The sequence below is a fragment of the Mesorhizobium sp. B2-7-3 genome, from assembly GCF_006440715.1.
In the GTDB taxonomy this organism is placed as follows: domain Bacteria; phylum Pseudomonadota; class Alphaproteobacteria; order Rhizobiales; family Rhizobiaceae; genus Mesorhizobium; species Mesorhizobium australicum.
Genome location: NZ_VFTY01000016.1, coordinates 1 through 101,417 on the forward strand (window position 1 = coordinate 1; position 101,417 = coordinate 101,417).

Below are 101,417 nucleotides of genomic sequence, written 5' to 3' on the forward strand. Positions count from 1 at the left end.
CTCCAAAACCCCTTCGGGCCAAAAGTGTTACCCATGTCTCCGGTATAAACCGTAACCTATGTGTCCGGAACGGACCCTGAAATTATTGGCGATCCCGACAGGATTCGAACCTGTGACCATCGGCTTAGAAGGCCGGTGCTCTATCCAGCTGAGCTACGGGACCGTCGGCCGGCCAACGGCCGGCTGGATGCTTGGGCCTGCCGCCTTTCAGTGCGTCCAGGGCGTCCTGCGGTCATAGCGGAAATTCTCCGCATAAGAAATCTGGCGGCGCTTGGTCTCTTTCGGTTCCTCGACACGGAAGGCAAGCCCTTCCTTTTCCGCGTAGGCCACCGCTTCTTCGCGGGTGTCGAAGGTGAGCCGGATCTGGCTTCTCATGTCACCCGACGTGGTGTAGCCCATCAAGGGATCGATCTTCTTGCGCATCTCGGGGTCGAATTCCAGCACCCAATGGCCGGTCTTGGCCTTGCCGGACTGCATCGCGGTTTTGGCTGGGCTGAAAATGCGCGCGGACATGGCCACCTCTTTGTTGGCAAGGCGGCATCGCCGCCTCTTCGCCCGTCATTACTGCGCATTGGCAGCGGCGGCAAGGTTTTTGCACTTGCCATGTACCACCGAAATGAATAGGCAACAGACCGTTCGGAGTGTAGCGCAGGCTGGTAGCGCATCTGGTTTGGGACCAGAGGGTCGGGAGTTCGAATCTCTCCACTCCGACCATTTCTCATTTAAAATGCGACACCGATGGCACCGAAGGGGTTTTGGCCCTTATCCGCGTGTCATTATTTCAGGCTCGCTTCCATCGCCATTGCTGGCTTAAGCTGCGGCAAACGGGGGGTGGCGGTGCTTGGGATAGATGCTTGGGTGTCGCTGTTCGGGCCGGCCTATTTCGCCTATGCGGGCGTGACGGTTCCGTTCATGGTGGAATGGGCGATCGCCTGTGCCGCCTTGGCGACGTGGAACAATCGCGAGAGCCGCAGGCACGGCAGGCTCGCACCTGGCATCGTCGCCTCCCGTTCGTGGGCAGCCAGCATCGGGATTTTTGTGCTGGTCGCGGCCTGCTATATTGCCGCGCACTCGGCCGTCTATCTGTTGGTCCGGCATTTCGTCAGAATGTGGCTGTGATTGGCCGCAAGCTCACCGGCCGGCAGTGTTACGTTGAGAGCACACCCTCTATATCGGTTTTCGAAAAATCGGCTCCGACATACAACAGCCGGCAAGCGTGCTCCTTCGCCACCTCGTAGGAGAAACAATCGCCGAAATTGAGCGCGGCCGGATGGCTGCCCTTGCCCCATCGCGCATAGGCTTCGGCGATACGCCGGGCCGAGGCCGGCGTTACCACCACCACCTCGAAACCAAGCCCGTCAATCAGGCTGGACAGCTCGGCGGCGACGCCACGATGGGCCGCGACGATCAGCGCCTCGGCAACGGTGCCGGCGGAGATCAGGAGGTCGTTCTCGGCTGCGAGCGCGGCCATGCAGGCGTCGGCCTGAAGTTCATTCAGGACGATCGCCATAAGCGCCGACGTATCGACCGCGATCATTCTGGCATGCCGTCATCGCCATAAAGGAAGTCCTGGCTGCGGGCAGCGGATGGTCCGGCCTTCATCTTGGCCGCCCCTGCCGCACGCGCCGCTTCCATGAGCGTCCGGCGACCTTCCTTGCCGGGCATTGCCTTGATGGGAACCAGCCGCACGGCCGCATGGCCGTGACGGGTCAGAATGACCTCGTCGCCCGCCTCAGCGCGGCGCACCAGCTCGGTCAGCTGTCCCTTGGCGTCGGTAACGGATACCTGCATCGAATACTCCGCATGGACCATTCTCCGGTCCAAATCTTTCAATCGAGAAATAGACCATCGAGTGGTCTATTTCAAGAGTTTCGACAATGCGGGGGTGGTCCGTGTCGTTGGGATGGATGTCCGCTGCGGCGGCACCCGCTCGACGCATTTTGAACGCAAGCTCGCCGGGCGAGAACCCCAAGCGCCTCATTCCCGGCGAGCCTACACCCTGATTTGGAACGCAATCAGGACCGGGGTCAGCCGGCAAGCTCACGCAGCAAGATGGATGCCAGTCTTGTTTCCCAAAATGGGACTCAGGTCGAGACGGAGGACCGCCGGAACCCTGAAGTCATCAAATCTCGAACTCGCCCTGCCCTTCGTCCATGGCATTGACGGTTTCGGCGGCCAATGCCCTGGTGATCGGCATCTTGCGCTCCAGGGCGGTACGATCCAGGCGCTCCACCACACGCATCGCGGTTGCCAGAGAACGCTCGATGCGCCGCACCAAATACTGCACGACATGCGGCTCGACCTCGACCTGGCGGTCGGCGAACAGCTTGGTGATGACACCGGCGAGCAGGAGATCATCGGGCTCATGGATCTCGACGGTCGCCGCAGCCTTGAGCCGCGATGCAAGATCGGGCAGCGACACACCCCAGGCCGAGGGAAAGCGGCGTGCGGTCAAAAGCAGCGTCGAGCCGGCGCCACGCACCGCATTGATGAGATGGAACAGGCCCAGTTCGTCGACCGCGCGTGCGTCGACATCATCGATCAGGGCCGGGCGGGCACCAAGATTTGCGATGCTGTCGCCAATGCGCCTGGCGTCGACAGTCACCGCGTTGGCGCGCGCGCCCCAGATCGAGGCCAGATGCGTCTTGCCGGAGCCGGCTGGGCCCGCCAGCACCACCACCGGTGCTGGCCAATCCGGCCAGCGGTCGACCAGTGCGGCCGCCTGGTTGTTGGTGCCGGAGACGACCAGCTCATCACGCGAGTAACCGGTGCCATGGCCGAGATCGAGCGGCAACTGGCGTGGCGGGTCGGTTCGCTGCGCGGTCACTTCAGCGACGCGGTTGCGAGCGGTGGCCGCCGCCGCGATCGGCTGGCAGTGGCGGTGCGGGTTCTGTCGCATGGCCTTTGTAGAGCGGCGATTCGAGATAACGGGCGATGGCAAATCGCACCAGCACCGCAACCGCCGCCGAAGCCGGCACGGCAATCAAAAGGCCGACGAAGCCGAACAGCGCGCCGAAGGCGAACAGCGCGAACATCAGCCATACAGGATGCAGGCCGACGCTTTTGCCGACCAGCCTGGGCTGCAGGATGTTGCCTTCGATGAACTGGCCGATGAAGAAGACCACCGCAACCGCGACGATCATCGTCCAGTCCGGCCAGAACTGAACGAAGGCGACGCCGACGGCCAGCACCAGCCCGGTCAATGAGCCGACATAGGGGATGAAGGAGATCAGCCCGGCGAACAGGCCGATGAGGATGGCGAAGTTCAGCCCGGTCAGCGTAAGGCCGGTGGCGTACATGGCGCCCAGCACCAGGCAGAGCGTACCCTGGCCGCGCACGAAGCCGGCAGTGGCGGTGTTGACGTCGCGCGCGATGGCGCGGACCGTGGCGACGTTGTCGCGCGGCACCCAGCTGTCGATGACCGCCACCATACGGTCCCAGTCGAGCAGCATGTAGAAGGCCACGACCGGCGTCACCACGAACAGGCTGACCACCGAGACCAGCGCCACGCCCGAACTCCAGATCGAAGTGAAAACCGTCGTGAGCAGGCCGAAACCGGAGGTCAGCAGTGAGTTCAACCCATCGCGCAAGCCATTGGCATTGACGCCGAATTTCTGTTCCAGCCACTTCGGATCAAAGGAGGTGATCAGGCTCTGCAGCCGGGTCAGGTACTCCGGCAGCTTGCCGGCGAAATCGGCCATCTGTGTCGCCAGCACCGGAATGAGGATGACCAAAGCCAGCACCAGCACGATCAGGAATGTGATGAGGATGACCACCGTCGCCATGAAGCGGCTGAGGCCGAGCCGCTGCAGACGGTCGGCGACCGGATCGAGGAAATAGGCAAGCACCATGCCGGCGACGAAGGGCAGCAGGATGTCGCTGAAGACATAAAGGAAGAGCGCCAGGATCGCGGCACCCGCCAGCCAGAAGAATATCTGGCGCCGGAACGTGGCCGACGCCTCGGCCTCTGCCGCCGTCTCGCCTTCCGGCACGACGACAACCATCTGGCCGTCGTCGGTCTTGCCCAGCGCCGCCGCCTTGCGGGCGGCCGGCTTGCGGGCAGGCTTGCCGTCGATGGGCTTGTCAGCCTGATTTACCGCCTTCGCCATAGCCGCTCATATGCCTCAGCCAAGCCACGAGATAGGCCGCGGCCGAAGCCACGGTCAAGACCCCGGACAGCAATATGAGGCCTGGCCGCAGAGGGTCGAGGTGCACGGCAAAGGCGAGTTCGCCCAGCACAACCGCCGCCAGCACGATCTGGACGGCGGTATTCGCCTTGGAGACCAGGAACGGTTTGATCTCGACCGGATGGGCCATCGCCGTGGACAACAGGACCGCGCAGACGATCAAGGCGTCACGCGACACCATGGTGACGACCAGCCACAGCGGCAACTGCCCGATGATGCCCATGACGACGAACACCGAAACCAGCAGCAGCTTGTCGGCGATCGGATCGAGATAGGCGCCGAACCTGGACTGCTGGTTGAAGCGGCGGGCGATGAAGCCGTCGACGCCGTCGGAAATGCCGGCAACGACGAAGCCGGCAAAGGCCCAGTCCCAACGCGCCTGCAGCATGGCCAACACCACGGCAGGCACCAGGACAACGCGCAGCATGGTGATCAGGTTGGGGATGGTCAACGCATTGTCCCGCCGTATTATGCGTTGAGATAGATGAGGGAGATGGAGGGCCGAGGCAAGGGAGAGCCGGCTGGCCAGCCGCAAGCACTGAGTGCGATGCCCCCGGCTATCCACGCTTTTGTCGGCCAAACGAAGCCCGGTTCGGCCGTTATCCTTGCGGACCGAAACCGTTCATGCGAAGAGCCCGCAAACGAGCAGGAACATTGCGATGAGCAAGCGCGAAACCGGCCAGCATAAAACGGGCCAGAACAAAACGGCCAAGCGCGGAAACGGGCTCACCTATGCGCAGGCGGGCGTCGATATCGATGCCGGCAACCTCATGGTCGAGAAGATCAAGCCGCTGGTGCGCGCGACGCGCAGGCCGGGCGCGGATGGCGAGATCGGCGGCTTCGGCGGCCTGTTCGATCTGAAAGCGGCCGGTTTCACCGATCCGGTGCTGGTAGCAGCCAATGACGGCGTCGGCACCAAGCTCAAGATCGCCATCGAGGCGGGAAAACACGACACGATCGGCATCGACCTTGTCGCCATGTGCGTCAACGACATCGTCGTGCAGGGCGCCGAACCGCTGTTCTTCCTCGACTATTTCGCCACCGGCAAACTCGATCCCGATCAGGGTGCCGCGATTGTCGGCGGCATCGCACAGGGCTGCCGTCAGGCCGGCTGCGCGCTGATCGGCGGCGAGACGGCGGAAATGCCGGGCATGTATCACGGCAAGGATTATGACCTTGCTGGCTTTGCCGTGGGTGCGGCCGAACGCGGCCAGCTCCTGCCCACCGACGACATCGTCGAGGGCGACGTGCTGCTCGGGCTGGCCTCTTCTGGCCTGCATTCGAATGGTTTCTCGCTGGTGCGCCGCATCGTCGCCGCCAGCGGTCTGGCGTGGAACGATCCAGCACCGTTCAACGACGAGGCGACGCTTGCCGAGGCACTGCTCGAACCCACCCGCATCTACGTCAAGTCGATCCTCAAGGCGATCCGCAACACGCATGGCATCAAGGCGCTGGCGCACATCACCGGCGGCGGTTTTCCGGAAAACATTCCGCGCGTGCTGCCCAAGGACTTTTCCGCCGAACTTGACCTCAATGCCATCGACGTGCCGCCGGTGTTTTCCTGGCTGGCCAAGACAGGCGGCGTGGCGCCGGAGGAGATGATGCGCACCTTCAATTGCGGCATCGGCATGATTTTGGCTGTCGCTTCCGGTCAGGCGGCGCAGGTCGCTGCCGTGCTGCAGGAAGCCGGCGAGACGGTGACGCCGATCGGCCGCATCGTGCCGCGCCGCGACGCCGGCGTCATCTATCGGGGCTCGATCGGCCTATGAGCACGCAGAGAAAACGCACCGTTGTCCTGATTTCGGGGCGCGGCTCCAACATGACCGCGCTGATCGCGGCGGCCAGCGATCCGGCCTTCCCGGCCGAGATTGCCGGCGTCATTTCCGACAAGGCGGACGCCGCCGGCCTCGGCATCGCCAGGGCACGCGGCATCGCCACCCAGGTCGTTTCCCGCGCCGACCATGGCAGCAAGCAGGCGCATGACGCGGCGATCGACGCGGCACTTGCGGCCTTCAACGCCGACATCGTGGCGCTGGCCGGCTATATGCGCCTCCTGACCCCCGGCTTTGTCCAGAAATGGCAGGGCCGCATGATCAACATCCACCCTGCCCTGCTGCCGGCCTTCAAGGGGCTCGACACCCATGCGCGCGCGTTGGCCGCCGGCATCCGCATCCATGGCTGCACGGTGCATTTCGTCACGTCCGAGATGGATGATGGCCCGATCATCGCGCAAGCGGCCGTGCCGGTGATGGTCGGCGACAATGCGGATACGCTGGCCGCGCGCGTGCTCAAGGCAGAGCACCGGCTCTACCCGCTGGCGCTTGGACTGGTCGCCGAAGGCAAGGCACGCATGGAGGCCGGGCATACGGTTCTTGCCCACTTCGCCGACGATGCCGACAACGGCACCTCGGTGGTGATGGCGCCCGATCCGCTGCGCGAGGAAGCCGACCTCGAGCACCTGGCGCGGATCACGCCCTGAGCGAGAGCGCAGTGATGAAACAGCTGCTCCTGCTGCGTCACGCCAAATCGAGTTGGGACGACCCTGACCTCGACGATTTCGACCGACCGCTGGCGGAACGTGGGTTGAAGGCGGCCCGGCTGATCGGCCGCGAGCTTGGAGCGCGCAACTGGCTGCCGGATCAGGCGCTGGTGTCGCCGGCGCTGCGCACCCGCGATACCTGGCGGCTGGTGGCGGCGGAACTGCCGGTGCATCCCCGGGTCGCGTTTGCCGAGGCGCTCTACGATGCCGCAGCGGCGGATATTCTGGGTCAGCTACGCAAAGCGGACCCTTCGACCAGCTGCCTGCTGGTTCTCGGCCACAATCCGGGCCTTGAGGAGCTGGCAAAACAGCTTGCCGGACCGGGATCGGAGGCGAAGGCGCGCAAGAGGCTCGAGGAAAAGTTTCCGACAGCAGCCCTCGCGCGCTTCGTCCTTGAAGACGATTGGTCCGGGGTGTCGGCCGCCAGGCTGACACATTGCCTGCGGCCGAAGGATCTGAGCTAGAAGTCTAATGTCCGCGGGTGCGGCAGATCAGACCCGCCGCAGCCGCGACATCAGTTACCCCAGATGCCCTGGCCAGGCTCGGGCCAGTCGGTGGCTGGCTTCATCTTGGTGTCGGCGGTCTTGTGTTTGATCATATCCGTGTCGTTGACGGCGCCCGTGGCGGCGTGATCCACGCCGGCGACCGGGGCGACCGGCTGGTTGGCATTGTCGGAGCCATAGTGGTCGCTGCCGGCGAATGCACCCCCGGCTGCGACAAGGATAGCGGCGGTAGCGAGAGCAAGTCTGTTCATTTCAATCTCCTGTTCATCCGTTGGGCGGCGTCTTGGGAGGACGGTTCCGCTGAGGAGAAGACCAGAAGCAGCCTGGTTTTATTCCTGGACGTGAGATGTTTCTGCCGACTGGTAAGATCGGCGGCCTTCGGTCTGAACCTCAAAACAAGAGCGGCGGGCCAGGCCCACCGCTCTTTGTCGTCAAGCCAGGCGAGGCCGGCGTGGATCAGTTGCCCCAGTTGCCCTGGCCGGGATCAGGCTGATTGGAATCGGGCGTCAGCTTGAAACCGCGGTGTTCGACCGGCTTGCGGATCGAAGCCGTATAGCTGTGGTCGATTTTACCCGCGGGCGCGGTGACCGCCGGCTGATTGACATTGTCAGAGCCATAATTGTCGCTGCCGGCGAAGGCGCCGCCCGTGGCAACGAGAATGGCGGCGGCGGTAAGTGCGATCCTGTTCATTTCTTTACTCCGATAGGTCTGGTCTGTCCGTCAAGTGGCGTGCCTTTGGGAGGAATTTCGCGTCGCTCGGACCAGCTGAAAGTGGGTTTTTCGTTCGTCGGCTTCCAATCACGAAGATGTTCCTTCACGGCCCGATTTCGGACATCGAGGCTGGGGCACGGATTCGGCAGAAGTGTTTTTTATCAACGCTATCAGTCTCTTGTTGCGCAACTCACGGAGTATCACGCTTTGTTTCGCCGAGGGGGCGTTCGCCGGGCGTTCACGGAGCGTCAACATTAATTGAACCGATTGGTTCGATCCGTGATCGGCGCGCTGGCCGGCACTTGTTCGACGGCTATCCGGCACGACTGAACCCGACTGGCTCGCCTGATTCCATTTGTCACAAAACAAGAGCGGCGGGCCAGGCCCACCGCTCTTTGTAGTCACGCGATGCTAGAAGGGATTAGCGGCCCCAGATGCCCTGGCCCGACTGGGCCGGAACGTTGGCATTGGCATCGGCCTGCGCCTTGTCCGCCTTCAGGATCGAACCGGTGTGGAAGGTGTCGACGTTGGAGGTCGACTGGCTGGCAACCGGCTGGTTGGCGTTGTCGGAACCGTAGTTGTCGCTGCCGGCAAAAGCGGTGCCAGTGGCAACGAGGATGGCAGCGGCGGTGAGTGCGATCTTGGTCATTTCAAGTACTCCTGAATTCAAAGTTGGATGGATTGGCAGTCGCGATTAGCGGCCGAAGAGGTTGCGGTCAGCGCCCTGCGGAGCCTGGACCGACGCGGCCGTCGACTTCGAGGTCGAAGCAGTGACCGAATGGTCGACAGTGGCGGCAGGCTGGTTGGCGTTGGCCGAGCCATAATTGTCGCTGCCGGCAAAAGCAGTGCCCGTGGCAACGAGGATGGCGGCGGCGGTAAGAGCGATCTTGGTCATTTTATTTACTCCAGAATTTCTTTGTTCTGTCCGTCTAGTGGCGTGCCCTTGGGAGGATTTCGCGTCGCTCGGACCACCTCCAGATGGGGAAGGCCTTTTGGAATTACCAGTCGCGTCGGTTTTGCAGTATTTCATCATATTATGGACAATGCATATTGCATTGCAGCATTTTCAGCCTGAATTCTCAAACATTTTCAGGAGATTAGCGTTTCTCCCGCAGACGCAAACACCAACCGACTCACGCCTATTGTTCACTGTTTACGATACAATCCGTCAACCAGAACCGAACCGTTCGGTTCGATTTATGTTTCAAACGAGGCATCTAGCCCGCGAAAAACCATCGCCGGCCGCAGCCAAGCCGCATTTGCCTTGCGTTGCGATCGATACTATCGATCATCCGGGTCCGATTGCCGAATGGATCGTCGATCGAGCCTTGGTGGCCGTTGAGACCGAAGTGGATGCTGGAACGGCAATAGACATGCGATTGCTGCTTGTGGAGGACAATCGCGAACTGGCGGACTGGCTAGGCAAGACCTTGCGCCAGGCGAATTATGTCGTCGACATCGTCCATGACGGCGAGGATGTCGAGCACGCGCTTGCCGCCGGCGACCACGCGCTTGTCATTCTCGACCTTGCGTTGCCCCGCATGGGCGGACTGGAAGTGCTGCGCATGCTGCGAGCCCGCGGCAACCGGGTGCCGGTGATCGTACTGACTGCCAATGCCAGCCTCGATGGCCGGGTCAAAGGCCTCAACGAAGGCGCCGACGACTATCTGGCGAAGCCCTTCCAGGTAGAGGAACTCGAAGCGCGCATCCGCGTGCAACTGCGCCGCGCCAATGACCGGACGGCACCGGTCGTTGCCTGCGGCGACCTCATCTTCGACACCAACACCAGGCTGTTTTCGCTCGGCGGTGAAACACTGGCCCTGACACCGCGCGAACATGCAGTGCTTGAACAATTGATGATCAAGGCGGGACGTACGGTAAGCAAGGCCGCCCTGTCGGCGGCGATCTACGATTTCGAGACCGACGCCGATCCAAGCGCCATCGAGATCTATGTGCACCGTGTGCGCAAGAAGCTCGAGGGGTCGCGGGTCCAGATCACCACTTTGCGTGGCCTCGGCTATCTCTTGCGCCATGAGGATCTGGCGCCATGATGATTTGGCGCTATGAAGACTAACAGCCTGCGTCTGCAATTGCTGGCCTGGGTCGTGCTCCCCCTGGCCGGGCTTGCGACCATCAATCTGTGGACCAGCCAGCGCAACGCTCTGGCGACCGCCGATCTGGTCACCGACCGCATGCTGGTCGGCTCGGCCCGCGCCATTGCCGAGCAGGTCGCCATGGCCGATGGCGTACTCGATGCCACCATCCCGCCGGCGGCGATCGAGATGTTCGATACCGGCGATCGCGACAGCGTCTACTATCGCGTCGAGACCGCCGGAGGACGGTTGCTGACCGGTTACCCCGATTTGCCGCAAGCGCCGCGGCATGCGAGCACCGAGGCGAGCTATCGCGACCATATGTTGCGGCTCTTGACGCTCAGCCACGCGGTGATCGGCGCCGGCGGCGATTCCCCCATAACGGTCACCGTGGGCATAACGCTCTCCGGGCATGATGCGATGGTGAAGCGGCTGTGGTTCAGCGCCTTCGTCCAGCAACTGGCGCTGGTGGCGATCGCCGGCGTGTTCGTGCTGCTTGGCCTGCGCCGCGGCCTGGCACCATTGATGAGCCTGCGCGACGCGGTGCGTTCGCCAAGCCGAAGCGACCTCGATCCGGTTGACGTGCCGGGCGCGCAGAGCGAAATCCGGCCTCTGATAGAGGCGCTCAACGCCTACATGGAACGGGTGCGCGCGCAGATGGGAGCGCAGCGCCGTTTCATCGCCAATGCCGCACATCAATTGCGCACGCCGCTGGCGCTGCTATCGACGCAGGCAAGCTATGCGCTACGCGAAACCGCCATCGATGCGCGCCAGGAAGCGCTGGTGGCGCTGCAGGCCAGCTCCGGCAAGCTGGCGCGGCTGGCCGAACAATTGCTCACCCTGTCGCGTGCCGAGCCTGGCAGCCGGCGGCCACGCGCCGATCGCATCGACCTGACAGAAGCCGCCCGCCATGTACTGGAAACGCAGGCGCCCGCGGCGATCGCCCGCAAGATCGATCTCGGGCTGGAGGAAACAGGGCCGGTTGCAGTCATTGGCGACGGCACCATGCTGCGCGAGATGATCGTCAATCTTGTCGACAACGCGCTGCGTTACTCGACGGCAGGCGCCAGCGTGACGGTGAAGCTGGCCGCCATCGATAGCGAAGCCGTGTTGACGGTAGCCGATGACGGACCCGGCATCCCGGCCGAAGAGCGGGATCACGTGTTCGAGCGCTTTTATCGCATCGCCGGTTCGACCGAGGAAGGCAGCGGCCTGGGCCTCGCCATCGTGCGCGAGGTTGTCGAGAATGCCGGCGGCCGCGTCACCCTCGGGGATGGCGCGGCCGGCGGTCTGGTGGTCGAGGTCAGGTTGCCCCTGGCCTGAACCGACCCGCACCAAGCGCGGGCTCGTACTGTCCTCGGAACAAAATCAGGTGCCCTGCTCGTTGAACGGCGCCGGCCGCCACTTGACGACATAGTTCTCGAAGCGGGTGATGATGAATTCCACCACCAGCGCCATAGCCGCCAGGATGATCATGGCGGCGAAGACGCCATTGGCGTTGAAGGCGCCCTGCGCGGTCGAGATCAGCAGGCCCATGCCTTGCTTGGCGCCGAGGAATTCGCCGACCACGGCGCCGACCAAGGCAAAGCCGAAGCTGACATGCAGGCTGGCCAGGATCCAGCTCATCGCCGACGGGATAATGACGGTGCGGGTGATCTGGAACGGCGAGGCACCGAGGATCTGGGCGTTGGCGATCATCGCCCTGTCGGCCTCGCGAACCCCCTGGAAGGCGTTGGCGAAAACGACGAAGAACACCATCACCACGGCGAGCGCCACTTTCGAGGCCATGCCGAGGCCGAGCGCGATGATGAAGACAGAGCCGAGCACGACGCGCGGCACGGAATTGGCGATCTTGATGTAGATCGAAAAGACATCGGCCAGCAGCCGGTTGCGGCCGAGAATGATGCCGGCGGCGATGCCGCCCAGTGCGCCGATGGCGAAGCCGAGGAAGGTTTCCTCCAGCGTCACATAGATCTGCAGCCAGAGCGGTCCCTGCGAGGTGCCCTCGGTGATCCAGGACCAGATCTGTTCCCAGATGCCCGAGGGGCTGGCGAAGAAGAACGGGTCGATGATGTTATAGTCGGCGCCGAGTTCCCACAGGCCAAGGAACGCAACGAGGATAGCAAGGCGCAGGCCGATGACCAAAGCATGGCGGCGGCGCAGCCGGGCCCTCGCCCGGGCCTCGGCAACGGCAATGGAGGCATCGCGGACGGCGGCATGGGAAGCGGTGGGAGAGATAGCGGTCATGTTGGTGTCTCCTCTCAATGCCCGCTCTGCAAGGTGCGGCTCTGGCCGAGCTGCACTTCTTCGCGCAGGTCGTTCCAGATCACCTTGGCGATCTCGACGAATTTCGGGTCGTAACGGATGTCGGCCATGACACGCGGACGCGGCAGGTCGATGCGGTAGACACTCTTGACCGTTCCCGGCCCGGCGGTGAGCACATAGACCTTGTCGGCCAGCGCCACCGCCTCCTCCAGATCGTGGGTGACGAAGACGACGGAGGATTTCTGTTCCGACCACAGGCCGAGCAATTCGTCCTGCATGGCCGTGCGCGTCTGCATGTCGAGCGCACTGAACGGCTCGTCCATAAGCAGAATCTTCGGCTGGTTGATGAAGGTCTGGGCAAGGGCGACGCGCTTGCGCATGCCGCCCGAAAGCTGGTGCGGATAATGCTTTTCGAAGCGGCCGAGGCCGACGCGGGCGATCCAGTCGCGGGCCCGATCATAGGCCTGCGCCTTGGGGATCCCGCGATAAAGCGGACCGGCGGCGACATTGTCGATGACGCTTCGCCAGGGAAAAAGCGCATCGGCTTGGAAGACGAAACCGATGTCGCGGCTGATATCGGTGACCGGTTTGCCCATGACGCGGACATGACCTGTGGTCGGCCGCAGCAGGCCGGTGACGAGGTTGAGTGTCGTCGACTTGCCGCAGCCGGTCGGCCCGACGACGCAGGCGAATTCGCCACGCGCCACCGTCATGGTGAAGTCGCGGATCGCCGTCATCATATGGCCGTCGGGCGTGACGAAGCGTAGCGTCACATCATCGATGGCGATCGCGGCATCGGCCGGCGGCGCGGCCTGAGACAACTTCTCAGCCGCCATCGTTTGCACTTGCATGGCATACTCCTGTGGCGATGATGCGAGAATGCCTGCGGCCAAAACTTGTGGTCGCCATCTCTCGACATCGGTAGGCGCGCCGCTGCCAAATCGATTCAGGCCAGCGGCGCAACTTGTTGTTCCTCAAGAGCGAACCGGGTAACCCGCCTCGCCTGCCTGCCTACTTGGCGGCGTCGACGAATTCCGTCGTGAAGGTTTTCGACAGGTCGATCTGCTTGCCCTGCAGGCTCTTGGAGAAGGTCGACAGAACTTTCAGCACCGTCTCGGGGCCATCGGCCGGCATGCGTCCGTCGGGCGTGAACATCGCCTTGCCGCCGGCGAGCCCCTGGATATAGAGATCCTTGTTGCCGGCGTAATAGTCCTTCGGCATCTTGTCGGCGATCTCCTCGGCCGAATGGCCGGCGATGAACTTCATCGTCTTGACGAAGGCATTGGCGAGCTTCTGTGCTTCGTCCTTGTGGCCTTCGACCCAGGAAGACTGGACGTAGAAGGATGCCGCAGGATAGTCGCCGCCCAGCGCTTCCTTGGTCTTTTCGGGCGTGCGCATGTCGACCAGGACACTGGCCTCGCCGGTCTTGAGCAATTTCGCGATGGTCGGCTCCGTGGTCATGCCGGCCTGAATTTGGTCCTGCTTGACGGCGGCGATGAAGGTGTTGCCGGCGCCGACCGGCAGCAGCGTGTAATCACCCGGCTTCAGGCCGCTGCGGACGGCAAGATATTGGGTCAGGAAATCGGTCGACGACCCAAGCCCGGTGACGCCCAGCGTGGCGCCCTTGAAGTCGGCCGGCGACTTGATCTCCGGGTGCTTGGCGGAGACCAGTTCGACCTCGCCAGGGGCCTGGCTGAACTGGACGATCGACTCGATGTATTTGCCCTTTGACTGTAGGTCGACAGTGTGGTCATAAAAGCCGACAACGCCCTGCACGGCGCCGGCCAGCAATTCATTCTCGGCCTCGACGCCGGCTCGCGAGTTGATCAGTTCGACGTCGAGCCCCTCATCCTTGAAGTAGCCGAGCTGCTGGGTGAGCACGGCCGGCAGGTAAATCTGCTTTTCCATGCCGCCGACAATGATGGTGATCTTGTCCGCGGCGGACGCCGCGGTCGCGCCCGTGCCGACAATGGCGAGCGTCAGCGCCGCCGAACGCAAGATGCACTTCGAGATCAAACCGGTCATGTAACTTCCTCCACCTGGGCGGCGCGCCATCCAGGCTGCGCCGCATTCCTCCTGCCGGCCACTCCCGCACCGGTCACGCGGCGAACGCCGCAATGAATCAATTGCATGCCCAAGCTTTCAGCTGGCTTTCAGCCACTTTAGCAACCGGGGAATGAAAACAGCCAGGATTTGCTGGTTACGATGCGCCAAAACCCAATACGTCGCGCATGTCGTATTCGCCGGGAGCGCGGCCCGCCACCCACAATGCCGCGGCGATGGCGCCGCGTGCAAACATGATGCGGTCGCCAGCCGAATGCGCCAAGGTGACGGTCTCGCCTTCCGTGCAGAAGCTGACGCTGTGCTCACCAATGATGGCGCCACCCCGCGCCACCGCGAAGCCTATCTCGCCCGCCGGCCGCGCGCCGGTGACGCCATCGCGGACGCGCCTCGCAACCGTGGCCAGCCCGATTTCGCGTCCGCCGGCAACAGCCTGCCCCAGCATCAGCGCCGTGCCCGAAGGCGCGTCGATCTTGTGGCGATGATGAGCCTCGAAAATCTCCGCATCCCAGTCATCGGGGTCGAGCGCCCGCGCTGCCTGTTCGACCAATCCGACCAGCATGTTGAGCCCGAGCGAGAAGCTGCCGGAGCGCACGATGGCAATGGTTTTCGCGGCATCGGCGATGGTGGCCATCTCGGCGGCCTCGAAGCCCGTCGAGCCAATCACCAGGGCTGGCCCGCCCCTTCCGGCACACAATCTGGCCAGTTCCGCAGAGGCGGCCGGCGTGGTGAAGTCGACGACCACGTCGGCCATGGCAATTGCCTCGTCGCGGCTCACCAGCCCATTGCCGACACTGCCCGGACGGTGAAAGCAGCCGGCGAGCGCAAGACGCGCATCGGCCCGTACCGCATCCACCATCCGGCGACCCATGCGGCCGAGAGCGCCTGATATGGCGATCCTGATCGGCGGCTGCGGCATCGGCTTCCTGCTATTTCCACATGCCGCGCATGCGCGCGCCGATGTCGACGCGCACCTCCGGCCGGGGCGCCCTGCCCTGCGCCGCTTGCGCGGCCGGCCACGAAAGCTGCTGGAACGCGGCGAGGATGGAGGCCGGAATGAAACGGGTGCGCGAGGCGTAGACATGGCGGTCGCCGCGTGCCGCCTGGCCATGCGGAAAGAAGCGCTGGGGCATGACGAGGTTGAGATTGTCCTTGGCCCGTGTCATCGCCACGTAGAGCAACCGTCGCTCCTCCTCGATATCTTCCTTGGTGCCGACACCGAGATCGGCCGGAATGCAGCCATCGACCGTGTTCAGCACGAAGACGTTCTTCCACTCCTGGCCCTTGGCCGAATGGATGGTCGACAGGATCAAATAATCCTCGTCGCGGTGCGGCGGGCCGGCCTGGTCGCTGGTTGCGTCCGGCGGATCGAGCGTCAGCTCGGTCAGGAAGCGTTCGCGCGAAGCATAGCCCGAGCCGATTTGCTCGAGTTGCAGCAGGTCGGCGCGGCGCGTGATCGCATCCTCGTGGATGCGCTCCAGATGCGGTTCGTACCACAGCCTGACCTGTTCGAGATCGGCCGGCCATTTGGCGCCGGCGCGCAAACCGGAATAGAGCGAGACGAAGCCGGGCCAGTCGTCGGCGGCGCGCTGTGGCGGACGCCAGCCGGCCAGGCCCATCGCCTCGTCCAGTGCCGACGTCATGGTCTCGACGATCTGCGCGGCGGCGGAAGGGCCGATGCCGGGAAGAAGCTGCAGCACGCGAAAGCCGGCGACACGATCGCGCGGATTTTCGGCAAAGCGCAGCACCGCCAGCACGTCCTTGACATGCGCGGCATCGAGGAATTTCAGGCCACCGAACTTGACGAAAGGGATGTTGCGCCGCGTCAGCTCGATCTCCAGCGGCCCGCTGTGGTGCGAGGCGCGAAACAGCACCGCCTGCGACTTCAGCGCGGTACCGGCCTCGCGCTCGGCAAGGATGGTGTCGCAGACGAAGTTCGCTTGTTCGACCTCGTCGCGCACGGTCACAAGTCTCGGTTTGTCGGCGGATTTGCGTTCCGACCACAGGTTCTTGGTGAAGCGCTCCGAGGCTTCGCCGATGACAGCGTTGGCGGCCGCCAGAATGGTCTCGGTCGAGCGATAATTGCGCTCCAGCATCACCACATCGGCGGTCTGCGCAAACTGTCCGGGGAAGTCGAGGATGTTGCGCACCTCGGCGGCCCGGAACGAATAGATCGACTGCGCGTCGTCACCGACGACCGTCAGCCCGGCGCCGTCGGGCTTGAGTGCCATCAGGATCGAGGCCTGCAGCCGGTTGGTGTCCTGATATTCGTCGACCAGCACATGGTCGAACCGTCCGCCCAGATGCGTGGCGATTTCAGGCTCGGCTGTCATCTGCGCCCAGTAGAGCAGCAAATCGTCGTAATCGAGCACATTCTGCGCCTGCTTGGCCTCGACGTAACCGGCAAACAATTGCTTGAGCTGCTCGGCCCAGCCGGCGCACCAGGGGAAGGCGGACCCCAGGACCTCACCCAGCGGCGCCTGCGCGTTGACGGCGCGCGAATAGATGGCAAGGCAGGTGCCTTTGGTCGGAAAGCGCGCTTCCGTCCTGGAGAAACCGAGTTCGTGGCGCACGAGATTCATCAGATCGGCGGAATCCTCCCGATCATGGATGGTGAAGGCCGGATCGAGGCCGATCTCCAGCGCATAGTCCCGCAGCAGCCGCGCGCCGATGCCATGAAAAGTGCCGGCCCAGGTCAGTGCGTCCGTGATTACCGCGGCGTCGCGGCCGAGCACTTCGCCGGCGATGCGCTCGACACGTCTCGCCATTTCGGATGCGGCGCGCCGCGAAAACGTCATCAGCAGGATGCGGCGCGGGTCGGCTCCCTTGACGATCAAGTGGGCGACGCGGTGCGCCAGCGTGTTGGTCTTGCCGGAGCCGGCGCCGGCGATAACCAGCAGCGGGCCTGCAATCTTGCCGTCGCCATGTTCGACGGCCTGGCGTTGGGCGTCGTTCAGCCGGGCGAGATAAGCCGGCTGGCCGGTCTGTTCCAAAAACGTCGAATCATGGGAGGCGAGGTTCATCGCCCATCAAGCATCGTTTCCGCTTTGTTCGCAACAGAGAAGCAGCTCCGCCAATACAGCGGGAGCAATCAGCGTTTCGGGTCAACGCCCATCGACGCCGACTGCCGGCGTAGCGCCTCGCGGTCGTTTGCGGGCGCTGGCAGCAAGAGCGGATCGACACTGTCGGGAACCTCGTCGATCATCTTGCGGGCGAGACGGTAAGTGACAAAGGCCAGCGTGCCAACCAGAAGCAAACGGATCATGCGGCGGTCCTCCTTCGCTGGGTCAACCTGAGGCAGGGGATTTTGTTCCCTCGGCGCAATCGTGCAACCAAACCGACACCGCCTCGTTCTGCGGGTGGAGGAAGTAGCCATGAAAAAGCTGGGACTGATCCTCGCGCTGGTGACTTTGGCTTTCTCGGCCTGCGACAACAAATTGCCGCCGACAAAGGCGACTGGGGCCGATCAAGATCTCGCCATTCCTGTCGTGAACAATGGCATTGCCAGCCAGTGAATGGAGCATTGCGCAAAAACGATTGCGGGATCTTCACCGCATTGCCGCGATGCATTCCTCGAGACGCTCGAGGCGGAACTTGGCATTGCGCAGCTCGTGGCCTGCGTCCTGGCGCAGCTGTCGTGTCTGCGCCGAGGCGGCGGTCAAGTCTCGTTCGAGTTGAGCGATGCGGGCGCGCACCCGCCGCGCTTCGTCCTGACGCACCGCCTTTATCCAGCTCCGCCCGCGCATCTATGAACCCGCAGCATCCAAAAGCGTGCCACAGCCATGACAGTAAAACCCTAACTTCCGCCGAGCGCGAGCGTTCTAACTTTAACGAAATCTAATTTAGCATGCAGGAGAGAAGGCCGGCGCCGCTTGGGAGGTAATCTGATAGCGCCGGCCAGGCGGATATCAGGTCCGCCGCGTGAGCGAGGCTAGCTGAGTCTTGCCGTAGCGTCATGCCAGATCAAGGATTTCGGCCTTTCCCCGGCGTTTTCCCCCGCTAAATGCCGCGAAATCCCCCCGGGGGTTCAGGTCCCAAGCCGCTGCCTGGCGATGGCGGCATGGAAACTGGCGCCGAACAACAGCCCGTCGTCGTTGAAGTCGTAACTGGAATTGTGAAGCGGTGCCGAGGCCTCGCCGTTGCCGAGGAAGACGAAGCAGCCCGGCACGTGGTCGAGGAAGCGGGCGAAATCCTCCGACGCCGTCATCGGCTCGCAGGCGACCGCGATATTGCCGCGTTCGAAAACAGTCCCGGCGGCGGCAAAGGCTGCGTCGACCAGTTCGGCATCGTTGCGCAAAGGCACGAATTCCCTGGTGTAGTTGACCTCGGCGGCAACGTTGTAAGCGGTAGCGATGCCTTCGGCGATGATGCGCATCTGGCATTCGATCTTGGCGCTCACCTCGGGGCGGAAGCTGCGCGCGTCGCCAAGGATGCGGGCGATGCCCGGCAGTGCGTTGCGGGTGCCATCGGTGATCAGTTCGGTCACCGAAACCACGGAGATGTCGGCCGGGCTCAGCCGGCGCGAGACGATGGTCTGCAGGTTGGTAACCAGCGCACAGGCGGCGACCAGCGTTTCCTGACCCGAATGCGGCCGCGCAGCGTGACCGCCCAATCCCCTGAGCACGATCTCGAAGACGTCTTCGGCCGACATGACCGGGCCGGCACGGGTCTCGAAATGTCCGACCGGCAAGCCCGGCATGTTGTGCAGGCCAAAGATCTCGTCGAAGGGAAAGCGCTGCATCAGGCCATCGTCGAGCATCGCCAACGCGCCTTTTCCCCATTCCTCCGCCGGCTGGAAGATGAAGCGCACGGTGCCGTCGAAACCGCCCTCCCCGGCCATGAGCTTGGCCGCACCGAGCAGCATCGCCGTGTGGCCGTCATGGCCGCAGGCATGCATGATTCCGGGATTGCCGGAGCGGTATGGCGCGGTTGATTGCTCTGATATGCGCAGAGCATCCATGTCGGCCCGCAGCGCGATCGCGCGGTTGCCGCTGCCGCGCTTCAAAGTCCCGACGACGCCGGTGCCGCCGACACCCTCGGCGACATCGTCCAGTCCGAATTCGCGCAGCTTGGCGGCGACGAAGGCCGCGGTGCGCTCCTCCTCGAAGCCGAATTCAGGGTGCGCGTGCAGATCATGCCGCCATTCGGTCATCTCCAGCTTCAGCACATCACGATCGATTTCAGCCATCGCCTGATACCTCCTGATCCGCAAGCTGGGCAACGATATCAAGCAGGATGTTGGCGCCGGCGACAAGCTCGGCATCGGCGGTATGTTCGCGCGGATTGTGGCTGATGCCACCGGCGCTCGGCACGAAAATCATCGCCGCGGGCGCGAGGCGCGCCATCATCTGCGCATCGTGGCCGGCGCCCGAGGTCATGCGCTTGGACGCGTACCCGCGCTTCTTCGCGGCAGCTTCGATCAATTCGACAATGCTTATATCGAAGATCACCGGCTCGAAGCGGGCCAGCCGCTCGACCGAGATCGCGACGCCACCATCGGCGGCCAGGTTCTCAAGAAACGCGGCGAGTGCGGCTTCCTCGGCTTGCAGGCGATGCTCGAAAGGGTCGCGCAGGTCGACGGTGAAGACGGCGCGCGAGGGAATGACATTGATGGCGTCTGGCTCGAAACGCATCGTGCCGACCGTTGCAACGGTCGGCGTGTTCGAAGCTTTGGCGCGGTCGTGCAGGAACGTGACGACACGCGCGGCCGCATGCCCGGCGTCATTGCGCATCGACATCGGCGTGGTGCCGGCGTGGTTGGCGACGCCGTCTATGGTGATGCGCTGCCAGGAGATGCCTTGCAGGTTTTCCACAGCACCGATCGGCACGCCTTCGCGTTCCAGAACCGGGCCCTGCTCGATATGCAATTCGAGATAGACGTGCGGCTTGAGGAAGCCCGGCTCCTCGTCGCCGGCATAGCCGATGCGGGCCAGTTCCTTTCCCAGCACGCTGCCGTCGGTGCCGACGGCCGCCAGCGCCTCGTTGATCCCGACACCGCCGGCATGGACCAGTGAACCCATCATGTCGGGGGAATAGCGAACCCCTTCCTCGTTGGTGAAGGCGGCGACCGCGAGCGGGCGCGACGGGACAAGAGCCGACGCCTTCAGCGTCTCGATTACCTCCAGCCCGGCGAGCACGCCGTAGCAGCCGTCATAAATGCCGGCATCGATGACGGTGTCGATATGCGAGCCGACGAGGATCGGCGCATGGCCGGCATTCGCCGGCGCCTGCCAGACGCCGAAGATATTTCCCATGCGATCGATGGCGATTTCGAGACCGGCCTCGCGTAGCCAGCCGACGAAGCGGTCGCGACCCAGCCTGTCGGCGTCGGAGGCGGCCAGCCGCACCAATCTGCCCTCGCCATCACGACCGATGCCGCCGAGCTCGCGGATGCGGCCAAGCAGCCTTTGTGCGTCGATCGAGGTCATGGCATCGATCAAGGTCATGGCGTCGCTCCAGAAAGCACCTTGCCGGCAAGCACATCCGCCGGATTCATGCCGACGAGTTCGGCATAGCAGCGGGGATCTGTCGCGCCTTCGGTGTTGACGACCAGGACGCGCGAACTGGCGTCAAGGCCAAGCTCGGCCTTATGATCGGCCATCGCCCGGATCAGCCCGGCAAGGCCGACCCCGCCGCTTTCACCGGCGACGATGGCCGGATCGTTGCCGGCCGGGCGTGCCAGCCGCCGCATCACGGCGATGGCTTCGTCCTCGTCGACGGTCATGAAGGCATCGGCGACGCGTGCCAGCACGCGCCAGGCGACCGGCGAGGCCTCGTAGCATTCGAGCATCGCCATGACTGTCGCCTCGCCATGCGCGATCTTGACCGGATGCCCGGCCTTGGCGGCGCCGAAGACGCAGGCGGCACGGGCGGGTTCCACCACCGTGAAAACCGGCCTTGTTTCGCCAAGCACGATGGCAAGATGGCCGGCTACCGCCGCCGCGATGCCGCCGACGCCGGCCTGCACGAAGACATGGGTCGGCGGTTCGGAGACCTGGCCCAGCGCCTCGCGCACGATCGCCGTGTAGCCCTGCATGACGAGGCCCGGAATGCGTTCGTAGCCCGGCCATGAGGTATCGGAAACCACCGTCCAGCCTTTCTCCGCGGCGACGCGCGCCGCCTGCCTGACCGAATCGTCGTAATTGCCGTCGACATGGATCATCTCCGCCCCATAGCGGGCGATGGCCGCGACGCGCCCGTCGCTGACGCCGGCATGGACAAAGATCGCCGCCTTTGCGCCAACAAGCTCGGCGCCTTGCGCGACGGAGCGGCCATGGTTGCCGTCGGTAGCGCAAGCAACCGTCATGGTCGCCGCGACCGACCGGACTTCGGGCCGATCGAGATCCGCGACACCGACGGAGCGGCCGAGCCGCTTGCTTGCCTCCTCCAGGACCAGACGGAAGACCGCATAGGCGCCGCCCAGCGCCTTGAAGCTGCCTAGGCCGAGGCGAAAGCCCTCATCCTTGACATGCAAGGTGCCGAGACCGAGTTCGCCAGCCAACGCCGGCAGGGCGTGCAGCGGCGTCGCCAAGTGATTGTCACGGCGGGCAAGGAAACGCTCGACAGTGTCCGCCCCGGCGATGCCGAGGGTTTCGGCATCGGCCTCGTCCAGCGGCTGGCGGTGCAAGGCATGGCGATTGGGCAGGAACATTGGCGGTCTCTCCTTGGCGTCCAAGAGAAGATATATTGCAAACCCTGCGCAAAAAGCGCCGCAATTTAGCTCTTGAAATGCAAGTTTGTTTCGTCAGGATAGCAATGTCTCAGTCGCCAGCCTCACTCGACAGCTTCGATCTCGCCATCCTTGCCATCCTGCAGCGGGACAACACGACGCCGCAACGGCTGATCGGCGAGGCGGTGAACCTGTCGGCGCCAGCCGTGCAGCGCCGCATCAAGCGCATGGAGCAGACCGGCGTCATTACCGGCAATGTCGCCATTGTCGAGCCGGCGGCCGTCGGCCAGCCGATCACTATCTTCGTCGAGGTGGAGCTCGAGAGCGAACGCACCGAACTGATCGACGAGGCCAAGCGGCAATTCTCGGCGGAGCCGCAAGTACAGCAATGCTATTATGTCACCGGCGAGGCCGACTTCATCCTCGTCATCGCCGTGGCCGACATGGGCGCCTACGAGGCGCTGACGCGAAAACTGTTCTTCGGCAGCAACAATGTGCGGAAGTTCCGCACCTTCGTCGCCATGGACCGCGTCAAGGTCGGGTTGACGGTGCCCCTGCCTGGATGAGCCGGTGCACCCTTGCCACGTTTCTGACATTCTGGATCGCCAATTGGAGGGGGAGGCGCGCATGGACGAAACCACGAAAGTCGCGATCATCGGTGCCGGGCCGGCGGGCCTGGCGGTTGCCGCATGTCTTCGCCAGGCCGGGCAGGATTTCGTCATGCTTGAGAAGGAGCAGCAGGCCACGCCAGCCTGGCGGCGTCACTATGACCGTGTGCATCTGCATACGACCAAGCGTTACTCCTCGCTGCCCTTCGTTCCCTTCCCAAGGGATTATCCGCGCTATGTGCCGCGCCACCTCGTGGTCGAGTATCTCGACGCCTATGCAAAAGGCTTCGCCCTGGAGCCCCGCTTCGGCGAAACGGTGCGAGCGGTCGCCAGGGATGGCCGCGGTTGGCGGGTGGAATCGACCTCCGGCGCCTTACGCGCTTCGCATGTGGTGATCGCGTCCGGCTACAATGCCGAACCCTTGCTGCCCAGATTTGCCGGCATCGACGCCTTCAAGGGCAAGACGCTGCACAGCGCCGACTATCGCAACGCCGCGCCTTTTGCCGGCCAATCGGTGCTGGTCGTCGGCATGGGCAATACCGGCGCGGAGATTGCGCTCGATCTGGTGGAAGGCGGCGCCCGACCGACGATCTCGGTGCGCGGCGGCGTTCACATCGTCCCGCGCGAACTGTTCGGCGTGCCGATCCAGATGGTCGGCATGGCGACGCGGCTCGGGCCGCAGCGCATCAACGACGCCCTGTTCCCCGTCATCCTCGATCTGGTGCTGGGGAGGCTGGAGAAGTTTGGGCTCAGACGGCCGAAGCAGGGACTGCTGCAGCAGATCGCCCTTGCGTCGCGCATTCCGGTGATCGATGTCGGCACCATCGGCAAGATCCGGGAAGGTGCGATCAAGGTGGCGCCCGACATCGCCGAAATCTCGGAACGGGGCGCCCGTTTTGCGGACGGCAAGCACGGCGAATTCGACGCCATCCTCTTCGCCACCGGCTATCGGCCGGGCTATGCCAGGTTCCTCGAACCCGGCGTGGAGCCCGGCCCCAGCGGCGTCAATGCCCGAGCTTCGGATCTCGGCCTTTATCTGGTCGGCTTTCACAACGCGGTCACCGGGCTGTTGCGCGAAATCGGCATCGAGGCCCAGGCGGTCGCCGATGACATCCGCCAACGGCAAAACAGGAAAAAGGTGGCCGAAACCCTGCCGGTGTGATCCCAGGCGCGCCCTCAATCCACCGCGGGCGATGTCCTGAGCATCATGCCGGCGATCTCCTTCGTCAGTTTGGCGGCGACAAGCGCCGTCATGTTGGAGAGGTCCTGGCTCGGATTGTATTCAACGATATCAGCGGCAACGATCGGCTGGTTGATGCCTTGAATCAGGTTGATGACCTGCCGCGTCGACAGGCCGCCGGGCTCGCGGTGAGAGACACCGGGCGCAAAGGCTGGATCGAGCCCGTCGAGATCCATCGAGATATAAACCGGAGTCTTGAGATCAAGCGTCAGGCTTGCGCCGAAATGCGCGGCCTCCACGACCTCGACGCCAAAGCGCTTGAACTGATCGCGGTGATGGTCGTTCACGGCGCGCAGGCCGATCTGGATCAGCCGGTCGGCTAGCCGTTCCTCCATGATGCGCGCGAAGGGCGAGGTGTGCGAACGCGGATTGTCACCGTAGGCATGATAGATGTCGGGGTGGGCATCGATATGCACGATCGTCAGGCTCGGGTGGCGACGGCGCACCGCGCGCAGCACCGGCCAGGTGATCGCGTGGTCGCCGCCCAGGCTGATCAGCGGGTGGCCTGCCTCCAGGGCGCGACCGACTTCGCTTTCGATGCGCTGCCAGGGATCGCCCGGTTTGTCGAAGTCGATGTCGCCATGATCGATGAAGCGGCCGGTCAGGTCGAAGCCGGTCTCGCTCCATGAGGAGTAAGCATCGCTGGTGAGTTCGCGCCTGATGAGCGGCGGCGCCTTGGCCGCACCCTGGAGATAGGATGAATTCTCGTCATGCGGTATTCCCAGAAGCGAAATCGCGCCAGCCATCGACACTCTCCCATTGCGACGGACGAATTGACATCAGGCGCAATCGATAATCGCGGCCGCTATGCACTCAGCTCTTGCGCCCGGCGCAGCCAGACCTTGTTGTCGTGAAAGGCAGCGCCGCCATAGGGTGCGGGGGCGTCGGCGCCGGTCAGTACATTGATGCCCTCGCCGCGCTCATGCGCGCTGTTCGGCCAGATACCTTCGGCGATCACGACGCCGCGCTTGATGCCGCCGAACAGTCTGGCGTGCAGCACCACCTCGCCGCGCATGTTGCCGATCTCGACACGGTCGCCCTCGGCCAGCCCCAGAGCCGCCGCGTCCTCGGGATGCAGCAGGAGTTCCGGGCGGACCTCCTTGGCCTTCGACACCGGTGTTTCGGAAAAGGTCGAGTTGAGGAAGTTGCGCGCCGGCGAGGTCGTCAGCCGGAACGGATGGGCTTCGTCAGCCACCTCGATCAGGTCGACATGATCAGGAAATTCGGGCAATCGCGCCACCGGGCCGAACAGACCCATGCTCTTCGGCGGCCGGTTCGGAGCCGCCTGGCCGGTCCAGTCGGCGCGAAAACGGAATTTCCCATCCGCATGGCCAAAGCCCCGGATGAAATGCGCCGTGTCGAAATCCGGCTGCAGATCAATCCACTTCTGCTCTTCCAAGCTGGCGAAGCTGCCCAACCCGCGCTTGCCAAGGATGATGTCGATATGCTGCTGCTCGGTCAGCCCGAAGCCCGGCCTGTCGGCGACACCAAGGCGCCCGGCCAGCTGCTCGATGACGAAATGGTTGGTGCGCGGCCCTTCCGGCGGTTCGATCAGCTTGGGGCCGAGCGTGATGTGCTGGTTGCCGCCGCCCTTGTAGATGTCGTCATGCTCGACGAACATCGTCGCCGGCAGCACGACGTCGGCCAGCTTGGCCGTGTCGGTCATGAACTGCTCGTGCACGCAGGTGAACAAATCGTCTCGCAGGAAGCCCTGCTTCACCAGCCGCTGCTCGGGCGCGACATTCACCGGATTGGTGTTCTGGATCAGCATCGCCGTCACCGGCGGTCCGCCATAGAGCGCGTCACTGGCGCCGGTCAGCACCGGGCCGATGCGCGAATGGTCGAGATAGCGGATCGAGGGATCGCGCATGCGCGTGCCCTCGAGCACCTCCTGGTTGAGTTTGAAGATGCCGGAATTGGAATGGAAGGCGCCGCCGCCCTCATACTGCCAGGCGCCGGTGACGGCGGCGATGCAGGACGCGGCATGCATGTTGACGGCGCCGTTGCGCTGGCGGGCAAAGCCGTAGCCGAGGCGAAAATAGGTCTTTTTCGTCGTGCCGACGAGGCGCGCGAAGGTCTCGATCTCGGCGACCGTCAAACCAGTAATATCGGCCGCCCATTCCGGCGTGCGGGTAACGAGATGCGCCTCCAGGCCTTTCGGATCGTCCGTGTATTTCTGCAGATAGGCGCGGTCGGCCAGGCCTTCGCGAAACAGGACATGCATGACCGCACAAGCGAGCGCGCCGTCGGTGCCGGGCTTCAGGACCAGACCAATGTCGGCCTGCTTCATCGTCGCATTCTCATAGACGTCGATGACCACGATCTTCGCGCCGCGTTCCTTGCGCGCCTTGATGGCGTGGGTCATCACATTGACCTGCGTGACCACGGCGTTGGTGCCCCAGATCACCACGCAGTCGGATTTCGCCATCTCCCGCGGGTCCGGTCCGCGCAGCGCGCCTGCCCCCATCATCCAGCCGGTCCAGGCGAGATTGGTGCAGATCGAGCCGAAGAAGCCCGAGTACTTTTTCGCGTGGCGCAACCTCTCGATGCCGTCGCGCTGCACCAGCCCCATCGTGCCGGCATAGTAATAGGGCCAGACCGTCTCGGAGCCGTACTTCGCTTCGGCCGCGTCGAATTTCTCGGCGACGAGGTCGAGAGCGGCCTCCCAGCTAGATTCCTGCCAGACGCCCTCGCCCTTGGCGCCCTTGCGCACCAGCGGCTTCAGCAGACGATCGGGATGATGGACGCGGTCGGCATAGCGGGCGACCTTGGCGCAGACGACGCCCGATGTGTAGCTGTTGGCCTTGGCGCCATGGACCCGGCCGATGCGGTTGCCGTCGAGCAGTTCGACCTCGAGAGCACAGGTCGACGGGCAATCATGCGGACAGGCCGAATGGCCGATGCGGAGGTTGGCGTGCTGGTTCATGGGAGCAAGCTACCCGTTTATAACGGTCAGGTGTAGGGCCAGATGGCACCTTCCCTTCTCCCCTTGCTGAGAAGGTGGATCGGCGCAATAGCGCCGAGACGTCGAGGGGTGTTCCAGCGGAGTGAGACGCTGGCGTTTCCAGGCATACCCTTCATCCGACCTCGCTTCGCGAGGCCACCTTCTCCCTGGGAGAAGGTGAAGCGCTCACCCTACTCCGCCGTGCCTTCCTCATATTCGGCCGACATGGTCAGCCATTTTTCCTCGTGGCCTGCCAGCGTCTGCGCAAGCTGCGAGCGCTCCTTGGCGAGCCGCGTCGCGGTCGAGGGATCCTTTTCATAGACCGCCGGATTGGACAGCTCGTCCTCAATGCCGTCGATGCGTTTGCGGATGCGATCCATCAGCGCCTCGGTGGCGCGGATTTCCTTGGCCAGCGGTTCGAAGGCGGCGCGGCGTGCGGCCGCGTCGCGGCGACGGTCGGCTTTTGACGCCTTGTCCGCTTCGCGCTTGCCACGGCGGTCGCTGGAGACGCCGGTGACCAGCGTCTTGTAGTCCTCCAGGTCGCCGTCATAGGGATTGACCGCACCGTCCTTGACCAGCCACAGCCGGTCGGCGGTCGCTTCCAGCAGATGGCGGTCGTGCGAAATCAGGATAACGGCGCCGGGAAATTCGTTCAGCGCATGGATCAGCGATTCGCGGCTGTCGATGTCGAGATGGTTGGTCGGTTCGTCGAGGATGAACAGGTTCGGGCCCTCGAAGGCAGACAGGCCCATCAGAAGGCGCGCCTTCTCGCCACCGGACAGGTCCTTGGCGGGCGTATTCATTTTCTCGGTCGTGAGGCCGAACTGGGCAACGCGGCCGCGCACTTTCGATTCCGGCGCCTCCGGCATCAGCCGGCGGACGTGCTCATAGGCATTCTCCTCAGGACGCAGATCGTCGAGCTGGTGCTGGGCGAAGATCGCCACCTTCAAACCCGGCGCCACCGTCATGGTGCCGGTTTCCTGCTTCAGGCGACCCGACAGAAGTTTGGCGAAGGTCGACTTGCCGTTGCCATTGGCACCGAGCAGCGCGATGCGGTCGTCGGCATCGATACGCAGCGTCATCTTCTTCAGGATCGGCTGACCCTCGGTGTAGCCGACATTGACGTTGTTCAGCGCCACGATCGGCGAGGCCACGGTCTTCACAGGCTCGGGGAAAGAGAACGGCCGTACCGTGTCGTTGACGATGGCCGAGATCGGCTTCATCTTTTCCAACGCCTTGATGCGCGACTGTGCCTGCCTTGCCTTGGAGGCCTTTGCGCGAAAACGCTCGACGAAGGATTCCATGTGCTTGCGGGCGGCCTCCTGCTTAACCCGGCCCTTTTCCTGCAATTCCTTCTGCTCGGTATACTGGCGCTCGAACTGGTCGTAGCCGCCGCGCCAGAACGTCAGCTTCTTCTGGTCGAGATGAACGATCGAATTGACGGCACGGTTGAGCAGATCTCGGTCGTGCGAAATCAGAAGCACCGTGTGCGGATACTTTGAAACATAGTTCTCAAGCCACAACGTCCCTTCAAGGTCGAGATAGTTGGTCGGCTCGTCGAGCAACAGAAGGTCGGGCTCCGAAAACAGCACGGCGGCCAACGCAACGCGCATGCGCCAGCCGCCGGAGAAGGACGAGGCCGGACGGCGCTGCGCGGCGTCGTCGAAGCCTAGGCCGGCCAGGATGGTGGCCGCGCGAGACTCGGCCGAATGGGCGTCGATATCGGCCAGCCGCATGTGGATGTCGGCGATGCGGTGCGGATCGGTGGCGGTCTTTTCCTCTTCGAGGAGCGCGGAACGTTCGAGGTCGGCCTTGAGCACGATCTCGATCAGCGGGTCCTCGGTGCCGGGCGCTTCCTGCGCCACCTGACCGATCCGCGTATTCTTCGGCAGGCTGATCGAACCCGTCTCGGAGGGGAAATCGCCTGTTATGGCCTTGAACAGCGTCGTCTTGCCGGTCCCGTTGCGGCCGACAAGACCGGCCTTGGTGCCGGCCGGCAGGGTGAGCGAGGCGTGGTCGAGAAGCAGGCGCCCCGCCATGCGGAGCGAGAGGTCGTTGATGATAAGCATGGCCGCGCTTTTGCACTGGACATCAACGCTTCGCAAGACCTTGCGGGCCAGTTGGCCGCACAAGGCCTGGAAACGGCGCCCACAACCGCGCCGTCAGAGCCACGACAGCGCCCGCCGTGCAGTCGGCAAGGCCTCAGGCAGCCGCCTTGCCGCGCTTTGTCGTCTTGGCCACGACTGCCGGCGCAGCGGCCGGCTTGCGGCCAAGTCCCGTTGACTTCGCCAACGCCGACCGGGTCGCGGAGTAATTCGGCGCGACCATCGGGTAGTCCGGCGGCAAGCCCCATTTGGCGCGATAGTCGTCAGGGCTCAAACCGTAGTCCGTCCTGAGGTGTCGCTTGAGCGACTTGAACTTCTTTCCGTCCTCCAGGCAGATGATGTAGTCGGGAAACACTGACCTTTTCGGATTTACGGCGGGAACAAGGCTCGGGCTTTCCACGACAGCCGCACCAGCCAGCTTTCGGACCGAGGCGCTGACGCTGGCAATCAAGTCAGGCAGGCCCGAAGCCGGGAGCGGATTGTTGCCTACATAAGCCGAGACAATATCGGCGGTTAGCTCGATAACGATCTTATCCTCGATATTTGACAATTCTTTCACCCTATTTGCGACAAAGTCGTCTACCCCAGTGAAGACTTTTGTCGATGTATCTCTTTAACCGTGCCCCCAACGGACCCGCCAAGTCCCAAAACGAATCAAGACTTGGCGTCAACTACTTTTATGGGAAATCGACCTCGTGCAAATTAGAAAATCTAATACTTGGATACGGCAGACTTGGTTGAACGGCTGTCAGCCAATATCTCAAGAATACGCTTCCAGCGGGCACAACGCCCGAAATCCTTCTGCTCGATCGCCTTTTCGGCCTTCATCGCGGCGTAAAGTGGTGCCTCGGCGCCAAATTCCTTGATCAGCCAATGCGCTTCCTGCCTGGCGAGACGTTCATTGTCGTCAAACATAATTTTCCGCCTCCGAACGTTCCAGTCCGACCGCGATGCAACTGCCTATGACAAGGACGGCTCCGGCAATGGCTGTCGTCGTCAACCGTTCGCCGGACAAGGTCAGCAGCAGTGTCGAAGCGATCGGCGTGAGATAGGCAATGACAGCCACCTTCCCGCTGCCTCCCAGTTTCAGGGCCCGCGACCAGAAGTAATAACCAAGCCCCATGGGGCCGGCACCGAGATAGAGCCCGAGGGCCAGATCCACGCCGGGGGGCCAGGCTACGCCTTCGCGAACGGACCATATAAGCGTCAAGGCGACGCCAACCAGCGACGATGGCAGCAACAGGCGGTCCGGCGAAGTGGCGAGCCGTCCCACCATCACCGAATAGAAAGCCATGCACAGCGCGGAGCCGAATGCGCACAGACAGCCGGCGAGATCACCCTGAAACCAGGTGCGGTCGCGGCCTCCCGAAATCACCAGCGCGACGCCGACGAACCCAAGGGCCGCTGCAAGGCCCAGCAAAGCCGGACGCCGGGGATTTTCGAAGGCGATCACGGCCGCGGCAACCATCAAGGGCCAGGTGTAGGCCACGAGATTGGCTTCGATCACCGGCATCGAGGCGAAGGCGATATATTGCAGCACCATGGTGCCGACCAGACCGATGAAGCCGACCGCGAGCGGCATCAGCGCGGTGCTCGCCGTGATTGCCGTGGCTTTCTCCCGGCTCATCAACCGGATGGCCGCGAAGACCAGCGCGGCCCCTGCAAATTGCAGGAACTGCACCTGCGACACCGGGTGACTGGCCAGCAGGGATTTGCCCACCAGCGCATTTGTCGACCACAACGCCACCGCGCCGGTGGCGAAGACCAGCGCGGACATCGAGCCTGATCCAGGGCGAAAGAAGCGCCATGGGGCTCTATCTCTGCGCTCGACTATGATCCTGTCCGAAAACCGGCTCCCTTTTTCCCGGATCATGGATCGTTACCATGATTCCCTGGCCCCACCCGGAACCGGCGCTTCGGCCGGGGCCGGCGTCGGATGTTCCGCCTCGAACCGGCGATAGGCCGGCAGCTGATTGGTCCACACGTCCTCGGCCAGTTCATTGACCCATTCGCGGTCGTGATCGTTGTCGGCGGCAAGGTAAAACATCCTGTTGTCGTCCACATAGGGCTTGGCCACGGAGCGCTGGTTGAGCACCAGGGTGACGCGTTCGCCGAACTGGATCGGCGCCGTGCGGTGCAGGACGCCAAGGAACTGCCCGAGCGTCGCATATCTCATCTTGTGATCGATGCGCATGATACGGTTGCGCGGAATCTCGCGGCCGGATTCGAGAATGGCGCGGCCGGTCTCGGAATCATCGCAATAGATTTCGAGATGGCCGCCGACCAGCGGATCGCTGATCGACAGCGGAATGAGTTCGGTGACCGGAACGCCGTCGCAATGCCATTCGACGGCGCCATCCCTGGGATTCATGAAGGTGACGGTGGAACCTACGATCGACAGCGGGTAGGGTTCCAGCTTCGTGCCCATCATGTCGGACAGGCGCTCCAGGCGCAACTTGTCGTTCAGCAACTCCTTGATTTCGGGTATGAAACGGTCGGCGCCTGTGATGAAGGTCAGATCGAGGTGCTTGTGCACGGCATGGCTGGCCTTGAGCTTCAGGGCGGCCTCCTCGATCGCAGCAAGCAGTGCCGGATCATAGCCGTGCAGATACTGCGCAACGCCGAAGCTCGACACCTTCCAGGCGGTTTCGTGGCCGATAATGGCCTCGCGGCTCATCGCATAGTGCAATTCGGGTATCGTATGTGCGTTCATTGTACTTCTCCAAGTGGGGGCAAACACTTGGTTAACAGTCAATTAAATTAGCTCCCCCTGTAAAATTAGGAATGCTAGTGCTACCGTAAGCCAAGCTTAAGGTCGAAACCGTGCGTCTGCTCAGTCAGGTCAACCTCAATTCGCTGAAAATCGTGGAGAGTGCTGCGAGGCACGGCAATTTCACGCGTGCCGGAGAAGAACAGTTCATCACCGCATCGGCGGTCAGCCAGCGCGTCAAGAGCCTGGAGGACCAGCTGCGTTTCAAGATTTTTCAGCGCGGCGGCAATGCGGTGTCGCTGACACCGGAGGGCGAGACCTATGTCTCGCGCGTTCGCGAGGCGCTGGAGCGTATCGTCGCCGCCAGCATGGAAGCGACCGGGCAATCACAGGAACATGTGCTGAAAATATCCGTGCTGCCGACATTTGCCGCGCGCTGGCTGTTTCCGCGCCTGCCGCTGTTCCAGCAGCAACATCCCGATATCGTGATGCGGGTTTCGACCTCGTACGCGACGCATGAGTTCACGACTTCCGAATTCGATCTGGAAATCCGCTATGGCGACGGCCATTTCAACGGACTGCCGTCCGACCTGCTGTTTCGGGAAGACCTGACCCCGGTATGCAACCGCAAATTGTTCCATGAGGTTCTCGGCGACAAGCCGGTATCAAAGGTGACGCCGGACGACCTCAAGCACTTCACGCTGCTGCATTCCGACACCTGCACACAGAACTGGCAATCCTGGCTTGGTTTCGCCGGGGCCAGTTTTGTGCTCAGCGAGACCAAAAGCATCTATTTCGACTCTTGCATGATGTCCTACGAGGCGGCCAATGCCGGAATGGGTTTTGCGGTCGCCAACCGTGCCTATATGGCCAGCGACATCCGCGCCGAGAGGCTGGTCGCTCCCTTTGCCGTCCACCATCCGAACACGGCCGGCTGGTATTTCGTCTCGCCCCACAAGAGCCTTGCCGCGCGCAAGGTGCTGCGGTTCAAGCAATGGGTGATGGCGGAAGCGGCTCTGACACAGAGCCAATTGGATGGCGAAGTCACCGGCCTGGCTTCCGCGGCTGTGTGAAAATGCGGAGATGGTCCGCGCCAACCGCTTGCCCTCGCCTCTAGAAAGAACAAGTTGGATCAGGCGAAAGCCCTGCCCTCCTCGGTGCGCTGGAAATGCGCCAGATCGAGCGGCACCGACGGGCGACCCAGGACCGTCAGGATCATATGCGCCTGGCCGCGGTGATGGGTCTGGTGGTTGAAGACATGAGCCAGCGCGGGCGCCAGGCGTTGCGAGACGGTGCGCATGTCCGATACGGTCATATAGGTGAAACGACCCGACAGCGCCTTGTCGCTCAAGCCGCCGAGCCAGTCGATAATCCGCCGGTCCTCGGCCTCGCGCGCTGTCCTCAGGACAGGCAAGGCCCGGTGCAATATAGCGTCCAATGTCGTCGGCGCGGCGCCTTCGCCGGTGAAGCGCTTCATCCAGATGCGATCGGCGGCGAGCAGGTGGTTGAGCGTGCCCATCAGCGAGCCGAAAAAGACGCCGACGTCGCGATTGAATTCCTCGTCGTTGAGATCGTCGGCGGCATCGTAGATGCGGCCATTGGCCCATTGATTGTATGCCGCAAACATCATGAAGTGCTGTTTCATTTTTTCCCGCCGGTCCGTTTCGGGTGTCGGGAGCGATACCTAGACTGCAAAGGAACCCGCGCCAATGACCATTCTGCTTTACGAACTCGTCGGGCGTGACGAGGGCCGCCCGTTCAGTCCACATTGCTGGAAGGCAACAATGGCGCTGGCCCAGAAGGGGCTCGATATCTCGACCGCGCCGACGCGTTTTCTCGAAGTGCCCGCCGTTGAGGGCGGCGTTTCGAAAACCGTTCCGGTGATCCGCGACGGCGACAAGGTCGTCACCGATTCCTTTGCCATCGCGCTCTATCTCGAAGAGGCCTATCCGGATCGGCCTAGCCTGTTTGGCGGCGAAGGCGGCAAGGCGATGGCGCGCTTCATCGAGCGCTGGTCGCAATCGACCATCCACCCTTACGTCACCACGGCGGCGCTCGTCGACCTTCATGCCATGCAAGACGAACAGAATGGCTCGTATTTCCGCCAGAGCCGGGAGCAGCGCTTCGGCAAGCGGCTGGAGGACGTCGTCGCCGCACGCGACGCCGGCCTGGCAACCTTCCGGGCGGCACTGGAGCCGCTGCGCTCCATGTTGAGCTACCAGCCATTCATCGGCGGCGCCTCGCCGCTATTTGCCGACTATATCGTCTTCGGCGCATTGCAATGGGCGCGCATCGCATCGCCGTACAAGTTGCTCGAAGACAGCGACGTGGTGGCGCAGTGGTTCACCCGCTGCCTCGACCTGCATGGCGGGCTTGGACGAAAGGTTGCGGCGGCGGCGTGACGCCGCAAAGGCCTTCTATCCGCAGGGCAGCTCGAGCCCGTCAGCCTGTTGCGAAAATCAGGGGCCGAACAGCTGACCTTACTTCGCCGCCTTACTTCGCCGCCTTCTTTGGCTTGCTGGCTTTCGGCTTGCCGGCTTTGGCGACGAGCTTTTCTTGCTTGGGCGCGGCTTTTGCCTTGCTGGCGCCAGGTGCCTTCTTGGCCGGCTTCTTGCCCACCGTCGGCTTCCCCGCGTCCTCCCGGTCTACATCGGCTGCCGCCTGGTGCCAATGGCGTTCGTGCTGACCGGCCGGGTGCCCTTCTTCCTGCCAGATCTGATGTGCACGGTTGCGAATGCGCTCCTGACGATCGTCTGTCATGGTCATGTTGTCTCCATTCGGGCCGACTTCAGCGCGGCGCCGACCGGGCGACTATAGCAAGCAAACCGTTGCTGTGCAGCCGTCTGATGCCGACGGCCGACGGGATCAGCCACGGAAGCACCGACCATTCCGGCCCTGCGCTGTCGCTCCGGGCGTTCGTCGTCTGGAAAGTCAAACAATTGGCTTTCCGAACGCTTGGCGGACCACGCCTCACCCGCTCCTCACCCCTCTTGGCAATCAGCCGGGCGGCTTGTATAGAGCCCGCCACTCTCAATTCGAATTCAGACAAGGACGACCCATGGCGCTCGAACGCACTTTTTCCATGATCAAGCCGGACGCGACGCGGCGCAATCTCACCGGCGCCATCACCAGGATGCTGGAAGAGGCCGGCCTGCGCGTTATCGCCTCGCGCCGGGTGTGGATGAGCCGCCGCGAGGCGGAGGGCTTCTACGCCGTCCACAAGGAGCGCCCGTTCTTCGGCGAACTGGTGGACTCCATGTCCTCGGGCCCGACCATCGTGCAGGTGCTGGAAGGTGAGAACGCCATCGCCAGGAACCGCGAAGTAATGGGCGCCACCAATCCGGCCAACGCTGCCGAAGATACCATCCGCAAGGTGCATGCGCTCTCGATCGGTGAGAATTCGGTGCACGGCTCGGATGCGCCGGAAACGGCCGCGCAGGAGATCAAGTACTGGTTCTCGGATACCGAAATCGTCGGCTGAGCCGACACTGCACGTTCCATGCGAGAAGGCCGGTGTTTCGCCGGCCTTTTTCTTTGCTGGCGGTCAAACTCTCGCGCACGAATCGCAGCACATCGGCATGCAGCCGATCCATATGGGTGTACATGAGGCCATGCGGCGCGCCCTCGTAAACGAGGAAACGGCAGTCCGGAATGAGCCTGGCGGACGGAATGCCCGTCAGCTCGATGGGCGCCGAGCGGTCGCGGTTGCCATGGACGAGCAAGGTCGGCACGGTATTATTCGGATGGCGGCCGCTTCCAGCGCTGGGCTGCCTGGGCATCGGTTTCCTTGGCCTCGACCCAGCCGCCCTCGGAGCCGTCGGTGCGATGTTCCTTCTTCCAGAAGGGTGCACGCGACTTGAGATAGTCCATGAGGAAGTCCGCCGCCTCGAACGCCGCCTGGCGGTGCGCGGAAGCGGCTACCACCAGCACGATGTTCTCTCCCGGCGCGATCTTGCCATGGCGATGGATGACGGTGAGGCCTTGCAGCGGCCAGCGCTCGCTGGCTTCGGTTGCGATGCGGCCGATCTCGGCTTCAGCCATGCCCGGATAGTGCTCGAGTTCGAGTGCCGAGAGCGCGCCCTGCTCGTCGCGGCACAAGCCTGAGAAGGTGACCACCGCGCCAATGTCGACGCGGCCTTGCGTCAGTGCGGCGATCTCGGCGGCGACGTCGAAATCCTGGCGCTGAATGCGCACGGTCGCTGCCAGGACGCCCGGCATGACTGTCAGCCCCCGGTCATCGGCGGGAACAGCGCGATTTCGCGCGCGCCCGTTATCTTCTCGCGGTGGTCGACATGTTCCTGGTCGATGGCAACGCGGATCAAGTCGGGATACTGCAACGCGTGTTCGTAGCCTTCGCCGCGCGACCGCAGCCAGCGCAAGAGGTCGGCGACCGTCTCTATGCCGGCCGGCAGTTCGACATCTTCTTCCGGCATGCCGATCCGTTCGCGAACCCAGGCAAAGTAGATGAGACGGGTCGTCATCTCACTCGTCCATGATGTGCTTGAGGCCGGCGCGGAAATAGTCGTAGCCGGTGTAGAGCGTCACGAGGGCCGCGATCCACAGCAGCACGAGACCGGTCTGCGTTGTCAGCGGGAAGACCTTGTCGCCGGCCGGCCCCGCCAGCAGGAAAGCGATGGCGACCATCTGAATGGTGGTCTTCCACTTGGCGAGCTGCGTCACCGGCACCGAGACCTTGAGTGCCGCCAGATATTCGCGCAGGCCAGAAACCAGGATTTCGCGGCACAGGATGATGATGGCCGCCCACAGCGACCAGCCGGCGATGCCGGCATGGCGGTCGGTGTCGGCCGCAAGCAGCAAGAGGCACGTGGCGACCAGCAGCTTGTCGGCGATCGGATCGAGCATCTTGCCGATGTTGGAGGTCTGCTGCCAGGCACGCGCAAAATAGCCATCGAAATAATCGGTAACGGAAGCCAGCAGGAAAATGACCAGCGCCGACCAGCGAGCGAAGTCGCTCGATTTCAGATGGCCTTCGAGAAAAAAACACAACACGACCAGCGGCACCGCGACGATACGGGCGTAGGTCAGCATATTAGGCAGGTTGAACGCGCGCTGGGCCATGTCTGGTGGACTCTTTCTGCCTGCGTACTCAAATCAGAAGCTGTTGTAGGGGGTCAACAGGCCAGATTCGACTGGCCAGCTGAAAGTGGCGAATTTTTTCAACTTTCGTGAAAATGATTGTAGACCAATTTGGCGACCTGCTCGGAAATGCCATCGACTTTTCTCAGATCCTCGATCGCGGCGCGGCTGACCGCCTTGGCGGTTCCGAATGCCAGCAGCAGGGCGCGCTTGCGGCCGGGGCCGATGCCGGCGATTTCATCGAGCGGGCTCTTGACCATCTCCTTCTTGCGGCGGGCCCGGTGCGAGCCGATGGCGAAGCGGTGGACCTCGTCGCGCAGCCGCTGGACGAAATAGAGCACGGGGTCGCGAACCGGCAATGAAAACGAGTCCCTGCCCCTGACGAAGAAACGCTCGCGGCCGGCATCGCGGTCCTGCCCCTTGGCGATGCCGATGGCGACGACCCGGTCCTCGATGCCGAGATCCGACAGGATCTTGCGCACCGCCGTCATCTGGCCCTGGCCGCCATCGATCAGGATGACGTCCGGCCATGCCGGGAAGCTGCCGGAAATGTCGTCCTCGATATCATCGCCCGCCTCGGCCGCCATCGCCTCGCCCGCAGCCGCATCCTCAGCCACGGCGACATCGCCATGCTCCTTGAGCAGCCGCGAAAAACGCCGCTCCATCACTTCGCGCATCATGCCGAAATCGTCGCCCGGCGTGATCTCGGTCGAGCGGATGTTGAATTTTCTGTACTGATTTTTCACAAAGCCTTCCGGCCCCGCGACGACCATGGCGCCGACGGCGTTGGTGCCCATGATGTGCGAATTGTCGTAAACCTCGATGCGCACCGGCGGCTTGGCCAGGCCGAAGGTCTCGGCAAAGCCGGCAAGCAACCGCGCTTGCGTCGAGGTTTCGGCCAGGCGACGGCCGAGTGCCTCACGCGCATTCTGCAGGGCGTTGTCGGTCAGGTCCTTCTTCTCGCCGCGCTGCGGCACGGAAATCGCCACCTTGCGGCCGGCGCGGGTCGAGAGCGCCTCGGCCAGCAGTTCCTGGTCCTCGACGGTCTGCGACAAGAGAATGGCACGCGGTGTCGGCTTGTCGTCATAGAATTGCGCCAGGAACGAGCCCAGGACTTCCGATCCCTCCAGCGCCGGATCGGCCTTCGGGAAATAGGCGCGGTTGCCCCAGTTCTGGCCGGTGCGGAAGAAAAACACCTGGATGCAGACCTGGCCGCCTTCCTGGTGGATGGCGAACACATCGGCCTCGTCGACGGTCGCCGGGTTGATGCCCTGATGGCTCTGCACGTGCGACAGGGCCGCCAGACGGTCGCGATAGATGGCGGCGCGCTCAAAATCGAGGTCTTGCGAAGCCTGCTGCATGGCAGCCGAAATCTCAGTCTTCACCTTCTGGCTGCGGCCGGACAAAAAGTCCTTCGCTTCGGCGACCAACCCGGCATAACCCTCATGCGAAATTTCGCCGGTGCACGGACCCGCGCAGCGCTTGATCTGGTAGAGCAGGCATGGCCGCGTGCGGTTCTCGTAGAAGGAATTGGTGCAGCTTCTGAGCAGGAAGGCGCGCTGCAGGGAATTGATGGTGCGGCCGACGGCACCGGCCGAGGCAAAGGGGCCGAAATAGTCGCCCTTGCGCGACCGCGCGCCGCGATGCTTGTAAATGCCGGGCGAGACATGGTCGCCGGTCAAAAGGATATACGGGAACGACTTGTCGTCCCGCATCAGCACATTGAATCGCGGCCGCAAACGCTTGATGAGATTGGCTTCGAGAAGCAGCGCCTCGATCTCGGTGCGGGTGACGACGAATTCCATCGTCGACGTCTCGCGCACCATGCGGCCGATGCGGCTGGTGTGGAATCTGCCTTGCGCGTAGTTGGTGACACGCTTCTTCAGGCTGCGCGCCTTGCCGACGTAGAGCACGTCGCCGGCGGCGTTCATCATCCGGTAGACGCCGGGCGCATTGGGCAGCCGCTTGACCAGCGTCTGGATCACCTCGGCGCCGACCATGCCTTCGGCGTCGCCCGCATGCGGCGTCCAGTCGATGGCCGTGAAGGCGACATCCGGGCCAACCGGTTCGACGATCTCCTCCAGCGCCTCGTCCTCGAGGTCGATTTCGGGAGGAAGATCATCAGCGCCGCCGCGCGCCTTGTTCTTGTGATCCAAAGGACTCATTCCGCCATGCCTGTCACATCGGGCGTCTGCCATGCAAGATGCTGGCCGCCGTCGAGCGCGATCAACTGACCGGTGACCGAGCGCGCCTGCCAGAGATAGCGGATGGTGGCGCCGAATTCCGGCAATTCCGGGCCGCGCCTCAGAATGAGGCCAGCGACCTGCGCGTTAAAATCCGAATCGTTCTGGCGCACGTTCTTCAGCGTCGGGCCTGGCCCGATCGCATTGACGCGGATGCGCGGCCCGAGCGCCTGGGCCAACATCTGCGTCTGCGTCCACAATGCCGATTTCGATAGCGCATAGGAGAAATAGCGCGGCGTCGGCCGCCAGACGCGCTGGTCGATGATGTTGACGATCAGCCCGTCCTGCCCTTCCGGCAAGGAACGGGCGAAGTTCTGCGCCAACAGCGCCGGGGTTTTCAGGTGAATGGCAAAATGGCGGTCCCAGGCGCGCCAGTCGAAATCCTCGACGGAATCATCGACGAAGAGCGAAGCATTGTTGACCAGCAGCGAGATTGGGCCCAGCGCGGCCTCCGCCTGGCCGACAAGGTCGCCGACGGCATCCATGTCGGTCAGGTCGGCCGCAACCACGGCGGCACGCCCGCCCGACCGGTTGATCCCCGCGGCCAGCGCATCCGCCGCATCGTGCGAGCGATTGGAATGGATGGCGACCGCAAAGCCATGGCTGGCAAGGTCCTCGACAATCGCCTTGCCGATCCGTTTCGCCCCACCGGTCACCAGCGCCACGGCAGTGGCTTTGCTCATATGTGTCAATCCTCAATTTCGGCCCGAAAACGCGACGCCGACGAAATATGGCCCGGCATGCGTTAAACGGCGTTCGCACCTGGGGCAACATTGTGGCGAAGTGCCCAGTTCGACGTGCCGGGCCCTCTTGGACTCGCAACCGCCGGACCGCAATATAGGTCGCTGGAGTCCTTGCACCAAGCCGCGTGCAGCGCAGCACGAACTTGCTGCTGACATTTCGCTGTTGCGAAGATGCAACGTCAAGGTTCTGCCTCATTCGCGCCGGGGAATGACCCAAGTTCAGGTTCGGTTCAGCCGCATTTTGACACGACATTTGGAACCGACGAACGCCAGATCCGTTTCACCCCCCGGACGGGTCGATGGCGATCGTGAGAAACAAGCCTGTGTCCTGTGGCTTAAGGAGTAAAGAACAATGCAAGCCAATCTCAAATTCGCACGGCCGCTGGCTGTTGCGCTCGGGCTCTTCGCCCTCGGTGGTACCGCTTATGCCGCGGACGTCGTTTCGGAAGAGCCGCCGGCACCCGCTCCGGTTGCCGAACTTCCGGTCGCCTCGTGGGCCGGTCCCTATGCCGGTATCAACCTTGGCTACGGCTTCGGCGGCAAGACCAAGGAAAAGGATTTCGGCGTTTCGACCGATACCAAGGGTTTTGTCGGCAGTGTCTTCGGCGGCTATCAGTGGCAGCAGGAGAACTTCGTGTACGGCGGTGAAGCCGAACTCGGCTACAACGGCGTCAAGGGTGACGACAACGGCATCCACTCCAAGGGCGGCATCGAAGGCTCGCTGCGTGCCCGTCTCGGCTACGCCGTGACCCCGGAAATCCTGCTCTATGGCACCGGCGGTCTCGCCGGCAGAAGCCTGAAGGTGGAAGACTCGGTCATTCCTGCCAGCGACACCGCAACCATGCTCGGCTGGACCGCTGGCGTCGGCACCGACATCAAGCTGACCGACAATGTCTTCGGCCGCGTCGAGTATCGCTACACCGACTTCGGCAGCAAGAGCTTCGACGGTATCGGCAAGGTCAAGGCGACGGACAACCGCGTCACCTTCGGCCTCGGTATGAAGTTCTAAGTCGTTCAAGCCACGACACGAAAAGCCGGGCCTCGCGCCCGGCTTTTTTTGTGCCGGTCGCTCAGGCCGGAACCGCGGACTTCAGCTCTGGGAATTTTTCGTCGAAACGCGCCGCCCAGCGGGTCAACCGGCCGCGCCCCTTCTCCCACCGACCGCCAAAGCGGAGCGAGAGATAGCCGAGGCAGGCACGCAATGCCAACTGACCGGCCGTGATCTTCTTCGGCAGCTTTGGCGGATTGGCGTTGAGCAGATCGAGTGCCGCCGTGATCTTCGCCCACTGCCGATCGAGCCAGGGCTGATAGACCATCTCTTCAGGCCGGGTGCGGTGTTCGTAGACCATCGACAGCGCGCAATCGCAGATACCGTCGGCCAGCGCCTCCAGCACTTCCGCTTCCAGACGCTTGTCGGGATTGCGTGGAAACAAGGCGTTCTTCGAAATCCGGTTGAGGTGCTGGGTGATGGCGCGGCTGTCGTGAACCGAACGGCCATCGTCGAGCACCAGCACCGGGATCTTGCCGAGCGGATTGGCGCCGATCAGTTCGGCCGGCCTGTCCTCGGTCTTGACCGGCACCTCATCGAGGGCGATCCCGGCATAGGCCGCTGCCATCCTTACCTTGGAGCTGTAGGGAGAGGCGGACGCGTAGAGCAGCTTCGGCATGATCGGTTTCCTGTTTGCAAACATCCAGTGTTGACCGCAGGACTGTCGCGATCAATTGCCAGAGTGCAAAAAAACAGCGGCCACAAACCGGCTGCGGTTTCCGCCCTGGCATCACGACAAGCCTGATACCGGTACTCTGGAAAGCATCAGCAGGTCACCACAAAAAGCCGCCCGATTCGAACGTGCGCCCACACTTCTCCGGCACCCACGCTTCGCAGGCGCTAAGCGTCACGCCGATACATTCGCCAACCACCGCAAGGAGCGAAAGAGTTGGGCGAGCGAGGCAGCCAACCGGCGCCTCGCTTTGCTTGCCCCTCGGCCCCTTCCCGATGCTCAGCCCAGAGGGCTGAACCCGCTGCCGAACATGCTCCGATCCAGAGCGTCAGAGCGTCCTTGCTGGGTCCCGAAGGACACGCGACGCCAACGATCCGTCTACTTCTTGGCCGGAGCCTTCGCCTTCGCAGGCGCTGCCTTTGCCTTCGGCGCTGGGGCTTTCTTCACCGCCGGCTTGGTCGCGGCGGCGGCTGCTTTGGCAGCTGGCTTGGCCGCCGGCTTCTTGGCCGGTGCCGCTTTTGCTGCCGGCCTCGCCGCGGCTTTCGCGGGAGCCGCCTTCTTGGCAGCGGGTTTGGCAGCGGGTTTGGCCGCCGCCTTGGCCGCAGGCTTCTTGGCCGGCGCCGCTTTCGCCGCCGGCTTCGCCGCGGCTTTCGCGGGCGCCGCCTTCTTCACTGCCGGCTTCGCGACAGCCTTGGCCGCCGCCGGCTTCTTGGCCGGTGCCTTCGCTGCCGGCTTTGCCGCCGCCTTGGCAGGTGCTGCTTTCTTCACCGCTGTTGCGGCCTTCGCCGCGACTGCTTTTGCGGGTGCTTTCTTTGCCGGTGCCTTGGATGCCGGCGCTTTAGATGACTGCTTAGCCATGTCATGCCCCTTCACGTTATGCCGATGGCCGTGAATGACCCCGGCGCGCAATGCATATCTGACTCGCGTCTCGCTAGCCAGCGAAGCAATGGTATGATTTTCTCAACTTAAATTTTAGTTGCGATCCACACACAATCACACTCATCACCGCAAAAATCCGCTGCTGATCTTCTGACGCCGCCAGCAAATCGATACCGGCGTTCCCGATGCGATCTCGCCATCAAGATCCGAAGATTAGCGAGCGGCTTCACGCGTGATCCTTGGCCGTGAACATCATAACCCGCCGCGTCATCGAAGCGATCATCTTTTGCAGGCGCGCGGTTCGCGCGGATCACGAGCGCGATGCGACGATCGATCTGAAGATCACCTTGTCAAGCATGGCTTGAGCACCGGCTTTCCGATTGACAGAATACTCTGTAGAACAGAGTATTCTGTATGAGATGCGATTGCGCCGTCGGTTTCGGCCATACAGAAGCAAATGGCACCGCAAAATCGCCAAGCCATATGGCGACAACCCAAGGCTTTGCCGCATTGGAGCCTGTTGATGAGCGCCGATGACATTATCCACCAGAGTACACGGCTCAGGATCATGGCCGTCCTGAACATGCTGGAAAGGCGCGAGACCCTGGAGTTCGTCCAGTTGAAAGCCATGATCGAAGTCACCGACGGCAATCTCGGAGCACATCTCGATACGCTGGCCAGAGCTGGCTATGTCGATATTGAAAAGCTTTTCGTCGGACGCCGGCCGCAGACACGGATCAGGGTCACGACGGCCGGGCGGCGGGCCTTTCGCGGTCACATTGCCTTTCTTCGCAAGATCATCGATCAGGCAGAGGCAACGCGTCGCAGAAAATAGCAAAGCGACGAGCGAACGCCTTGGTTCACCGCCTCACAATACGGCGAGCCGCCGGTCGACAGTTCGACGGCGGCGGAATTGCCGCGTGTTTCGACAAGAGTGCGTTATGATCACGGCTGATAGCCGAGACAGATGGCGCCGGGCGCGACGACGGCGCAGGCGCCGACCCGCCGGGGCGTCAGCGTCTCGCCTGCGCCCCCTTTCAGGCCGCAGGCGCGAAAAAGATCGGAAGGAGACGAGGTGCGTTCAGCGCAGGACGCGGCAACGGCCGTTATAGACCATCCAGCGATCGAAGCCCGAGACGCAGAACTCGACATTGTCGCCGATCGAGGCAAAGCCCTGGCCTTCCTCGATCAGATAGAAGATCGACCGGTCCCGGCCATCCGACAGGCTGACGGTTGCCCGGCAATAATGACGGCCGATCGGCCATTCCTCGCTCGCCTGCTGATAGCGGTGCTGGCGAATGTCGCGAAAATCGGTGATGGCCACGTCGGGCAGATGGGGCACGTGATGCACCTGGTAGGAGAACCGATGCGTGATCTTGCTCAGCACCCATGTCTCGCCACAGACGCTGCCATCGTCCTCAGTATAGACGCCGAGGTCGGCCGCCTGGACCGCCCGGGTGACACCGAGAGGCGCGGCAAGGGGCGTGCAGAGCGAAATCAGGGCAGCAAGTGCGGATTTGGCGAAGCGAGTCATGGCAGCCTCTCAAGGTCGATTGCGCGCACTGTGCGGATTCGCTCGGCGGCGGTCAAGCGGTTGCCGAAACAATGGTTTCCAGAAACCGGCGCCGGGCAGTTGCTGTAAGCAGCAACCCGCGGGTAACGGCTAAGTTCCCCACGGACTGATCGTGCGGTCGTAAGGAACGCGGCGATCGAAACTGGCTATCCCGGCGGCGGGACCTGCTCGCCGGCCAGCCATTCCAGCGACCAGTGGGCCGGCTTGCCCACGGCGAGCAATTTGTGCAGTGCCGGCAGCATGGTTCGCAGTTCGCCTTCCAGCGTGAAGGGCGGATTGACCACCACCATGCCGGTGCCATCGAGGCTGGGATCGGAAGAGGCTGGCCTGATCTCGAATTCTATGTCGAGGATTTTCGAGATGCCGGATTGCTTCAGCGCTTTCCTGAAGGCGATCACCGCCTTGCGGTCCTTGATTGGATACCACAGCGCGTAGATGCCGCTGGGCCAGCGCCTGTGCGCCTTCACCAGCCCGTCGACGAGGCGGCCGAACTCACCCTCTTCCTCGAAGGGGGGATCGATGAGCACCAGGCCGCGCTTTTCCTTCGGCGGCAGGTGCGCTCCGAGCGCAAGCCAGCCGTCCAGTTCCATCACCTTTGTCTGAAAATCGCCGGCGAACTCGATCTTCAGCCTGGCGGCGTCTTTCGGGTGCAGTTCGATCGCCGACAACCGGTCCTGCTTGCGCAGGAGATTGCGCGCGAGCAGCGGCGAGCCCGGATATTTCTTTACGCCGCCCTCCGGATTGAGCGAGCGCACCGCCGCCAGATAAGGCGCCAGCAGCGCCGCCACCTTCGCATCGAACGCGGCATCTATCAGCCTGCCGATGCCGCCCTGCCACTCGCCGGTCTTGTGCGCTTCGAGTGACGACAGATCGTAGCGGCCAATGCCGGCATGAGTGTCGATGACGCGAAACGCCTTGTCCTTCTGCTTCAGGTAGTCGAGCACGCGCGTCAGCACGACATGCTTGACGACATCGGCAAAATTGCCGGCGTGGTAGGCGTGGCGATAGTTCATGTGGGACCCCTGCCCCAACGTGGCGGCGGCGGCTGCGAATTCGGATTTTCCGGTCGCCCGCCAGGAGAACGCAAGGACAGCAAGAAACCGATCAGGCCGACCGCCATCAGCGAGAAGCCGATCGGCCGCGCGCGGCCGTCGATTTCCCCGACACCGGAGCGCAAGACAAGGTCGACCGCTCGCATCGGTATGTCCTCGGCATCGCCCGGGCCGATCGTGAAGACGTAAGCGCCAGGGCTGACGGTGGCGATCAGGCCAGCCTCGTCGCGAAAGATCTTGTCGGGCAGTTGCGGGCTGGCCTGGCGCGGATTGTCCACATGGTTGAACTGCAGCGTCGAGGCAAGCACCGTGCGGCCATTGGTGGCCGCGGTCAGCGTCAACACAGTGCGCTGCTGCGAAACGATGCGTTCGGCCCTCGCGGTCAGGTCCACCAGCACCCGCACCGGCGCATCGCGATCCCTAAGCGATACGGTCAACGGCTTGAATCGGCCCTGCTCGTAGACCCGCCAGGTGCCGATTTCGCGGCCGGAAAAATTGGCCGTCGCCCAGGGATAGATGAGACCGATGCCGGTGCCGGCCAGCAGGATCAGGACGAAGAGAAAGCGCATTCAGGCGGTCACCTTGCAATCAAACCTTGCCGGACGGTCGGCTTATATCGGCGCCGTCGCGCAGGCGTTCCATTTCGTCCAGCAGCATGTCGAGGCCGAGTTCGAAGGTCTTGTCGAATTCGGCGGCGCCAAAAAAGCGCCCGGCCTCCACGACGTTTGGATAGTCCCTGGCCAGTTGCTCGTCGCTGACCGTGTTCACCGCGGACGGGCCTCTGGAATAGCCCGCGTTCTCGTCCAGCACCGCGCCCATCAGATAATAGCCCACGGCGCGGAAGAGCCGCGCACTGAGTTCCGCGTCGAAGCCGCCATCCTTGAACAAGCCGATAATGCCGTTCAACCAGGCAAGGCAAGTCGGCGAATTCATCCGGTAGGTAACAATGAAAGTGGAATAGGCGGGATGCTCGCGGCCGATGCGGCGGAAATCGTCGACGGCAACACGCATTCTTTGCCGCCAGGGAAGGCTGGTGTCAGGTACTTCAAGGGCGCCGATCAGCCGGTCGATCAGCGCCTCGTGCAGATGCGCCACCGAGGGGAAGTGATGATAGATGCTCATGGCCTCGCAGCCGAGCGCGGCGGCGAGCTTGCGCATCGAAAAGCCGGAAAGGCCCTCCCTCTCGATCACCTCGAAAGCCGCGTCCTCGATCATTTCGCGCGACAGACGCCCGCGCGCTCTCTGTTTCGTGATTGATTGATCCATAGTGCCGCTTGACAACTTACAGTGTAAGGTTCATTTTCTCCGTCACCTTACATCGTAAGGTTAACAAAGACCAGAGGAGAAAAACCATGTCGTACCATCGCATCGTCAAATCCGTGCAGTCTTCGTCCCAGCATGTGTTCTTGTCCGCCGCCGCGGCCTGTATCCTGTCGCTTGGCTCCGCGCCTGCCCATGCCGACGACTATGATGCAACCCTCAAGGACATACAGTCGACCATGGGCGGCGTACCAAGCTTTGTAAAACAGTTTCCCAAAACCGGTCTGCCCGGTGCTTGGGCCGAGGTCAAGGCCATCGAGCTCAGCGACAAGACGGCGCTGCCGCCCAAGGTCAAGTCGTTGATCTCCTTGGCCGTGGCGGCGCAGATTCCTTGCACCTACTGCATCTGGTCGGACACGCAGGACGCCAAGCGCGCCGGCGCCACGAACGAGGAGATCGAGGAAGCCGTGGCGATGGCGGCGCTGACGCGCCACTGGAGCACTATATTCAACGGCATGCAGGTCGATTTCGACACATTCAAGAAGGAAATGGGCGGGCAGTAAGCCCGCCGGCAAGAAGGAAATGGGGGCAGTAAGCCCGCCGAAATGGGCGGGCAGTAAGCCCGCCGGCAAGAAGGAAATGGGCGGGCAGTAACATAGCCAAGCTGGAGCACGGCGCCGCGTCAGGAGCGGTCTGCCACACGACAACAGGCGTCCCTGTTTTGTGGTTGCCTGAACGAGATGGCCCGCTGAGAAACGGACCATCTCGACCATTTTTGCGGCCCGCGCCAGTGCGGCGGTCAACCTGGATGCGTGGTCGCGCCATGGACAGCAGCTAGCCTATGCCCTCAAATGCCATTGCCGAGATGGCCGGCATTCCACTATGACTTCGATGCGCCTGCAGGCGAGAAGGGGATGTCGACTCATACCTTGGCGGATGAGGGACCTCGAATGCACAGAGGACACGGGCGGCCCGACAGAGAGAAATCGGCGTTAAAAATCATTCCTGCGGGCCGATTCTGCCTTCTGATTTTGACTCTTGGTCTGCTCTGCGCCGCTGCCAGTTGCGACGTGGATTCCGTCCGCAGAGAGATACTGGCAAAGTATTCACGGCCAAGCGTTTATGTCTGCAGTCCCAGCGGATTTGGGCAGCAATCTCATTGCAACCTGAAGATTTGACGCCTTCTGAATCGCTCTTCATTTCAGACAGTGCCCAGGGGCTACCCACCCCAATGATCTCACAAGGACACTCCGCCCTGTTCCTCGACATCAGGCTTTTGATGGCACCCGAGAAGAGATCGCGGCAGCCTGTGAAATTTGCTTGGATCGAGCCAATATGCTGATTCAAAATGAAGAACCCCGGCCGTAGCCATCCGCGCCCGCGCCGGGAACGCGTCGGCCATGATTAACCAATGGCAAACACAATTGGTTAAGGAATCTCTAATTTAGTTGACTTGAATTTCCACAGGTATATTTTCAGGGCGTTGGGATGTGCAATTTGGGCGAGCAATCGGCGATGATGGCATGGGGCGCGTGATCGCGATCTTGGGGCGCATGGACTGCTGAACGGCAGATACAAGCCGGGCGGCAGCGGCCTCGTAACTCAGCTAGTGACAAGCGCACATCAGTGATGGCGATCCGCGGATGCGGAGATTGCCGCGTTTAAGGACGTGGCCGGGCAGTGCTTTGCCCTGCCCGGCGGTAGCGTGTGCGGTGCGTGGAGGAAAGCATGAGTAAGGTCATCAAGGTTCTGAAACTTGGTTCCAGAAACGATCAAAGGGGCAACGGCAACGACCATAACCGAGGCCGTGCGCTGGTCGCTGGAGGCGCGGGCTTCCTAGGATCGCATTTGTGCGAACGACTTTTGCAGGACGGATACGACGTCGTCGCACTGGACAATTTCCATACCGGCAAAAGATACAATCTCAATACGCTGCTGCGCGATCCGAGATTCAGCTGCATGGAGCACGACATCGTCGATGCATTGCCTTTGGACCTTCGGTTCGACGAGATCTACAATCTAGCCTGCCCTGCTTCTCCGCCACATTATCAGGCAGATCCGATCCATACCTTCAAGACCAGTGTGCTTGGCGCGCTGAACCTGTTGGAACTCGCGCGTCGGAACAATGCCAAGATATTCCAGGCCTCGACTTCCGAGGTCTACGGCGATCCGTTCGTGCACCCGCAGCCCGAAAGCTATTTCGGCAATGTGAACACGCACGGACCGCGCTCCTGCTACGATGAAGGCAAGCGTTCGGCCGAAACCCTTTTTTTCGACTATTCGAGGACGTATGGCCTCGATATTCGCGTAGCCCGTATCTTCAACACCTACGGTCGTCGCATGCAACCCGATGACGGGCGCGTCGTCTCGAACTTCATCGTCCAGGCGTTGCGTGGCGAAGACCTGACCGTCTATGGCAGCGGCCTGCAGACCCGCTCCTTCTGCTACGCCGACGACCTGATCGAGGGTTTCATGCGGCTGATGAATGCGCCGAGTGCGCCTGCCCATCCGGTCAACCTCGGCAATCCCGGCGAATTCACCATCATGGAACTCGCGACACTGGTTGTCAGCTATACCAACTCCAGATCGAAAATCGTGCATCGGCCATTGCCGATCGACGATCCCAGACAACGCAAGCCGGATATTTCCTTCGCCAGGAGCAATCTTGGCTGGGAGCCGAAGATCAGTCTGGCCCAAGGGCTCGCGCATACCGTCGACTATTTCGACGCCCTGCTCTACGGGAGCCGGATTACCAAAGGGGCCGCGGCTTCATGAGCCAGCCGGCAGTCCTGGTGACAGGGGGAGCCGGCTTTATCGGCAGCCATACGTGCAAGCTGCTTGCCGCGGCCGGTTATCTGCCGGTGGCATTCGACAACATGTCCCGCGGCAATCGGAAATCCGTCGCCTGGGGTCCGCTTGTCGTCGGCGACATCCGCGACCGGGATGCATTGCGGGCGGCGATCGAAGCCTATCGGCCCGCATCCATCATACACTTCGCGGCGCTTGCTTATGTTGGAGAGTCCGTCGGTCAGCCGGCCGAATACTATTCCACCAATGTCACGGGCACCATCGCCGTACTCGACGCCGCACGCGCGCATTCGATCGAGAACATCATCTTTTCCAGCAGTTGCGCAACCTACGGCGTTCCGGAAGCACTGCCTATTCGTGAGACCTCTTCGCAAAATCCGATCAGCCCGTACGGGCGCACCAAGCTGATAGGCGAACAGATCATCAGCGACTATGCCAACGCATACGGAATGAAGTTCGCCATCCTGCGCTACTTCAATGCCTGCGGGGCCGATCCCGACGGGGAGCTCGGCGAGTGGCATTCGCCGGAAACGCATCTGGTTCCCAGGGTGCTGATGGCGGCGTCAGGCATCATCGACGAGATCGAGGTCTTCGGCACGGATTATGAGACATCGGACGGGACTTGCGTGCGCGACTATATCCACGTCAGCGATCTGGCCCGCGCCCATTTGAAAGCTCTTCAACATTTGGAGGGCGGGGGACAAAGCCTGGCGGTCAACCTCGGCACCGGGCGAGGCGTGTCCATCAAGGAGATTGTCCAGGCGGTCAGCCGGATGACTTCAAGACCGGTTCCGGCCGTCTTCAGGGCCCGGCGCCCGGGAGATCCGGCCGAACTCTATGCCGATCCGAGCAAGGCGCGCGCGCACCTTGGCTTTGTGCCGCAGCTTTCCGACATCGACACGATCGTCAGGTCCGCCGCCCCATTCTTCGGGCTGCGGACGAAACCGATGATACTGCCACCAAGCGACGGCGCGGTAGCGGTCGCTGCTCGATAGATCAGAGATAGCGCGGGTGGCAGCTTGCGCGTTGGCCAAATCCGCTGGGGCTGCAGATGTAAGGCGAGCCTCCTAACAACGCACCTTCATCGACAGGACTGAAAGCGACCTTCACGGGTCCCGTTGTGCGGATCGCGATCGGCGGTGGCGGAGCAAAAGCGTAAGTTCTTTCAGTGGTGCGGATAGTCCTTGTCATCAGCATCTCAGGCTCGATCCTGAGCGAACGCACCATGTATCCAGCCTGGACCGGTCGGACTGAAGGCTTGCTCCGGAGCGGATGCGCGACCGGTGCAATAAGGACGGAACCGGTTCTGGTCGTATCCATCCCCTGACATCCTGCAACCAGAGAGGTCATCGCCACCACAACAATAGAGAGAGCTTTCTTGCTTAGGCGAGAAGCGCCCATTGCGGAATTGTTCCCCATGTGTCCCTTGCCTTTGAGTATAAGCTGGGGCGCGTTGCGACACCTGCGCCGCTTCACGCCGTTTCAGTGACCACTCGCACATCACACACAAATATTAGACATCACTAATTATTAAATTTCATGAAAACCATATGGTGTTGGATCCATCGTCTCGTCGTTCTGTCAGAGAGAAGTGATTGCGCCAATCGGCGGTCGGTGCGCCGACAATTCCAGCCGGACTGCTCAGCGTTTTATAAGCGATTCGCAAGCTTCTTCACAGGCCTGGCAAAAGCGGCCTGCCTGAATCCGCCCCTCCGGACACGCCGTCACCGATGTGGTATCGGGAGGGGCCAACGGAGCCAGGACGGCGCCTGCCGCGGCGAATAGGATTCGCCCGACCTGCCGTAAGCTTCTGATTTCGTGCATGTCGTTGTCCCGGAACCGAGGACACTTCCGAGCCATATGCATCAGTTCTTGGAGTCGATCAACTTGCGGGCCTCTTCGAACCGCGCGGCCTTGGTATCACCAGATTCGAATTTTCGGTATTCGTCGGAAGGACCTTCGGGAGTTCGTTTGAAACTGTACCATTCTCCGTCCGGATCCTTGCGTTGCTCGATCGTTCCATCCTTGATTCGGTGGCTGTAGCAGGTGCGGCGCTGTTTGCCCTTGTAGCTGTTGGACCGCCAAGCGACATCCATGCACATCTTGCCGTCTTTGGTCACCAGCCACCTGCCCTCTGCGACAGACGCTGAATCCTGCCCCGACGTCCAGGCCTCAAGGCGCCGATTGCCCTTCGCGAAATAGGCCGCTCCATTTTCCCATATCCATGTGCGATCGGCATACAGAAGCTGCAGCTCATAGGCAGTTGGAACAGTGGCGGCAATTGGAGCAATAGCGCTATCCGCTTTTGCAGGTGCGCTGTCCTTGGCGGCAGCCGCGTGGGACGTTCCCGGGAGGGCCACCTGGCCGCAGAGGGCCAGGACAAACAGGAGCAGCGTGAAACGTGCGGACCGACGACGTTCCCTGCGCCGCAGACGATCTACGCCATGCGGCGGCGACCTGGTCGGAGCTATCGGTACAATCAGCGTTGGCATGTCTGTGCGGCCCAGGGCAGCGCTATCGGCGCGACAGCCTTTGCGAATTATTTAACAGCCGCGGGAGCCGCGATGTCAACTTTCGCGGCGCCCGCTGTCGCCAAAATTAAGGATTGCGTCGTATACTCCCTCGCCTTTGACAATCGCGCGCAAAAGCAACATCCGCAGACGTCAGAGAGGACGCGGTTCCAAATGGGCGACGATCCGGAATTGAATCAGGCCGAGGTTCAGCAATACCTGCAGCAGCCGATCGCTCGGGACCCGGCTGCTCGCAATTACCTGAACCTCGACACGGCGATCTTGCTGGGGATCCTGTTCATCGCGGTCGTGTTCAGGTTCCACAACATAACCTTGCCGCTGGTCGACGCTTTCAGCTGGCGCGAGACAAGCACGGCAATGATGGCCGACAATTTTCAACAGCGCAGCTGGAACATCTTCTTCCCGGAGGTGAGTTGGACCGGACCCGGCCCGAGTTATCAGGGCCGCGAGTTCCAGATCGTCAGCTATCTGACCGCCCTGCTCTACCAGCTCTTCGGCTGGCACGACTGGTTTGGCCGCGTGGTTGCGGCCTTCTTCGGTCTGGTGACGGTGTTTTCGCTGCACAGGTTGACGGCGCTATGCTGGGGCCAAACGCATGCCCATGCGGCGGCGCTCGCCTACGCGCTGATGCCGGCGGCGATCATGATCGACAGCTCGTTCCTGCCCGATCCGTCGATGCTGGCACTGGTAACAACAGGCGTTTGGCTGTTCGCCAAATACTGGGCTGGCGGCAGCCGATGGCTTTTGCCGCTCGCCGCCGTCAGCTTCACGCTCGGTGCGCTGGCAAAGCCGCCGGGCGTGGCGGCGGGCGCCGTCATCTTCTACCTGATGGTGCGCTGGATTCTGCAGAAGAAACGACGGCAGGCGACTGAGGTCTTCCTGTGGGGATTTTTGAGCCTGGCCATCATCGGCGCCTATTTCAGCTGGGCCATCTATCTCGGCCGCAGCTATCCACCCTATCACGTCGCGGGCAGCGGCTACATCTGGAACTCCGGATTGTGGACGTTCGTCAATGATGGCTTCTACTTCAAATCCGTGTGGAACACCTCTGTCTGGTGGTTCTACGGCTATCCGTTCATGGCGCTGATCGCGGTCGGTTTCTGGATACCGCCCGGACCCGCCGAAGACCCGACGAAGCGCACCCTTTCGGCCATTCCCTATATTTGGCTGGGTGCGGCCATGATCGTCTACCTGGCGGCGGCGCGCGAAATCACCAGCAACCCCTGGAATTACCACATTTTCCATGTGCCGTTCGCGATGTTCTGCGGCCGCGGCGCGCTTCTTCTGGCAACGTTTGCATCGGGAACCGTTCTGTCGCCGGTCGTGCTGCGTTCGATCTGTATCGTTGTCGTGACCCTCGTGTGGTCGACCTTTCCTCTCGTGAGGACAATGAAGGCGCCGGTCGCGATGAACGGCAAGCTGCTCGGCGAGGAGTTGGCGCGGTTGGCGCAACCGGGCGACCTCGTCGTGGCCATCGCGCCGGAGGTCGGCGATCCCGTCGCCGTCTACTACAGCAGGGCACGCGGCTGGGTGTTCCCGCCTGGCGGAGGCGATGTCGAATGGTCGAAATTCGTCGCGGACGACGCCACCGCGATCGCCCAGCTCGAGGAGTTGCGCGGTCAAGGCGCGGATCTGTTCGGCACGGCCAAGAACGCTGCCGACAATCAGGACCAGTTGTTCATCGAGCATCATGGGGGGGTCGTCGACTATCTGGACAAGACCGCAACCAAGCTTGTGGATTCGGATGCTTTGCTGGTCTATAGGATCACCCGTCCATGAGAGCTGCGACAGCTGTGGGCCTTGACAGGATATGGCCCGACGGCTCAGCGGCCACGCATCCGCCCCGCGGAAGGCCGGCAAGGCGGTGGGCCAGGCGAACCGCCCCAGGATGACGCCTTGGACGTTCAGTCGCCACGATGCCGCCGCTGGAACTCGGCGGTGAAAACCGGCGGAGAATTGGTTGAAAAGAGCAATCTCGATAATGGTGACGCTGGCCCTGCTGGCTTGGCTGGCAAGCGACTCGCGCTGGCGGATGGTCGGCGATGCCTTCGACCGCATCACGCCAGCTACGTTCGCGGTGGCGACGATCGCCTTTTTCGTCACCTATGTCTTGCGTGCGCTACGCGTCTGCGACGAGTTCCGCGACGAGGTGAATGGCCGTTTCGGAGCCTGCCTGCGCGTCATTCTGATCCACAATGCGATGATCAACGTCGTACCCTTCCGGGGCGGCGAGACGGCCTTTCCCTTGCTCCTGCGCCAGGTCTTCGGCGTGCCGATCATGCGCGCCAGCGCCTCGCTGCTGTGGTTCAGGCTGCAGGACGCTTTCGTCGTCGGCGTGCTGGCGCTGGCGGTGTGGCCGGGCCTGCATGCGGCGATAAGGATCGCTGGGATCGCCGCCTTGATCGCTGCCGCCTGGTACCTGCCGCGCTGGGCGCGCGCGCCGCATGACTGGGCCGGGCGCGGCAGGATCGTGGCGAAGCTCGGCCTGCTGCGCGACACCTTCACCGAGGCGACCGGGCGCTCGCGTTACGGCTGGTGGTGGACGATCGCCAACTGGTCGCTGAAGCTCGCCGTGCAGGGATGGCTGCTGGCCCTGATACTGGGAACATCCTTCACGACGGCCTTTCCAGGCGTCGTCGGGGCCGAAGGCGCCGCAATATTGCCGGTGCAAGGCGTCGCCGGCTTCGGCACTTATGAAGCGGGAGCGGCGGCGGCACTGCTCACATCCGGAATTGCGATGAAGAGCGGTCTGCAGGCGGCCCTGGCGCTGCACCTGTTCATCTTCTGCTCGGCTATCGCCACCGGCGCGATAGCCTGGCTGTTTCCCTCGAAATCGACGCTGCCAGGGACTCCGGCCGTCGGACCTGCAAGGAAGCCATCCCAATGAACATATTGCCCATCCCCGCTTCGGGGCTGCCTGATGGCGCGATGATGCCGGACCATACGCTGTCCATCGTCGTGCCCATGTACAACGAGGCCGAAAACGTCGAGCCGCTGCTGACGCGGATTCACCAGGCGATGGAGCGCTACGAGCAGCCGTGGGAGGTCGTGCTGGTCGATGACGGCAGCACCGACGCGACGGTGAGCGAGATCAGGCGCCTGGCTGCGCATTATGGCCCGCATGTGCATGCGGTCGAACTCGTGCGCAATTACAAGCAGACCGCCGCGATGCAGGCCGGCATCGACGCGGCGCGCGGCGATGTCATCGCCACGATCGACGGTGACCTGCAAAATGATCCCTTCGACATCCCGCGCATGGTCTACCGCCTGCTGAGCGAGGATCTCGACTTGGTGGTCGGCTGGCGCAAGGACCGCCAGGAGGGGCTTTTGATGCGCAGGCTCCCTTCGCGTATCGCCAATGCGCTGATTGCACGCGTCACCGGCGTGCGCCTCAAGGACTATGGCTGCAGCCTCAAGGTCTATCGCGGCAGCGTCATCCGCAGCGTCAAGCTCTATGGCGAGATGCACCGCTTCATCCCGGCATGGCTGGCTACCGTGACGACCCCCAGACGCATCGCGCAGGAGGTTGTGACGCATCATGCCCGCATCCACGGCCAGTCCAAATACGGCATTTCGCGCACCTTCAGGGTCGTGCTCGATCTGGTGTTCATGTATTTCTTCATGCGCTATCGCACACGGCCCGGACATTTCTTCGGTGGCATCGGCATCGCGCTTGGCGCGCTAGGTTCGCTGATACTTGCCTATCTGCTTTGCCTGAAGCTGTTTTTCGCGCAAGACATCGGAACACGGCCGATGCTGTTCACTGGCTTCTTTCTGCTGATCGCCGGAGTGCAGATGGTGACGTCGGGCGTGCTGGCGGAAATGCTGGCCCGCGTCTATCACGAGGCAAACGGATCATCGGCCTATGTCGCGCGGCCACGGCCGGCGCCCGGCGACGATGACGGCTGGCTCCGCCCGAGCCGGCCTTCATGAGGAGATCGGAACGCCAGGGATATTCATGGCCACGAGCCCGTGGCGGTCGAAGGGCAAGAGATAAGGCGCAACCCTGCGCCCACCTCTCGCCCTCGACTCGTGCCCCCAGCGAAGACCTCGGCGGCAGCCCTCGGTCAGGCACCGCCACTTACACATGTCGCGGCGAATAGGATTCGCCCGACCTGCTTTAAGCTTCTGATCTGCATGTCGTTGTCCCGGAACCGAGCACACTTCCGGGCGACATGCATTCTGATTTTATGCATGTCGTTGCCCCGGAACCGAGGACACTTCCGGGCGACGTGCATTTAGGTCCAATGCTCTAGTAACGCGAACGGCAGCTGGCGCGCTGGCCGAAACCGCTCGGGCCGCAAATCCAGGGCGAATGCCCCAGGAACTGACCGCCATTGCCCGGGCTGTAGGAAACCTTCACCGGTGCCGGCCTATCAATCCGTTGCGGCCGCACGAAGGCCGCGTAGGCCTCCTCCCTGGTACGCGTCACGACGCTCATCTGTGTAAGCGGTTTGCGGTAGAGAAGCTTTGTCTTGACGTGATGGACCTTCCCAGCGTGATGGGCCATTTTGCCGAACCCGTAGTCGATGGTTCGCCCGTTGATCGAGCCGGTCTTGGTTGTATCCATGGTCTGGCAGCCGGACACCATCGAGACGAGCACAAAAGCAGCAACAGCACAGGTATATTTTCTGCCGTTGTTGGCCAAATGTTCCATAACCCTGTTCATCTGCATCTCTCTACCCTTAAACATAATTCGGTTATGTGCGGGTGATATACTTTATAGTCGGCTTCTTTCCGCACTTTTTAAGTGATCATCGCCACTCAATCTGCATACGTATATTAGAACGAACTTATTAAAATTCGTGCAAACAGCATAATGAACACAGTCTTTCGGTGTTCGTTCGAATATGATGAAAATTCGATTGATTGGATCGGAGCCTGGCAGGGCGCGTGGGGTGCTTCGGCAAACGAAGCCTCCGCACCGGTGGCAACGACGGCGATCGGCGCTCAGGCTGGCAGAGTCGAAGGGCTGTTGCAGGTGTTAGGGGACGCTCAGCGCTGCGTTTCCCAACCTGGATCGAAGTAGAAATTGCGGGCGCCGATTTCGCCCATGCCGGCGCCCGAAACTGGGAAAGCCATCTTGACGAGATGAACGGCGCCGGCACCCTGCTGCAGTCCGTAAATGCCCTCCAGGCCGCGGCCGTAAAAACCCGCGAGCGGAGCCGTTAAAGCCACGCCGGCGAGCGAAGCCTGCAAGACAAATTTGCCGATACTTGGCCGCAGGGAAATCTTGTTCTCGGTGACGTGCTTGGCAATGATCACGATGGTCAGCAGGCTATATAAAGCTGCATTGAACGCGGCGAACCAGTAAAAACCCGTGGCGCTCTGCGGATTTTGTACAAGGAGCACGGGCAACGACGCACCGACGGCAAGCGCCACATAGGGGATGACGACACGAACCGGCAGGAGATCCTTCGGGCCGCGGCCCTTCGGTGTGACGCGAAAATCGACAAACGATTTGGTCAGATAGTCGCGGACGGCCGACAGCGTGCCCGCCAGCACCCACGGCCAGCGCGCGAAGAAATGAAACAGCATACCTTCCCAGCTGAGTGCCTTGGCCGTTACCGGTCGTGAGAGCGCGAACGCCTTCAACATCATCACCAAGACGATCGGCGTAACCGAACTCGGCGCATAGTGGAGAATGAAATCCAGATATGTCACATTGGCGAAGTTCCGGCCAGAAAACAGCGCGTAGATCGGCATGAGATACGTGGAGAGCGCGAGCAGTGCGAACAGCGGGTACCAAAGCTGGCAGAAAACGAACTGCAACCTCAATCGCAACCTCAGCTTGGAGAGATACATGGGCGAGTATTCGAGCAGGATGGTGGTCAGGCTCCTCGACCACTGGAATTCCTGAGTGACGAGGTCGGCGAAAGTCTGCGGGCCATCACCGTGCGCAATGGCGTCGATTGCATGCACGCCGCGCCAGCCCCCCGCGTTGATCAGCATGGAGGTCGAGTGGTCTTCGGCCAGTTCTGGGCCAAGCCCGCCCGCCTGCTTCAATGCGGCGGTGCGCACGGCATAGTGCGAGCCTATGCACAGTGGCGCTCCGACGCTCGTGTAGCCCGACTGCAGCAGGCCGTGCAGCATTCCCTCCACGAACAGTCGGCCGCGGGCCGACCAACTCTCGGCGGCATTGTTGTCGCAAATGCTCGGCGCCGAGACGTAGCCGACAGCGGGATCGGCGAAGGCCGCCAGCATCTCGCGCAGATAGGTCAGCGTCGGCACGTGATCGGCGTCCATCTGGGCGACGAAGTCGTAGCGTTCATAGCCGTAGTGATCATAGAAGAACGCGAGATTGCCTTCCTTGCAACGGGTTCGGCGCGGCCAGGTCTTGCGATGATAGTCTTCCCGGCCTCGCCGCGTCGAAATCTGGATGTTTCGCGCCTCGCACCATGCGATCGTCTCCTCGGAAGGGTCCTCGTCGGCAAGCCAGGTGTCGTGAGGATAATCCTGCGCAAGCATCGCCTCTAGCGTGCGCGCAACCACGAAAAACGGTTCGGATGGCGCTTTCGTCACCACCATCGCCACCCTCGAACTCGCAGCGATCGTGTAAAATTTGGACGGCCTTTTCGACACAAGCACGAATAACAGGAAATACATCGGCATCAGCGTCAGCCAGGCCAGCACCGTCGTCGCGAAGGCGTATGGCCCGATGTACTCGACATGCTCGGGCCTTAGCCACCAGATCCAGAAAAAACCGAGCGTGACGAACCAGAATGCCAGCGCCAGCCTCAGGATCCATTGCTGAGTGGCCGACAGGACGGGAACCAGAAAAGGGCCCTTCTGCGCCGCCTTGGCCAGAGCCGCCCGAGACCCGCGTTTCGGCCTCGTCTTACCGCTGATGGTCGCCACGTCCGCGGAAACACTCATACACGTACCGCCGCCACTCTAAGCGTCAGCCGACGACGGCCGACAACCTTCAACCCCGGCGCCAGAATCCATCCTAAACTTATTAGAGTCAACTAAATTGAGAGCTTCTTAACTATACTTCTTGGGAACTGGTTAACCTAACGCCTTTGAATCGCCGGGCCGATCCGGCGGTCGCGCGCCCCCGACCAGCGCTGGACGGGCAAGCCGGACGTTTTGCGTAGAGGGATTCACCGAGAGGGGCTGGTCCCCATGTCTGGATGAGGACAAGCAGCGTTAACCACGTTGCGAGCGCCAAGGTTAAGCAACCGTTAATTGTGCTTGACTCTTGGCCCCGACCGGCTCTTAAATTAGCTAGGGATGATATGTCGGGATGTTGACGCGAATTTGTGAGTATCGCGGCGAACTTTCTCTCTGAAGCTCTTCAGTATCGGAGCCTTGAGGGATAATTTTGGGTGGGTCCGTGCCAAGTTCGCACACTCGCCAATGGTCGCTCCGAAATCCCGCAGATTACGCCAATAGAGCCGATGGGTGTTGGATAGGCGTGTCGATCACGCATCGACGCGCCGGGCGAAGCCTTGGCTTCCGTAGGAAGTCGGGCCTTGGGAGGCAAACAATGAAACGCTCCGCAGCAAATGCGCTTGTAGTCACGCTGGTTTTGGGCGGAAGCGCCGCGTTCCCCACGGCGGGAGGCGCCGGCTCCGTCCCCGTGACGGACCCCGTTCAGACGAGCAGCGCCGCGTCGGCATTCGGCTCGTACGATCCGTATGGCGATTTCACCAATGACAAGACCGCCAGCATCGAGGAACTGTTCCTGCCTTGGGAAGACGTTGATTTATCGACGCTGCCTCTGGCCGATGCTTATGCCCAGCAGCGCGGGCGCTCGCTGTTGATCACGATCGAGCCGTGGACCTGGTCGAAGGACTGGCGCATCACCCCGCCCGAGCTGCGAGACGGCATATTGGGCGGCAGATATGATGCCAATATGCAGGCGATCTGCGGCCTGGTGGGACAGATGAAAAGCCCGGTGACCATTCGCTGGGCGCAGGAAATGGAAGACAAGAACGGCCGCTTCACTTGGGCCAACTGGGCACCGAAGGACTGGATTTCCGCCTACAAGCGCGAAGTCGATGTCTGCCGCAAGGCCGCCCCCACGGCCAAATATATGTGGTCGCCCAAAGGCGATGAAGGCTTGGAAAAATACTACCCTGGTGACGACTATGTCGACGTGATCGGCCTGTCGGTGTTCGGCCTGCAGAAAAAGGACAACGACGAGGCCGGTCACGACCGTACGTTCGCCGAGTTGCTGAAGCCAGGCTATGATCGCGTTGCGGGGTTCAACAAGCCGATCGTGGTGGCGGAACTCGGCTATGTCGGCAAGCAGGACTATGTTTCGAAGTGGCAGGACGATTCTCGCAAGTCCTATGCGGAGTTCCCGGCGCTGACTTCAGTTGTCTACTTCAACCAGAAGGAAGTGTGGCCGTGGCTGGGGGGCTATGGTCTGCCCGACTGGAGGGTGACCCAGCACGTCCTGCCGTAGACGCGTCGTCCCGATGCGTCCCGACACGATCGGGATGGATCTCCATCTTTCTGTTTGTTTGCCATCCATGCCGAACCAGCGTTTCGGCATGATGGTGAGGCGTGGCGTGAATCAGTCCGTGGAGTAGTTCCGTGAAACGAGTGCTGGGTAATTGTCTTGGAGCGGCATTCGCCTGCTCCGTTCTTGTTCTTGCCTTACAGGTCCCCGCGACAGCCAAGACAGCGGCCAAAATCGCCGAGCAGGCGCAAAAGGGCGCCGTGGTGCCCGACGAAGGCGTCTACCAGATCTATCAGAACCGTTCGTGGATGTGGGGCAATCACGGGGCCGCGTTCTTTGCCGTCAAGCAGCGGCAATTTAATGCCTGGTCGACGGAAAAGGGCCAGCCGGGCTATGGCGACGGGATATGGTTCATCCCCGGCGGCGGCAAGTTGTGCTACCGCGCGCAATGGCACGGCTCCTGGGGCGTGAAGGGCTCAATGACCTGCTTCGAGCATCGCCAGACCGGCAAAGCGATCTACAAGCGCAAGTCGCCTGATGGCGAGTGGTACGTTTTCAGGAGTTCGCATCGGAACCGGTCGGACGAGTCCGCGAAATTGAAATACGGCGACTACGTCACCAGGAAACAGACACGGATCAAGGCAAGGCTTTAGAACCGTCCTCCGCGAAAGCCGCCGGGCTGGAGTTGTTCATCGTTCCAGGCGAACGTCGAACTGCTCTTCGTTCTAGCGCAATTCGCCAGGCAAGGCGCTGCGCGCTTTTCCCGGGATAGGTCCACACTTTCCGTGGAATTGCTCTACGCCTTGCGCTCCCAGCGGCGGTCCGCGGCTTGCTGCCAGTAGGTCACGGCGTGGCCGGCGTCCTTCATCGTCTTCCAATGCGCCCGGGCCATCTCGACCTGGGCCGCGTCATGGCCGTCGAACAGGAACACCGCACGCTCATAGCCGGCAAGGTCGGGTGGCGCCGCGCCGTCTACGAGGAACCTGATCTTGGCTTGGTTGGGGTTGCCGTCGCCGGTGGTCAACAGGATTGGTTGTTCACCGGGATAAGCTTCGCGATCGGTCGCGTGCGCCAGGAAGGAATCGTCGCGGAAAGTCCACAGATGCTGGTCGAGCGCGTCGCGCCGCTCCTCGGTGCCGGTCTGCACCACGGCGCGCCAGCCGCGATCGACGCTGCGCTCGAGCAGGCCCGGCAGCGCATCCTCCAGCGTCGATTCGGTCAGATGGTAGAACAGCACATCGGCCATGGATGAACGTCAGCTCTCGTAGTGATCACGCACCAGCCGGTCCAGCAGCCGAACGCCGAAACCCGAACCCCAGGACTGGTTGATCTCGTTCAACGGCGAGCCCATCGCGGTCCCGGCAATATCGAGATGCGCCCAGGGCGTGTCCTTGACGAAGCGCTGCAGGAACTGCGCGGCAATGATCGCGCCGCCGTAGCGGCCGCCGATGTTCTTCATGTCGGCGTTCTTGGAATCGATCAGCTTGTCGTATTCGGCGCCGAGCGGCATGCGCCACAGCCGTTCCTGCGTTGACTGTCCGGCCGCGGTAAGCCTTTGCGCCAGTTCGTCGTCGTTGGAGAACAGGCCGGCATAATGCAGGCCGAGCGCAACCATGATGGCGCCGGTCAGCGTTGCCAGGTTGACCATGAATTTCGGCTGGAAGCGGTCGTTGCAGTACCACAGCGCGTCGGCCAGAACGAGGCGCCCCTCCGCGTCGGTGTTGAGCACCTCGATGGTCTGTCCGGACATGGAGGTGACGATGTCGCCGGGGCGCTGGGCATGACCATCGACCGCGTTTTCGACAAGACCGATGATGCCGACGACATTGGCCTTGGCTTTGCGCGCGGCAAGCGCATGCATCAACCCGGTCACGGCGGCGGCCCCGCCCATGTCGCCCTTCATGTCCTCCATGCCCGAGGCCGGCTTGATCGAATTGCCGCCGGTGTCGAATGTGACACCCTTGCCGACGAAGGCGACGGGCCTGTCCTTCGGCTTGCCGCCGTTCCACTGCATGACCGCCATGCGGGCGCCCCGGGGCGAGCCTTGCGCGACGCCGAGCAGCGAGCCCATGCCGAGCTTCTTCATCTCCTTCTCGGTCAGGATCTCGACGTTGACGCCGAGTGCCTCGAGTTCCTTGGCGCGGGCGGCGAACTCGACAGGTCCCAGCACGTTTGCCGGTTCGTTGACGAGATCGCGCGCCAGAAGCACACCGTCGATCACCGCCTCGGCATCGGCGAAAGCTTTCTTGGCGCCTGCGGGGTCGGCGGTATGGATGGTCACCTTGACCGGCTTTTTCGGATCGGGCTTACCGTTCCCTTGGCCGCCCCCCTGGCCGCCTCCTTGGCCGTCGTCCTTATCCTTCCTGGTCTTGTACTTGTCGAAGGAATAGCTGCGCAAAAGAATGCCCGCCGCGAGGTTCGCGGCATCCTTGCCATCGGGCGAAGCGCCGGCCAGGTCGAGCACCACGGCCACGTCGGTTGCCTTGCGCAGCGATGCCGCAATGGTGCCGCCGAGCTTCAGCCAGGCATATTCGTCGAGCCCCGCGATCTTGCCGGCGCCGATCGCGACCAACCTGTCGAGCGACGTCGTTTCCGGCGCCAGGATTTCGACGATGCCGGCGAGCTTGCCGGTAAACTCGGCGATCGGGAAAGCCCGATCCAGCGTCTTGCCCGGATCGTAAGCCCTGGCCGCATCGCTCAGGCCGCCATTATCCGCCGACAGCACGAAGACCGTGCCCTTCCTGCTCGCCGCCGCCTGGGGCGCGGCGAATTTCGCAAAGGCGATCGACGGTCTCGGGTTCATCATGTCCTGCTTTCGGGGATTGGGCGACTTTGCGCGAAGCGGTTGAAGTGATCCGCGACATTTGGTCGTTTTCCGGCATTTGGCAAGACTTTGCCAAAATGGCTACCCATATGAGACGTGGAATCGAAGGCGATTCGTCGCGGCACGGCCCCGCTTCATGCCGCAACCTGTTGTTAACCATCGATGTTCGTCCTTTCTTATCCATTGCCGCCGACACTCCGACCCGCTGCGGCACGCGACGTGGGACGGGAACCGGATCGCCTGCCTGATGCAGCCCAACGGAGCCAGTTGTGCGGGCGTCGCCGGACAGCTACCCTTAGCGTGGTGGCATGATGCCGTTCGAGAAAATCGAGTAAAGCCTTCATGAAGGTCATTGAACGCTACATCATGCGGCGCACTTTCGTTGTCTTCATCGCAGCGCTGGTCTGGACGCTGGCCATCGTGTGGACGACGCAGGTGCTGGCCAAGATCAATCTGGTCACGGACAGCGGCCAGTCGGCCTTGACCTTCTTCGAGGTCGCGTCTCTCATTCTCCCTTCCATCGTTCCGATCGTCGTGCCTTTCGCGCTCGTGGTGGCGGTCGCGCAGACACTCAGCGTGATGAATTCGGATTCGGAACTCGCGGTGGTCAATGCATCGGGTGCCTCGCGCTGGACCATCGTGCGGCCGATCATGCTGCTGGCGCTGGCCGCCAGCGTCTTTTCATTCGCCGTGGACAACGGCATCGACCCCTATGCACGACAGAAGAACCGCGCCCTGGTGGCGGAGTCGCGCGCCGACCTTTTGTCGCTGATCATTCAGGAAGGCACCTTCCGCAAGATCGAGGAAGGACTGTTCCTGCAGATTGGCGAGCGGCTTCCCGACAACCGGCTGGGTGGCATCTTCGTCGCCGATTCCCGTGAGGAAGGCGTCAATCTCGTCTATTATGCCAAGACCGGCAGCATCATCGAGCGGGGCGGCGAAAAGGTGCTGATGATGAATGACGGCGTCATCCATCGCAAGACGCTGACAGGCGACCTCAGTGTTATCCGGTTCACGTCCTATGCCTTCGACATGTCGGCCTTCATGTCGGCGGCCAACCAGGTGACGCTCCTGCCAAAAGACCAGACCACCCAGTACCTGCTCAATCCAAGCCCCAACGACAAGAACTACCAGCAAAGTCCGCAGGAGTACCGGGCGGAGATCGACCAGCGGTTTTCGGAATGGACATACTCCATGGTTTTCGCACTGATCGCGCTCGCGGTCGCGGGAGACGCGCGTTCGCATCGCGAGGCGCGCGTCAATCCGCTGATCACCGCCATCGCGATATCGCTGTTCGTTCGCTGGCTGGGGTTCTTCGCCGCAAGCAAGGCCGACGAGGTCCCGCAATATTCCTATGTGGTGTATGGCATACCGATCGCGGCTTCCGCGGTGGCGATCTGGTTCATCGTGTCGAACCGGACCATGGAACTGCCGGTTGCATGGGCGGACTGGATGACAAACCTGGCCAGCCGCATCGGTGACGGGTGGAATGCCCTCAAGTCTCGTTTGTCCAGGCGCGACACCTCGGGCCAGGGAGTCGGCTGATGGGCTGGACGCTGGGCCGTTACTTCTTCTTCCGTTACGTGGCGATCACGATCTGGTTCTTCATCGGCCTTCTGGCGCTGGTGTTCCTGATCGATTTCACGGAATTGTCGGGCCGCACCACTGGCCTGCCGGGCTTCACCTATGGGACGGCGATGGCCATTTCAGGCCTTCGAATGCCCATGATCATGCTGCAGACGGTGCCGTTTGTCGGCTTGTTCTCGGCGATGGCGACGCTGGTTTCGCTCAACCGGCGTTACGAACTCGTCATCGCGCGGTCCGCGGGCGTTTCCGCCTGGCAGTTCCTTTTGCCGTGCTGCATCGGCGCATTGCTGTTCGGCGTCGTGTCGGTCGGGATCATCAACCCGCTTGCCGCCCACGCTTTCTCCTTGTCCGAACAGATCGAGACCGAGCTGCGCTCCGGCAAGTCCAATACCGTTTCAGCCGATGCCGCGCCCTGGATTCGCCAGAAAACCAGTTCCGGCGACACGATCATCGGCGCGCGGGCCATCCTCGACCAGGGCCTGGAGATGGCCGACGCCGTGTTTTTCATCCTCGACCAGCAAGGCAACATCGTCGAGCGCAAGGACGCCGCACGGGCCTACCTGCGCGACGGCTATTGGGAATTGCAGGATGTAAAGACGTTCAGGAACGGCACCATCCAGCCCGTCGCGAGCGATCGTGTGCAGACCAATCTGAAGCCGGAATTCGTGCAGGAGCGGCTGGCGCGCCCGGAGACAATTCCCTTCTATGACCTGCCCGGAAAAATCGAGGTTGCCCGTTCCTTCGGCCTCAAGGCAAATGCCTTTGCCATGCAGTTTGATTCGCTGGTGGCGTTGCCGTTCCTGCTCGTCGCCATGACGCTGATTGCGGCAACAGTTTCAATGCGATTTGCGAGGATGGGACAATCGGCAACGATGATTCTGGGTGGCGTCGTTGCCGGGTTTCTGCTTTATGTCGTTTCGGTGCTGGTGAAGGCGTTCGGCGTGGCGGGGTTCGTGCCGACTGCCATAGCCGCCTGGGTGCCGGTCGTGGTAGCTATGTTCTTCGGGGTGACTTTCCTGCTATACAAGGAAGACGGCTAGTGAGGGAGGCGTTTTTGCCCAGCGACAGGCAGGCCCATTTGGCGCGCCTTTATGCGGCGAGCGCCTTGGTGTGCCTGCTTGCCTGCGGCGTGCCGCTGCCGGCCTTCGCGCAGGAGGTCGGCAACTTGGCGACCACCGTTCCATCCGGTTCGCAGATGCTGCTGGCCGCCGACACGCTGGAATACAACAACGACAACCAGACCGTGACCGCCGTCGGCGGCGTGCAGATCGACTATGGCGGCAACCGCCTCGTCGCCCAGAAGGTCGTCTACAACCGCAACACCAAGCGGATGGTTGCCAGTGGCAATGTCGAAATCGTCAACAGCGACGGCACGAAGATCAATTCACAACACATCGACATCACCGACGATTTCGCCGACGGTTTCGTCAACGCGCTGCGCGTTGAAACGGTCGACAAGGCCTATTTCGCCGCCGAAAGCGCCGAACGCATGGGCGGCGTGCTGACCACCTTCCACAATGGTGTCTACACCGCCTGCGAACCGTGCGAGGACAAGCCCGACAAGGCGCCGACATGGCGCGTCAAAGCCAGGAAGATCATCTGGAACGGTGAGAAGAAGACGGTTCGCTTCGAGAACGCGAATTTCGAGTTCTTCGGCTTTCCGCTGGCTTACCTGCCGGCGTTCGAGATCGCCGATCCCACGGTGAAGCGCAAGAGCGGCTTCCTGATCCCCAGCATCGGCTACAACAGCCATCTGGGGTATAGCGTCAAGGTTCCCTATTATTTCGCCCTTTCGCCGACGTATGATCTGACGGTGACCGGAAGCGGTTACACCAAGCAGGGCTTCCTCGGCGAAGCCGAATGGCGCCAGCGCTTCAACAACGGCGAATACACATTTAAGGTCGCCGGGATCCAGCAGCAGGATCCGGACGCTTTTCTCGATGCCGCCGGTTTTCCGCCCTCCGGGAACAATGTGAATTCAGGCGCGGCCGGCGATCCGAACAAGTTCCGCGGCATGATGGGCACGCAGGGGCAGTTCGCCATCAACGAACGCTGGAATTTCGGCTGGGACGTGTTGCTGCAGACCGACAAGAACTTCTCGAATACCTACAACATCGCCAAGTACAATTCATACGTCCACCAGTCGTCGGTCTATTTGACCGGTCTGAACGACCGCAACTATTTCGACGTGCGCGCCATGCATTTCGAAGTTCAGGAAAACACGCCGAACGACAATGCCGCCGCGAGAAGTGGCCAGCAGCCCTGGGTGCTGCCCTCGCTTGATTATGCCTATATCCCCGACACATCGGTCGGCGGCGGCCAGTTGTCGCTCAACGTCAATACGCGCGTCATCCGCCGCGAAGATCTCGACGAGACCTACTTTACCCCGTACGTGCCCGGCTCGGGTACGCAACGCGTGCGCGGCATCGAAGGCGAGTCCAGCCGCCTCACCGCCGAGGCCGAGTGGAAACGGAGCTTTGTCACCGACGACGGGCTGGTGCTGACACCGTTGCTGGCGCTGCAAGGCGACGTCGACTATGTCAGAGCGTCGTCGGCCTCGCTCACCGCGATCAACCAGATGGCGACGAATTTGGGCCAGCAGGACGACATGCGCTCGTCCTTTGCCCGCTACATGGCGACTGCCGGGCTCGAGATGAGCTGGCCCCTGTTGTTCTCGCTGGCCAGCGGCTCGAGCCACGTTGTCGAGCCTATGGCACAGGTGTTCCTGCGTCCGAACGAACAGTATGTCGGCGGCCTCTCCATTCCGAACGAAGACGCGCAGAGCATGGTTTTCGATGCGACCACGCTGTTCGAGCGCGACAAGTTCTCCGGTTATGACCGTATCGAGGGCGGCTCGCGTGCCAATGTCGGGCTGCGCTATTCCGGCTCCTACATCAATGGCTGGGGCACCAATGCCATCTTCGGCCAATCCTATCAAATTGGCGGCGAGAACTCCTTCGCGGCACCCGATCTGGTCAATGTCGGCGCAAATTCAGGCCTTGAGACTACCAAGTCCGACTATGTCGGCCTGTTTGGCATAACCAGCCCCAATGGATTCGCGGCTTCGGTCAGCGGCCGGTTCGACGAACAGAGCTTCGAGATCCGCCGCGCCGAGCTGAAAGCTGCCTACTCCGGCCTGCCGGTGTCGTTGAGCGCCAAGTATGCCTTCATCCAGGCGCAGCCGCTCTACGGTTTCACCACCGACCGTCACGAGGTCACGCTCGGCGCATCCACGCATCTTGCCGAGAACTGGCGCGTGTTCGGGACAGGAACCTACGATTTGCAGGAGGGCCTGCTGGTCAAGGACGGGGTGGGCTTCGCCTACAACGATTCCTGCTTCACCTACCTGATGACGTACGCGCAGTCGCGTGACCTGAACACCAGGGAAGTGACGCAAAGCATCGGATTCAACCTCTCGTTCCGCACCCTCGGCGACTTCGGCTCGTCGAGCAACGGAGTCGACACCATCCAATAGGCGGCGACATCGTTTCGCCGCATAGGGCTGGCACGGATTCGCGCATCCGGAAGGGGACGGAACTGGCGGAGCCGGGAATAGAATTGGGATGCCAAGGATGAGGAAATACCTCTTTTCAGCAGGGTTCGCGTTGCTTGTGGCGGCGACATCCGTGTCAATGACCGTCATGACGCCGCCGGCTTTCGCCAGCGAGATCAAATACGTCGTCAACGACATACCGATCACCACCGGTGATATCGCCCATCGTGCCGCCTTCCTGAAGCTGCAGCGCAAAAAGGGGGATGCTGGCCAGGAAATGATCGACCAGACGCTCCGGCTCGCCGAGGCCAGGCGGCTTGGCATCCGCATCAGCGATGCACAGGTCGAGGCCGCCTATCAGCGCTTTGCGACCAACAACAAGATGCAGCGCGGCCAGCTCGACGGCGTCATGGAAAAATCCGGCGTCGGCAAGGACCATTTCAAGGAGTTCATCCGCGCCCAGATGGCCTGGAACCAGGCCTTGAGCGCGCGCTACCGTTCCGGCGAAGGCGGCAGCGTGACCGAACAGGACGCGGTGCGACGCATGCTCGACAAGGGCGGCGCCAAGCCGAGCGCCATGGAATACATGCTGCAGCAGGTCATCTTCGTCGTGCCGGCGGCCGAACGCAGCGCGACGCTGGCCAAGCGCAAGCGCGAGGCCGACGCCATGCGCGCTCGCTTCAACGGCTGCAACACGACGCGCGAGTTCGCCAAGGGCCTGATCGACGTCACGGTTCGTGATCTCGGCCGGGTTCTGGCGCCGCAACTGCCGCCAGACTGGGCCGAGCAGATCAAAGCGACCAAGGTCGGCGGCGCCACCGTTACGCGCGAGACCGAACGCGGCGTCGAATTCATCGGCATCTGCTCGTCGCGCGAAGTGTCCGACGACAAGACCGCCCAGATGGTGTTCCAGAGCGAAGGCTCCAACGACAAGGCCGCCGACGATCTCAGCAAGAAATATGTCGACGAGCTGAAGGCCAAAGCCCGCATCGTCAAGCGCTGACGTGGGTAGCGCGATGACCGCGCTGGCGTTGAGTGTCGGCGACCCATCCGGCATCGGCCTTGAAATAGCCATCGCCGCCTTCCTTGCGCGTGACGCTGTCGGCTTGCCCCCGTTCTATCTGCTGGCCGACCCGGCTGTGGTCACCGCGCGCGCGCGCCACCTTGGCGTTTTGCTGCCCGTCGAGGAGGTGACGCCGGTGCAGGCGATCGAGGTCTTTGGCCACGCCTTGCCGATCGTTCCGCTGACGGCGCGCTTCATCGACAGCCCCGGCCGGCCAGACCCGGCCAATGCGGCCGGCACCGTCGAAGCGATCGACCGTGCGGTCGCCGCCTGCCTTGCCGGTGAGGCCGCCGCAGTCGTGACCTGCCCGATTGCCAAGAAGCCGCTCTATGATGCGGGCTTCCTTTTTCCCGGCCACACCGAATATCTGGCGCATCTCGCGGCTCGGCACAGCGGCGTCGAGGCGATGCCGGTAATGATGCTAGCAGGCCCCGACCTGCGCACGGTTCCCATCACCATCCACATCGCCCTGGCCGAGGTGCCGAAAGTCCTGAGCACCGAATTGATCGTCGCGACCGCGCGCATCACTGCGGCCGACCTTGCCAGCCGCTTCGGCATCGCCAGGCCGCGGCTCGCCATTGCCGGCCTCAATCCGCATGCCGGCGAAGGCGGCTCCATGGGCACGGAAGACGAGCACATCGTGCGCCCGGCGGTCGACATCCTGCGCGCCGAAGGCATCGATGCTTTCGGTCCCCTGCCCGCCGACACGCTGTTCCATGCCCGGGCGCGGGCGGGCTACGACGTGGCGCTTTGCATGTATCACGATCAGGCCTTGATCCCGGCCAAGGCGCTGGCCTTCGACGAGGCGGTCAACGTCACGCTGGGCCTGCCCTTCATCCGCACCTCGCCCGACCATGGCACCGCCTTCGACATCGCCGGCAAGGGCATTGCGCGGCCCGACAGCCTGATCGCGGCGCTGAAGCTCGCCAGAAAACTCGCCGACACCGACGCAAGGGCGGCGGCCGCATGAGCATCGATGGGCTGCCGCCGCTGCGCGACGTCATCGAGCGTCATGGACTGCAGGCGAAAAAGGCGCTTGGGCAGAACTTCCTGCTCGACCTCAATTTGACAGGCAAGATCGCGCGCAGCGCCGGCGACCTGACAAATGCCACGGTGATCGAGGTCGGGCCCGGGCCCGGAGGGCTGACGAGGGCGCTGCTTTCCAACGGCGCCCGCCGGGTCGTCGCCATAGAGCGCGACGAACGCTGCCTGGCAGCGCTTGCCGAAGTCTCGGCTCATTACCCCGGCCGGCTGGAGGTGATTTCGGGCGACGCGCTGAAGACCGACTTCGCCGCCCTCGCCGCGGAGGCGGCTGGAGATAGCGGGCAGGTGCGGATCGTGGCCAATCTGCCCTACAATATCGGCACGGAACTGCTGGTCAGATGGCTGACGGTCACGGACTGGCCGCCCTTCTACGCCTCCATGACATTGATGTTCCAGCGTGAGGTCGCCCAGCGCATCGTCGCAGCGCCCGACAGCGACGCCTATGGCAGGCTGGGTGTGCTCGCTGGCTGGCGCACGCAGGCCAGGATCGCCTTCGACGTGCCGCCTCAGGCCTTCACGCCACCGCCCAAGGTCACCTCTTCGGTGGTGCATCTCGAGCCCCGCGCGACACCCCTGCCCGCCGATGTGAAGAAACTCGCTCGGGTCACGGAAGCCGCCTTCGGCCAACGCCGAAAGATGCTGCGGCAAAGCGTGAAAAGCCTCGGCGGCGAGGCCTTGCTCGAACGAGTGGGGATCGACCCGACACGACGCGCCGAAACGCTTAGCGTCGAGGAGTTCGTGCGGCTGACCAATGCAGTGTAGCTCTGTTCTCGCCGCTCACGCAGGGCTATCCGGGAGAAGGAAAAAAGCGGTCAATCCGTCTTCTCGTCCAGCAAGCCCGACACGAAATCGAAAAGACCTGGCCGGCGGTCGCGGCGCAGCCGCTCTGCCACGACGATGCCGCGCACTTCGGCGAAAGCACGGTCTAGATCGTCGTTGACGATGACGAAGTCATATTCCTTCCAGTGCTCGATCTCGTTGCGGGCGTTCTTCAGCCGCGTCTCGATCACCGCTTCTTGATCCTCGGCGCGGCGCTTCAGCCGCGCCTTCAATTCCTTCATCGACGGAGGCAGGATGAAGATCGAGACGATGTCGGCGCGCATCTTCTCCTTGAGCTGCTGGGCGCCCTGCCAGTCGATGTCGAACAGCATGTCGCGTCCCTGCGCCAGCGCCAGTTCGGCAGGTTCACGCGGCGTCGCATAGCAATTGCCATGCACCTCGGCCCACTCGAGCAGCGCGTCGGAATCACGCAGCCGCTCGAATTCGCGCATCGTGCGGAAATGGTAGTGAACGCCCTCGATTTCCGAGCCGCGGCGAGGCCTTGTGGTGACCGAGACTGACAGTTCGAGGCTGGAATCGCTCTCCAGAAGGTTGCGAGCGATCGTCGACTTGCCGGCACCCGATGGTGACGACAGGACGAGCATCAACCCCCGGCGGCGGATGCGGGACCCCAAATCCCTGGCAACCATCGGTTCCTTGGCAACCATCGGCTACTCCAGATTCTGGACCTGTTCGCGAAACTGGTCGACGACCGCCTTCAGTTCCAGTCCGATCGCGGTGACGGCGGCGGCATTCGACTTCGAACACAGCGTATTCGATTCGCGGTTAAATTCCTGTGCCAGAAAATCGAGCTTGCGGCCAACGGCGCCGCCGCCCTCGAGTAAGGCCCGGCCAGACGCAACATGCGTTTTCAGCCGGTCGATCTCCTCGCGAATATCGGCCTTGGTGGCAAGAAACGCCGCCTCCATGTGCAATCGGCTTGCATCCAGATTGGCGGATGCATCCATCAACAGCCTGACCTGCTCGGCGATGTGTTCGCGGATCGCCGCCGTATCGCGCGACGGATCCGCTTCCGCGCGCAGGGTCAGTGTCTCGATGACGTCGATATGACCGGACAAAAGCAGAGCCAATGCGGCACCTTCGCCTTGCCGGGCCTGTTCCAGGCCGTTCAGCGCCACGTCGAGCGCGGCCATGATGGCGGTGTCGAGCGCGGCCCGCGCCTCGTCGGTTTCGATGGTTTCGGGAACGTCGAGCACACCACGCAGCGACAGCAAACCGTCAGCCGTTGCGGGCGCGACGCCGAACTGTTCCTGCAATCGCTTGGCCAGGCCGGCGAGATCTTTCAAAAACACCTCGTTGACGACTGGTTGCGCCTGCGCGCCGGCTGCACGGCCGATGGTCAACGTCGCCTGGAAGTTGCCGCGCGCGAAACGCTTCTGCAGCGTTTGCCGAAGCACAGGCTCCAACCGCTCGAACCCCTGAGGCAGCCGCAACCGCACCTCGACGCTCTTGCCGTTGACGGATTTGACTTCCCAGGCAATGGAGGTGCCGTCATGCTCGGCGACGGCGCGCGCAAAACCGGTCATGCTCTGCAAATTCATGTCGCCTGCACATCCCTGGCGCCTCACCCCGAAACCGGTTTTCCGGAGGGACGAGTGCGGCTTAACTTAAAATGACCATTCCGCGAATACGTCGAAATTAGACGCCTGGCGTTCCTTCAAATGTCAGGCCGCCGCCGTCCAGGCAACGCTTTTCTTCGCCTTACTGGGCCGCGCCCGCATCACCGCCAGCATCGCCATTGTCGCCATCGATGCCGCTGTCAATGGCAGGCTTCTCGTCAGCTGGCTTGTCGTCAGCAGGCTTGTCGGCACTGCCGCTGGCACCGGCGGCAGCAGCGGCCTTGGCTGCCTCATCGGCCTGCTTCTTCTGCAGCGCGCGATAGCGGGCGACGTTTTCATTATGCTCGTTCAGCGTCGAGGCAAAGACGTGACCGCCCGTGCCGTCGGCGACGAAATAGAGATCGTCGGTCTTCGACGGGTTGGCCACGGCCTCGAGGGCCGCGCGGCCTGGATTGGCGATGGGCGTCGGCGGCAAGCCGCTGATCACATAGGTGTTGTAAGGCGTCTGCTTCTGGATGTCGGACTGATAGATCGGGCGATCCGCCGGCTTGCCCTTGCCGCCAAACAGACCGTAGATGATGGTCGGATCGGACTGCAGGCGCATGCCCTTGGCCAACCGGTTCAGGAAGACGGCGGCCACGCGCGAGCGTTCGTCGCCCTTGCCGGTTTCCTTCTCGACGATCGAGGCCAGGGTGACAAAGTCCTCGACGCTGGCCAGGGGCAGATCCGGCGCGCGCCGCTGCCACACCTCATCGACCAGTTTCTTCTGATCGGCGAGCAGCTTGTCGACCATCTGCTGACGCGTTGCGCCACGCGTGAAGCGCAGCGTGTCGGTGGCAAGGCTGCCTTCAGGGGGTGTCTTCGCCGGCATATCGCCGCTCAAAGCCGGTTCGTCGGCGATGCGCTGCAAGGCCTGCTCGACCGTCAGCCCCTCGGGAATAGTCAGCGAATACATCACCGACTTGCCGCTCTTCAGCAGTTCCATGATGTCGCGCATGGATGCCCTGGGCTTGATCTCGTACTCACCGGCCTTGAGCGCGGAATCGTTGCCGAAGGCACGCACCCCGAGGCGGAATACGCGGGCGTCGCTGATCAATCCGCGGCGCTCGAGCTGGTCGGCAATGTCCTGGACGCCGGTGCTGGGCTTGACGAGGAAAGTGTCGCCATTGGCGGATGGGCCGGGTTCGGTAAACTCCTGCTTGCCGAAATAGAGGGCCACGCCCGCCGCCAGAACGATCAGCATCACCGCCGAGATGACGAAGTTCATGAACACGACGACCTGGCTGCGCGAAGCACGCGAGCGTTTCGGCGGCGGTGTTCCGGCTTCCGGCCGCAAGGCTTCGCTGGCCGTCTTCGGCACGATCGGCCCGGTGTTCGCCGGCCTTTGCCCGAATTCTCCGTTGCCCGACGGATTAGTGTTCATGTCGCCCTACCGTTCGATCTCTCAACGAATCCCCTGCGGCAGAGTAGGGGCGAATATGGCAAAATTGACGACACGCCAAAGCATTGCCCGGTAACCGGACCGTCAGCCATTATACCGCTGGAAGACGAGCGAGGCGTTGGTGCCACCGAAGCCGAAGGAATTGGACAGTGCCACGTCGATCTGGCGGGCGCGTGGCTTGTTCGGCACCAGGTCGATAGCGGTTTCGCGTTCTGGATTGTCGAGATTGATGGTCGCCGGTGCGATATTGTCGCGGATGGCGAGGATCGAAAAGATCGCTTCGGCCGCGCCTGCCGCTCCCAGCAAATGGCCGATCGACGACTTGGTCGACGACATCGAAATCTTCGACGCCGCATCGCCGACCAGCCGCTCGACGGCGCCGAGTTCGATCGTATCGGCCATGGTCGAGGTGCCGTGCGCATTGATGTAGTCGACATCGGCCGGCGTAAGCTTTGCCCGGTTCAACGCCGCCGTCATGCAACGGAAAGCGCCATCGCCATCTTCAGCCGGTGCGGTAATGTGATAGGCGTCGCCGGTCAGGCCGTAGCCGGTCACCTCGGCATAGATCTTGGCGCCGCGCGCCTTGGCATGCTCAAGCTCCTCCAGCACGAGGACGCCGGCGCCCTCGCCCATGACGAAACCGTCACGGTCACGGTCATAGGGCCGCGAGGCCGTTTGCGGGGTATCGTTGCGCTCGGTCGACAGCGCCCGGCATGCGGCGAAGCCGGCGAGCGACAGCCGGGTCACCGGCGATTCGGCGCCGCCAGCCAGCATGATGTCGGCATCGCCGAAGATGATCAGCCGGGCGGCGTCGCCAATGGCGTGCGCGCCGGTCGAGCAAGCGGTGACGACAGCGTGGTTGGGGCCTTTCAACCCGTGCCGGATCGAAACCTGGCCCGACACGAGATTGATGATGTTTCCGGGAATGAAGAACGGGCTGATGCGTCGCGGGCCGCGTTCCTTGAGGATGATCGCGTTCTCGGCGATGCCCTCAAGACCGCCGATACCGGAGCCGATCAGCACACCGGTGGCGCAACGCTCCTCCTCGGTTGAAGGCTGCCAGCCGGAATCCTTCAGCGCTTCATCGGCGGCCGCGATCCCGTACAGGATGAAGTCGCCGATCTTGCGGAGTTCCTTCGGCTCAAGAATGGCTTCGGGATTGAGCGTGCCGTTGGAGCCGTCGCCGCGCGGAATGACGTGGGCGATCTTGCAGGCAAGATCGTCCACCTCGAACTCGGTGACGCGCTTGGCAGCGCTGCGGCCGGTCAGCAGTTCCTTCCAGCCGTGCTCGAAGCCCATACCGAACGGCGAAACCAGGCCAAGGCCCGTGACGACGACACGCCTCATCGCAGGTCCTCCCCGGTGACGACTGCGAAAAGCGTCAGGCCGAAGCCTTGTCGATGTACTTCACCGCATCGCCGACCGTCAGGATGGTCTCGGCCGCGTCATCGGGGATCTCGACGCCGAATTCTTCTTCAAACGCCATGACGAGTTCAACCGTGTCGAGGCTGTCAGCGCCCAGATCATCGATGAAGCTCGCCTGCTCCGTCACTTTGTCGGCATCGACGCCAAGGTGCTCGATGACGATCTTCTTGACGCGCTCTGCGGTGTCACTCATTTGGGCATCCTCGTCTATTGTTTGTCTGTCTTCGTTAGCGGGCGGAATGCCGCTAATCAAGCTGAAAGATGGTCCTGCCGGAAACGCAACGGCCACGGACCGGTTTTTGCCCGAACCGCCGGGTTGCGGGCCGCATTACACGAAAAATAGCCGAGGTCCAAGCCGAAATGGTGGGTTTTCACAGCCCGTCGGCGTTGCTGTCGGGCCTCGCTCAGATCATCGCCATACCGCCATTCACATGTATGGTCTGCCCGGTTACGTAGGCGGCCTCGTTCGAAGCCAGATAAGCAACGGCGGACGCCACTTCGGCACTGGTGCCCATGCGCTTGGTGGGGATCGCCGCCATGATCGCCTCTTTCTGCTTGTCATTGAGCTTGTCGGTCATCGCCGATTCGATGAAGCCCGGCGCGACGCAGTTGACGGTGATGTTGCGGGTGGCGATCTCCTGCGCCAGCGATTTGGACAAGCCGATCATGCCGGCCTTGGAGGCGCAGTAATTCGCCTGGCCGGGATTGCCGGTCACCCCGACCACCGAAGTGATGTTGATGATGCGGCCATGGCGGCGGCGCATCATCGGGTGAGTGAGTTCACGGGTCAGCCGGAAAACGGCGGTGAGATTGACCTCCATCACCGTATCCCAGTCGGCGTCCGACATGCGCACGAACAGGCCGTCCTTGGTGATGCCGGCATTGTTGACCAGGATGTCGACGCCCTCGAGATCGGCCTCCGCCTTCTGGCCGAGTGCCTTGACCTCGTCACGGTTCGACAGGTTGGCCGGGAACAGCTTGACCCGGTCGCCCAATTCGGAGGCCAGCGTCTCCAGTTTCTCAACGCGCGTGCCGTGCAGGCCGACGGTCGCGCCTTGCGCATGCAACACCCTGGCGATCGCCTCGCCGATGCCCCCCGATGCGCCGGTGACAAGCGCCTTGCGGCCGGTCAGTTCGAACATCTCTTGTCCTCTTCTCAAATCGTACGGACGGTTATCGATAAACATCACCCGATGGCCAATCGTTACCACCAGAATGACCAGACGCTTGTCCTTTACATCGCAGATTACGCGGTAATCCCCAATCCGATATCTCCAAAAAGTCGTCAAAGAAGATGTCGGCGGCGAAGAATTCAAGTCACAGCGCAGCCACAGCCGCCTCGACCTCGGCTGCGGAACCCACGGAGGCGGTGGCGATGTCGCGGTTGATGCGACGAGCCAGTCCTGAAAGCACCTTGCCGGCACCGATCTCGTAAAGCGTGGTGACGCCGTTGGCGCCGAACCACTCCACCGTTTCGCGCCAGCGGACGCGACCGGTCACCTGCTCGACCAGCCGCCCGGCGATCCCGTCGGGATCGGTCGACGGCTGCACCGATACGTTGGACACCACGGGAACGATTGGCGCGGTCTTTGTCACGCCGGCAAGTGCCTCGCGCATGACATTGGCGGCCGGCGTCATCAGCGCGGAATGGAAGGGCGCCGAAACCTGCAGCATCAGCGCCCGTTTGGCGCCTTTTTCGGTGCACAGTTTCGCTGCCAGTTCAACCGCCGCCTTCGCCCCTGATATGACCAGTTGGCCGCCGCCATTGTCGTTCGCCACCTGGCAGACGGCCCCCTTGCCGGCCCCAAGGGCGGCCTCAGCACAGGCGGCTTCGACATCGGCCTGCTCCAACCCGATGATCGCCGCCATGGCGCCCTCGCCGGCCGGCACCGCTGCCTGCATGGCGTTGCCGCGGATGCGCAGCAGGCGGGCGGCATCGGCAACGGAAACGAAGCCGGCGGCGGCGAGTGCCGAATATTCGCCCAGCGAATGGCCGGCGACATAAGCGACCTTGTCCTTCAGCGAGAAGCCGCGCGATTCCAGCGCCTTGATGGCGGCAAGCGACACCGCCATCAGCGCCGGCTGCGCGTTGGCCGTCAGCGTCAGCGTCTCTTCGGGACCTTCCCAGATCAGCTTCGACAGGTTTTCGCCGAGCGCGTCATCGACTTCCTGGAAAATCCTGCGTGCCTCGGGAAAGGCATCGGCAAGATCCTTGCCCATGCCGACAGCCTGGCTACCCTGTCCCGGAAAGGTGAATGCAACGGCCATGCGAGGGCTCCCCTGACTGGTTTTGCTTGCCTGATACTACGAATTTTCCCTGCCTGTGACGCAAGGCAGGCCGCCAAGTCAAGCCACTTCAGCCCACGCCGATGGGCCTATCCCCGCGCGAGTGCCTGTTCCGAAAGGCTTTTTGGCGATCACACCTGATGAAAACCGCTCACGAATCGTTCGCTGGCTCTTCTTATTTCCGCCACAGGCGCTAGCTTTGCGTGACAATTATATGACAATCGAATGACGTGGGTTGTCTTTGGGCGGGAAGTTGAAGTGGCAAAGAGTTTCAAACGTGCCGGCAACGCGGCGCCGCAGTTCCTGGAAGACGATCCGTCCACCGGCTATCTGCCGGGCCGTAGATGGCCTGTTGTCCGCTACGGGCTGATCAGCCTGGCGATCTCGGCCGTCTTGGTGTTCGCCATCGAACTGATCGTGCGCGGTGATGTCGCCGGCACCGTTTCCTTCTTCCTGCAGCCGTTCAAGCCGGGCTGGACAACTATCGTCGTCTTCGCGCTGGTCCTGATCGGTCTCGACGCGGTGCTCGGCCGCAGCCATCAGAGCCTGATGATCGTCGCGCCGCTGACCTTGTCGCTGGCCTTTGTCGGCCACCAGAAGTCGTATTATCTCGGCGATCCGCTCTACCCGACGGATTTCCTCTACGCCCGCCAGATCTTCGCCCTGCTGCCGCTCTTGGTGCGCGAGCGGCCAATGACAGCGCTGGCCATGGTCGCGGGCATCGTCGCCGGCCTGTCCCTGCTCGTCTACGGCTGGCGGCTATGGCGCCGCAAGGTTCCGGCCCTCAGCCGCAAGGGCCGCCTTGCCCGGCTGACGCTGGCGGTGCCGCTGCTCGCCTTCTTCGTCTCGATCATGGATTACGCCACCTTCTCGTGGACCAGGGACCGGCTGCAGATCATCCCGATCATGTGGGACCAGAAGGAAAACTACGCCTCCAACGGCTTCGCGCTCGCCTTCGCGCTCAACGTGCCGATGGCGCATGTCTCGGCACCGCCGGGCTATTCCGACAAGGCGATCGCGGCGATCGAGCGGCCCGAGGTGACCGCCTCGGTGCCGGCCCAGAAGCCGGACATCATCATCGTCATGAGCGAATCCTTCTGGGATCCAACCAAGCTGCCCGGAGTCACCATCACTCCCGATCCGATGCCCAATGTGCGGGCGCTCCGATCGGGCTCGATGTTCTCGCCCGAATTCGGCGGCATGACCGCCAACATCGAATTCGAAGCGCTGACCGGCTTTTCCAATGCTTTCCTGCCGGCCGGCAGCATCCCCTACCAGCAATATGTCCGCACCCCGACGCCGTCGATGGCGACCTTCCTGAAAAGCCAAGGCTACAGGGCACGCGCCATCCATCCAGGCACGAACTGGTTCTGGAACCGCGGCGCGGTCTATGCCGATTTCGGTTTCAACGACTTCAAATCGGAAGAGACGCTGCCGCCCATGGAAAAGCGCGGACCGCTGGCATCCGACGCGGCGATGACCGACGAGATCATACGCGAAGCGGACGCCAGCGAGGACCCGGTGTTCTTCTTCGCCGTCAGTCTGCAGAACCACGGCCCCTATGAACCGAACCGTTATTCGAATCCGACCCATTCGGTGCAAGCGCCGATCAGCCAGTGGGCGCGCGACTCGCTGCTCTCCTACGCCGAAGGTTCAGCCGACGCGGACCGCGGCCTTGAACGGCTGATCGAATGGGCCAAGAGGCGCGAGCGGCCCACGATTGTCGCCTTTTTCGGTGACCACCTGCCGCCGCTCGGACCGGTCTATGTCGAGACCGGCTTCCTGAAGGACAACGTCGCGCCGCGCAAGGAACCGACGCCGGAAGCCGCCCTCGAACATCACGCGACACCGCTGATCATCTGGTCGAACCGCTCCGGCCCGGTCGAGAATCTGGGCACGGTCAGCCCCGCGTTCCTGCCCTATCATATCCTCACCGCCGCCGGCATCACCCACCCTTACTACACCGGTTTCCTGGGCGAGATGCGGGAGCGCTATCGCGTCGTCGACCGCAACCTGCTGCTCACGCCGGCCGGGGCGGCCACGCCAGACTGGTCGCGTCAGAAAGAGATTGACCCGGCGATCCGCGACTTCCGGCTGATCCAGTACGACATGATGTTCGGCAAGCGCCATGCCGCGCCCGACTTCTTCCCCGAAACGGTCGACAAGATCGTCGCCCATACGAGTTGAGCCGATCGGCGGGCGCTTAATTTCCCTGCCGCCCGCCTTCGGAGCAGCCGCTCAGTTCGTCAATTGCAGCTTCGAAAATTTGTTGGCGATCGGCAGAGAAACACGTTCGGCAGCTTGGCCGGATCGTTGATGGCACAACGCTGGGATTCGAGGCGGAGGCGCTGTAATGGGTGCGGTTGGCGACCGTTGACGGCGTGGCTCAACCCTGTGCGACCTGACATTGCGGTTAAGGGCCGGTTGCCGGGAAAATCGCCGGCCTGCCGGGCGCTGCCACGTGGGTTCCTGCGGCCTGCGACATCAGGGATGCCGCTTGCCCTTGCTTTATCAGCGGATTGCTTTATAGACGCCGCCAATCTGCCGGTCCCAGCTGGGGGCTGAACGGAGGGCCGGAGGTTTTTTCGAGAACCTTCGTGTGAAGCCAGAAGCGTTTCCGCCTCCCGTGTCTCCGCTCTCGACCGTCTCGTCATGCTCCTTTCTTCCCCGCGCCTTTCGAGGCACATGCGGGTCAGAGAAGTTGCAGAGGCTTTTGCCGCCGGGAACCGGGAGAGAAACGAAGAAAGGCACCAAGACATAATGGCTCTTTACGAACATGTGTTTCTTGCCCGGCAGGACCTCTCGCAGCAGCAGGTCGATGCGCTTGTCGAACAGTACAAGGGCGTCATCTCAGCGAATGGCGGGTCTGTCGGCCGGGTCGAGAACTGGGGACTGAAGTCCCTCACCTACCGGGTCAACAAGAACCGGAAGGCATACTACACGCTGATGGACCTCACCTGCCCGCCGGCAGCGCTCAACGAGATGGAGCGCCAGATGGGTCTGTCCGAGGACGTGCTGCGCTTCCTGACCATCAAGGTCGAGGCGCATGAGGAAGGCCCTTCGGCCATGATGCAGAAGCGCGAAGAGCGCTCCGAGCGCGGTGGCTTTGGCGATCGCGACCGTGGCGATCGGCCGGCCCGCAGCTTCGGCGACCGCGGCGATCGTGGCCCGCGTTCGTTCGGCGATCGCGAAGGCGGCGACCGTGGTCCGCGCCGTCCGCGCGAAGGTTTTGAAGGGGGTGCAGAATAATGGTCGACATCAACCAGATCCCGACCCGGCGCCCTTTCCATCGCCGCCGCAAGACCTGCCCGTTCTCCGGCGCCAACGCCCCGAAGATCGACTACAAGGACGTGCGTCTTTTGCAGCGCTACATTTCCGAGCGCGGCAAGATCGTGCCGTCGCGCATCACCGCCGTCAGCCAGAAGAAGCAGCGCGAGCTCGCCAAGGCGATCAAGCGCGCCCGTTTCCTCGGCCTTCTGCCCTACGTGGTTCGCTAAGTCTTCCGAACGGGCGGTTCGCCGCCCGTTCCTTTCACCGGCCATGACGGGCATGACCGGTTAGCATCAAATCCCGAGTTGAGGTCAAACCTCTAACTGCCGCGACAGGCAGGACAGCGACACCGGCGGCAACGCCCTTTTGCTTCCTGACCTGTTCCAAAGAATTCGGCGTCGGCCTTGTGGACGGACGCCCAACCAAAAGGAACATAATCATGGACGTCATCCTTCTCGAACGCGTCTCCCGCCTCGGCCAGATGGGCGATACCGTCAAGGTCAAGGACGGTTTTGCCCGCAACTTCCTGCTGCCGCAGGGCAAGGCGTTGCGCGCCAACGAAGCCAATAAGAAGAAGTTCGAAGGCCAGCGCGCCCAGCTCGAAGCCCGCAACCTCGAGCGCAAGTCGGAAGCCGCAGAGGTTGCCGAAAAGCTGGACGGCAAGAGCTTCATCGCCGTTCGCTCGGCCGGTGAGACCGGTCAGCTCTACGGTTCGGTGTCGACGCGCGATATCGCCGACCTGCTGACCGCGGAAGGCTTCACGGTCAACCGCAACCAGATCCAGCTCAACCAGCCAATCAAGACCATCGGCGTCACCAATGTGGCAATCGCGCTGCATCCGGAAGTCGAAGTCACCATCACGCTCAACATCGCCCGCACGGCTGACGAAGCCGAGCGCCAGGCCAAGGGCGAGACGCTGACCACCGCCGAAGCCATTTATGGCGACGACATCAACGACAATGCGCGGCCGGAAAACTTCTTCGATCCGAATGCCGAGTTCGAAGACGGCGAAGAAAACGCCTGATCACATACGCTCCGAGCGCCGGACCGGCGCTCCGATCGTGCTGTCGATTTCCAGTCATTTCTGGACCAATGCCCGGGCCTCTCGCCCGGGCATTTTTGTGCCAAAAGGAACTTTTCGAAACCCTATATATTGATGCAGAGTAGGACAGCCTGTCTGACCGTGAGGGGACACCGGACCATGAATATTCTGTTGAAGCGCGTTCTCGACCGCCTGGTGCGCACGGGCAGCCTCAAGGTAACCGGGCCGAAGGGCACGACGTTCATCTTCGGCGACGGCAGCGGCGAGCCGGTGCACATGCACATCAAGACCAGGCATGCCGAGCGCGCCATCACCTTCGATCCGATGCTGGCGGTGCCTGAATCCTACATGGACGGCGAGCTGGACATTCTCGAAGGCGGCGTGCTCGGACTGATGCGCATTGCCTTCCAGAACATGGGCAGCGGCGGCATCGACGCGACATGGTCGAAAGCCATAGAGGGCCTGCGCCACGCCTTCCGTCGCCTGCAGCAGATCAACACCGCCGCGCGCTCGCGCCGCAACGTGCAGCGCCACTACGATCTGTCGGGTGAGCTTTACCGGCTCTTCCTCGATGAGGACATGCAGTATTCCTGTGCCTATTTCGAGCAGCCGGACATGACGCTCGACGAGGCGCAGGCCGCCAAGAAACGTCATATCGCCGCCAAGCTCAGGCTGAAGGCCGGCCAGACGGTGCTCGACATCGGCTCCGGCTGGGGCGGGCTCGGCCTCTATCTGGCCAAGGCCTTCGATGTCGACGTGCAGGGCGTGACGCTGTCGACGGAACAGCATGGCGTCGCCACCGACCGGGCCCACGCGCAAGGGCTGGAAAACCACGTCCATTTCGAACTGAAGGATTATCGCGAGCTCAACGAACGCTTCGACCGCATTGTCTCGGTCGGCATGTTCGAGCATGTCGGGGTCAACCATTACCGCACCTTCTTCGACAAGGCGGCAACATTGCTGAAGCCTGATGGCGTCATGCTTTTGCACACGATCGGCCGCTCCGGCGTGCCGTGGGCGACCAGCGCCTTCATCCGCAAGTATATTTTCCCGGGCGGCTACATCCCGGCGATGTCCGAGGTGCTGCCGGCGATCGAGAAGTCCGGCCTCGTGGTCACCGACGTCGAGATCCTGCGGCTCCATTATGCCGACACGCTGAAGCATTGGGGCCTGCGCTTCGCCGCCAACCGCGACAAGGCAAAGGCGATCTATGACGAACGCTTCTGCCGCATGTGGGAGTTCTATCTGGCTGCCTCGGAAGCTGCCTTCCGTTGGCAGGACTTGGTGATTTTCCAGTTCCAGATCACCAAGAAGAACGACACGCTGCCGATGACGCGCGACTATATGGCCAAATGCGAGAAGGCGCTGGAGTTGCGCGACATGGGCCGCCGCGAGGCGGCTCCTGTCGAGAAGTCCGCCAAGCCCGCCCGCCGACGCAAGGTGGCGGAATAGGAACAGCGCTGACAGGACGCATTATTGGCGCTTGCCATTATAGGCTCCTGCCCCGAAAAAGGCCTCGTGATCGTCGCGAGGCCTTTTTTATGACCTATCTCCTCTACACAGCCGCGGCGCTTGCCGAGATCGCCGGCTGCTTTTCGGTGTGGGCGTGGTGGCGGCTGGAGAAGTCGCCGCTCTGGCTGCTGCCTGGCTTTGCCTCTCTGATTGTGTTCGCCTGGCTTCTGGCGTTGGTCGACACCAATGCAGCCGGCCGCGCCTATGCCGCTTATGGCGGTATCTACATCGCTGCCTCGCTCGCCTGGTTGTGGCTGGCCGACGGCGTGCGGCCCGATCGCTGGGACCTTGCCGGCGCGGCGCTCTGCATGGCCGGCGCCTCGATTATCCTGCTTGCACCCAGGGGGGCATAGGCCATGGAGCTGCCGGCCGCTCTTCGACAGGGTGTCGATCGCCTTTTGGAAAAGGTGGCGCTGCCGGACCTGAAGCAAGCGGCAAAAACCCTGTCCGACCGCTACCGCGCCGAATTGCGCGACGGTCGCCTGCATATGGCGCAGGACATGGCGGTCAAGGCCTATCTGGCGACGCGCATGCCGGCGACCTACGCCGCGGTCCGCGCCAGCCTCGATGCGCTCGCCGAAGCCCGGCCGGATTTCGCACCCGCGACGTTGCTCGACGTCGGCGCCGGTCCCGGCACCGTGCTTTGGGCCACCAGTGATCTCTGGCCTGAACTGGAACTGGCCACGCTGCTTGAGGCGAGTGCCGCGGTGCGCAAGGTCGGTGAGACGCTTGCCGCCGATGCGATCACGGCCCGGACCGTCTGGCGGGCCGGTGATGTCACGACCGACATTGCCGACCTGCAGTCCGCCGACCTCGTCACATGCGCCTATGTGCTGGACGAGATCGCGCCGGCGGCCCTGCCCAAAATGGTCGACCGGCTTTGGCAACTCACCAAGGACACACTGTTGATCGTCGAGCCGGGCACGCCGGCGGGCTGGCTGCGCATTCTAGCTGTACGCGCACAATTGATCGCGGCCGGCGCGCATGTGCTGGCGCCCTGTCCGCACGACGCGCCCTGCCCGCTCAACCCGCCGGACTGGTGCCACTTTTCCCGCCGCGTAGCCCGCTCGCGCCTGCACCGCCTGGCCAAAGAGGCGGAAGTACCGTGGGAAGATGAGAAATTCATCTATGTCGCCGCTTCGCGCCAGCCGGCTGCCTTCCACGCCGCGCGGATCGTCGCGCCGCCGAAATCCGGTTCCGGCAAGGTCGTGCTCAAGCTTTGCGAGGCAAATGGCAGCGCCGGCGAAAGGCTCTTCACCAAGCGCGACGGTGACGCGTTCAAGGTGGCGCGGCGGGCGGATTGGGGCGATGCACTGGCATGAGGATGAAAGAGACACGACAGCCTCGCAATCCGGTGTCGCCAGCGCTCACTTTCCTGTTTTGTTCTCCTGCGAGAAACGCTAAGTTCCCAACTCTCGATTCGAGTCAATTGCGATTCTTTCCACGGAAAAATTTTGGCTGTGAATCGCGAGTACCAAAGCCGCTTCTTCACGGGCTGTTGCAGATAAGTCAGCACTGACTTGTCCAGTTCTGATATCGACAGACGGGGATCGAAATCGGGGACATCATGGCAGAGGCAGCACGAAAATTCGGCGTGGCGGAGCAACCGCTCTATCGCGAATCGCCCAACAACATCGAGGCCGAGCAGGCGCTGCTTGGCGCTATACTTGTCAACAACGATGCCTTCTACCGGGTGTCCGACTTCCTGAAGTCTGGCCATTTCTACGAACCCCTGCACCGCAAGATCTTCGATGTCGCGGCCGAGCTGATCCGCATGGGTAAGGCGGCGACGCCGATCACGCTGAAGACCTTCCTGCCGGCCGACGAAAAGGTCGGCGATATGACGGTGGCGCAGTATGTGGTGCGGCTGGCGGTGGAAGCCGTCACCGTCGTCAACGCCACCGACTACGGTCGCGCCATTTATGATCTGGCGACGCGCCGGGCGTTGATCACCGTCGGCGAGGACATGGTCAACATCGCTTATGACGCCCCTGTCGACATGTCGCCTTCCGAACAGATCGAGGACGCGGAGCGCCGCCTGTTCGAGCTGGCCGAGACCGGGCGCTATGACGGCGGCTTCGAGAGCTTCACCGACGCGGTCAAGACCGCGGTCGACATGGCCAACGCCGCCTATATGCGTGACGGCGGTCTGTCGGGCCTCGCCACCGGCATGCGCGATCTCGACCGCCGTATGGGCGGCCTGCAGTCGTCCGATTTGATCATCATCGCCGGCCGTCCAGGCATGGGCAAGACATCACTCGCCACCAACATCGCCTTCAACATTGCCGAGATGTATGAGCCGGCGCAGCAGGCCGATGGCTCATTCAAGGCGGCCAATGGCGGCGTGGTCGGTTTTTTCTCGCTCGAAATGTCGTCCGAACAGCTGGCAACCCGCATCATTTCCGAACAGACGGAAATTTCGTCCTCCAAGATCCGCCGTGGCGAAATCAGCGAAATGGACTTCGAAAAGCTGGTCGCCTGTTCGCAGACCATGCAGAAGATCCCGCTGTTCATCGACCAGACCGGCGGTATTTCCATTGCCCAGTTGTCTGCCCGCGCGCGTCGTCTGAAGCGCCAGCGCGGCCTGGATCTGATCGTCATCGACTATATTCAGCTGATGCAGGGCTCATCCGCCAAGTCTTCGCAGAACCGCGTGCAGGAAATCACCGAGATCACCACGGGCCTGAAGGCGCTGGCCAAGGAACTGGCCGTGCCGATCATCGCGCTGTCGCAGCTGTCGCGTCAGGTCGAAAGCCGCGACGACAAGCGTCCGCAGCTCTCCGACCTGCGCGAATCCGGTTCGATCGAGCAGGACGCCGACGTCGTCATCTTCGTCTATCGCGAGGAATATTACCTCAAGAACCGCGAGCCGAAGCTCGGCACCGAGGAATACGTCAAGTGGGAAAACGAGATGAACGAGATGCGCGGCAAGGCCGAGGTGATCGTGGCCAAGCAGCGCCATGGGCCGACGGGCTCTGTCACGCTTGCCTTCCACGGCGAATTCACCCGCTTCTCCGATCTCGCGGAAGAGCACCATATCGCGGAAAGGTTTGAGTAGCCCCTTGCCAGCGACCTCGATAGCCGTAACGGGTCTCGGCGCTCTGCGGCGCCCCCCTCTGTCATGCCGGACGTCCCGCCCGCACGGGGGGAGATTGGCTGTCGCGCGCGGCGCCCGCCAGAGGGCGGGAAGGTAAAGCGTGGTCAAATCCCGCGTCCAGTTCATCTGCCAGAATTGCGGTTCGGTGCATCAGCGCTGGGCCGGCAAATGCGATGCCTGCGGCGAGTGGAACACGCTGGTCGAGGAAGGCACATCTGGCGGCATCGGCTCGGGTCCTGCCAACACGCGCAACGCCCGCAAGGGCCGCGCGGTGGTGCTGACCACACTTTCAGGCGATATCGAGGACGCGCCGCGCATCATCTCAGGTATCGGCGAACTCGACCGCGCCACCGGTGGCGGTTTCGTTCGGGGCTCTGCACTTCTGGTCGGCGGCGATCCCGGTATCGGCAAATCGACGCTGCTCACCCAGGCCGCGGCCGCACTTGCCTCCAAGGGCCATCGCATCGTCTATGTCTCGGGCGAAGAGGCAGTTGCCCAGATCAGGCTGCGTGCGCAGAGGCTCGGCGTCGCATCGGCGCCGGTGGAACTCGCGGCCGAGACCAATGTCGAGGATATCCTCGCCACGATCGCCGACGGCAAGCGGCCCGATCTGGTCATCCTCGATTCGATCCAGACACTGTGGACCGACTTGGCCGATTCGGCGCCAGGTACCGTCACACAAGTGCGCGCCGCGGCGCAGGCGATGATCCGCTACGCGAAATCCACGGGTGCCGCGATCGTGCTGGTCGGCCATGTCACCAAAGAAGGCCAGATCGCGGGTCCGCGCGTGGTCGAGCACATGGTCGATGGCGTGCTCTATTTCGAGGGCGAAGGCGGCCACCACTTCCGTATCCTGCGCACGGTGAAGAACCGCTTCGGACCGACCGACGAGATCGGGGTCTTCGAAATGTCGGACAAAGGTCTGCGCGAGGTCTCCAATCCATCCGAGCTTTTCCTTGGCGAACGGCACGCGAAATCACCGGGAGCAGCGGTTTTCGCCGGCATGGAAGGTACAAGGCCGGTTCTGGTCGAAATCCAGGCGCTGGTCGCGGCCTCCTCGCTCGGCACGCCGCGCCGGGCGGTGGTCGGCTGGGACGGCGCGCGGCTGTCGATGATCCTGGCAGTGCTGGAGGCGCATTGCGGTGTGCGTTTCGGGCAGCATGACGTCTACCTCAACGTCGCCGGCGGCTACCGCATCAGCGAGCCGGCGGCCGATCTCGCGGTCGCAGCCGCACTGGTTTCCTCGCTCACTGGTCTTGCCCTCCCCGCCGATTGCGTCTATTTCGGCGAAATCAGCCTTTCGGGCGCGGTGAGGCCGGTTGCGCATGCGCAGCAGCGTCTCAAGGAAGCCGAAAAACTGGGTTTTGGTAGCGCGGTTCTGCCCTTGGGCAGCGAGGAACTTGCTGGGGGGATTGGGGCCGGCGCTTTCCAGCCCACCGAGCTTGCCGACCTCGTGGCGCGCATAGCCGGCTCACGGCGCAGCCGTGCCGACGATGAAGAATGACGCGGCTCGTCGAGTCGTGAACAAGAGATCGGAGTGGGGCCAAAGACATGCCGATTACGCTGCTTGACGGAATTCTCGTCGGCTTCACCCTGGTCTCGGCGATGCTCGCCATGGTTCGCGGCTTTTCGCGCGAGGTGCTTTCGGTCGTCTCCTGGGCGGCGGCGGCGGCGGCGGCCTTCTTCTTCTACAAACCGGTCCTGCCCTACCTGAAGCCCTATATCGACAATGAGAAGATCGCCATGGCGGCGGCCGCAGGCGTGGTCTTCATCATCGCGCTGATCGTCGTCTCGGTCATCACCATGAAGCTTGCCGACTGGATCATCGATTCGCGCATCGGCGCCCTCGACCGCACGCTCGGCTTCCTTTACGGCGCCGCGCGCGGCGTCCTGGTCGTCGCTGTCGCGCTGCTGTTCTTCAACTGGCTGGCCGGCGCCAAGGCCCCGGCCTGGGTCACGGAAGCCAAGTCGCGGCCGCTGCTTGAACAGATCGGCGCCAAGCTCGAGAGCCTGCTTCCAGAGGACCCGGAAAACGCCATCCTCAAGAAGCTCAATCCGAATCAGCCGGCCACCGAGACGCCCGTCGCGCCCGACGCACCGGCGGCGGATGCACCAGCCGGTGGCGACGACGCCAATGCGCCGGCGCCTGACGACAACGACGCCGGTCCTGCCGACAACACCGCCAAGCCGGCGCCAGCGCCGGCGAACTGAGGTCCGAACGGGGCGTCTGGCGATCGATCCATGTGAACGATCGCATGCAGTGCGTTGCTTTCGACGCGCGACCGCCTTATATGGCGATTTTAGCGGAGCTTAAGATGGCAGACGCAGACGACGTGCTTTCCGCCGAGGCTGACGATCATTTCCATGACGAGTGCGGCGTGTTCGGCATCTTTGGCCGGCAGGACGCGGCGGCCATCGTCACACTCGGCCTGCATGCGCTGCAGCATCGAGGTCAGGAAGCGGCCGGCATCGTCTCCTATGACGGCACCCAGTTCCATGTCGAACGCCATGTCGGCCTGATCGGCGACACCTTCACCAAGCAGCGCGTCATCGACAGCCTGCAAGGCAACCGCGCCATCGGCCACACGCGCTACGCCACCACCGGCGGTGCCGGCATGCGCAACATCCAGCCCTTCTTCGCCGAATTGGCCGATGGCGGCTTTGCCGTCGCCCATAACGGCAACCTCACCAACGCCATGACGGTGCAGCGCGCGCTGCAGAAGCAAGGCGCGATCTTCTCCTCCACCTCCGACACAGAGACGCTTTTGCATCTGGTCGCGACCAGCAAGGAGCGCGACCTCAATTCGCGCTTCATCGACGCGGTGCGCCAGGTCGAGGGCGCCTTCTCGCTGGTGGCGATGACGGCCAAGAAGATGATCGGCTGCCGCGATCCGCTCGGCATCCGCCCGCTGGTGCTGGGCGATCTGGACGGCGCCTGGATCCTGGCCTCCGAAACCTGTGCGCTCGACATCATCGGCGCGCGTTTCGTGCGCGACCTGAAGCCCGGCGAGATGGTCGTCGTCACGTCCAAGGGCATTGAGAGCCTGTTCCCGTTCGAACCGCAGAAGACCCGCTTCTGCATCTTCGAATATGTCTATTTCGCCCGACCCGACTCCTCGGTCGAGGGCCGCAATGTCTATGAGGTGCGCAAGCGCATCGGCGCGGAACTGGCTCAGGAAAATCCGGTCGACGCCGATATCGTCGTACCGGTGCCGGATTCCGGCACGCCGGCGGCAATCGGCTTCAGCCAGGCGGCGGGCATTCCCTTCGAACTCGGCATCATCCGCAACCACTATGTCGGCCGCACCTTCATCCAGCCCGGCGATTCGATCCGCCATATGGGCGTCAAGCTCAAGCACAACGCCAATCGCCGCATGATCGAGGGCAAGCGCGTGGTGCTGGTCGACGACAGCATCGTGCGCGGCACCACCAGCCAGAAGATCGTGCAGATGGTGCGCGACGCCGGCGCCAAGGAAGTGCACATGCGCATCGCCTCGCCGCCGACCAGCGCATCATGCTTCTATGGGGTCGACACGCCGGAGAAGTCGAAGCTGCTGGCTTCGCGCATGTCGGTGGAAGAGATGGCCGAGTTCATCCGGGTCGATTCGCTCGGTTTCCTCAGTATCAACGGTCTCTACCGCGCCGTCGGCGAGGCCAGCCGCGACGACGAGCAGCCGCAGTTCTGCGATGCATGCTTCACCGGCCAGTACCCGACCCGCCTGCTCGACTTCGAAGGCCACGACAATGTGCGCACGCTGTCGCTGCTGGCGACAAGCGGCTCGTAGAATTGCCGGACCGTCATCAGCCTTAGCCAGAGTTCCGGAAGCCATCGCATGACCCTCGACCTTACCGGCCGCGTCGCGGTCGTCACCGGCGCCTCGCGCGGCATCGGCTATTTCATCGCCAGGGAATTGGCTGCGGCCGGCGCGCATGTCATTGCGGTTGCCCGCACCGTCGGCGGGCTGGAAGAACTCGACGACCAGATCAAGGCGGCCGGCGGCCAGGCGACATTGGTGCCGCTCGATCTCGCCGACATGGCCGGTATCGACCGGCTGGGCGGCGCCATCCACGAGCGCTGGGGCAAGCTCGACATCCTCGTCGCCAATGCCGGCGTGCTTGGCGTCATCTCGCCGATCGGTCATGTCGAGGCCAAGACCTTCGAAAAGGTGATGACCATCAACGTCACCTCGACCTGGCGGCTGATCCGCTCGGTCGACCCGCTGCTGCGGCTTTCGGATGCCGGCCGGGCGATTATCCTGTCGTCCAACGCGGCGCATTCGGCGCGCGCCTTCTGGGCGCCTTACGCGGCATCGAAGGCGGCGGTGGAGACCATGATGCGCTCCTGGGCGCATGAGACGCAAAGTCTGCCGCTGCGCGTCAATGCAGCCGACCCCGGCGCCACCCGCACCGCGATGCGCGCACAAGCCGTGCCCGGTGAGGATCCCGAGACATTGCCGCACCCCTCCGAGATCGCCAAACGCATCGTGCCGCTGGCCAGCCCGGATCTCAAAGAGACCGGCCTGATCTTCCAGGCCAAGCACAACCGCTTCGTCGCCTACCGGCAACCGGAATAAAACGCGGGTTCGAAACGGATTAAAACAGCCTTCGGCTACGTTCTTCTGACGTAGGACATTCGAAATCGGAGGACCGACATGCCAAGACTCGCCACCGTTGCCGCCACCGCCCTTGCCGCCGCTCTTGGAGCTACGGTCGGCGTGGCCGTTTCCCAAGATACCAAGATGAGTTTCTTCGTCACCAGCGTCGGCTCCGGCAAGGGGGGCGATCTCGGCGGCCTGAAGGGCGCGGATGCCCATTGCGCGTCGCTGGCGGAAGCCGCCGGCGTCACCGGCAAGACCTGGCACGCATATCTCTCGACCAGCGCGGAGGATGCGCGCGATCGCATCGGCAAGGGTCCCTGGTTCAACGCCAAGGGCGCCAAGATCGCCGATGATGTCGCCTCGCTGCACAGCGACGCCAACGGCATCACCAAGCAGACCGCGCTGAACGAGAAGGGTGAGACGGTCAACGGCCGCGGCGATACGCCCAACCGACACGACATGCTGACCGGCTCCAAGCCCGACGGCACCAGGATAGCCGACCAGACCTGCGGCGACTGGACGATGAGCGGCTCCGAAGGGGCGGCGATGATGGGCCATCACGACCGCACCGGTCTCGACGATTCGGCGGCGGCGAAGTCGTGGAATTCTTCGCATGCCTCGCGTGGCGGCTGCAGCCAGGAGGCGCTGAAAGGCACAGGCGGCGACGGCCTGTTCTATTGCTTTGCGACCGACTGAACCATGGCGGAGGCAACACGCCAGCTAGGAAACCCGACGGATCATCACGCGGCTGTGATCTGAGGGGAGAAGCCGCTGGGCGGTCATGCTTTCGTCATTTCCGAGGAGTTGTTAGGATCGAGCGAATCCCGCAACGAGAGCCCGATCTGGGCAGAACAAGGAAAACTCCATGGCTACGACCGCAGCATTGGTCTGGTATCTGGTAATCGCCGGCCCGCAGGGCGGCATGGTCGTGCTGCCCAGCACCTTCGACAAGCGCGAACAGTGCACCGCCGCCATCACCGAGTATCAGAAGCAGCCGACACCCGCCGGCTGGTCCGTGCAGTGCGTGCCGAGCGCCTCGCCCTTCACCGACGAAGGCGACGCCGAAGAGCCGGCAGCTCAGTAAGCATCAGATATCGCAAGGCCCGCGACCGCTGCCGCGGGCCTTGCGATTCATCACCGCGCGCTCACCGTCAGTTCCGGCTTTTGTTTGATGGTCTGGAACACCACGCAATAGCGCTCGGTCAGCTTCAGCAGCGAATCAATGCGCTCCGGAGGCTCCGCCGTGTCGAGATTGAAATTGAGCCGAATGGCGCGAAAGCCGACCGGCGCATCCTTGGCGACACCAAGCGTGCCGCGAAAATCAAGATCGCCTTCGGCTTCAACGGTAGCGGCGCCGAGCTTGAATTCGAGCGCCGTCGCCACCGCCTTCAGCGTCACCCCGGCGCACGCCACCAGCGCCTCGAGCAGCATGTCGCCGGAGCACAGTTCGAGCCCCGAGCCGCCTGTTGCCGGATGAAGGCCGGCGATTGCCAACGCCCTGCCCGTCTCCACCTTGCAGGCCACCGACTGTTCGTCGATCGAGCCCTTTGCCCTTAGCGTGATCAGTGCTTGCGTGGCGTCGTCGCGGTAGGCCTGCTTCAGCGGCGCCTGCATGGCCTTCAGCTCGGTTGCGTCCATTTTCGTTCCTCCGACAGGCTTTCTGCCTTGATAGCATGGTCCTGCGAGACGTGTGAGGCAATCCAAACATGACGACCCAAGCTGTCAGGAACTGGTTTCGGCGGAAACAACAGCAGTGGGCGCGCCATCGTCTGATCCCTTTGACTTCATCCGCCTCGGCCATAGCTATGCGGGAGTCTTTTCCGCGGAGGTCTCATGCGTTCCAAGCTGAAACTCGTCTCCCTTGTCCTCTTCATGCTTGCCGGTTTCGCGCAGCCTCTCCTGGCCGAAACGGCGGAGCGGCCGGCACCCGCGGGCGGCGTGCTTTCACTGCTGCCGTCACCTGAGATCACCGACCATTCGATCACCATTGGCGGACGCAGCCTGCGGTATCAGGCAAAGGCCGGCACGCTTCCGCTGCTCTCCGGCAAGGGCGAGATCACGGCGGAGATCTTCTATGTTGCCTATACGCTGAAGCCGCGGGAGAGCGTGGCGACGGAAGCACCGCGGCCAATCACCTTCGTGTTCAACGGCGGCCCGGGCGCCGCTTCAGCCTATCTGCATCTCGGCGCGCTCGGACCGCGCGTCGTGGCGACCGGAGCCGGCGGGGAATTCCTCCCCTCGCCGCAAAAGCTCATCGACAATCCCGACAGTTGGCTCGACATGACCGACCTCGTCTTCGTCGACCCGGTGGGAACCGGCTACAGCCGCGAGGCGCCCGGCCAGGATACGCACGACTTCTGGGGCGTCAGCCAGGATGCCAGTTCGATCGGCGCCTTCATTAGGCTCTATCTCGCCCAAAACAGCCGCATGGGATCTCCGCTGTTCCTCGCCGGTGAGAGCTATGGCGGGTTCCGCGCGGCACTGCTTGCCAGGACGCTGCAGGAAGATATCGGCATCAGCCCGAGCGGCATCGTGCTGATCTCGCCGGCGCTGGAATTCACCCTGGTGCAGCCCGACGAATTCGAGCCGCTGCATTGGGCTCTCGAACTACCCTCCCTCGCCGCGGTTCGCCTGCGCAGTGAAGGTGTCAGCGGCGACACTTTGCGGAAAAAGCTCGCCGAGGTCGAGCATTATGCACTTGGCGAGTACCTCAGTGCGCTCACCAGTGGGCTGGAGCAAGGCGGACGGCTGGCGGGTGATCGCGTGGCCGAGATCACCGGCCTGCCTCTCGACCTCGTTCACCGCAACTTCGCCCGCGTCCCGACCTCGCTCTTCGCAAGGGAGTTTGGCCGTGCCGCGGGCAAGGTGCTCAGCCCCTATGACGGCATGATCGCGACGGCGGACATCGCTCCCCAGAGTGCCCGTATCGCTGGCCCCGATCCGGTGCTGGACCGTAGTGTGCCGGCGCTGACCTCGGCCTTTGTCGCTTACGCGCGCGACGAGCTGAACTTTCGCACCGATGTCAGCTACCGCTTGCTGAACGGCGATATCAGCCACAACTGGAACTACGGGACGAGCGCCTCGCGCCAGGGCTATGCCGGTGTGATGGATGATCTGCAAGGGGCGCGGTCCTTGAATCCCGCGCTGGGCGTCGTCATCGTCAATGGCTACACCGATCTCGTCACTCCCTATCTGGCGTCGCGTTATCTGGTCAGCCAGATCCCGTCGCTCGCCGGCGCCAGGCCGATCCGCCTCGACGTCGTTGAAGGTGGGCACATGATGTATCTCGAACCGGACGGACGGCGCGCGCTGAAGCAGGCCGCTTCGGAGCTTTACCAGGCAACCCAGTAGCCAACGGGACATCGAGTCTCCGGGCAACCAAGGCCCGGCGCCGATGCAGGACCGGTGGCCGGTGCAGTGATCAAGCTGTCCCAAATGGGACATTGACGGACAAGGTCCCAAAACCGTCTGATCGGGCGAGGTTTCGTCATTCCATTTCCCGGTGGTCCCACAATGTCACATACGCTCTCGACCACACCGAGGCAGGATGGGTTTCGCGCCCCTGGCGAATTCGAGCCCAAATCGGGCTGTTGGCTGATCTGGCCAGAACGGCCGGACACCTGGCGGCTGGGCGCCAAGCCCGCGCAGAGGCTGTTCGCCAATGTCGCTGCGGCGATCGCACAAAGCGAGCCGATGACGGTGGCGGCGTCCAGCCGCCAGTGGCAGAACGCAAGAGCGCGATTGCCCAGCCATGTGCGCGTCGTGGAAATGTCGACCAATGATTCCTGGCTCCGCGACAGTGGCCCCAATTTCGTCGTCAATGATCGAGGCGAAGTGCGCGGCGTCGATTGGATCTTCAACGCTTATGGCGGTTTCGACGGCGGCCTCTACTCGCCTTGGGATCTCGACGACCTCGTGGCGCAAAAGGTCCTCGATATCGAGAGGATGGACCGTTATCGCGCACCGCTGATCGCCGAGGGCGGCGGACTGCAATGCGACGGCCAAGGCACGCTCATCACGACCGAGCAGTGCCTGCTCAATCGCAACCGTAATGCCCATCTCGGAAAGGCGAAGGTGGAACAACAGCTTGGCGACTATCTCGGCGTCGACAAAATCATCTGGCTGCCGCGCGGTTTTGCTTTCGACGAGACGGATGGCCATGTCGACGACCTCTGCTGCTTCGTTCGTCCGGGCGTTGTGGCGCTGAGCTGGACCGACGAGCGGGACGATCCGCAATATGAGATCGTACGCGAAGCCGAAGAGGTGCTGCGCTCGGCCCGCGACGCGCGTGGCCGTCGCCTGGAGGTTCATCGGCTGCACCATCCCCTGCCGATCGAGATGACGATGGAAGAAAGCGAGAGCGTGGACCGGGTCGATTCGACCTGGGCACGGCCGACCGGCAACCGGATCGCGGCGAGTTACATCAACTATTATCCGGGCAACAGCGTCGTGGTCGTGCCGGAATTCGGCTGCAATCTCGACGGGAAGGCAAAGCAACAGCTGGCCACGCTGTTTCCCGATCACAAGCTCGTCGGCATCGAGAACTCCCGCGAAATTCTGCTCGGAGGCGGCAATGTCGCCTGTATCACGTTACCCGTTTATGCGCCCCACCGGCGTTGAGCGGCAAGCGTGCCGAAGTGAAATCAGAACGGTGCGCCGCGTCGGCCCGCCAGGCAAAAGGAGATACCCATGCGCGCTCTGCTCTTCCCAATCCTGACCGCCGCGCTTGCCTGCGGCATCAGTTTCGGCGTCGCCCGGGCGGACGATGAGAAGGTGGTCAACGTCTACAACTGGTCCGACTACATCGCCCCGGACACGGCTGAGAAATTCGAGAAGGAGACGGGCATCAAGGTCCGCTACGATGTCTATGACGGCAACGAGGTCCTTGAGACGAAACTGCTCACCGGCGGCTCGGGATATGACGTGGTCTATCCCTCGGCCTTTCCGTTCCTGAAGAACCAGTTGAAGGCAGGCGCTTTCCTGCGGCTCGACAGATCGAAGCTTTCAAACCACTCGAAAATCGATCCGCAAGCCTTGTCGCTGATCGCGGGCGCGGATCCGCAGAACCTGTACGCCGTGCCTTACATGGCCGTCACAGACGGGATCGGCTACAATGTCGCTGCCGTCAAGCAACGGATGCCGGATGCGCCGACAGGTTCCTTCGCCATGGTCTTCGACGCCGACGTCGTCAAGAAATTCTCCGATTGCGGCGTCGCCATGATCGATGCTCCGGCGGAGATCATTCCTATGGCTATGAACTATCTCCACATCGATCCCAGGTCGACCAATCCGGACGACCTCGCCAAGGTCGAAGAGCTGATGGGCAAGGTGCGGCCCTATATCCGTTACTTCCACTCGTCGAAATACATCAACGACCTGGCGAATGGCGACATCTGTGTCGTGCTGGGCTGGTCGGGCGACATATTGCAGGCCAAGACCCGTGCGGCGGAATCCGCGAAGAAGCTGGAGATTGCATATTCCATTCCAAGGGAAGGCACGCTGATAAACTTCGATACGATGGCCGTGCCGAAGGATGCGCCGCATCCGGAGAATGCCCAGGCCTGGATCGATTTCAACTTGCGGCCCGATATCGCAGCGGCCAATTCCAGTTATGTTTCCTATGCCAATGCGATCCCGGAATCCCTGCCGCTGATGGATCAGGCCGTCGCAAAGGATCCCGGCGTTTTCCCATCCGACGATGTAAAGGCCAAGCTGTTCGTGGTCGAAAACAACGACGCAAAGCTGCTGCGACTGCAAAACCGCATGTGGACACGCGTCGTGACGGGACAGTGAAGCTGGCGAACCATCAGTTGGGCGAGGCCTTCCAGCCTATGGCCAACAACTCGATCTGGGAGTGCACACCGAGCTTGCGGTAGACCTGCTTGATGTGGTTGCGCACGGTGCCGGGTGAAATTGACAGGTTTCGCGAAATCGTCTTGGCGCTGCCACCCTCGATCAGGAGCCGCGCGATCTGCCTTTCCCGGGCGCTGAGTTGCGACCCCGCGGCTTCGATTGCGGAACCCTTGTCGCGAAGACGGCACAAATGAAGCAGCCTTTGCAGAATGAGCTTTGTCGCGCTGCTCGCCGCGCCGGCCACAGCCAGATCACGCTCGCCAAAACGCGGTGCGCCTTCCCGGCGAAGAAAGGTTACATAGCCGGCGGTCAGTCCGTCGAGGTTGAACACGCCGGTTATTTCATCGAAGCTGCCGGAGGGCCCGTAGAATTCGCAGTAATACGGCGTGCGCTGGAAATCGCCTTGGCTGAGAGCCGACAACGGCAGCAGGAAATCCTGTCTGGTGCTGGCGAACCTCTGGAAGAACGGATCCTGGCGATAGACGCGCGCATCATAGTCGCGGTTCCAGCGATCGGGTCCGGCATCGTCGATGGTCAGGGATGTTATGTCGCGACGATAGAAGCCAACGTAGACACGATCCGAGCCAAGCAGCACCCTTGCCGCCGCGCTGAAGCGGGCCGACAAGTCTTCAGGCGTTGCCGCCAAGGCCGCGGCGGCCACGCCACCACTCCAGCGTTCAAGCCGGTCGAGAGAAAAATTCGACTGCATCCGCGCCCAGACTAAAGCAAGCCCCGCCAACTTCAAGCTCGCGGGGAACCGCGAGGGAGCCGGTAAGATCAGTCCCGCGGCCGCTTCCGCAGCTCATCGCCCCATCGACTGGTTGGACTCACGCCTTGGCCTGCGACCTCACATGGGCGATGTAGCCGCGAACGTCGCCGGCCGGACCAGCATAGGCCTTGCCGAGCTTCTTCTCCATCGCAGCCATGTATTCCTTCGCCCATTTGGGCAGGGCGTAGTCAATGACGGCGAGGAATTCGAGCGTCGCCGCAAGACGGATGTCGGCGATCGACGGGCTCTTGCCGCCGATGAACGGCTTGCCGTCGCGGAAGAAGGAGTGGAAGACCTCGAGCGGCTCGGCAATGGCGGCGACCGCGGCCTTCTGTGCCTCCGATTTCCTGTCTGGGTGGGCGTCGCTGTGACCGACCTCGCCGGCATATTGCGGGAAGCCGAGCGCCGGATAGGTGGCGCGCGCGACATAGGGATAGAGCGTGCCGATCAGATAGAACATGGCGCTGTCTATCATCGCCCGCTTGGCTGGCGCCTTCGGGTAGAATTTCTCCAGCCCATGCTTGTTGGAAAGATATTGCATGATGGCGCAGCTCTCCCACAGCACGCCGCGCGGCAGGCCCTTGTCCTCGATCATCGGCGTCAGGTGGGCCGGATTACGCGCCATGTATTCGGGCGAGCGCGTGTGCCCCCACGCATCGGTCTCCGCATGGTCGAGCCCGGCGGCGCGGGCAAAGACGCGAACGGTCATGTTGTTGACGCTCGGCTTCAGCATGCTGATGGTCAGCGCCGATTTCCTTGCCGGTTTCGCCTTGGCCTTGGCCGCGGTCTTGCCGGCGGCCTTTGGCGCCGTCTTGGTCGCAGCTTTTGCTGCCGCTTTTGCCGCTGGTTTGGCGGCCGGTTTCCCTAAGCTTTTCGCCACTGCTTTTGCCACGTGTTCCTCCCTTGCCTGTTCAGCCTTCAGTATGGATTTTTGGGCGCCCGGTCCGCCGACAATGTCGCGCGCGCGCGTTCCACCAGCGCCTGGATCGCATCAGCCAGATGCACCTCGGCGATGTTGTAGTCGCCACGCGTGACGCGAAGCTTATGCGCCTCCATCAGCACATCGGCATGGGTGAAGCCTGCAGGCGGCTCGAAACGATAAGAGGCAAGCTCGATCAGAAGGCCGAGCGGATCCTCGAAATAGATTGAATCCATGAAGCCGCGATCCTTGACGCCACTGTGTTTGATGGCGCGCTCGTCGAGCCGGGCGACCGCCTGCAGGAAAGTGACGCGGGACACCGAAAAGGCGATGTGATGCACGCAGCCCGGGTCGGTCGGGGTGCGGCGCTGCACGGCCGTGCGGGTCTCGTCGGTGAAGATGGTGATCAGCCGGCCGTCGCCCGGATCGAAATAAAGATGGCTTTCGCTCGGCTTGTCGAGATTGGGCTGCTCGAAGATGAAAGGCATGCCCAGCACCCCTTCCCAGAAATCGATCGAGGTCTGGCGACCGGCACCGACCAGCGTGATGTGATGGACGCCTTGCGACTGCAGTTTCTGCATCGGCCTTCTCCCCGCAATATCCGCTCTGGCAAAGGCGGCCCGTCACGCCGCGCCCGCGAATGCTACATGTGGCATGATCTGAGCGCCAATTCGCTGTCCGTCCCCCCGGCGTTCTGCGCGCCTGCCTTCGTTTCCGGCTTTATGAGATGATGCTAAACCAATCGGCCGTGCCGCGCCAGAAGCCGCAGCCGGGACAGGCTGCATTTCGCGCCACTGCCGCCTGCCCCAAAAGCAAGCGCGGTCCTGGAGCAGCGCCGTGCGGGATTTCGCCCGTATAGCTGGCTGGTGCGGAGCCGACAGGGGCTGGGGCCGCCTTCACTCAAGCAGGCGCACGCCTTATGGCCGATATCGCCATTCTCGATACACGCGAAAGGATCTTCGCCGGAATCCTGCTGACGGGCGCCGCCTATTTGCTGTTTTCGACGCAGGACGCCTCGATCAAACTGCTGGTCACCAGCATGACCGTCTGGCAGATCATGTTCTTCCGCAGCATCACCATTCTTGGCGCCTGCGCGGTGATCGGCGGGCGGCCGCTGTTCGCCGACACGGTGCGCTCGCCGATCGTGCGGCCGATGCTGGTGCGCAGCGCCTTCACGCTCGCCGCCTGGCTCTGTTACTACAACGCCGCCCGCAGCCTGCAACTCGCCGAACTGACCACCGTCTATTACGCGGCTCCGATCATCGTCACCGTGCTATCGGTGGTCCTGCTCGGCGAAACGGTGCCTGTTGTGCGCTGGCTGGCGGTTCTGATCGGCTTTGCCGGCGTCTTTGTCGCCTGCGATCCCGCCCATCTTGGCCTGTCCGTGCCCGTGTTGCTGGTACTGACGGCGGCTTGCCTTTGGGGCATCGCCATCGTGCTTCTGCGCAAGACGGCGCTTGCCGAGCGCTCGACGATCCAGCTCCTCCTCAACAATTTCTATTTCCTGGTTTTTTCAGCGGTGCCGGCGCTGTCGTGGTGGCATACGCCGGACCCGGCACAATTGCTGCTTCTTGCCAGCGTCGGTGCGCTCGGCGGCCTGGCGCAATACCTTCTCTTCGAAGGCATGAAGCGCACGCCGGCATCGATCCTGGCGCCGCTCGAGTACACCTCGCTGTTGTGGGCGTTCGCGCTCGGCTTCGCGATCTGGGGCGACGTGCCGCGCCGCGAAGTGTTCCTGGGTGCCGCCCTTATCGTCGCCGCCGGCCTGCTGATCGTCGGCGGCGAACATTTCCGCAAGCGGCTTTGACTTGGATGGTCACTACTCCCGACGCGACGATGTCAGGACGAGGCAAGGTAGGCTGCCGGCATGAATGAGATCACGGCCACCGCGGAAACCACCGAACGCACGCTGGGTATCCTGCTGGTATCATCCTCGGCGGCGGTATTCGGGCTGACCGGCGTGTTGACCAAGTCGATCCATGCCGATCCGCTGACGATCACCTGCTGGCGCGGCTTTGTCGGCGCGATCCTGATCAGCCTCTACGTATTGTGGCGCCGCCGCCGTGCCGGCAACCGTGAACCGCTGCGGCTTGGCTGGCGCGGCTGGCTGCTAGCCGTCGAAGGCGCACTGGCCAGCATCGCCTTCATTTCCGCTTTCAAGTTCACTTTCGTCGCCAATGTCGCGGTCATCTACGCGACGTCGCCCTTCATTGCCGCCGTACTGGCCTGGATGCTGGTGCGCGAACCTTTCCGGCTGCAGACGATGGTGGCGGCGGCGGTGTCGCTGTGCGGGGTCGCCATCATGGTGTGGTCGGGTTTTGCCACCGGCAATTTGTTCGGCGACGGGCTGGCGCTGCTGATGACGGCCGGCAGCGCGCTGTACATGATCATGGTTCGCGCGTTCCGTGACACGCCCGTTGTGTGGGCCGGCGCGGTTTCGGCCTTCCTGCTGTTCATACTCGGATGGTTCGTCACCGATCCCCTGGCGGTCTCATCAAGGGACGCTATCCTGCTTGCCACCTTCGGCGCGTCCTTCGCACTGGCTTCCATTCTGTGGACGGAAGGCTCGCGGCTGATCCCGGCGCCTGAATCGGGCCTGCTCGGTTCGGCGGAAGTGCCGTTCGCGATCCTATTTGCATTTCTGTTCCTGGCCGAAATCCCGCCGATGGCCAGCATCGTCGGCGGTGCCATCGTGCTCGGCGCCGTCTTTGCCCATGCCGGCCGCGACTGGCTGAAGGCACGCTCGCGACAGGCGTCTTCAAATATTTCTTAAAAAATTTCGGAAGTCACGGAACCATCACCGTGCCCGGACATTATTAGTGTGACGGGCCACCCCCCAAGTC

Annotated in this window: 103 protein-coding genes and 2 tRNA genes; 48 read left to right on the forward strand and 57 right to left on the reverse strand. The window is 62.7% G+C overall.

Annotated features, from left to right (window positions below; genetic code table 11):
- Positions 1 to 86: 86 nt before the first annotated feature.
- A tRNA-Arg gene (locus FJW04_RS27335) sits at positions 87 to 163 on the reverse strand.
- 44 nt (positions 164 to 207) lie between these two features.
- Entirely contained in the window at positions 208 to 513 is a 306-nt protein-coding gene (locus FJW04_RS27340) for an ETC complex I subunit (protein ID WP_015318428.1), read from the reverse strand.
- 124 nt (positions 514 to 637) lie between these two features.
- Between FJW04_RS27340 and FJW04_RS27345 the strand changes: the two genes are divergently transcribed.
- A tRNA-Pro gene (locus FJW04_RS27345) sits at positions 638 to 714 on the forward strand.
- Positions 715 to 738: 24 nt separating this feature from the next.
- The gene (locus tag FJW04_RS27350; RefSeq protein WP_246674039.1) at positions 739 to 1,119 is read left to right on the forward strand and encodes a hypothetical protein; all 381 of its coding nucleotides are present in this window, start codon (positions 739 to 741) and stop codon (positions 1,117 to 1,119) included.
- A 28-nt stretch (positions 1,120 to 1,147) separates the two neighbouring features.
- Here the strand turns inward: FJW04_RS27350 and FJW04_RS27355 are convergent, their stop codons facing one another.
- From FJW04_RS27355 to FJW04_RS27375, 5 genes are all read right to left on the reverse strand, one after another.
- Positions 1,148 to 1,537, reverse strand: a complete 390-nt coding sequence (locus FJW04_RS27355) for a type II toxin-antitoxin system VapC family toxin (RefSeq protein WP_015318430.1) — start codon at positions 1,535 to 1,537, stop codon at positions 1,148 to 1,150.
- On the reverse strand, positions 1,534 to 1,791 hold the full coding sequence (locus FJW04_RS27360; protein WP_015318431.1) for a type II toxin-antitoxin system prevent-host-death family antitoxin: 258 nt from the start codon (positions 1,789 to 1,791) through the stop codon (positions 1,534 to 1,536). The genes FJW04_RS27355 and FJW04_RS27360 overlap by 4 nt, the downstream gene beginning before the upstream one ends.
- Positions 1,792 to 2,122: 331 nt before the next feature.
- Complete coding sequence (hdaA, locus tag FJW04_RS27365) at positions 2,123 to 2,827, reverse strand: DnaA regulatory inactivator HdaA (protein ID WP_140717964.1); 705 nt, start codon at positions 2,825 to 2,827, stop codon at positions 2,123 to 2,125.
- Between the two features lies 1 nt (position 2,828).
- A complete protein-coding gene (locus tag FJW04_RS27370) occupies positions 2,829 to 4,004 on the reverse strand; it encodes an AI-2E family transporter (protein ID WP_140717966.1) in 1,176 nt (391 codons plus the stop codon).
- 79 nt (positions 4,005 to 4,083) lie between these two features.
- The gene (locus FJW04_RS27375; RefSeq protein ID WP_015318434.1) at positions 4,084 to 4,638 is read right to left on the reverse strand and encodes a CDP-alcohol phosphatidyltransferase family protein; all 555 of its coding nucleotides are present in this window, start codon (positions 4,636 to 4,638) and stop codon (positions 4,084 to 4,086) included.
- 208 nt (positions 4,639 to 4,846) lie between these two features.
- Here FJW04_RS27375 and purM point away from each other — a divergent pair, with 208 nt between their 5' ends.
- Genes purM through FJW04_RS27390 form a run of 3 tightly spaced genes read left to right on the forward strand, consistent with a single transcriptional unit; the run spans position 4,847 to position 7,190 of the window.
- Positions 4,847 to 5,956 carry a phosphoribosylformylglycinamidine cyclo-ligase gene (purM, locus tag FJW04_RS27380; protein WP_140617178.1) on the forward strand — a complete coding sequence of 370 codons (1,110 nt, stop codon included), beginning with the start codon at positions 4,847 to 4,849 and terminating at the stop codon, positions 5,954 to 5,956.
- Positions 5,953 to 6,666, forward strand: a complete 714-nt coding sequence (gene purN / locus FJW04_RS27385) for a phosphoribosylglycinamide formyltransferase (RefSeq protein ID WP_140717864.1) — start codon at positions 5,953 to 5,955, stop codon at positions 6,664 to 6,666. Before purM ends, purN begins: the two co-directional genes overlap by 4 nt.
- Before the next feature lie 14 nt (positions 6,667 to 6,680).
- Entirely contained in the window at positions 6,681 to 7,190 is a 510-nt protein-coding gene (locus FJW04_RS27390) for a histidine phosphatase family protein (protein WP_015318437.1), read from the forward strand.
- Between the two features lie 50 nt (positions 7,191 to 7,240).
- Here the strand turns inward: FJW04_RS27390 and FJW04_RS27395 are convergent, their stop codons facing one another.
- The 4 genes from FJW04_RS27395 to FJW04_RS27410 all read right to left on the reverse strand — a co-directional run bounded on the left by FJW04_RS27395 (position 7,241) and on the right by FJW04_RS27410 (position 8,835).
- Positions 7,241 to 7,480, reverse strand: a complete 240-nt coding sequence (locus FJW04_RS27395; protein ID WP_015318438.1) for a DUF680 domain-containing protein — start codon at positions 7,478 to 7,480, stop codon at positions 7,241 to 7,243.
- A 205-nt stretch (positions 7,481 to 7,685) separates the two neighbouring features.
- Complete coding sequence (locus tag FJW04_RS27400) at positions 7,686 to 7,919, reverse strand: DUF680 domain-containing protein (RefSeq protein WP_015318439.1); 234 nt, start codon at positions 7,917 to 7,919, stop codon at positions 7,686 to 7,688.
- Positions 7,920 to 8,361: 442 nt separating this feature from the next.
- Positions 8,362 to 8,589, reverse strand: coding sequence for a DUF680 domain-containing protein (locus tag FJW04_RS27405; protein WP_015318440.1), 228 nt, complete (start codon positions 8,587 to 8,589; stop codon positions 8,362 to 8,364).
- 45 nt (positions 8,590 to 8,634) lie between these two features.
- Positions 8,635 to 8,835: a DUF680 domain-containing protein gene (locus FJW04_RS27410; RefSeq protein ID WP_015318441.1), complete on the reverse strand. Its 201-nt coding sequence runs from the start codon at positions 8,833 to 8,835 to the stop codon at positions 8,635 to 8,637.
- Between the two features lie 478 nt (positions 8,836 to 9,313).
- Here FJW04_RS27410 and FJW04_RS27415 point away from each other — a divergent pair, with 478 nt between their 5' ends.
- Positions 9,314 to 9,991 (forward strand): response regulator, encoded by a 678-nt coding sequence (locus FJW04_RS27415; RefSeq protein ID WP_140617181.1) that lies wholly within the window; start codon positions 9,314 to 9,316, stop codon positions 9,989 to 9,991.
- Between the two features lie 12 nt (positions 9,992 to 10,003).
- Positions 10,004 to 11,356 carry a sensor histidine kinase gene (locus FJW04_RS27420; RefSeq protein WP_140717867.1) on the forward strand — a complete coding sequence of 451 codons (1,353 nt, stop codon included), beginning with the start codon at positions 10,004 to 10,006 and terminating at the stop codon, positions 11,354 to 11,356.
- Positions 11,357 to 11,401: 45 nt separating this feature from the next.
- Here the strand turns inward: FJW04_RS27420 and FJW04_RS27425 are convergent, their stop codons facing one another.
- From FJW04_RS27425 to FJW04_RS30100, 6 genes are all read right to left on the reverse strand, one after another.
- Positions 11,402 to 12,280 carry an ABC transporter permease gene (locus FJW04_RS27425; RefSeq protein ID WP_140717870.1) on the reverse strand — a complete coding sequence of 293 codons (879 nt, stop codon included), beginning with the start codon at positions 12,278 to 12,280 and terminating at the stop codon, positions 11,402 to 11,404.
- A gap of 14 nt (positions 12,281 to 12,294) precedes the next feature.
- On the reverse strand, positions 12,295 to 13,149 hold the full coding sequence (locus FJW04_RS27430; RefSeq protein ID WP_015318445.1) for an ABC transporter ATP-binding protein: 855 nt from the start codon (positions 13,147 to 13,149) through the stop codon (positions 12,295 to 12,297).
- A gap of 160 nt (positions 13,150 to 13,309) precedes the next feature.
- Positions 13,310 to 14,323 carry an ABC transporter substrate-binding protein gene (locus FJW04_RS27435; RefSeq protein WP_140617183.1) on the reverse strand — a complete coding sequence of 338 codons (1,014 nt, stop codon included), beginning with the start codon at positions 14,321 to 14,323 and terminating at the stop codon, positions 13,310 to 13,312.
- Positions 14,324 to 14,498: 175 nt separating this feature from the next.
- Positions 14,499 to 15,278: a 4-hydroxy-tetrahydrodipicolinate reductase gene (dapB, locus tag FJW04_RS27440; protein WP_140717872.1), complete on the reverse strand. Its 780-nt coding sequence runs from the start codon at positions 15,276 to 15,278 to the stop codon at positions 14,499 to 14,501.
- 10 nt (positions 15,279 to 15,288) lie between these two features.
- Positions 15,289 to 17,382 (reverse strand): ATP-dependent helicase, encoded by a 2,094-nt coding sequence (locus FJW04_RS27445; protein ID WP_140717874.1) that lies wholly within the window; start codon positions 17,380 to 17,382, stop codon positions 15,289 to 15,291.
- 68 nt (positions 17,383 to 17,450) lie between these two features.
- Positions 17,451 to 17,624 carry a hypothetical protein gene (locus tag FJW04_RS30100; protein ID WP_015318449.1) on the reverse strand — a complete coding sequence of 58 codons (174 nt, stop codon included), beginning with the start codon at positions 17,622 to 17,624 and terminating at the stop codon, positions 17,451 to 17,453.
- A 109-nt stretch (positions 17,625 to 17,733) separates the two neighbouring features.
- Here FJW04_RS30100 and FJW04_RS30105 point away from each other — a divergent pair, with 109 nt between their 5' ends.
- Positions 17,734 to 17,874, forward strand: coding sequence for a hypothetical protein (locus FJW04_RS30105; RefSeq protein WP_015318450.1), 141 nt, complete (start codon positions 17,734 to 17,736; stop codon positions 17,872 to 17,874).
- A 33-nt stretch (positions 17,875 to 17,907) separates the two neighbouring features.
- Here the strand turns inward: FJW04_RS30105 and FJW04_RS27450 are convergent, their stop codons facing one another.
- From FJW04_RS27450 to FJW04_RS27465, 4 genes are all read right to left on the reverse strand, one after another.
- Complete coding sequence (locus FJW04_RS27450) at positions 17,908 to 18,078, reverse strand: hypothetical protein (RefSeq protein ID WP_224525574.1); 171 nt, start codon at positions 18,076 to 18,078, stop codon at positions 17,908 to 17,910.
- Between the two features lie 308 nt (positions 18,079 to 18,386).
- On the reverse strand, positions 18,387 to 19,547 hold the full coding sequence (locus FJW04_RS27455) for a M20 aminoacylase family protein (RefSeq protein ID WP_140717876.1): 1,161 nt from the start codon (positions 19,545 to 19,547) through the stop codon (positions 18,387 to 18,389).
- Positions 19,540 to 20,787, reverse strand: a complete 1,248-nt coding sequence (locus tag FJW04_RS27460) for a Zn-dependent hydrolase (RefSeq protein WP_140717968.1) — start codon at positions 20,785 to 20,787, stop codon at positions 19,540 to 19,542. Before FJW04_RS27460 ends, FJW04_RS27455 begins: the two co-directional genes overlap by 8 nt.
- 14 nt (positions 20,788 to 20,801) lie before the next feature.
- Complete coding sequence (locus FJW04_RS27465; RefSeq protein ID WP_140717878.1) at positions 20,802 to 22,010, reverse strand: diaminopropionate ammonia-lyase; 1,209 nt, start codon at positions 22,008 to 22,010, stop codon at positions 20,802 to 20,804.
- 104 nt (positions 22,011 to 22,114) lie between these two features.
- Between FJW04_RS27465 and FJW04_RS27470 the strand changes: the two genes are divergently transcribed.
- Positions 22,115 to 22,594 carry an Lrp/AsnC family transcriptional regulator gene (locus FJW04_RS27470; RefSeq protein WP_015318455.1) on the forward strand — a complete coding sequence of 160 codons (480 nt, stop codon included), beginning with the start codon at positions 22,115 to 22,117 and terminating at the stop codon, positions 22,592 to 22,594.
- 61 nt (positions 22,595 to 22,655) lie between these two features.
- Complete coding sequence (locus tag FJW04_RS27475; protein WP_140717880.1) at positions 22,656 to 23,798, forward strand: NAD(P)/FAD-dependent oxidoreductase; 1,143 nt, start codon at positions 22,656 to 22,658, stop codon at positions 23,796 to 23,798.
- A gap of 14 nt (positions 23,799 to 23,812) precedes the next feature.
- Here the strand turns inward: FJW04_RS27475 and speB are convergent, their stop codons facing one another.
- From speB to FJW04_RS30110, 7 genes are all read right to left on the reverse strand, one after another.
- On the reverse strand, positions 23,813 to 24,622 hold the full coding sequence (gene speB / locus FJW04_RS27480; protein WP_140717882.1) for an agmatinase: 810 nt from the start codon (positions 24,620 to 24,622) through the stop codon (positions 23,813 to 23,815).
- Positions 24,623 to 24,681: 59 nt separating this feature from the next.
- The gene (locus FJW04_RS27485) at positions 24,682 to 26,802 is read right to left on the reverse strand and encodes a molybdopterin oxidoreductase family protein (RefSeq protein WP_140717885.1); all 2,121 of its coding nucleotides are present in this window, start codon (positions 26,800 to 26,802) and stop codon (positions 24,682 to 24,684) included.
- Between the two features lie 209 nt (positions 26,803 to 27,011).
- Positions 27,012 to 28,889: an ABC-F family ATP-binding cassette domain-containing protein gene (locus FJW04_RS27490; protein ID WP_140617193.1), complete on the reverse strand. Its 1,878-nt coding sequence runs from the start codon at positions 28,887 to 28,889 to the stop codon at positions 27,012 to 27,014.
- A 133-nt stretch (positions 28,890 to 29,022) separates the two neighbouring features.
- Positions 29,023 to 29,475 carry a MucR family transcriptional regulator gene (locus FJW04_RS27495; RefSeq protein WP_015318459.1) on the reverse strand — a complete coding sequence of 151 codons (453 nt, stop codon included), beginning with the start codon at positions 29,473 to 29,475 and terminating at the stop codon, positions 29,023 to 29,025.
- A gap of 161 nt (positions 29,476 to 29,636) precedes the next feature.
- Entirely contained in the window at positions 29,637 to 29,840 is a 204-nt protein-coding gene (locus tag FJW04_RS27500) for a hypothetical protein (RefSeq protein ID WP_015318460.1), read from the reverse strand.
- Complete coding sequence (locus FJW04_RS27505; protein WP_140717970.1) at positions 29,833 to 30,759, reverse strand: DMT family transporter; 927 nt, start codon at positions 30,757 to 30,759, stop codon at positions 29,833 to 29,835. The genes FJW04_RS27500 and FJW04_RS27505 overlap by 8 nt, the downstream gene beginning before the upstream one ends.
- 45 nt (positions 30,760 to 30,804) lie before the next feature.
- Positions 30,805 to 31,638, reverse strand: a complete 834-nt coding sequence (locus FJW04_RS30110) for a hypothetical protein (RefSeq protein WP_181173071.1) — start codon at positions 31,636 to 31,638, stop codon at positions 30,805 to 30,807.
- 110 nt (positions 31,639 to 31,748) lie between these two features.
- Between FJW04_RS30110 and FJW04_RS27520 the strand changes: the two genes are divergently transcribed.
- Entirely contained in the window at positions 31,749 to 32,708 is a 960-nt protein-coding gene (locus FJW04_RS27520) for a LysR substrate-binding domain-containing protein (protein WP_015318463.1), read from the forward strand.
- A 59-nt stretch (positions 32,709 to 32,767) separates the two neighbouring features.
- Here the strand turns inward: FJW04_RS27520 and FJW04_RS27525 are convergent, their stop codons facing one another.
- Positions 32,768 to 33,280, reverse strand: coding sequence for a DinB family protein (locus tag FJW04_RS27525; protein WP_140717887.1), 513 nt, complete (start codon positions 33,278 to 33,280; stop codon positions 32,768 to 32,770).
- 64 nt (positions 33,281 to 33,344) lie between these two features.
- Between FJW04_RS27525 and FJW04_RS27530 the strand changes: the two genes are divergently transcribed.
- Positions 33,345 to 34,037, forward strand: coding sequence for a glutathione S-transferase family protein (locus FJW04_RS27530; RefSeq protein WP_140717889.1), 693 nt, complete (start codon positions 33,345 to 33,347; stop codon positions 34,035 to 34,037).
- A gap of 91 nt (positions 34,038 to 34,128) precedes the next feature.
- Here the strand turns inward: FJW04_RS27530 and FJW04_RS27535 are convergent, their stop codons facing one another.
- Positions 34,129 to 34,401 (reverse strand): DUF2934 domain-containing protein, encoded by a 273-nt coding sequence (locus FJW04_RS27535; protein WP_015318466.1) that lies wholly within the window; start codon positions 34,399 to 34,401, stop codon positions 34,129 to 34,131.
- Between the two features lie 292 nt (positions 34,402 to 34,693).
- Here FJW04_RS27535 and ndk point away from each other — a divergent pair, with 292 nt between their 5' ends.
- Positions 34,694 to 35,116, forward strand: coding sequence for a nucleoside-diphosphate kinase (gene ndk / locus FJW04_RS27540; protein ID WP_015318467.1), 423 nt, complete (start codon positions 34,694 to 34,696; stop codon positions 35,114 to 35,116).
- 254 nt (positions 35,117 to 35,370) lie between these two features.
- Here the strand turns inward: ndk and FJW04_RS27545 are convergent, their stop codons facing one another.
- From FJW04_RS27545 to FJW04_RS27565, 5 genes are all read right to left on the reverse strand, one after another.
- Positions 35,371 to 35,853, reverse strand: coding sequence for a molybdenum cofactor biosynthesis protein MoaE (locus FJW04_RS27545; protein WP_140664708.1), 483 nt, complete (start codon positions 35,851 to 35,853; stop codon positions 35,371 to 35,373).
- A 5-nt stretch (positions 35,854 to 35,858) separates the two neighbouring features.
- Positions 35,859 to 36,116, reverse strand: a complete 258-nt coding sequence (moaD, locus tag FJW04_RS27550) for a molybdopterin converting factor subunit 1 (RefSeq protein ID WP_140717891.1) — start codon at positions 36,114 to 36,116, stop codon at positions 35,859 to 35,861.
- Position 36,117: 1 nt separating this feature from the next.
- Entirely contained in the window at positions 36,118 to 36,714 is a 597-nt protein-coding gene (pgsA, locus tag FJW04_RS27555) for a CDP-diacylglycerol--glycerol-3-phosphate 3-phosphatidyltransferase (RefSeq protein WP_015318470.1), read from the reverse strand.
- Between the two features lie 98 nt (positions 36,715 to 36,812).
- Positions 36,813 to 38,897 carry an excinuclease ABC subunit UvrC gene (gene uvrC, locus FJW04_RS27560; protein WP_140717893.1) on the reverse strand — a complete coding sequence of 695 codons (2,085 nt, stop codon included), beginning with the start codon at positions 38,895 to 38,897 and terminating at the stop codon, positions 36,813 to 36,815.
- Entirely contained in the window at positions 38,894 to 39,658 is a 765-nt protein-coding gene (locus tag FJW04_RS27565; RefSeq protein ID WP_140717895.1) for an SDR family oxidoreductase, read from the reverse strand. Before FJW04_RS27565 ends, uvrC begins: the two co-directional genes overlap by 4 nt.
- Positions 39,659 to 40,070: 412 nt before the next feature.
- On the opposite strand from FJW04_RS27565, the gene FJW04_RS27570 reads away from it, so the two are divergent.
- Entirely contained in the window at positions 40,071 to 40,727 is a 657-nt protein-coding gene (locus FJW04_RS27570) for an outer membrane protein (RefSeq protein WP_140717897.1), read from the forward strand.
- Between the two features lie 61 nt (positions 40,728 to 40,788).
- Here the strand turns inward: FJW04_RS27570 and FJW04_RS27575 are convergent, their stop codons facing one another.
- Positions 40,789 to 41,385: a glutathione S-transferase family protein gene (locus FJW04_RS27575; RefSeq protein ID WP_140717899.1), complete on the reverse strand. Its 597-nt coding sequence runs from the start codon at positions 41,383 to 41,385 to the stop codon at positions 40,789 to 40,791.
- Between the two features lie 432 nt (positions 41,386 to 41,817).
- Positions 41,818 to 42,297 (reverse strand): histone, encoded by a 480-nt coding sequence (locus FJW04_RS27580; RefSeq protein WP_140717901.1) that lies wholly within the window; start codon positions 42,295 to 42,297, stop codon positions 41,818 to 41,820.
- 544 nt (positions 42,298 to 42,841) lie between these two features.
- Between FJW04_RS27580 and FJW04_RS27585 the strand changes: the two genes are divergently transcribed.
- Positions 42,842 to 43,153, forward strand: coding sequence for a transcriptional regulator (locus tag FJW04_RS27585; protein ID WP_140717903.1), 312 nt, complete (start codon positions 42,842 to 42,844; stop codon positions 43,151 to 43,153).
- A 246-nt stretch (positions 43,154 to 43,399) separates the two neighbouring features.
- On the opposite strand, the gene FJW04_RS27595 is transcribed toward FJW04_RS27585, so the two are convergent.
- The 4 genes from FJW04_RS27595 to FJW04_RS27610 all read right to left on the reverse strand — a co-directional run bounded on the left by FJW04_RS27595 (position 43,400) and on the right by FJW04_RS27610 (position 46,209).
- Positions 43,400 to 43,852 (reverse strand): hypothetical protein, encoded by a 453-nt coding sequence (locus FJW04_RS27595; RefSeq protein ID WP_140717907.1) that lies wholly within the window; start codon positions 43,850 to 43,852, stop codon positions 43,400 to 43,402.
- Between the two features lie 185 nt (positions 43,853 to 44,037).
- Positions 44,038 to 44,904, reverse strand: a complete 867-nt coding sequence (locus tag FJW04_RS27600) for a 23S rRNA (adenine(2030)-N(6))-methyltransferase RlmJ (protein WP_140717909.1) — start codon at positions 44,902 to 44,904, stop codon at positions 44,038 to 44,040.
- The gene (locus FJW04_RS27605) at positions 44,901 to 45,512 is read right to left on the reverse strand and encodes a hypothetical protein (RefSeq protein ID WP_140717911.1); all 612 of its coding nucleotides are present in this window, start codon (positions 45,510 to 45,512) and stop codon (positions 44,901 to 44,903) included. The genes FJW04_RS27600 and FJW04_RS27605 overlap by 4 nt, the downstream gene beginning before the upstream one ends.
- 19 nt (positions 45,513 to 45,531) lie before the next feature.
- Positions 45,532 to 46,209 carry a TetR/AcrR family transcriptional regulator C-terminal domain-containing protein gene (locus tag FJW04_RS27610; protein ID WP_140717913.1) on the reverse strand — a complete coding sequence of 226 codons (678 nt, stop codon included), beginning with the start codon at positions 46,207 to 46,209 and terminating at the stop codon, positions 45,532 to 45,534.
- 86 nt (positions 46,210 to 46,295) lie between these two features.
- On the opposite strand from FJW04_RS27610, the gene FJW04_RS27615 reads away from it, so the two are divergent.
- The 3 genes from FJW04_RS27615 (at position 46,296) to galE (ending at position 50,006) form a co-directional block, all read left to right on the forward strand.
- A complete protein-coding gene (locus FJW04_RS27615) occupies positions 46,296 to 46,766 on the forward strand; it encodes a carboxymuconolactone decarboxylase family protein (RefSeq protein ID WP_140717915.1) in 471 nt (156 codons plus the stop codon).
- A 1,165-nt stretch (positions 46,767 to 47,931) separates the two neighbouring features.
- The gene (locus tag FJW04_RS27620; protein ID WP_140717917.1) at positions 47,932 to 48,978 is read left to right on the forward strand and encodes a UDP-glucuronic acid decarboxylase family protein; all 1,047 of its coding nucleotides are present in this window, start codon (positions 47,932 to 47,934) and stop codon (positions 48,976 to 48,978) included.
- Positions 48,975 to 50,006: a UDP-glucose 4-epimerase GalE gene (gene galE, locus FJW04_RS27625; protein ID WP_140717919.1), complete on the forward strand. Its 1,032-nt coding sequence runs from the start codon at positions 48,975 to 48,977 to the stop codon at positions 50,004 to 50,006. The genes FJW04_RS27620 and galE overlap by 4 nt, the downstream gene beginning before the upstream one ends.
- A gap of 870 nt (positions 50,007 to 50,876) precedes the next feature.
- On the opposite strand, the gene FJW04_RS27635 is transcribed toward galE, so the two are convergent.
- Positions 50,877 to 51,503 carry a DUF995 domain-containing protein gene (locus FJW04_RS27635; RefSeq protein ID WP_167331129.1) on the reverse strand — a complete coding sequence of 209 codons (627 nt, stop codon included), beginning with the start codon at positions 51,501 to 51,503 and terminating at the stop codon, positions 50,877 to 50,879.
- Between the two features lie 192 nt (positions 51,504 to 51,695).
- Between FJW04_RS27635 and FJW04_RS27640 the strand changes: the two genes are divergently transcribed.
- The 3 genes from FJW04_RS27640 (at position 51,696) to FJW04_RS27650 (ending at position 55,475) form a co-directional block, all read left to right on the forward strand.
- Complete coding sequence (locus tag FJW04_RS27640; RefSeq protein ID WP_140617208.1) at positions 51,696 to 53,321, forward strand: glycosyltransferase family 39 protein; 1,626 nt, start codon at positions 51,696 to 51,698, stop codon at positions 53,319 to 53,321.
- A 181-nt stretch (positions 53,322 to 53,502) separates the two neighbouring features.
- The gene (locus FJW04_RS27645; protein WP_041163480.1) at positions 53,503 to 54,429 is read left to right on the forward strand and encodes a lysylphosphatidylglycerol synthase domain-containing protein; all 927 of its coding nucleotides are present in this window, start codon (positions 53,503 to 53,505) and stop codon (positions 54,427 to 54,429) included.
- A gap of 41 nt (positions 54,430 to 54,470) precedes the next feature.
- Positions 54,471 to 55,475 (forward strand): glycosyltransferase family 2 protein, encoded by a 1,005-nt coding sequence (locus tag FJW04_RS27650; RefSeq protein WP_210241254.1) that lies wholly within the window; start codon positions 54,471 to 54,473, stop codon positions 55,473 to 55,475.
- Between the two features lie 319 nt (positions 55,476 to 55,794).
- Here FJW04_RS27650 and FJW04_RS27655 read toward each other — a convergent pair whose 3' ends face one another.
- Positions 55,795 to 56,217 (reverse strand): hypothetical protein, encoded by a 423-nt coding sequence (locus FJW04_RS27655; protein ID WP_015318489.1) that lies wholly within the window; start codon positions 56,215 to 56,217, stop codon positions 55,795 to 55,797.
- A gap of 320 nt (positions 56,218 to 56,537) precedes the next feature.
- The gene (locus FJW04_RS27660) at positions 56,538 to 58,418 is read right to left on the reverse strand and encodes a cellulose synthase catalytic subunit (protein ID WP_140717923.1); all 1,881 of its coding nucleotides are present in this window, start codon (positions 58,416 to 58,418) and stop codon (positions 56,538 to 56,540) included.
- Between the two features lie 613 nt (positions 58,419 to 59,031).
- Between FJW04_RS27660 and FJW04_RS27665 the strand changes: the two genes are divergently transcribed.
- The gene (locus FJW04_RS27665; protein WP_140717925.1) at positions 59,032 to 59,955 is read left to right on the forward strand and encodes a glycoside hydrolase family 26 protein; all 924 of its coding nucleotides are present in this window, start codon (positions 59,032 to 59,034) and stop codon (positions 59,953 to 59,955) included.
- A 131-nt stretch (positions 59,956 to 60,086) separates the two neighbouring features.
- Positions 60,087 to 60,605 (forward strand): DUF995 domain-containing protein, encoded by a 519-nt coding sequence (locus FJW04_RS27670; RefSeq protein WP_140717927.1) that lies wholly within the window; start codon positions 60,087 to 60,089, stop codon positions 60,603 to 60,605.
- Positions 60,606 to 60,748: 143 nt separating this feature from the next.
- Here FJW04_RS27670 and FJW04_RS27675 read toward each other — a convergent pair whose 3' ends face one another.
- Entirely contained in the window at positions 60,749 to 61,198 is a 450-nt protein-coding gene (locus tag FJW04_RS27675; protein ID WP_140617213.1) for a DNA polymerase III subunit chi, read from the reverse strand.
- A gap of 9 nt (positions 61,199 to 61,207) precedes the next feature.
- Complete coding sequence (locus FJW04_RS27680) at positions 61,208 to 62,755, reverse strand: leucyl aminopeptidase (protein ID WP_140717929.1); 1,548 nt, start codon at positions 62,753 to 62,755, stop codon at positions 61,208 to 61,210.
- A gap of 363 nt (positions 62,756 to 63,118) precedes the next feature.
- Between FJW04_RS27680 and lptF the strand changes: the two genes are divergently transcribed.
- The 6 genes from lptF to rsmA all read left to right on the forward strand — a co-directional run bounded on the left by lptF (position 63,119) and on the right by rsmA (position 70,725).
- Positions 63,119 to 64,321: an LPS export ABC transporter permease LptF gene (gene lptF, locus FJW04_RS27685; protein WP_015318495.1), complete on the forward strand. Its 1,203-nt coding sequence runs from the start codon at positions 63,119 to 63,121 to the stop codon at positions 64,319 to 64,321.
- On the forward strand, positions 64,318 to 65,403 hold the full coding sequence (gene lptG / locus FJW04_RS27690) for an LPS export ABC transporter permease LptG (protein WP_181171237.1): 1,086 nt from the start codon (positions 64,318 to 64,320) through the stop codon (positions 65,401 to 65,403). Before lptF ends, lptG begins: the two co-directional genes overlap by 4 nt.
- Positions 65,403 to 67,838 carry an LPS-assembly protein LptD gene (locus FJW04_RS27695; RefSeq protein ID WP_181173072.1) on the forward strand — a complete coding sequence of 812 codons (2,436 nt, stop codon included), beginning with the start codon at positions 65,403 to 65,405 and terminating at the stop codon, positions 67,836 to 67,838. The genes lptG and FJW04_RS27695 overlap by 1 nt, the downstream gene beginning before the upstream one ends.
- 88 nt (positions 67,839 to 67,926) lie before the next feature.
- Positions 67,927 to 68,859, forward strand: coding sequence for a peptidylprolyl isomerase (locus FJW04_RS27700; protein ID WP_181171225.1), 933 nt, complete (start codon positions 67,927 to 67,929; stop codon positions 68,857 to 68,859).
- Positions 68,860 to 68,872: 13 nt separating this feature from the next.
- Complete coding sequence (pdxA, locus tag FJW04_RS27705; protein ID WP_181173073.1) at positions 68,873 to 69,889, forward strand: 4-hydroxythreonine-4-phosphate dehydrogenase PdxA; 1,017 nt, start codon at positions 68,873 to 68,875, stop codon at positions 69,887 to 69,889.
- Positions 69,886 to 70,725 (forward strand): 16S rRNA (adenine(1518)-N(6)/adenine(1519)-N(6))-dimethyltransferase RsmA, encoded by an 840-nt coding sequence (gene rsmA / locus FJW04_RS27710; RefSeq protein WP_140717935.1) that lies wholly within the window; start codon positions 69,886 to 69,888, stop codon positions 70,723 to 70,725. The genes pdxA and rsmA overlap by 4 nt, the downstream gene beginning before the upstream one ends.
- A gap of 50 nt (positions 70,726 to 70,775) precedes the next feature.
- Here the strand turns inward: rsmA and gmk are convergent, their stop codons facing one another.
- The 7 genes from gmk to fabD form a co-directional block, all read right to left on the reverse strand.
- The gene (gene gmk / locus FJW04_RS27715) at positions 70,776 to 71,432 is read right to left on the reverse strand and encodes a guanylate kinase (protein ID WP_023773399.1); all 657 of its coding nucleotides are present in this window, start codon (positions 71,430 to 71,432) and stop codon (positions 70,776 to 70,778) included.
- 21 nt (positions 71,433 to 71,453) lie between these two features.
- Positions 71,454 to 72,344: a YicC/YloC family endoribonuclease gene (locus FJW04_RS27720; RefSeq protein ID WP_140664639.1), complete on the reverse strand. Its 891-nt coding sequence runs from the start codon at positions 72,342 to 72,344 to the stop codon at positions 71,454 to 71,456.
- A 160-nt stretch (positions 72,345 to 72,504) separates the two neighbouring features.
- On the reverse strand, positions 72,505 to 73,785 hold the full coding sequence (gene mltG, locus FJW04_RS27725; RefSeq protein ID WP_140717937.1) for an endolytic transglycosylase MltG: 1,281 nt from the start codon (positions 73,783 to 73,785) through the stop codon (positions 72,505 to 72,507).
- A 102-nt stretch (positions 73,786 to 73,887) separates the two neighbouring features.
- The gene (gene fabF, locus FJW04_RS27730; RefSeq protein WP_023773396.1) at positions 73,888 to 75,150 is read right to left on the reverse strand and encodes a beta-ketoacyl-ACP synthase II; all 1,263 of its coding nucleotides are present in this window, start codon (positions 75,148 to 75,150) and stop codon (positions 73,888 to 73,890) included.
- 34 nt (positions 75,151 to 75,184) lie between these two features.
- On the reverse strand, positions 75,185 to 75,421 hold the full coding sequence (locus tag FJW04_RS27735; RefSeq protein WP_006203723.1) for an acyl carrier protein: 237 nt from the start codon (positions 75,419 to 75,421) through the stop codon (positions 75,185 to 75,187).
- A gap of 211 nt (positions 75,422 to 75,632) precedes the next feature.
- The gene (gene fabG / locus FJW04_RS27740; protein WP_140617222.1) at positions 75,633 to 76,370 is read right to left on the reverse strand and encodes a 3-oxoacyl-[acyl-carrier-protein] reductase; all 738 of its coding nucleotides are present in this window, start codon (positions 76,368 to 76,370) and stop codon (positions 75,633 to 75,635) included.
- Positions 76,371 to 76,545: 175 nt separating this feature from the next.
- A complete protein-coding gene (gene fabD / locus FJW04_RS27745; RefSeq protein WP_140717941.1) occupies positions 76,546 to 77,496 on the reverse strand; it encodes an ACP S-malonyltransferase in 951 nt (316 codons plus the stop codon).
- A 243-nt stretch (positions 77,497 to 77,739) separates the two neighbouring features.
- Between fabD and FJW04_RS27750 the strand changes: the two genes are divergently transcribed.
- From FJW04_RS27750 to FJW04_RS27815, 14 genes are all read left to right on the forward strand, one after another.
- Positions 77,740 to 79,701 (forward strand): LTA synthase family protein, encoded by a 1,962-nt coding sequence (locus FJW04_RS27750; protein ID WP_140717943.1) that lies wholly within the window; start codon positions 77,740 to 77,742, stop codon positions 79,699 to 79,701.
- Between the two features lie 573 nt (positions 79,702 to 80,274).
- On the forward strand, positions 80,275 to 80,763 hold the full coding sequence (rpsF, locus tag FJW04_RS27755; protein WP_015318508.1) for a 30S ribosomal protein S6: 489 nt from the start codon (positions 80,275 to 80,277) through the stop codon (positions 80,761 to 80,763).
- A complete protein-coding gene (gene rpsR / locus FJW04_RS27760) occupies positions 80,763 to 81,011 on the forward strand; it encodes a 30S ribosomal protein S18 (RefSeq protein WP_006203718.1) in 249 nt (82 codons plus the stop codon). The genes rpsF and rpsR overlap by 1 nt, the downstream gene beginning before the upstream one ends.
- 212 nt (positions 81,012 to 81,223) lie before the next feature.
- Positions 81,224 to 81,808: a 50S ribosomal protein L9 gene (rplI, locus tag FJW04_RS27765; protein WP_140717945.1), complete on the forward strand. Its 585-nt coding sequence runs from the start codon at positions 81,224 to 81,226 to the stop codon at positions 81,806 to 81,808.
- 177 nt (positions 81,809 to 81,985) lie between these two features.
- On the forward strand, positions 81,986 to 83,278 hold the full coding sequence (locus FJW04_RS27770; protein ID WP_140717947.1) for a cyclopropane-fatty-acyl-phospholipid synthase family protein: 1,293 nt from the start codon (positions 81,986 to 81,988) through the stop codon (positions 83,276 to 83,278).
- A gap of 89 nt (positions 83,279 to 83,367) precedes the next feature.
- Positions 83,368 to 83,691 (forward strand): YnfA family protein, encoded by a 324-nt coding sequence (locus tag FJW04_RS27775; protein WP_015318511.1) that lies wholly within the window; start codon positions 83,368 to 83,370, stop codon positions 83,689 to 83,691.
- A gap of 3 nt (positions 83,692 to 83,694) precedes the next feature.
- Positions 83,695 to 84,660: a small ribosomal subunit Rsm22 family protein gene (locus tag FJW04_RS27780; RefSeq protein ID WP_140717949.1), complete on the forward strand. Its 966-nt coding sequence runs from the start codon at positions 83,695 to 83,697 to the stop codon at positions 84,658 to 84,660.
- Between the two features lie 245 nt (positions 84,661 to 84,905).
- Entirely contained in the window at positions 84,906 to 86,396 is a 1,491-nt protein-coding gene (locus FJW04_RS27785) for a replicative DNA helicase (RefSeq protein ID WP_015318513.1), read from the forward strand.
- A 139-nt stretch (positions 86,397 to 86,535) separates the two neighbouring features.
- Positions 86,536 to 87,939: a DNA repair protein RadA gene (gene radA, locus FJW04_RS27790; RefSeq protein WP_140617228.1), complete on the forward strand. Its 1,404-nt coding sequence runs from the start codon at positions 86,536 to 86,538 to the stop codon at positions 87,937 to 87,939.
- A 47-nt stretch (positions 87,940 to 87,986) separates the two neighbouring features.
- The gene (locus FJW04_RS27795; protein ID WP_140717951.1) at positions 87,987 to 88,646 is read left to right on the forward strand and encodes a CvpA family protein; all 660 of its coding nucleotides are present in this window, start codon (positions 87,987 to 87,989) and stop codon (positions 88,644 to 88,646) included.
- Positions 88,647 to 88,750: 104 nt separating this feature from the next.
- The gene (purF, locus tag FJW04_RS27800) at positions 88,751 to 90,220 is read left to right on the forward strand and encodes an amidophosphoribosyltransferase (protein ID WP_015318516.1); all 1,470 of its coding nucleotides are present in this window, start codon (positions 88,751 to 88,753) and stop codon (positions 90,218 to 90,220) included.
- A 48-nt stretch (positions 90,221 to 90,268) separates the two neighbouring features.
- The gene (locus FJW04_RS27805; protein WP_015318517.1) at positions 90,269 to 91,009 is read left to right on the forward strand and encodes an SDR family NAD(P)-dependent oxidoreductase; all 741 of its coding nucleotides are present in this window, start codon (positions 90,269 to 90,271) and stop codon (positions 91,007 to 91,009) included.
- A 78-nt stretch (positions 91,010 to 91,087) separates the two neighbouring features.
- The gene (locus FJW04_RS27810; RefSeq protein WP_181173075.1) at positions 91,088 to 91,729 is read left to right on the forward strand and encodes a hypothetical protein; all 642 of its coding nucleotides are present in this window, start codon (positions 91,088 to 91,090) and stop codon (positions 91,727 to 91,729) included.
- 169 nt (positions 91,730 to 91,898) lie between these two features.
- Entirely contained in the window at positions 91,899 to 92,117 is a 219-nt protein-coding gene (locus tag FJW04_RS27815; protein ID WP_015318519.1) for a hypothetical protein, read from the forward strand.
- A 50-nt stretch (positions 92,118 to 92,167) separates the two neighbouring features.
- Here FJW04_RS27815 and FJW04_RS27820 read toward each other — a convergent pair whose 3' ends face one another.
- Positions 92,168 to 92,671 (reverse strand): OsmC family protein, encoded by a 504-nt coding sequence (locus FJW04_RS27820; protein WP_140617232.1) that lies wholly within the window; start codon positions 92,669 to 92,671, stop codon positions 92,168 to 92,170.
- Between the two features lie 195 nt (positions 92,672 to 92,866).
- On the opposite strand from FJW04_RS27820, the gene FJW04_RS27825 reads away from it, so the two are divergent.
- From FJW04_RS27825 to FJW04_RS27835, 3 genes are all read left to right on the forward strand, one after another.
- Positions 92,867 to 94,384, forward strand: a complete 1,518-nt coding sequence (locus FJW04_RS27825) for an alpha/beta hydrolase (protein WP_140717953.1) — start codon at positions 92,867 to 92,869, stop codon at positions 94,382 to 94,384.
- Between the two features lie 162 nt (positions 94,385 to 94,546).
- Positions 94,547 to 95,653, forward strand: a complete 1,107-nt coding sequence (aguA, locus tag FJW04_RS27830; protein WP_015318522.1) for an agmatine deiminase — start codon at positions 94,547 to 94,549, stop codon at positions 95,651 to 95,653.
- A gap of 69 nt (positions 95,654 to 95,722) precedes the next feature.
- Entirely contained in the window at positions 95,723 to 96,826 is a 1,104-nt protein-coding gene (locus FJW04_RS27835) for a polyamine ABC transporter substrate-binding protein (protein WP_015318523.1), read from the forward strand.
- A 13-nt stretch (positions 96,827 to 96,839) separates the two neighbouring features.
- On the opposite strand, the gene FJW04_RS27840 is transcribed toward FJW04_RS27835, so the two are convergent.
- The 3 genes from FJW04_RS27840 to FJW04_RS27850 form a co-directional block, all read right to left on the reverse strand.
- Positions 96,840 to 97,547, reverse strand: a complete 708-nt coding sequence (locus FJW04_RS27840; RefSeq protein WP_246674043.1) for a LuxR C-terminal-related transcriptional regulator — start codon at positions 97,545 to 97,547, stop codon at positions 96,840 to 96,842.
- 166 nt (positions 97,548 to 97,713) lie between these two features.
- Positions 97,714 to 98,547, reverse strand: a complete 834-nt coding sequence (locus FJW04_RS27845; protein WP_140717958.1) for a glutathione S-transferase family protein — start codon at positions 98,545 to 98,547, stop codon at positions 97,714 to 97,716.
- A gap of 26 nt (positions 98,548 to 98,573) precedes the next feature.
- Positions 98,574 to 99,155 carry a VOC family protein gene (locus FJW04_RS27850; protein WP_015318526.1) on the reverse strand — a complete coding sequence of 194 codons (582 nt, stop codon included), beginning with the start codon at positions 99,153 to 99,155 and terminating at the stop codon, positions 98,574 to 98,576.
- A 338-nt stretch (positions 99,156 to 99,493) separates the two neighbouring features.
- On the opposite strand from FJW04_RS27850, the gene FJW04_RS27855 reads away from it, so the two are divergent.
- Together FJW04_RS27855 and FJW04_RS27860 are read left to right on the forward strand one after the other, a co-directional pair.
- Entirely contained in the window at positions 99,494 to 100,381 is an 888-nt protein-coding gene (locus FJW04_RS27855) for a DMT family transporter (RefSeq protein ID WP_140717960.1), read from the forward strand.
- Positions 100,382 to 100,441: 60 nt separating this feature from the next.
- Complete coding sequence (locus FJW04_RS27860) at positions 100,442 to 101,347, forward strand: DMT family transporter (protein WP_140664596.1); 906 nt, start codon at positions 100,442 to 100,444, stop codon at positions 101,345 to 101,347.
- The last annotated feature ends 70 nt before the right edge of the window (positions 101,348 to 101,417 follow it).

Excerpts from the sequence above, each read along its gene's own strand:
- FJW04_RS27340 (WP_015318428.1), bottom strand. The coding sequence starts at position 513 with ATGTCCGCGCGCATTTTCAGCCCAGCCAAAACCGCGATGCAGTCCGGC.
- FJW04_RS27350 (WP_246674039.1), top strand. The coding sequence starts at position 739 with ATGGCACCGAAGGGGTTTTGGCCCTTATCCGCGTGTCATTATTTCAGG.
- FJW04_RS27355 (WP_015318430.1), bottom strand. The coding sequence starts at position 1,537 with ATGATCGCGGTCGATACGTCGGCGCTTATGGCGATCGTCCTGAATGAA.
- FJW04_RS27360 (WP_015318431.1), bottom strand. The coding sequence starts at position 1,791 with ATGCAGGTATCCGTTACCGACGCCAAGGGACAGCTGACCGAGCTGGTG.
- FJW04_RS27370 (WP_140717966.1), bottom strand. The coding sequence starts at position 4,004 with ATGGTTGTCGTCGTGCCGGAAGGCGAGACGGCGGCAGAGGCCGAGGCG.
- purM (WP_140617178.1), top strand. The coding sequence starts at position 4,847 with ATGAGCAAGCGCGAAACCGGCCAGCATAAAACGGGCCAGAACAAAACG.
- purN (WP_140717864.1), top strand. The coding sequence starts at position 5,953 with ATGAGCACGCAGAGAAAACGCACCGTTGTCCTGATTTCGGGGCGCGGC.
- FJW04_RS27390 (WP_015318437.1), top strand. The coding sequence starts at position 6,681 with ATGAAACAGCTGCTCCTGCTGCGTCACGCCAAATCGAGTTGGGACGAC.
- FJW04_RS27395 (WP_015318438.1), bottom strand. The coding sequence starts at position 7,480 with ATGAACAGACTTGCTCTCGCTACCGCCGCTATCCTTGTCGCAGCCGGG.
- FJW04_RS27400 (WP_015318439.1), bottom strand. The coding sequence starts at position 7,919 with ATGAACAGGATCGCACTTACCGCCGCCGCCATTCTCGTTGCCACGGGC.
- FJW04_RS27405 (WP_015318440.1), bottom strand. The coding sequence starts at position 8,589 with ATGACCAAGATCGCACTCACCGCCGCTGCCATCCTCGTTGCCACTGGC.
- FJW04_RS27410 (WP_015318441.1), bottom strand. The coding sequence starts at position 8,835 with ATGACCAAGATCGCTCTTACCGCCGCCGCCATCCTCGTTGCCACGGGC.
- FJW04_RS27415 (WP_140617181.1), top strand. The coding sequence starts at position 9,314 with ATGCGATTGCTGCTTGTGGAGGACAATCGCGAACTGGCGGACTGGCTA.
- FJW04_RS27420 (WP_140717867.1), top strand. The coding sequence starts at position 10,004 with ATGAAGACTAACAGCCTGCGTCTGCAATTGCTGGCCTGGGTCGTGCTC.
- FJW04_RS27425 (WP_140717870.1), bottom strand. The coding sequence starts at position 12,280 with ATGACCGCTATCTCTCCCACCGCTTCCCATGCCGCCGTCCGCGATGCC.
- FJW04_RS27430 (WP_015318445.1), bottom strand. The coding sequence starts at position 13,149 with ATGCAAGTGCAAACGATGGCGGCTGAGAAGTTGTCTCAGGCCGCGCCG.
- FJW04_RS27435 (WP_140617183.1), bottom strand. The coding sequence starts at position 14,323 with ATGACCGGTTTGATCTCGAAGTGCATCTTGCGTTCGGCGGCGCTGACG.
- dapB (WP_140717872.1), bottom strand. The coding sequence starts at position 15,278 with ATGCCGCAGCCGCCGATCAGGATCGCCATATCAGGCGCTCTCGGCCGC.
- FJW04_RS27445 (WP_140717874.1), bottom strand. The coding sequence starts at position 17,382 with ATGAACCTCGCCTCCCATGATTCGACGTTTTTGGAACAGACCGGCCAG.
- FJW04_RS30100 (WP_015318449.1), bottom strand. The coding sequence starts at position 17,624 with ATGATCCGTTTGCTTCTGGTTGGCACGCTGGCCTTTGTCACTTACCGT.
- FJW04_RS30105 (WP_015318450.1), top strand. The coding sequence starts at position 17,734 with ATGAAAAAGCTGGGACTGATCCTCGCGCTGGTGACTTTGGCTTTCTCG.
- FJW04_RS27455 (WP_140717876.1), bottom strand. The coding sequence starts at position 19,547 with ATGGCTGAAATCGATCGTGATGTGCTGAAGCTGGAGATGACCGAATGG.
- FJW04_RS27460 (WP_140717968.1), bottom strand. The coding sequence starts at position 20,787 with ATGACCTCGATCGACGCACAAAGGCTGCTTGGCCGCATCCGCGAGCTC.
- FJW04_RS27465 (WP_140717878.1), bottom strand. The coding sequence starts at position 22,010 with ATGTTCCTGCCCAATCGCCATGCCTTGCACCGCCAGCCGCTGGACGAG.
- FJW04_RS27470 (WP_015318455.1), top strand. The coding sequence starts at position 22,115 with ATGTCTCAGTCGCCAGCCTCACTCGACAGCTTCGATCTCGCCATCCTT.
- FJW04_RS27475 (WP_140717880.1), top strand. The coding sequence starts at position 22,656 with ATGGACGAAACCACGAAAGTCGCGATCATCGGTGCCGGGCCGGCGGGC.
- speB (WP_140717882.1), bottom strand. The coding sequence starts at position 24,622 with ATGGCTGGCGCGATTTCGCTTCTGGGAATACCGCATGACGAGAATTCA.
- FJW04_RS27485 (WP_140717885.1), bottom strand. The coding sequence starts at position 26,802 with ATGAACCAGCACGCCAACCTCCGCATCGGCCATTCGGCCTGTCCGCAT.
- FJW04_RS27490 (WP_140617193.1), bottom strand. The coding sequence starts at position 28,889 with ATGCTTATCATCAACGACCTCTCGCTCCGCATGGCGGGGCGCCTGCTT.
- FJW04_RS27500 (WP_015318460.1), bottom strand. The coding sequence starts at position 29,840 with ATGTTTGACGACAATGAACGTCTCGCCAGGCAGGAAGCGCATTGGCTG.
- FJW04_RS30110 (WP_181173071.1), bottom strand. The coding sequence starts at position 31,638 with ATGAACGCACATACGATACCCGAATTGCACTATGCGATGAGCCGCGAG.
- FJW04_RS27525 (WP_140717887.1), bottom strand. The coding sequence starts at position 33,280 with ATGAAACAGCACTTCATGATGTTTGCGGCATACAATCAATGGGCCAAT.
- FJW04_RS27530 (WP_140717889.1), top strand. The coding sequence starts at position 33,345 with ATGACCATTCTGCTTTACGAACTCGTCGGGCGTGACGAGGGCCGCCCG.
- FJW04_RS27535 (WP_015318466.1), bottom strand. The coding sequence starts at position 34,401 with ATGACCATGACAGACGATCGTCAGGAGCGCATTCGCAACCGTGCACAT.
- ndk (WP_015318467.1), top strand. The coding sequence starts at position 34,694 with ATGGCGCTCGAACGCACTTTTTCCATGATCAAGCCGGACGCGACGCGG.
- FJW04_RS27545 (WP_140664708.1), bottom strand. The coding sequence starts at position 35,853 with ATGCCGGGCGTCCTGGCAGCGACCGTGCGCATTCAGCGCCAGGATTTC.
- moaD (WP_140717891.1), bottom strand. The coding sequence starts at position 36,116 with ATGACGACCCGTCTCATCTACTTTGCCTGGGTTCGCGAACGGATCGGC.
- pgsA (WP_015318470.1), bottom strand. The coding sequence starts at position 36,714 with ATGGCCCAGCGCGCGTTCAACCTGCCTAATATGCTGACCTACGCCCGT.
- uvrC (WP_140717893.1), bottom strand. The coding sequence starts at position 38,897 with ATGAGTCCTTTGGATCACAAGAACAAGGCGCGCGGCGGCGCTGATGAT.
- FJW04_RS27565 (WP_140717895.1), bottom strand. The coding sequence starts at position 39,658 with ATGAGCAAAGCCACTGCCGTGGCGCTGGTGACCGGTGGGGCGAAACGG.
- FJW04_RS27570 (WP_140717897.1), top strand. The coding sequence starts at position 40,071 with ATGCAAGCCAATCTCAAATTCGCACGGCCGCTGGCTGTTGCGCTCGGG.
- FJW04_RS27575 (WP_140717899.1), bottom strand. The coding sequence starts at position 41,385 with ATGCCGAAGCTGCTCTACGCGTCCGCCTCTCCCTACAGCTCCAAGGTA.
- FJW04_RS27580 (WP_140717901.1), bottom strand. The coding sequence starts at position 42,297 with ATGGCTAAGCAGTCATCTAAAGCGCCGGCATCCAAGGCACCGGCAAAG.
- FJW04_RS27585 (WP_140717903.1), top strand. The coding sequence starts at position 42,842 with ATGAGCGCCGATGACATTATCCACCAGAGTACACGGCTCAGGATCATG.
- FJW04_RS27595 (WP_140717907.1), bottom strand. The coding sequence starts at position 43,852 with ATGACTCGCTTCGCCAAATCCGCACTTGCTGCCCTGATTTCGCTCTGC.
- FJW04_RS27600 (WP_140717909.1), bottom strand. The coding sequence starts at position 44,904 with ATGAACTATCGCCACGCCTACCACGCCGGCAATTTTGCCGATGTCGTC.
- FJW04_RS27605 (WP_140717911.1), bottom strand. The coding sequence starts at position 45,512 with ATGCGCTTTCTCTTCGTCCTGATCCTGCTGGCCGGCACCGGCATCGGT.
- FJW04_RS27610 (WP_140717913.1), bottom strand. The coding sequence starts at position 46,209 with ATGGATCAATCAATCACGAAACAGAGAGCGCGCGGGCGTCTGTCGCGC.
- FJW04_RS27615 (WP_140717915.1), top strand. The coding sequence starts at position 46,296 with ATGTCGTACCATCGCATCGTCAAATCCGTGCAGTCTTCGTCCCAGCAT.
- FJW04_RS27620 (WP_140717917.1), top strand. The coding sequence starts at position 47,932 with ATGAGTAAGGTCATCAAGGTTCTGAAACTTGGTTCCAGAAACGATCAA.
- galE (WP_140717919.1), top strand. The coding sequence starts at position 48,975 with ATGAGCCAGCCGGCAGTCCTGGTGACAGGGGGAGCCGGCTTTATCGGC.
- FJW04_RS27635 (WP_167331129.1), bottom strand. The coding sequence starts at position 51,503 with ATGCCAACGCTGATTGTACCGATAGCTCCGACCAGGTCGCCGCCGCAT.
- FJW04_RS27640 (WP_140617208.1), top strand. The coding sequence starts at position 51,696 with ATGGGCGACGATCCGGAATTGAATCAGGCCGAGGTTCAGCAATACCTG.
- FJW04_RS27650 (WP_210241254.1), top strand. The coding sequence starts at position 54,471 with ATGATGCCGGACCATACGCTGTCCATCGTCGTGCCCATGTACAACGAG.
- FJW04_RS27655 (WP_015318489.1), bottom strand. The coding sequence starts at position 56,217 with ATGCAGATGAACAGGGTTATGGAACATTTGGCCAACAACGGCAGAAAA.
- FJW04_RS27660 (WP_140717923.1), bottom strand. The coding sequence starts at position 58,418 with ATGAGTGTTTCCGCGGACGTGGCGACCATCAGCGGTAAGACGAGGCCG.
- FJW04_RS27665 (WP_140717925.1), top strand. The coding sequence starts at position 59,032 with ATGAAACGCTCCGCAGCAAATGCGCTTGTAGTCACGCTGGTTTTGGGC.
- FJW04_RS27675 (WP_140617213.1), bottom strand. The coding sequence starts at position 61,198 with ATGGCCGATGTGCTGTTCTACCATCTGACCGAATCGACGCTGGAGGAT.
- FJW04_RS27680 (WP_140717929.1), bottom strand. The coding sequence starts at position 62,755 with ATGAACCCGAGACCGTCGATCGCCTTTGCGAAATTCGCCGCGCCCCAG.
- lptF (WP_015318495.1), top strand. The coding sequence starts at position 63,119 with ATGAAGGTCATTGAACGCTACATCATGCGGCGCACTTTCGTTGTCTTC.
- FJW04_RS27700 (WP_181171225.1), top strand. The coding sequence starts at position 67,927 with ATGCCAAGGATGAGGAAATACCTCTTTTCAGCAGGGTTCGCGTTGCTT.
- pdxA (WP_181173073.1), top strand. The coding sequence starts at position 68,873 with ATGACCGCGCTGGCGTTGAGTGTCGGCGACCCATCCGGCATCGGCCTT.
- rsmA (WP_140717935.1), top strand. The coding sequence starts at position 69,886 with ATGAGCATCGATGGGCTGCCGCCGCTGCGCGACGTCATCGAGCGTCAT.
- gmk (WP_023773399.1), bottom strand. The coding sequence starts at position 71,432 with ATGGTTGCCAGGGATTTGGGGTCCCGCATCCGCCGCCGGGGGTTGATG.
- FJW04_RS27720 (WP_140664639.1), bottom strand. The coding sequence starts at position 72,344 with ATGAATTTGCAGAGCATGACCGGTTTTGCGCGCGCCGTCGCCGAGCAT.
- mltG (WP_140717937.1), bottom strand. The coding sequence starts at position 73,785 with ATGAACACTAATCCGTCGGGCAACGGAGAATTCGGGCAAAGGCCGGCG.
- fabF (WP_023773396.1), bottom strand. The coding sequence starts at position 75,150 with ATGAGGCGTGTCGTCGTCACGGGCCTTGGCCTGGTTTCGCCGTTCGGT.
- FJW04_RS27735 (WP_006203723.1), bottom strand. The coding sequence starts at position 75,421 with ATGAGTGACACCGCAGAGCGCGTCAAGAAGATCGTCATCGAGCACCTT.
- fabG (WP_140617222.1), bottom strand. The coding sequence starts at position 76,370 with ATGTTCGAACTGACCGGCCGCAAGGCGCTTGTCACCGGCGCATCGGGG.
- fabD (WP_140717941.1), bottom strand. The coding sequence starts at position 77,496 with ATGGCCGTTGCATTCACCTTTCCGGGACAGGGTAGCCAGGCTGTCGGC.
- FJW04_RS27750 (WP_140717943.1), top strand. The coding sequence starts at position 77,740 with ATGACGTGGGTTGTCTTTGGGCGGGAAGTTGAAGTGGCAAAGAGTTTC.
- rpsF (WP_015318508.1), top strand. The coding sequence starts at position 80,275 with ATGGCTCTTTACGAACATGTGTTTCTTGCCCGGCAGGACCTCTCGCAG.
- rpsR (WP_006203718.1), top strand. The coding sequence starts at position 80,763 with ATGGTCGACATCAACCAGATCCCGACCCGGCGCCCTTTCCATCGCCGC.
- rplI (WP_140717945.1), top strand. The coding sequence starts at position 81,224 with ATGGACGTCATCCTTCTCGAACGCGTCTCCCGCCTCGGCCAGATGGGC.
- FJW04_RS27770 (WP_140717947.1), top strand. The coding sequence starts at position 81,986 with ATGAATATTCTGTTGAAGCGCGTTCTCGACCGCCTGGTGCGCACGGGC.
- FJW04_RS27775 (WP_015318511.1), top strand. The coding sequence starts at position 83,368 with ATGACCTATCTCCTCTACACAGCCGCGGCGCTTGCCGAGATCGCCGGC.
- FJW04_RS27780 (WP_140717949.1), top strand. The coding sequence starts at position 83,695 with ATGGAGCTGCCGGCCGCTCTTCGACAGGGTGTCGATCGCCTTTTGGAA.
- FJW04_RS27785 (WP_015318513.1), top strand. The coding sequence starts at position 84,906 with ATGGCAGAGGCAGCACGAAAATTCGGCGTGGCGGAGCAACCGCTCTAT.
- FJW04_RS27795 (WP_140717951.1), top strand. The coding sequence starts at position 87,987 with ATGCCGATTACGCTGCTTGACGGAATTCTCGTCGGCTTCACCCTGGTC.
- purF (WP_015318516.1), top strand. The coding sequence starts at position 88,751 with ATGGCAGACGCAGACGACGTGCTTTCCGCCGAGGCTGACGATCATTTC.
- FJW04_RS27805 (WP_015318517.1), top strand. The coding sequence starts at position 90,269 with ATGACCCTCGACCTTACCGGCCGCGTCGCGGTCGTCACCGGCGCCTCG.
- FJW04_RS27810 (WP_181173075.1), top strand. The coding sequence starts at position 91,088 with ATGCCAAGACTCGCCACCGTTGCCGCCACCGCCCTTGCCGCCGCTCTT.
- FJW04_RS27815 (WP_015318519.1), top strand. The coding sequence starts at position 91,899 with ATGGCTACGACCGCAGCATTGGTCTGGTATCTGGTAATCGCCGGCCCG.
- FJW04_RS27820 (WP_140617232.1), bottom strand. The coding sequence starts at position 92,671 with ATGGACGCAACCGAGCTGAAGGCCATGCAGGCGCCGCTGAAGCAGGCC.
- FJW04_RS27825 (WP_140717953.1), top strand. The coding sequence starts at position 92,867 with ATGCGTTCCAAGCTGAAACTCGTCTCCCTTGTCCTCTTCATGCTTGCC.
- aguA (WP_015318522.1), top strand. The coding sequence starts at position 94,547 with ATGTCACATACGCTCTCGACCACACCGAGGCAGGATGGGTTTCGCGCC.
- FJW04_RS27835 (WP_015318523.1), top strand. The coding sequence starts at position 95,723 with ATGCGCGCTCTGCTCTTCCCAATCCTGACCGCCGCGCTTGCCTGCGGC.
- FJW04_RS27850 (WP_015318526.1), bottom strand. The coding sequence starts at position 99,155 with ATGCAGAAACTGCAGTCGCAAGGCGTCCATCACATCACGCTGGTCGGT.
- FJW04_RS27855 (WP_140717960.1), top strand. The coding sequence starts at position 99,494 with ATGGCCGATATCGCCATTCTCGATACACGCGAAAGGATCTTCGCCGGA.
- FJW04_RS27860 (WP_140664596.1), top strand. The coding sequence starts at position 100,442 with ATGAATGAGATCACGGCCACCGCGGAAACCACCGAACGCACGCTGGGT.